Raw genomic sequence first — 111,649 nt, forward strand, 5'->3', positions numbered from 1 at the left:
TACTTCACAGCAGTGTACACATCCCAAGAAGGAGGCACTTATGAGTGCAAAGGTCAAACTACTTGCTGGTTCGGTCCTGGCGGCAACGCTCCTGACGGTCTCGATTCCGGCGGACGCTGGAGTTCGTGATCACCGGTCGAACGCGGGCGGCACTTACAGCACAAATGCATCACCGCCGCCGTCCGTCAACCGCCCTGGCCAGGCTACGACAGACAAGGCAACGAACAATGGCGGCGTGACTGTTACATCCCGGCCGCGCCCAAAGAATGAGAAGGTCTGTCTCATCGTTGTTCCAGGTTCGTTGGGGTGCACCTCAAACCAGCGCGCAGTGGAAGCCGCGAAGTGGGCGAAAGGACAACAGTAAGCCACCTCCTCCTCCCAATTGCTAAAAAGCGAAGGGGAGGAAAGAGGGAGAAATTCCGCTTTGCGACCGTTCACCCGCAGCCTTCATAGGACGGTTACAGTGAGTCGCAGCGCAAATCGGCTTGGCGCCCAGGGCGACCAATCTTGATCAATGGCGATGCAATAGGCCTAAGCCGCAAGATCGAACGATGCGATTAAGGCACGCACATCATTGGCCAACTCGCGATAATGCTGGCATGCTCGCTGGTATAGCTCGCGATCGCTTCCTTTCGATCGACTAGCGATCAGCTCGCACTCCGCAGCGAGGTTCTCGAAACGCTCCAATTTGGCTTGGAAACCACTCATTTCTTGCCCCACCTTTTACTCAAGGGACAGCGACGATATTCGTCCAATTGCGTCAGCTCAAATACATTCAATGCTGCAAGTGCGAAGTCTCGTCACGCCCGTTGCCTATCGATGGTTGCAGATAAGCGATGGGCGTCGCGCAAGTCTATCGCGTGATGATCCGGACGTAGGTCTTTTGCCTCAGCTCAGCGGGCTCGCCCGCCGATGTGAGAACACATGCCCCCAATCAATAGGATCGACGCGCGCGACTGGTCGCTGCTCGCAGTGCTCTCGATCCTCTAGGCCGGCTCATTCTTCTTCAATGGTGCCGCGTAGCGGGAATTGCCGCCGCTGACGTTGGTGTTTCTGCGCTTCGCGCTAGGCGCGGCCACGGCGAGCTGCCCGCCGGATTCTGTTCGTGCGCGCGGCCGCAAGAGGAGCGTCGCCCATCACTGACAAGTTGTGGTAACCACGTAGCTATTGCCCAAAGAGAAAGGGCCAGCGTTTAACTGACCCCTTCTGCAGCGCTGTAACGGTTAAAGAGCGTTACTTCTTGCACTTCTTGGCCGACTCTTTGTCCGCATACGGACCACAGTTATAGGCGTTGGTCAGTTCGTCCATCGTCTGCGGCCAGCTATCCATAGAGCCCGCCCGGGCACCACCCTGGGTCGTTCCCACGTTTTTCACGTGCTGGGAATGACGTGGCTCTGCTTGTGCGTCGACCGCGAAAGCTGCGGAGAGGAAACCGACTGTAAGAAGCCCGGCGAACAGCGTTTTGGTAATCATGGTTTTGTCCTTTTGGAGTTTGAGTTTCAGACATCCGTTGGTGGCTACGCAAAGCGGAGGGGTTCGGATCAGCGCGGTATCAAGTGTGCGCTGGATCACGCCGGCATCGCGGCGACTAAAACTGCAGCGCGGTTGCAACGCATCTCCAGCGCGCATTTCGTGTCGAACTGCGAACGCATTTCACGGGATCGATCTTGGCAAACATCCAAAGGAACGCTGGGTTCGCGGACTTCGGCTTCTGGCCCGTTGAGGACCTACGAACCCCATTCGTTCGTGGGCCGCTTTTGACCCAAAGCTGACGTGGGCAGGAACGCGCTAAAGTCGACTTCTGACCCGAAGCGGAAACCGGGGCGACCGACGGCATATTCCGCATGGGTTCTGATCAGCATTACCTCGAGGAAGCGCCCGCGCGGGCCGTCGATGTCCGCGACTGGAGCAGATGGTGGCAATTCATGAAGGGTGCCGACTGGCGGCACCCTTATGGCCCAAAGAGTAGTATCAATGTGCACGACAGTCATCCTGTCGTACATGTCGCCTATTCGGATGCGCTCGCGACGAAGGCATGCTGCATCCCGGAAGACCCGCGCGGCGGACCGGAAGTCAAAAGCCTTGATCCAGATCAACCCAATATGCGGATTCCGGGCAAACCCTTGAAGGGCGGCTCGCATCTCTGCGCGCCGAACTATTGCCGCCGTTATCGGCCGGCCGCGCGCCATGCGGAAGCGATCGATACATCCACAAGTCACGTCGGATTCCGCTGCGTCAGACGCAGAAGCAAGATCCCGGAGGCCGCCAACTAGCCGACAAAGGGGAACTTCGTCATGCGCACCCGTCGCGATGTCCTGCAAACCAGCGGCCTCGTTGTACTCCTTCTCACCGTGCTTTCGGGACCCACGAATGCTCAAGTGATGACGACGGGGGAGCCGGGCACGCCCGGTGCCACCACCACCATCGACGGAAAACAGATTCCGCCACCGCCCCCCGCGTTCGGCGGGGAAATCAGGGCGAGAGCTTCGGAATCAAAACCCTGGTGGGCGCCGCGCGTGGTGCCGCCGAAAGGCGCGCCCAACGTGCTGCTCATCATGACCGATGATGCCGGCTTCGGTGCGCCCGGCACGTTTGGTGGAGTGATCCCCACTCCTGCGCTCGACCGCATCGCAGCACAGGGTCTGCGTTACACCAATTTCCATTCCACCGCGCTTTGCTCGCCCACACGCGCAGCCATCATTACCGGTCGCAACCATCATTCGGTCGGCACCGGGGTGGTCGGCGAAATCGCAACGGGTTATCCGGGCTACGATTCGATCATCCCAATCGACAAGGGCACCATCGGCACCATCCTGAAGGCGAACGGCTACGGTACCTCCTGGTTCGGCAAGAATCACAACACGCCGTCCTACCAGTCGAGCCAAGCCGGACCGTTCGAGCAGTGGCCCAACGGAATGGGCTTCGAATATTTTTACGGCTTCGTCGGCGGCGATGCCAGCCAGTGGCAACCCAACCTGTACCGCAATACGACCGCGATCTATCCCTTCCAGGGTAATCCTGACTGGAATCTCACAACAGCAATGGCCGACGAGGCCATCCAGCATATGAAGACGCTCAAGGAGGTCGCGCCGGAAAAACCGTTCTTTGTCTATTACGTGCCAGGCGGCACCCACGCGCCGCATCATCCGACGCCGGAGTGGATCAAGAAGATCGGCGACATGCACCTGTTCGACGAGGGCTGGAACAGGTTGCGCGAAACCATCTTCGCCAACCAGAAGCGGCTCGGCATCATGCCCGATTACGCCAAGCTGACGCCCTGGCCGAAGGAACTTCCGGAATGGGATTCCATCGGCGAGCTGGAAAAGAAGCTCTTCATCAAGCAGGCGGATGTCTATGGCGCCTACCTCGCCTACACCGACAACGAGATCGGCCGCGTCATCCAGGCGGTCGAGGACATGGGCCAGCTCGACAACACGCTGATCATCTACATCAGCGGCGACAATGGCGCGAGCGCGGAAGGCATGCTCAACGGCACGCCGAACGAGTTCACGACGTTCAATGGCGTCCCGGTGCCGGTGAAGGCCCAGCTCCTCTGGTATCCGTTCTGGGGTTCGGACAAGACGTTCCCGCATTTTGCGGCGCCCTGGGCATGGGCGATGAGCACACCGTTCAAATGGGTAAAGCAGGTGCCGTCGCATTTCGGCGGAACCAAGCAGGGCATGGCAATCTCCTGGCCCGGCCATATCAACGGTAAGGGCGGCATCCGCCACCAGTTCCACCATGTCATCGACATCGTGCCCACCATTCTCGAAGCGGCCGGCATTCCGCAACCCGAGTTCGTCAACGGCATCAAGCAAAGCCCGATCGAAGGGGTGAGCATGCTGTACACGCTGGACAAGGCCAACACCGACGCCCCGAGCCGGCGCACCACGCAATATTTCGAGATGCTGGGCAATCGCGCCATCTATCACGAGGGTTGGGTGGCGGCGACGACGCCGGTCACCCAGCCGTGGGTGCTGAGCACCACGCCGCCCCCGGATGTCAGCGCCTACAAATGGGAGCTCTACAACGTCAAGGAGGATCCGACTCAGTTCAATGACCTGGCCACGCAGATGCCGGACAAGGTCAGGGAATTGCAGGCGGTGTTCGATGCGGAGGCGAAGAAGTACAACGTGCTGCCGCTCGACAACACGACACTGCTACGCTGGAACACGCCGCGCCCGAGCCTCACGGCGGGACGAAGCGTCTTCACCTATTCGGGCGAGCTGTCGGGCGTGCCGGCCAGTGCGGCGCCGAGTATTCTCAACAAGTCCTATACGATCACCGCCGAGGTCACGATTCCGCAAGGCGGCGCGGAAGGCATGATCGTCACCGAAGGCGGTCGCTTCGGCGGCTATGGGTTGTTCCTGAGCAAGGGTGTGGCGGGCATTCGATCGGGCAAGCCAGTGTTCCTCTACAACCTGCTCAACCTCAAGCGCACGAGCTGGGAGGGACCAGAGTTAAGCGCGGGCAAGCACACCATCGTTTTCGACTTCAAGTCGGATGGTCCGGGCCTGGGCAAGGGAGGGACCGGCGTTCTCTCCGTCGACGGCAGGGAAGTGGCCCGGAAATCCATGGAGCACTCCATGCCGGTCACCTTCCCTGAGGATGAAAGCTTCGACGTCGGTATCGATACCCGCAGCGGTGTCGCCATGCTGCAGTATCGCTACGACCCGCCGTTCAAGTTCACAGGCAAGATCAACAGGCTGACGTTCAAGCTCGAACCCGAGATCAAGGCCGTCGCGCAGTCCAAGGCCGAATTGGGACCGATGCAACCACCGGAGCCGGATCCGATCGAACAACCCGCGGACAAACAGCGCGCATCGAAGGCGCGGAAATGAGTGGGTCGATAATTCCCAGCCCGAAGCCGCTCCTTTCAACGATGGGCGCGGCCGAGGCAGCAACTGGCCTGGCGCTCGCGGTGGCACCGTCCCTGCTGGTGGAATTGCTGTTGGGCGCGGCGCCCGGCGTGGCTGCCGGCATCACAGTCAGCCGCGTAACCGGTGTGGCGATGGTCGCGCTCGGCGTTGCGTGCTGGCTCGCGCGGCACGACGCCGCTGGCCCTGCCGCAAAAGGATTGGTCGCTTCCATGCTGATCTACAATGCAGCCGTGGTCGCGATCCTCGTTCTGGCGTGGACTACCCAAGGACTGTCCGGCGTCGCTTTGTGGCCGGTGGTGCTCGCCCACGCGGCGCTGGCGGTCTGGTGCCTCGTGGTCCTGTCATTCGGAAGCGAAGAAAAACGTTCCTTGACGAAACCTTTCCCAACCAACTGAGGATATGAACATGAAGCAGTCGATCGCGATGTCAGCCATACTCATTGCCGGGTTCGTGGCCGCAAGCACCGAACAAGCGAGCGCCGTGGTTTACTGCCAGTATGTTGCCTACCCCGTCGGGTGCATTGTACGGCCCGGTGTCGTGCTGCGACCGCGACCGGTCGCCCGAGCCGTGGTAACCCCCGGCGTCGGCGCCGTTGGTGTAGGCGTTCGGCCTGGAACGCCGATGAATCGGGGCGGCCCCGTCAATCGAGTCGGCCGGCGCTGAGAGAAACAGCACCTCACAGTCGCCGCTGCGGCCCGATATCCGGCGATCTAGGGCTGGAGATGCCCTAAGAGGCGCTGCCGGTCCTGTTCAAGAGCCCGCTGATCCTTTCGCATCGCGTCAAGTTCTGCTTCAGCTGCCGTTGTGTCCTGTTTACTGCGTTTGAGCTCAATGATGCGCGCTTCGCACACGGCCAGTCTCCGCTCTCCTTCGATCACCTGGCGCTCTACGTTCCTGAGTTCATCTGAAAGAGCTTCTCTAGACATCGATGCTACGTTCCGCGGAAACGCCTCTTAATCAGATGTGCGGCCGCGAGAACGCCGAACATCCACATCAGGAATGTTGCTGCAACATCTCACGATGCCTGCGACCGCGTTTCCGAACGCTCATAGTTACCAAGCTGCGGACCAACGATCACAGGCCTGCAGACGTTCCTATGCTCCAAGGCAATCTTGGTCGCTAGATGTCCGGTTGTGGCCCGTAGCGGACCCTACGGTGATGCGAGCTGGGGGCCGCTTCTGACCCATTGCTGACCTAGGCCAGCATCTGCCAAATTGTCTGCGAGTGATCATTCCGGGAGCCCGAGACCCCAATGATAATCGCTGAAGCCGCTGCGAAATGGATCGAAGAAAACACGCGTGAGGACATTTCGGAGTTTAGTAATGACGAAGATGCTCTCATGGCATGTGTCGTCTGGGTGACCGGAGATACCAGATTAGAAAGCGTTGTCCCCCGTTTGGGGGTTAGTCTGATAGAAAAGAGCCAAGCGCAAGGCCGGCTTCTGAGCTGTGCTTCGTATGAGTGTGAGATTGCGAATCTAGTCCCTGACTCCGTTTGGGCAGCTCATTCCGAAAGCATTATAGGGCTGTCCGAAGAAGGACTGGCATTCGCAAAAGCGTCCTGAACTGACACTTCGTGGCATTCGGTACGAGCGGTAACTCTCCTCATGCCCCGTACCTGACCTTCACGGCAATCCCGACTGAGCCCCGTTTCTGACCCATAGCGGATATCCGAGAGCCGGAATAAGATGGAGCGTGACAAGCTCTCGGCCGCTAAGCATCGCAATTCGGATACCAGACGTGGCTCTCTCGCGTTCTGATCTAAACGCCTTGTTAGGTTTACAAGTGGACCGGTATGAGGAGTCGTCTCAAGGCGCGTATGCTCAGATCGACATCGCAGACTGCGCAGGTCAATGGGCCGCCGCTCTCGACCGCATTCAATCAATCCGCACCATCATTCCACGGCTGATTTCCGCAGGTTCGATTAGAACGCCAAGCTTGGATGTAGCTATGGTCTTTCCCCATTCCTCTTTATCTGAGTCCTTAATCATCCCAGCCGATCTGGCTGCGGCGGCCGGCGAGGCGGGGATAGACATTCAGTTGTCCGTGTATAAGACCGACTAACGGTGTCGCCTGTTGGCCTTTAGCGAACTGTGCTGGACGCCGTGGCATGGGCAGCTTTTGACCCATTGCGGACTCGCTCCCAAGAACCGTACAATCTCTCCGAGTGCCTACTGATGCGGAGGGGGCATTCTCAGGACCAACTCTGACTAGGGTGGTTTCGTGCACGCTGCGCTTGCAGAATTGATTGAAGCACTCAAGCGTGCATCGACGGGCGAACTAGTCTCCCTCGACTACGCCCGGGCCATCAGATTCCGCCATCCCGAAGCCTCGATCAATGAATTTGCCAACGAGTGTTGGCGACGCTTGGTCAATTTCTGTGATGATGAGGACATCCGGTCCAGAGATCCCGCGTACGATAACCAGATGAAGCAGGAAATGCGCTGGCGTGCGCAGGAGCTTTCGGAGCGATCAAGTTAAGCATGTGAGAGGTCGCTGAATTCCAAGCACGTCGTGGCCTTTAACGGCTCTCTGTTTCTATGTCCTAACGTCGGCTTGTGGGTGCGAAACGGACCAAGAGCGAGTATGGCTGAGACGCCCGCATGTGACCCGAAGCCGACATATCGATCTACAATGCGAGGTAGTGGACCAATATCGATTATTCCGATAGAAGTTCCGCCGGGCAATCTAATGATGTGATGCGCAAATGAGTGGGCGTCAAAGGGAATAATGAGAATCGAGCGGCGGCGTCTAGATCCCGTTGTCCGATATTGCGTCGAGCGCGGTCTAGCGAAGATTAAGCGCAAGCAATTTAGCACAAGGTTAAGTGTGACGCTCTTGGATTCAGGACTACATGATCGCGACGAATAGTGTGCGTTAATGTCCGCTTCTGGCCCTTAGCCGACCGGTTGGGGCGACATGGCCATGTCCGCTATTGAAAGCTGAACCGACAAGGCGCCGCCACCGCGCGGGCTGGTCGGGTTTATTAGTGCACCCTATAGTCTTGCGCGAAGCAATCGATCCCCATTCATTGCCGGCATCGGTCTTGTAAACCGGTGTTTCATCGGAAATCGGGTGGCACTGTTCGCCGCGTGGTCCTAGGCCAGCGGGCTCGGCCGTCGATGTGAGAACCCATGCCCCCAAGCGACAACAGGATCGACGCGCGCGACTGGTCGCTGCTCGCTCTGCTCTCGATCCTCTGGGGCGGCTCGTTCTTCTTCAACGGCGCCGCGTTGCGAGAACTGCCGCCGTTGACGCTGGTGTTCCTGCGCGTTGCGCTCGGCGCGGCCATTCTCGTGCCGCTGCTGCGTATGCAGGGGCTCGGTTTTCCCAAGAGCATGTCGGGTTGGACGCCATTCGTTGTCATCGGCCTGCTCAACAATGTCATCCCGTTCTCGCTGATCGTGATCGGCCAGACGTTCATTCCGAGCGGACTGGCCTCGATCCTGAATGCGACGACGCCGCTGTTCACGGTTCTGGTGATGGCGTCGTCGGGCGAGGAGACCTTGCATATGCGCCGCGTGGCCGGCGTGGCGCTCGGCCTTGCGGGCGTGATCATCCTGCGCGGATGGGGCCTCGAGACAAGGACCGGGCAGGGGCTCGGCATCCTGCTTTGTCTTGGCGGCGCCTTCAGCTACGGATTGGCCGCACTGGCAGCGCGGCGATTGCTCAAGGACGCAGCCCCGCTCGGCACGGCGACGTTCCAGCTGATGGCGTCAACCGTGATGATGGCGGTCGTCGCCGGTGCTGTGGAGCAGCCTTGGCGTCTGCCGATGCCGGGGCTTGCGACCTGGCTTGCGGTGCTTGGCCTCGCTGCCCTGTCGACCGCGCTCGCTTACATCGTCTTCTTCCAGGTCCTGCGGCGTTCGGGCGCCAGCAACGTCGTGCTGGTGACGCTGCTCATTCCCGTCACCGCCATTCTGTTGGGATGGCTGGTGCTGGGAGAGCCGATCTCGATGCGCGAGATCGCGGGCGCCATCGTCATCGGCAGCGCGCTGCTGGTGATCGACGGGCGTCTTCCGAATCTGCTGCGCCGCGGCAGGTAGATTTCGGACCCGCGCGTTTCACTTCGCGACGTTGCGCCAGCGCTAGCCCGCGCTGAGGCGGACGCCGGCGCGCAGGAACTTCTGCGGATCGACCGCTTCGCCTTCGATGCGGGTCTCATAATGCAGATGCGGCCCGGTGGAACGGCCGGTCGAGCCGACGAGGCCGATCACCTGGCCGATCTTCACGGTCTCGCCGACCTTGACGTTGATCTCGGAGAGATGGCCGTAGCGGGTCGAAAGCCCGTTGCCGTGGTCGACCTCGACCATGCGGCCGTAACCGCCGGACCAGCCGGCGGAGACCACCTTGCCGTAGGCGGTGGCGCGAACCGGATCGCCGCTGGCGGCGCGGAAGTCGAGCCCGGTATGCATCGCGGGCCGTCCGAGGAAGGGATCGCTGCGGACGCCAAAGCCGGAGGTGAACTCGACCTCGCCGATGACGGGCTTGCGGTAAGGCACCAGCGCCAGCGTTCGATTGAGACGATCCATCTCGGCCCGCGTGATGTTGATGCGGTTGAGCTGCTTCTCGAATGGTCCGGCATTCGCCGTCAGTTTGACGGGTACGAACGGCCCGCCCATCGCCGCGCGCGGCACGGCGGCTTCGAGATGGGCGAGATTGAGGCCGAGATCGCTGACGACGCCGCGCATCCGGCGCATGCGCGAATCCATGCTTTCCTCGACTGCGCTGAGCGTCGCCATCTGGCGACGCTCGACCTGGTCGAGCGAGGTCGTGAGCCGGACGAGGACGTTGTCGAAGCCCTGGTTCTTGGCGAATTGGCTGGTCGGCGGGCCAGAGACGGCCGGCGCGCGCGATTCGAGCCGCGCCTCGCGGTCCGGCGGTGCCACGAAGATCACGGTGTCGCTGATCGGTGAGGGTTTTGGCGTGCTCTGACTCGCATCGCCGCGCTGTGGGGTCGCCCGGGGAATCGAGCCGGTCACGTCGGGCATGGCCCCGAGCGCCGTGGCCCGGGACTCCAGCGCCGTCTGCCGCTTCATGATCTGGTCGAGCTTCTGGTCGAACTGTTCCTGGTCGAGCAGCTGGCGGCTGGTGGTGCGGTCGACCTTGGCGCGCAGCTCGGCAATGCGATCCTCATAAGCGTATTGCATCTCGGCCTGGCGCGCGATCAGCCGGGTCAGGACGTCGTCACGGAAAGCAAAATAAGTGGCGGTCGCCGCCGACCAGAGACCGAGCAGCACCACCGTACCGACCACGATCCAGAACACCACGGGCCCGAAGCGGACCTGTTTGCCGGCGTGGACGATGGTGTAGGCGTCGTCGGTCGCGGGAAGGGGAAGCGCTGCGGCTGCTGCGACAGCGGGCCGGCGTTGGAAGGCCCGTCCGTGGTCGTGAGGATGATGTTGGGGGTACTGCGAGTATTGGGCAGAACTTTTCGACATCGGCACTCCCGCGCCGGTCGGATGAGTCCGTACGGCTTAATTGCCGCAGCAATCTGGGCCGGTCATGGTTAATTTTCCGGAAACGGGAACATGCGAATTTAAAGGACTGGTTAAAGACTTCTTGCCGCTTCCAGCACCGCATCGGCATGTCCGTCGACCCGGACATTCCGCCAGACCTTGGCCACTTTGCCATCAGCCCCGATCAGCACCGTGGTGCGAAGAATTCCGAGGAAGCTATTGCCATACATGGACTTTTCGCCCCAGGCGCCATAGGCTTCCAGCATCTCGTGTTGCTCGTCCGAAAGCAACGGGACACCGAGATCGTGCTTGTTGCGGAACTTCTCCTGGGCCTTTAACGGATCGGCTGAGATCCCGAGCACGGCGGTGGCGGCAGCCGCGAAAGCGCCAGCCAGGCGGGTGAAATCGATCGCCTCCCGGGTGCAGCCGGGGGTATCGGCGCGCGGGTAGAAGAACAGGACCAGCTTTTGGCCGGCATAGTCGGCCAACGTGACCATCTCGCCGCCGTCGCGGGGCAGGCGGAAGGCGGGGGCCTTGGTGCCCTCGGCGGGACCCGATTTCGCGCTTGCGGGCGCGGATGCCGATTTGGAGGAATTTAACTGTTTCGATGCGGCCTTATGTGATCCTGCTTTTGCCAAGCTCCCGGTTGATTTGCCTGCCGGTGTCCGTTGCGTTTTCGCGGAGCTTGTTTGAGTCGATGCCCGTGCTTTCAGGGCCTTCTTTTTAGCCGTCGGACTGCCGGAGGGCGTTTTGGACAATTTCGTTCGGGATTTCTTGGACATACGCCTTCCTTTCGACGCTTTCGGCGGGTCAACCGAAACGGTATTGCAGCTCTCGTCCGGCGTGCCGGAATCGCGCCCTCGGCTGGGCAAGTCTGGCGACGCCGGAGTATGGTTACAAGGAATTCCACGCACCACCCCACTGCTCGTTGAACGCGCTCCCGGGGCGAAATGACGAACAGCAGGAATATTCGAGGTATGGCTGCAGTGCCGGCGCAGGGGGCTTCGCGTCCCGTGGACGGCTGTGGTCCCGGCGGCGCTCAATCCTACGACGGGCGCCTGTATCGAGAGGCAATGGCAAGGAATAAGTCGCCCCAGGATTACAATCGGGACTTCGATCGGCGTGGTGGCGGGCAACAACCGCAGGAATGGGACGACGCCGATTGGGACCCGGATCAGGAGGCGGCCGCGGGCTATCGCGCGCGCCGGTTGTTGTCGCGTTCCAATTCGGGCTTTCATCGCGTCGGTGACGGGTTTGGGGCGTTGCGCCGCTGGCTGGCCGCCGATCGGTGGCTGAAGCGTTTCATCCTCGTCGTCGGGACTCTCGTCGTCATCTTCGTCGGCTGTTTCGGTGCGCTCTGGTGGCGGCTCGGTGCAGGTCCGATCAATCTCGACATCGCAACGCCATGGCTGGCGGCCGCGATCGAGGACAACATCGGTCACGGCAACACGGTTGAGATCGGGGGCACCCAGATCGAGCGGGCCGGGCGGATCCGCATCGCCGTCCGCATCCGTGACATCGTCGTCCGTGACCGCGATCACGCCGTCGTTGCCAGCGCGCCCAAGGCCGAGGTGAAGCTGTCGGGTGCGGGTCTGCTGATGGGGCATCTGCGCGCGGAAAGCCTCAATCTCGTCGACGCAGAGCTCGCGATCCGCATCGCGCCCGATGGCACGGTCACGGTTTCGGCCGGTGACACCACGAAGCCACTGGCAACGGGCGTGGCCTCCAAGAAAGAGGCGGGCCTGCCGCCCACATTCCCCCGCGCAGGCGTTCCGCCGCCGCCCTTCGTCACGCAGCAGCCTGCGAGCCCGGAGACGTCCCAGGCGGCGCCTCAGGCAACCGCGCAGAGCGGAATCCTGCAGGGCCTCGATTGGCTCGACAGCTTGAGCATGACCGGCCTCGACGGCCAGAATCTCAACGAGATCGGTTTGAAGAACGGCAATCTGATCGTCGACGATCAGCAGCGCGGCAGCAAATGGTCGTTCGAGAACATCACGCTCAGCCTGCGCCGCCCGAGCCGCGGCGGCGTTACGCTGAGCCTGGGCGAGGAGGGCGCACGCCCGTGGATGCTGCGCGCCACGATCGGGCCGGCCGAGAACGGCGTGCGCTCGGTCGACATCAAGGCCGACAAGGTCTCGACCTCCAACATCCTGCTGGCGCTGCGGGTCAAGGACCTCACCTATACGGCCGATCTGCCGCTGACGGGCGAGCTCAAAGGCGAACTCGGCCGCGATGGCGTGCCGACATTCTTCCGCGGCAAGATCGCGGTCGGCGCGGGCAACATCATCGACACCGACACGCCCGACTATCCGATGGCGATCGACCAGGCCGAGATCAACGTCGAGTGGGATGCCAATCGCCGGGTGCTGGTCGCACCGTTCAAGATCCTGTCGGGTGCGAACCGTCTGACGCTTCTGGCCCACCTCGAGCCGCCCAACGGCACCGTCAATGACTGGCAGCTCGGCTTCAGTGGCGGTTCGATCCTACTCGGCGGTATCGACAACGAGCCGCCGCTCGTCTTCAACCGCATTGCGATCGGCTTCCGTTTCGACACCGACCACAAGCGCTTCCTGCTGACGCAAGCCGACATCAGCAATGGCGAGATCGGCGTCGCCGGCACCGGCGCCATCGACTATTCGGGCGAGCCGCGCCTGACGCTGGGCTTTGCGGGAACGCCGATGTCGGCCTCTGCGCTGAAGCGGATGTGGCCGACGCTGGTCGTTCCAGAGTTGCGCGAATGGGTGATCGAGCGGATCGAGCGCGGTACGCTTCAGCGCATCGAGATCGGCGTCAATTCGCCGACGAAGAACCTTCCACGCAAGGGCCCGCCCATTCCCGACGACGGCCTGTCGGTCAACATCGTGGCGAGCGGCGTCGCGGTCCGTCCCGTGGACGGCATGCCGGTCGTGCACGATGCCGATTTGAAGGCGCGCGTAACCGGGCGCACCGCGACCGTGAATATCAGCCAGGGCATTGCCGATACGCCCGCCGGCCGCAAGGTCACGATTTCCGATTTCGTGTTCGAAGTGCCTGACATGGCGCCCAAGCCGTCGCCGTCGCGGACCAAATTCCGCGTCGAGGGTCCGGTGCCCGCGGCGGCTGAAATGCTCTCCAATGATCGCTTGAGCGATCTGTCGTCGACCGTCGTCGATCCCAACACCAGCAAGGGGACATTCACGGCGAACATCCAGCTCGGACTGCCGGTCAAGGGTGAGCTGACCAAGTCTGACACGACCTATTCCGTGGCGGCCGACCTCAACGGCTTCTCGGCCGACAAGCTGGTGATGAACCAGAAGCTGGAGGCCAACAGCCTCAAGATCGTCGCGAACAACGGGGGGTATCAGGTTAAGGGCGACGTCAAGATCAACGGGCAGGCGGCTTCGCTCGATTATCGCAAGCCGGCCGAAGGCGATGCGGACGTCAGACTGCAGGCGACGCTGGACGATGCGAGCCGGGCGCGCTTGGGATTCGATCTCGGCCCTGCCGTCAGCGGATCGTTGCCGATCAAGCTGTCGGGCAAGATCGCCGCAGGTCCCGACCAGACGACGAAGCTCGGCGTCGAGGCCGACCTGACATCGGTCAAGCTCGACAATATCCTGCCGGGCTGGGTCAAGCTGCCGGGGAAATCGGGCAAGGCCAGCTTCAAGGTGGTGCCGACGGCGCAATCGACGCGGCTGGAGGACATCGTCGTTGAAGGCGGCGGCGCCTCGATCAGGGGCTCGCTCGAGGTCGACGCGAACGGCGACCTCATGAACGTGAACTTCCCGACCTATTCGCCGTCCGACGGCGACAAGACGTCGTTGAAGGCCGAGCGTGGTCAGGACGGCGTCATCAGGGGCACCATGCGCGGCGACGTGTTCGATGGCCGCGGTTTCCTGAAGTCGGCGATCTCAGGCAATTCCAAGGACGATTCCAGGAACAAGATGAAGAACGTCGATTTCGACATCGACGTGAAGCTCGGTGCCGTCGCCGGTTTCAATGGCGAGGCGATGCGCAGCGTCGATGCCAAGATGTCGAAGCGCAACGGCGCCATCAAGGCCTTCACCCTGAGCGGCAAGATCGGCCGCGATACTCCGGTGGCGGCCGATCTGCGCGGCGGGCGTGCGCAGGGCAGCCGCGAGGTGATCTACCTCCAGACCAACGATGCCGGCGCGCTGCTGCGCTTCACCGACACCTACACCAAGGCGGTCGGCGGCCAGATGGTGGTGGCGATGGAGCCGCCGTCGTCGGAGCCGAACACCTCGCGCGAGGGCCTGATCAACGTCCGCGACTTCACGGTGAAGGGCGAGGCGCAGCTCGAACGCGTCGCCGCCGGCGCGCCCAACGGCACCGGCAACGGCGTCTCCTTCAGCGCGCTCCGCGCCGAGTTCACCCGGCAGAACGGCGCGCTCACGATCCGTGACGGCGTGGTCAAGGGCCCGATGATCGGCGCCACCATCGAGGGATCGATCGACTATCCCGGAAACCAGGTCTGCATGAGCGGCACCTTCGTCCCGATGTATGGCGTCAACAACATCTTCGGCCAGATTCCGCTGTTCGGCATCTTCCTGGGTGGCGGCAACAATGAAGGGTTGATCGGCGTGACCTATGAGGTGGTCGGCACGCCGGCGGCGCCGGTGATGCGCGTCAATCCGATCTCGGCGATGGCGCCCGGCCTGTTCCGCAAGATCTTCGAGTTCAACACCGGCAAGCAGAATTCGCCGTTCGAGGAATTCCCCTCGCAGTCGAACGACGGCTCGACCGGCTCGGCACGCCAGCTGTCGAGCGGCTGCAGCCTGGCGCGGCGGTAGCGCAAAGCCCAAGATGCCGTCATGCCCGGGCTGGTCCCGGGCATCCACATTCGTCGTGCGACGTGGCCAAAACGTGGATGGCCGGGACAAGCCCGGCCATGACGATGTGGCGACACCTCAGCGCCAAACTTCCTGAGTTCTAAGTGCCAGCCTACGCCGCGCGCACGCCGGCCAAGAACGTCCCGACTTCGCCGGAGAGCTGTTCGGCCTGCTTGGAGAGGTTGCTGGCCGCGGCGAGCACCATGCCGGCGGCATTGCCGGTCTCGTTGGCGGCGGTGGAGACGCCGCCGATATTGGTGGTGACTTCTTGGGTCGCCTCCGCAGTCTGCGAGACGCTGCGGGCGATCTCGGCGGTGGCGGCGCCTTGCTCCTCGATCGCCGCGCCGATCGAGGTGGCGATGCGGCTAACCTCCTCGATGGTGGCGGTGATGCCGCCGATGGCGTCGACGGCTTCCCTGGTCGCGCCCTGGATCTGGGCGATCTTGTCGCCGATCTCGCGGGTGGCCTCCGCGGTCTGGCTCGCGAGCGACTTCACCTCGGAGGCGACGACGGCAAAGCCGCGGCCGGCTTCGCCGGCACGGGCGGCCTCGATGGTGGCGTTGAGCGCGAGCAGATTGGTCTGGGCGGCGATGTTTGAGATCAACTCGGCGACGTGCTCGATCTGCTGAGCGCCGTCCGAGAGCGCGCGCACGATGGTGTCGGTGCGGCGCGCGCTGTCGACAGCGCGTCCGGTGACCTCGGCGGATTGCGCGACCTGGCGGCTGATCTCGGTGATGGAGGAGGACAGCTCCTCGGCGGCAGCCGCGACGGTCTGGACGCGCTGACTGGCTTCGGTGGCGGCCGAGCCGACGACGGCGGCGCGGCGGTTGGTGCCTTCAGCGGTCGAGGACATCGACTTGGCGGTGGTCTCGAGCTGGCCGGAGCCGGAGGCCATCAGGCCGACGAGCTGGCCGACGGAGGCATCGAAACGGTCGGCGAGCGCGATCAGGGCGTCGCGCTTCTCCTGCTCGGTGCGGGTCTTGGTGGCGACCTGCTCGGCCTCCAGCGCGCGCGCCGTCAAAGCCGTCTGACGCAGCACTTCGAGGGTCTCGGCCATGCGTCCGATCTCGTCGCCGCGGCCGGTTTCCTCGACCGGCTTGTCGATCGCGCCTTCGGAGATCTCCTGCATGCGGTTCTTCTGGCGTTCGAGCGCGCCGAGCACGTCGCGGGCGATCAGCCAGGACAGCGCCGCCATCAGCAGCATCAGGCCGATGCCGATCGCGCCGAGCTCCAGCGTCAGCGCGCGCACGTCCGCGTCGATGTCGTCGACATAGAGGCCGTAGCTCATCGTCACGTTCCAGGGCGCGAATTTGCGCGCGAACACCGTCTTGCGGACAGGTTCGGTCTGGCCGGGGCGGGGGTAGAGATAGGAGGTTACGCCGCCCTGTGCGGTCTGATCACCCGCCTTGATGATGGCGTCGGCGATCAGCACACCGTTGGAGTCCTTCGCGCCCGTGATCTTGCCTTCGAGCTGCTGATTGGCGCCGTTCACGACCAGGGAGGAGTCCTGGTTGTAGACCACCGGGTAGCCCTGGTTGCCATTGAAGTTCATGCGGCGGCCGCACTGGTGGAACAGGGACTTGGCCTCGGCCTGCGTCAACTTGCCGGCGGTCACCTCGTCCTGGAGCGCTTGCGCGTAGTTGTAGAGCAACTCCACCGCCGTCCGCATCTGCTGGACTCGATCCTCCATCATGCGGCTCTTGCTGAGCAGGGCGGATACGCCGATGATGGCCGTGACCGTGAGGGCCGCGAGGCAGACCATGCTGGCAAGCTTGGTGCGGATCTTCAGATGGCTCAGCAACTTCATCACAGCCCCTACGGAATGGTTGTTATTGCTCGTGTCGGTAGCATGAAGTTCTTACCAATCATGAATGGACGCGTGCGGCGTGCTCCTGCGCGCAGCGTCTGCAGCCGCGTGCACAAACATGCAGGCCGAACGTGCCTCGCCGCACGTGGCGCGTCAGGTCGCGGGGAAAAATGATGTCGGAATTTGGTGATGATCAAGCGCGGCCGGAGCAGCGATGAACCGATTCGTTCACCGCATCATCATGTCCGTGCTGCTGGTTGCGGCCCTCGTCCTGATCTGGAACGTGCTGGGCGCGCGTTGAGATGGCACCGGCGGATCCGCCGGTGCCGTCCTGCTTGCGGGGTCACTTGAGGGCGCGCCAGCGCAGTGCGTCCGCGCCGCTATTTCTTGCCCATCGCTGCATCCGCACTGACCGAGCCGCCGCCGGCAGCCGACAGATAGAGACAAGCAAAGCAGAACAGGATCGCCTCGGTACCGCGATTGAGCAGCGGCAGGAACACCGGCGTTTCGCCCTTGAACATGTGGCCCATGAAGTAGGCGAAGGCCATTTCACCGGCGAGGATGAAAGCGGTGAGGCGGGTGAACAGGCCGAGCATCAGGAGCGCACCGAGCACGAGTTCGAGCACGCCGGCCGCGTAGATCAGCGGCGGGATGTTGGCGAAGTATGGAAGCACCGGAAACTTGAAGATCTTGGCAACGCCGTACTGAAACAGCAGCAGGCCGGTGATGAAGCGAAACAGGCTCAAGAGAACCGGTTGGAAGCGAGTGAGATAGGGAAAGTCCATTGGTTTGTGCCCTCCATCCAATGGGCGACTTGGACCGTATTCAATTCCATCTCGCAAGCCACCCAGCGTCATTTCCATTCTGACATTTTCGTCATGTAGGACAAAATAACGCACGCCCGGCCAACAGAGGCGCGCGGCCCGCGTTTTTTTGCACGAGCTGGCGTCGTGCCCATCCGTAATTCCCCGGTGACGCGAACGCGCTCAGGTTACTTCCGGGATACTTACCGCCGCAAGGCGGGGACGATCAGGAATGGAATCATTCCGAGGATCACGCTCGCGAGTGCGAAGGCAAGCACCGCGTTGTAGCCGTGGGTCGCGTCATGAATCAGCCCGCCGCTCCAGGAGCCGAACGCCGAGCCGAGGCCACTGCCGATCGAGATCGTGCCGTAGATGGTTCCCACGCGCTTGCCCTGGAAGATCCTCATCGCGGTGGCGCTGATCAGGGGGCCGCGCGAGCCCATCATGCTGCCGAAGCAGATGACGAAGCCCGTGAGCAGAACGACGTTCGGATAATACTGCAAGAGCCAGAGCAGGAAGATGCCGAGGATCGAGATGGCGTAGCTGAGCAGCACCGACGGCCGCCGCCCGATCAGCCCGTCGAGCGCGGACACGCCCAACATTCCGAACACCAGGACGATTCCGGAAAACCCCCAGGCCGTCGCAGCCTGAAGCGGCGGGAAGCCGGCATCGATCAGATAGGCAACGATCTGCGCGGCGATCGCGTACATGCCGACGGCGGTGAAGAAGAAGGTCGCGAACAGCGCCCAGAAGGCGTGATGGCGCATGGCGCCGAGAAGCGTCCAGCCCTTGTCGACGAAGTCGGGATCGGTCTTCTTCACGACATGCGGCGAGCCCGCGGCGAACAGCCGCCAGGGCAGCAGCATCAGCGGAACGAGCAGGCCCAGTGCCGCCAAGCCGAACAGCTGATAGGTGTCGCGCCAGCCGATGTGATCGATCAGGAGCTGCGAGGCAGGCAACAGCGCCAGCACGCCGCCGCCCATGGCCGAATACACCACCGACATTGCGGTCGGCAGACGCGGTCCGAACCAGCGGCCGAGCAGGATCGAGTTCGGCACGATGCCGATGAAGGCGACGCCGATGCCGACGCAGAGGCCGATCGAGAGCTGGAACTGCCAGAGATGCTGGGCGTGGGCCGCGATCAGGAATGCCGCGCCGAGCAGCAACAGGCCGAGCGCATAGACGATGCGGGGTCCGGAATGGTCGAACAAGCGGCCGACGAAGGGCGCGGTGAGACCGCTCGCGAGCCATGTGAGCGAATAGACCGAGACGATCTGCGCGCGGTCCCAGCCGAAGCTCTCCGAGATCGGCTTCAGGAAAACCGTAAAGCTGTCGCCGAGCCCGCGGCCGAGCACGGCCAGCGTGAAGCAGAGCGCGAGCACGGTGAGCGCGACGCGCACGGCACCTTGCGGGGGCGCCGCTACGCCGTCCTTGCTCGTTTCCTTGACCGCAGCTTTGGGCGTGTCCTGGTCCATTGCTCGTCAGGGAGCGCGTATCCGCGCGCCCTGACAAGCAGTGAAAAGCTCATACGCCTATGCAGGCTTGATCAGGATGTGCTTCTTCTTGCCGAAGGAGAGCTTGATCACGCCTTCGGGCGTCAGATTGGCCGCCGAGAGTGCCATCTTCTCGTCCGTGACCGGCTCGTCGTTGACGCGCAGGCCGCCGCCCTTGATCTGGCGCCGTGCTTCCCCGTTGGACGTGACGAGACCCGCCTTGACGAAGGCGTTGAGCACGCCGAGGCCGGCCTCCAACTCGCCGCGCGGAATTTCCACCGTCGGCAGGCTCTCGGCGAGCGCGCCTTCCTCGAAGGTACGGCGCGCGGTCTCCGCCGCTTCGTTCGCGGCATCGCGGCCGTGCAGCAGCGCCGTTGCCTCGGTCGCGAGCACCTTCTTGGCCTCGTTGATCTCCGAGCCGCCGAGCGCCTCGAGCTTCTTGATCTCGCTCATCGGCAGCGTCGTGAACAGTTTCAGGAATTTGCCGACGTCGGCATCCTCGGTGTTGCGCCAGTACTGCCAGAAATCGTACGGCGAGAACTGGTCGGCGTTGAGCCAGACCGCGCCTTGCGCGGTCTTGCCCATCTTGGCGCCCGAGGCCGTCGTGAGCAGCGGCGTCGTCAGCGCGAACAGTTGATGCGTGCCCATGCGGCGGCCGAGATCGACGCCCATGATGATGTTGCCCCACTGGTCCGAACCGCCCATCTGCAATTTGCAGCCGGTACGCTTGGCGAGCTCGACGAAGTCGTAGGCCTGGCAGACCATGTAGTTGAACTCGATGAAGCTCATCTCCTGCTCGCGCTCGAGGCGCAGCCGCACGGAGTCCATGGTCAGCATGCGATTGACCGAGAAGTGCCGGCCGACGTCGCGCAGCATCTCGATCCAGTTCAGCCTGGTCAGCCACTCCGCATTGTCGAGCATGACGGCGTCGCTCTTGCCTTCGCCGTAGCGCAGCACCTTCGCGAACACGCCGCGGATCGATTCCTTGTTGGCCTCGATCTCGGCGACGGTGCGCATCGCGCGCGTCTCGTCCTTGCCGGAGGGATCGCCCACCATGGTGGTGCCGCCGCCCATCAGCGTGATCGGCTTGTTGCCGGACTGCTGCAGCCAGTGCAGCATCATCATGGTCAGGTAATTGCCGATATGCAGCGAACGGGCGGTGCAATCGTAGCCGACATAGGCCGTCGCTTCGCCCTTGGCGGCGAGCGCGTCCAGCCCCTCGAAATCGGAGCACTGGTGGATGAAACCACGTTCCTGCAGGGTATTGAGGAAATCCGATTTAAATGCAGTCATCTGTCGGCGCGCCTGACAATTCTTGGTTTACTGTTTTGGGGGCAATTTAAGGGTCTTGGGTGGGAACCCGATGGCTGCCCGCCGCTTGGCGCTGTGGCATTATAAGATGTGTCCCTCTGGCACAAGATCGGCATGCCGGCGCGGGACTTTCGAGGACGCTGATCCCATGATGTTGACGGCACTCGGTTTGATGAGCGGTACCTCGCTGGACGGGGTGGACGTCGCGCTGATCGAGACCGACGGGAAGCAGGTCAAGGCGTTCGGCGCGACCGGCTACCGGCCCTATAGCCCGGCAGAGCGCAATCTGCTGCGCCAGGCGCTCACCGAGGCTGTGCACCTGCCGCAACGCGAAGCCCGGCCGGGAGTGCTGGCCGATGCCGAGCGCGCCGTGACGCAGGCGCATGCCGAGGCGGTGGCCGCCTTCTTCGCCCAGAATCGCATGAGGCCGGAGGATATCGACATCGTCGGCTTCCACGGCCAGACCGTGCTGCACCGCCCCGAGAAGCGGCTGACGGTCCAGATCGGCGACGCGCCGGCGCTGGCGAGGGCGATCCACGTTCCGGTGATGTTTGATTTCCGCGCCGCAGACGTCGAGGCCGGCGGGCAGGGCGCGCCCCTCGTGCCGGTCTACCACCGCGCGCTCGCCCATTCGCTGGGCCGCGAAGGGCCGATCGTCGTGGTCAATATCGGCGGCGTTTCCAACATCACCTATATCGACGGCAACGAGACGCTGATCGCCTGCGACACCGGCCCCGGCAACGCGCTGCTGGATGATTTCATGTACCGCGCCATGAACCAGGCGTTCGATGCGGAAGGAAGATTTGCAGCTCTCGGCAAGGTCGATGAGGCCTGGATCGCCAGCGCACTGAAGCTGCCGTTCTTTACGTTGCCTCCGCCGAAATCGCTGGACCGTAACGACTTCGCTGCACTCAAGCTCGGCGACGTCGCGCCCGCCGACGGCGCGGCGACCCTGACCGCCTTCACCGCGGCGGCGATCTCCCGGATCATCCCCTTGTTGCCGCGGCGGCCGCGGGGCTGGATCGTCTGCGGCGGCGGCGCCCGCAACCTCACCATGCTCAGGATGCTGCGGGAGCGGGTGGGCTCTGCGACCGTCGAGGCGGCGGAGACGCTCGGCTGGGCCTCCGATGCCATCGAAGCCCAGGCCTTCGGTTTCCTCGCTGCCCGCGGCCTGAAGGGCCTGCCGCTGTCCTATCCGGCGACCACGGGCGTGCCGATGCCGATGACGGGCGGGGTGATCGCGCGGCCCTGAGGGCGGCTTCAATTCGGGAAAGTGGAATATTTTTGCCGGAAGGGGTGACGAGGCTTGCGGTGTTTTGCCCGACGCCAGCGCCGTCATCCTAATACCGCAACGATCCTGCGATCGCTTCGCTCCGCTCCAATTAATGCAACTGCATTGATCTTGACGGGTGCATGCAGATGCATCTATCTTAGATGCATCTGCATCCAACCGCCGGGATCAATGCCATGACCGCCTCACTGAAACTGATCAGCCACAAGCTCTGTCCCTACGTGCAGCGCGCCGTGATCGCGTTGAAGGAGAAGGGCGTTCCGTTCGAGCGGGTCGACATCGATCTCGCTGCCAAGCCCGATTGGTTTCTGAAACTGTCGCCGCTCGGCAAGGTGCCGGTGCTGGTGGTGACGACTGACAAGGGCGAGGTCGCGCTGTTCGAGAGCAACGTGATCTGCGAGTACATCGAGGAGACCCAAGGCGGTGCGAAACTGCATCCGGCTGACCCGCTGAAGCGTGCCGAGCACCGCGCCTGGATGGAGTTCGGCTCGGCGATCCTCGGCGATCTCTGGGGGCTGGAGACGACGACGGATGCCGCGACGTTCGAAAGCAAGCGGCAGGCGCTCGTCGCAAAATTCGCGCGTGTCGAAGCCGCGCTAGGCGGGGGTCCGTTCTTCGCCGGCGATGCGTTCAGTCTGGTCGATGCGGTCTTCGCGCCGATCTTCCGCTATTTCGACCTGTTCGACGAATTGACCGAGCACGGCATTTTCAACGACGTGCCGAAGGTCCGGGACTGGCGTGCGGAGCTATCGAAGCGTCCGAGCGTCCGGACTGCCGTGGGCCAGGACTATCCGCAATTGCTGCGCGCCTTCCTCGTCCGCCACGACGCGCATCTGCTCAAGCTCGCGGCCTGAGCGCAACGCCGATGTCGCAATCCATGGCCTGGCTGATGCTGGTGGTCGCCGGCGCGCTCGATGTCGGTTGGGCGATCTCGATGAAATATGCCGAAGGCTACACGAGGTCGGGCTGGAGCATCATTTCGCTCGTGCTGCTCGCCGCCTTCGTCGTCCTGCTCGGGCGCGCGTTGAAGGTGCTCGAGGTCGGCGTTGCCTATTCGGTGTGGACCGGCATCGGCGCGGCCGGCACCTTCGTGATGGGCGTGGTGCTGTTCGGCGAGACCTTGAGCGCGATGAAGATGGTCGGCATCGCGCTCGTCTTGGCGGGGATCGTGGCGCTCAAGCTGGCTTAGCGAACGTTCGCCAGCCGCATGTCCAGATACGCCGTGATGGTTTCCATCAGCGGCTCGAGCTTGGCGTCGAAGAAATGGTTGGCGCCGGGGATGACCTGCTGGTCGATCACGATGCCCTTCTGCGTCTTCAGCTTCTCGACCAGCGTGTTGACGTCCTTGGGCGGCACCACTGCGTCCTTCTCGCCGTGCACGATCAAGCCCGACGACGGGCAGGGCGCGAGGAACGAGAAGTCGTAGAGATTGGCGGGCGGTGCGATCGAGATGAAGCCCTCGACCTCGGGGCGGCGCATCAGGAGCTGCATGCCGATCCAGGCGCCGAAGGAGAAGCCGGCGACCCAGCAGGCGCGCGCTTCGGGATTGATGGTCTGCGCCCAGTCGAGCGCTGCGGCGGCATCCGACAATTCGCCCGTGCCGTGGTCGAACGAGCCCTGGCTGCGGCCGACGCCGCGGAAGTTGAAGCGCAGCACCGAGAAGCCGCGATGCGCGAACGCGTAGTAGCACTGGTACACGATCTGATGGTTCATCGTGCCGTGGAACTGCGGGTGCGGATGCAGGATCATCGCGATCGGCGCGTTCTTCTGCTTGGCCGGGTGATAGCGGCCCTCGAGGCGGCCGGCAGGGCCGGTGAAAATGACTTCAGGCATGGATGTCTCTGATTGAGTCCCTTGGAGGTGATCCCTGCGCAATCGTCCGATTGAGGCTCACCTGGCGTCGCCGCCGACGAGAGCACGGATGAAAGGTGGAGAGGCGCGCCCTCGGATGATGCGCGAGTGGCGCGCAGGTGAACTGACGCGCGCTTCTAACACGAGGCAAGGGTCAAAAAGCAAGCTTCTTCGACATCTCTCAATGGGCTCAAGAGCTTAGCCAGTCATCGCAGCGTCATGCCCGGTTTGCCGCGGGTGACGGGGACGCTGCCTGGATTTAGCCGGGAGGCGGCAGGGGCGGCTGCTCAGCCGTACCGCACCGATCAACCGATTGGAATTACGACTGTTTATGGATCTCCGGCCGATCGGCGGGGGCGATTCCCACTGGGGCTGTTCGGCTTCCGAGCGAGGCGACCGCCGGCCGGTAGCGCCGGCTGCCTCCGAGCGTCTGGCCGTTGTCGAAGGCGAGCTCGAAATCTCCTGAGGCCTTGAGGTCCACGCCGCGCACCCGATCGAGATTGGCAAGCCTGGTCCTGTGAATGCGAACGATAGCGAAGCGCGCCAGCTCGCTTTCCGCCGCTGCGAGCGTGCCCCGGATCAGGTGCCGGGTGCCGTCGGCGAGGCTGTACTCGATGTAGTTGCCGGCGGACGCGACCCAGAGGATGTCGCGCGGCACCACGCGAATGCGGCTCGTACCGTCGCGCAGCCAGATCATCTCGGGGGACGACGATCGTTGCGGGGCAGGCGGCGCCGGCGGAGCGACTGCGGCCTTCCTCAACTCGCGCCGGCTTTCGAGCAGCCAGATCGTGCTGGCGATCAGGACAACGGCCACGGCGTCCTTGCGGAATTCGTACAGGACCGTCGCGAGCGAGAAGCGGAAGTCGTAGGCGCCTCCGGCCAGCCAGAGCACGAGCTTCCGCACTGCGACCATGCCGGTGATGTGGAGGGCGGAGAAGCCGAGCAGGGCGACCGCCCCGATTCCTGCACGTGCGGCCAGGCCAGGTGTCCGGCGCATGCGGCGGACCGCCAGCACCAGGATCGGCAGCAGCAGCAGGATGACGGAGATGCTCGACATCTCCCAGAACAGCCGCCGGCCGATGTCGTAGGTGTCGCCGCGCCAGGCGGCGTCCTGAGCGCCCGAGAGCGCATTGACGATTCCGATCGCGAGCGCGACGGCCGCGATCGCAGCGAACATCGTCCGGTCGTCGCCGCTGATCCCAAAAGGCCCGCTGTTCGTCCCAGCCGCCGGCGGCTCGTCCCCTCGGCTCCGATTCTGATCCCAAACCGGCTCGACGCGCTCCGACGGCGGGGCATTTTCGGTGTCAGCCATGGCCCGAGCACCGCGTTTGTCGACCCGTCAAGGAGCAGAAAACCATGACAACACCACAGCAATTCCAAAACCCGGAAAGGCGCATCGATCTGGACTGGGTGCGGATTTTAGCCTTCGGGCTCTTGATCTTCTACCACGTCGGCATGCTCTACGTGTCCTGGGGATTTCACATCAAGAGCGTGCACCGGCTGACCTGGCTGGAACCGGTGATGCTGTTCGTCAACCCCTGGCGGCTGTCGCTGCTGTTCCTGGTGTCCGGGGTTGCCACCCGCTTCATGCTCGACAAGTCCAGTCTGGCCTCGCTCGCCGGGGCGCGGTCGGCGCGGCTCTTGATCCCGCTGATTTTCGGCATGCTCGTGATCGTGCCGCCGCAATCCTATCTCCAGATCGTGGAAAGCCTCGGCTATCCCGCAGGCTTCTTCGATTTCTACCTCAGGCACTACTTTGCCTTCGGCGCGCAGTTCTGTCCGAACCCCTGCATCGTGCTGCCGACCTGGAACCATCTCTGGTTCGTGGTCTATCTGTGGGTCTACACGATGGCCCTGATCGGCGTGCTCGCGCTGTGGCCGGCCGGCGCCGAGTGGCTCGGCCGGAAGCTGGCTGTCGTGCTCGCCGGACCATGGCTCCTGATCGTGCCTTGCCTGCTGTTTGCGGCTTGGCGCCTGGTGCTGTTTCCGGCTTTCCCGTCGACGCATGCGCTGTTCGGCGACTGGTACAACCATGCGGACCATGCGACGGCCTTCCTGCTCGGCTTCCTGCTGGCGAAGCAGGAGGGGATCTGGCGCAACCTCGAGCGCCAGCGCTGGGCGGCACTGGTGGCTGCAGGTGCCTGCTTCTTTGCCTTCATCCTGGTTCGCGCCGGCGTTTTCGTGCCGTCACCGCGCTGAAGTGGGGCGCCGCCTCGGCCTATGGTTGCTATCAATGGCTCGCGATCGCCGCTGTGCTGGGCTTTGCGCGGCGCTGCTTCACAGCCGACAGTCCCGTGCGCCGCTATCTGACCGATGCGATCTTCCCGTATTACATCATGCATCAGACCGCGATCATCGTGATCGCGCATGCATTGCATGACAGCGGTCTCCCGGTTGGGATCGAGGCCTCCATTGTCATCATCGGGACCGCGCTCACATGTGTGGTGACCTATGAGCTCGTCCGGCGCATCGCTTGGCTCCGCCCTCTGTTCGGATTGCGGGCGGCGCCGCGGACGGCCGCCAGAATGGAGCAGCCTCGACCGGCCCGACGCGCGCGGCCGTCCGATTGGCCGGATGGCAAAAGGTGCTAAGAGGGCCAGATGCCGACCCGTGTCTATCTCGACTGGAACGCGACCACGCCGCTGCGCCCCGAGGCGCGGGCGGCGATGGTTGCGGCCTTTGACCTCCTCGGCAATCCGTCGTCGGTCCATGCCGAGGGGCGGGAGGCGAGGCGGCTGGTCGAGGAGGCCCGCGCCGAGCTGGCTGCGGCAGTGGGTGCGTTGCCCCGGAACGTCGTCTTTACCTCGGCCGGAACCGAGGCCAACGCGCTGGCGCTGTCGCCGGGCCTGCGCGGACCGGCCGGCGGCCCTGTCCAGCGGCTGCTGGTCTCCGCGGTCGAGCACGCTTCGGTGCTGGCCGGGGGGCGATTCCCCGGAGCCACGATCGGTCTGATCCAGGTCACCCGCTCCGGCGTGGTCGACGTCGAGCATCTGAAGGCCCAGCTCAATGACGGCCCGCCGGCGCTGGTTTCGGTCATGGCCGCCAACAACGAGACGGGCGCGCTCCAGCCAATCGCCGAGGCGGCACGTATCGTTCACGAGGCGGGGGGCCTCCTGCACGTCGATGCGATCCACGCGCTGGGCAAAGTCCCGTTCGATATCAAGGCTGTAGGCGCAGACCTTGCGACCTTTTCTGCGCACAAGATCGGCGGCCCCAAGGGGATCGGCGCCCTGGTCGTGGCCGAGGGGATCGCCGGTCTGGAGCCCGTCCTGCGAGGCGGGGGACAGGAGCTCAACCGTCGTGCCGGAACTGAGAATGTCGCCGGCATCGCGGGCTTTGGCGCGGCGGTGAAGGCCTCCCTTCAGGCTCTGCGGGAGGATGCGGAACAAATGGCAACCCTCAGAATACGCTTGGAAAATGGCGTTCGAGGGATTGCAGCCGCAACGATCTTCTCAGATGATGTCGAGCGGTTACCAAATACCGTTCTGTTTACGGCGCCCGGTCTCAAGGCCGAGACGGCCGTGATTGGCTTCGACCTCGAAGGCGTCGCAGTTTCCTCCGGTTCTGCCTGTTCCTCGGGAAAGGTCCAGCCGTCCCACGTTCTTTCGGCCATGGGCTATGACCCGGTGGTCGCCCAGGGAGCGGTGCGTCTCAGTCTGGGCTGGTCCACCGAACCGGATGACATCAATAGGGCGTTAGAGGCTTGGCGAAAGCTCGGTAATACCCTACTTAAGGGCTAAGCGATGAAACACGGCTTGAACGGTTCTAAGCCCGTGCTTTCCGCCAAAAAACATCGTAATAGACGTCGTAATACTCGTTCGAGTTTGATCCACCGCGGTCCTTGAAACCGCGAGCGGAGGATGGAATGCCAGCCGTACAAGAGACGGTCGAGCGCGTGAAGCGCATCGACGTCGATCAATATCGTTATGGGTTTGAGACCCTGATCGAGTCCGACAAGGCCCCCAAGGGTTTGTCGGAAGATACCGTCAAGTTCATCTCCGAGAAGAAGAACGAGCCCGCCTGGATGCTCCAGTGGCGGCTCGAAGCCTATCGGCGCTGGCTGACCATGACCGAGCCGACCTGGGCGCGTGTCGATTATCCCAAGATCGACTTCCAGGACCTCTATTACTACGCGGCCCCGAAGCCGAAGAAGACGATCTCCTCGCTCGACGAGATCGATCCTGAAATCCTGAAGACCTACGAGAAGCTCGGCATCCCCTTGCGGGAAGTCGCCATGCTCGAAGGCGTGGAACCCAAGCCCGGCGAGGAAGACCCCGCGCGCCGCAAGATCGCGGTCGATGCTGTCTTCGATTCGGTCTCGGTTGCGACCACGTTCAAGGCGGAGCTGAAGAAGGCCGGCGTGATCTTCATGCCAATCTCGGAGGCGATCCGCGAGCACCCTGAATTGGTGCAGAAATATCTGGGCTCGGTCGTGCCGACCTCGGACAATTTCTACGCGACGCTGAACTCGGCGGTGTTCTCCGACGGCTCGTTCGTCTACGTGCCGCCCGGCGTGCGCTGCCCGATGGAGCTGTCGACCTATTTCCGCATCAACGAGCGCAACACCGGCCAGTTCGAGCGCACGCTCATCATCGCCGACAAGGGCTCGTACGTCTCCTATCTCGAAGGCTGCACGGCGCCGCAGCGCGACGAGAACCAGCTCCACGCCGCCGTGGTCGAGCTCGTCGCCCATGACGACGCCGAGATCAAATATTCGACGGTGCAGAACTGGTATCCCGGCAATTCGGAAGGCAAGGGCGGCATCTACAATTTCGTCACCAAGCGTGGCGACTGCCGCGGCAACAATTCCAAGATCTCCTGGACCCAGGTCGAGACCGGATCGGCCATCACCTGGAAGTACCCGAGCTGCATCCTGCGCGGTGACAATTCGCGCGGCGAGTTCTACTCGATCGCGATCTCGAACGGCTTCCAGCAGGTCGACAGCGGCACCAAGATGATCCATCTCGGCAAGAACACGTCGAGCCGCATCATCTCCAAGGGCATCGCCGCCGGCAGGTCGCAGAACACCTATCGTGGTCTTGTGACGGCTCATCGGAAAGCGACCGGCGCGCGCAACTTCACCGCCTGCGACTCCCTGCTGATCGGCGACAAATGCGGCGCGCACACCGTGCCGTACATCGAAGCCAAGAACTCCTCTGCGACGTTCGAGCACGAGGCGACGACCTCGAAGATCTCCGAGGACGTGCTGTTCTACTGCATCCAGCGCGGTCTCTCGCAGGAAGAGGCGGTCGGCCTCGTCGTCAACGGCTTCGTCAAGGACGTGCTGCAGCAGCTCCCGATGGAGTTCGCGGTGGAAGCGCAGAAGCTGATCTCGATCTCGCTGGAAGGGTCGGTCGGCTAGCTCGGACCTCATCCGGGGAGGCTGCGCAAGCGGCCGCCTCGAAGGATGGATACCGGAAAGATTGGTGGCCTCATTCCTTCGAGACGCGCTTTCGGCGCTCCTCAGGATGAGGAGATAGATGGAAAACAAAATGGCTTTGCTTGAAGTGAAAGACCTCAAGGTTCGTGTCGAGGAGCGCGAGATCCTCCACGGGCTGACGCTGACCGTGAACGAGGGCGAGATCCACGCGATCATGGGGCCGAACGGCTCCGGCAAGTCGACGCTCTCGCACGTCATCGCCGGCAAGCCCGGCTACGAGGTCACCGACGGACAGATCCTGTTCAAGGGCGAAGATCTGCTGGAGATGGCGCCCGAGGAGCGCGCCGCCAAGGGCGTGTTCCTGGCGTTCCAGTATCCGGTCGAGATTCCCGGCGTCACCACCATGAATTTCCTCCGCACCGCGCTCAACGCGCAGCGCAAGGCGCGCGGCGAGAGCGAATTGATGGTGCCGGATTTCCTGAAGAAGGTTCGCGAGGTCTCGAAGTCGCTGAACATTCCGCAGGACATGCTCAAGCGCGGCGTCAATGTCGGTTTCTCCGGCGGCGAGAAGAAGCGCAACGAGGTGCTGCAGATGGCGCTGTTCGAGCCGAGCCTGTGCATCCTCGACGAGATGGATTCGGGCCTCGACATCGACGCGCTGCGCATTGCGGCCGACGGCGTCAACGCGCTGCATTCGCCGAAGCGCGCGATGGTCGTGATCACCCATTATCAGCGGCTGCTGAATTACATCGTGCCCGATGTCGTGCACGTGATGTCCAGGGGCCGTGTCGTGAAGAGCGGCGGCAAGGAATTGGCGCTGGAGCTGGAGGCGTCCGGATACGCCCAGTTCGAGGATGCCGCGTAAGGAATTTTGCGATGAACGTTGCTGTGGCAAAGACCGGAAAGGGCCGCGCGGTGAGCGATCTCTTCACCAGCGCCGAAGGCCGGCTGCCGGGTTCGCCCGCGATCACCGCCGTGCGCCGCGAGGCATTCGAGACCTATGAGCGTCTCGGCCTGCCGCACCGCCGGATCGAGGAATGGAAATACACCGATCTGCGTGCGCTGGTCGGCGAGGTTCTGCCGCTGTCAGCCGCGCCCGATGCGGCCGCGCTGAAGCGTGCCGCGGATGCGGTGAAGGCGCATGCGATCGACGGCGCCCGCAAGCTGGTGCTGGTCGACGGCGTGTTCGCGGCTGAGCTCTCCGACGTGAAGGCACTTGCCGCCGAGGCGGGCTTCAGGACGTTGCGGGAGACGCTGGAAAAGGATGCCGGTCTGCTGAAGACCGCGTCGACTGACGCCGTGATCGCGCTGAACGCGGCGATGGCGACCGATGGCGTCCTGCTGTCGATTGCCGACGGCGCCAGGCTGTCCGCGCCGATCCAGATCGTCCACATCGCGACCGCCGCGTCGGCCTCGGCGTTCACCCGCTCGCAGATCGCGATCGGGAAGGGCGCTCGCGCCACCATCGTTGAGACTTTCGTCGCGGCGGGTGCCAAGGCCTACCAGGTCAACGATGCCGTCCTTGTCACGGTCGGCGACGATTCCGATGTCGCGCACATCCGCCTGATGGATGATGCGCCTGATGCGGTGAATGTCTCGTCGCACTTCGTCACCATCGGCGCCAATGTGAAGTTCAACTTTTTCAACATGACGACCGGCGCCGCGGTCAGCCGCCTTCAGGGCTTCATCACGCTGGCGGGCGAGGGCAGCGAGCTCTCCGCCAATGGCGTGAACCTGTTGCAGAAGACCGAGCATGGCGACACCACGCTGGTGGTAGACCACGCCGTGCCGAACTGCGTCAGCCGCGAGATCTTCCGCGCCGTGATCGACGACCGCGCGCATTCGGTGTTCCAGGGCCGCATCATCGTCCGTCCCGACGCGCAGAAGACCGACGGCAAGATGATGATCCGCGCGCTGCTGCTCTCGGACGAAGCCGAGGCCGACAACAAGCCTGAGCTCGAGATTTTTGCCGACGACGTCTCCTGTGGCCACGGCGCCACCGCCGGCGCACTCGACGACAGCCTCTTGTTCTATCTGAAGGCGCGCGGCCTGCCGGAGAAGCAGGCCCAGGCGCTGCTGATCCAGGCTTTCGTCGGCGAGGCGATCGAGCAGATCGCCGATGACGGCTTGCGCGAGCATGTGATCGGCATCGCCGAGCGCTGGCTGGAGCGGCGCCAATGAGCACGCATCCCGCGGTCAAGAACGGAACTTACGACGTCGCACGCGTGCGCCAGGACTTTCCGGCGCTCGCCATGCAGGTCTACGGCAAGAACCTGGTCTATCTCGACAACGCCGCCTCGGCGCAGAAGCCCAGCGCCGTGCTCGACCGCATGACGCAGGCCTACACCAGCGAATACGCCAACGTGCATCGCGGCCTGCACTACCTCGCCAACGCCGCGACGGAAGCCTATGAGGGCGGCCGCACCAAGGTCGCGCAGTTCATCAACGCGCCTCGCACGGAAGAAGTGATCTTCACCCGCAACGCGACGGAGGCGATCAACCTGGTCGCCTCGTCCTGGGGCGGGCCGAACATCGGGGAAGGCGACGAGATCGTCATCTCGATCATGGAGCACCATTCCAACATCGTGCCCTGGCATTTCCTGAGGGAGCGTCAGGGTGCCGTGATCAAATGGGCGCCGGTCGACGACGAGGGCAATTTCCTCGTCGACGAGTTCGAGAAGCTGCTGACCGCGAAGACCAAGCTGGTCGCGATCACGCAGATGTCGAACGCGCTCGGCACCATCGTGCCCATCAAGGACGTCGTGAAGATCGCGCATGCGCGCGGCATTCCCGTGCTGGTCGACGGCAGTCAGGGCGCGGTGCATCTGCCCGTCGACGTCCAGGACCTCGGCTGCGACTTCTACGTCTTCACCGGCCACAAGGTTTATGGCCCGACAGGCATCGGCGTGCTCTGGGCCAAGTACGACCATCTCGTCGCGATGCGTCCCTTCAACGGCGGCGGCGAGATGATCCGCGAGGTCTCGCGCGACTTCATCAGCTATGGCGATCCCCCGCACAAGTTCGAGGCCGGCACGCCCGCGATCGTCGAGGCCGTCGGCCTTGGCGCCGCCATCGACTACGTCAATTCGGTCGGCAAGGAGCGCATCGCCGCCCACGAGCACGATCTCACCACCTACGCGCAGGATCGGCTTCGCGAGATCAACTCGCTGCGGCTGATCGGCACGGCGCGGGGCAAGGGCCCGGTGATCTCTTTCGAGCTCAAGGGCGCGCACGCCCACGACGTCGCCACCGTGATCGACCGCCAGGGCATCGCAGTGCGCGCCGGCACCCATTGCGTGATGCCTCTTTTAGAGCGGTTCAACGTCACGGCCACCTGCCGGGCCTCGTTCGGCATGTATAATACGCGGGAAGAAGTCGATCATCTGGCACAGGCGCTTCTGAAGGCGCGGGATTTGTTCGCATGAGTGACACGGCCGAAATCAAAGCTAGTCCGATGGAAACTCAGTCGGCGCTGCCGCCGGAGGAGACCGAGCGGCTGACCACCGAGATCATCGCGGGTCTCAAGACCGTGTTCGACCCGGAAATCCCGGCCGACATCTACGAGCTCGGCCTGATCTACAAGGTCGAGATCAAGGATGACCGCTCCGTCGACGTCCAGATGACCCTGACGACGCCGAACTGTCCGGCCGCCGGCGAGCTGCCGACCATGGTCGAGAACGCGGTTGCCAGCGTGCCAGGCGTCGGCGTGGTCGACGTCAAGGTCGTCTGGGAGCCGCCGTGGTCGCCCGAGCGCATGAGCGACGAGGCGCGCCTCGTGCTCAACATGTGGTGACGGTTTCTGCTCGCATTGAATTCGCTCCGCAACGGACCACATACATAACATGACACAGGCAACACCAGCTTCGACACCCAAGCCCCGGCGGCCCCGCCCGCAGGTGATGCGGCTGACGGACGCTGCTGCCCAGCGCATCTCCGAGCTGACCCAGCGCGCCGATTCCGAAATCGTCGGCCTGCGCGTCGGCGTGAAGAACGGCGGCTGCGCCGGCCAATCCTACACGGTCGAATACGCCCATGACGTCCGCCCGACCGACGAGGTCGTCGAGGACAAGGGCGTCAAGATCCTGGTCGACCCCAAGGCCGTGCTGTTCCTGCTCGGCACCGAGATGGACTACAAGGCCGACAAGATGCAGGCCCAGTTCGTCTTCAACAATCCCAACCAGATCTCCGCCTGCGGCTGCGGCGAGTCGGTCGAGCTGCGGCCGGCCAAGATCGACGGGTAGCCCGGCTCGCCGAGCCCTCCGCTGTCGTCCCCGCGAACGCGGGGACCCATACCGCGTGATCTATCGGTGTCGGGCGGTGTTCGTACCGACACTGGCATGACGAACAGTCTTCGCTAAACTTCTCCCTGTGGTTATGGGTCCCCGCGCCAGTGCGCAATTGCGCACAAGGCGGGGACGACATCTGGGAGAGCGTTGGGCCATGGACCGCGAATTCCTGATCGACCTGTTTTCCGATTTCGGCCCCGTCACCATCCGCAAGATGTTCTCCGGCCACGGCATTTCCGTCGACGGCGTCAACTTCGCACTTGCCTTGCGCGCCGGTCTGTTCTTCCGCGCCGACGAGGTGACCATTCCGGACTTCGAAGCCGAGGGCTCAAGGCCGTTCCAATATTCGACCCGCGCCAAGACCGTGACGGTCAACTCCTATTGGGAGCTGCCGGCGCGCCTGTTCGACGATTCCGAGGACTTGGTGCAATGGGCGAGGGCGGCACTCGCCGCCGCGCAGCGCGCCAAGGTGAAGAAGCGGCCGAAGAAGGGCGCCGCGAGAAAAGGCGCGCCGAAGAAGTCTCTGGCCAAGAAGGTAGCTAAAAAGACCGCCAAGAAAACGGTGCGGAGGGTAGGCAAAGCGAAGCGGGACCACCGCTCGAAATAATCACGACGAGATGGTGGGCAGCGCGCTTTGCGCCTTTGCCGACCGTACGAGACCTCAATCCGCGGCCTTGGTCAGGCCGACCCTCATATCCTTGGCCGTGAACACGCAGACGCCATCTGCGAGCACGCGGCCGTCGGCAATGCCGAGCACCAGCTTGCCGCGACGGACCATGCGCATCGCGACCTCGTAGCGCACTTGCCGGGCGTTTGGTGTGATCTCGCCGGTGCATTCCACCTCGCCGACGCCGATGGCGCGGCCCTTGCCGGGTGAGCCCGACCAGCCGAGCCAGTAGCCGACCATCTGCCACATGGCGTCGAGCCCAAGGGTAGGCGGCATCATCGCGTCACCGCGGTAGTGGCAATCGAAGAACCAGTGGTGAGGCGTGATATCGACCTCGCCGACGATATGACCTTTGCCGAACGTGCCGCCGTCCATGCTGATCTCGGTGATGCGATCCATCATCAGCATCGGCGGCGCGGGCAATTGCGCGTTTCCGAGGCCGAAATAGCCGCCTTCGCTCGATCGCAGTAGCTCGTCTCTGGTGTAGGACGATTGTGGCGCGTGGAAATCGAGGGGGTTGGACAAGACGACAAGTCCTCAATGCTCAGGCGGCCGGGAGGATGTTGCTTGCCGCCGAACAATGTCAAGCGGGGCGGTGCCGCAGGGTGGGCAAAGGCGCGTAGCGCCGTCTCCAGGGTCTTTCCATGATCGAAACAGGTGGTGGGCAGGCTTCGCTTCGTTCACCCTGCGGCAGCTCGCGGAAGCCTACGCCACCCGGCTGTGCGTCTCGACCGCGTATTCCGGATCGGCTTCGCAAATCACGCGGTTGCGGCCGTTGCGCTTTGCGGCGTAGAGGCAGGCATCCGCACGCTCGATCAGCGCGTCGGTGTCGTCGCCCTGCTTGAGCATGGAGACGCCGACGGAGATGGTGACGCGGCCGAGGATCTCGCCGGTGGACTTCTTCTTCAATTCCTTCGCCATCACCGCGCGGCGAATGTGGTCGGCCACCGTAAGGGCCTGACGCAGCGCGGTGTTGGGCAGCACGACCGCGAACTCTTCGCCGCCATAGCGTGCGGTGATGTCCTGGCCCTTGATGGTCTGCTTCAGCGAAAGGCCGACGAGACGCAGCACCTGGTCGCCGGTCAGATGGCCGTAGGAATCGTTGAACGACTTGAAGTGATCGATGTCGAACAGCAGCAGCGACAGCGGCTCACCCGATGCGAGTGCGTTCTGCACGGCCATGCCGATCATGCGGTCGAAATATTTGCGGTTGCCAAGTCCCGTGAGCGGGTCGGTCAGGCTCTCGGCGCGGATCGCCTCCAGGCTCTGCTGGAGATTGCTGATCTCGTTCTTCGACAACGTCAGCCGGTCTTCCAGCGCCTTATTGGTCTCACGCATCTCGCTGGTCGAACGCAGCAGCGCTTCGACGATCGACCTGATCTGCTCGCGACTCCTGGCCGACGAGAGTTTTTCGGTGGCGCCCGACAGGCTGGCATCGTAGGAGCCGGTCATGCCGAGTGCATCGCCCAGGACCTTCATCACGTCGTCGATCTCGCCGATGACGCGCGCGCCGACCTTGTCGATACGGTCGGTGGTCTTGATGTGGGAGAGATAGGTCTCGTAGATCTGCTCGAGATCGGCTTCAGTCAGCTTGCCGCTGCGCGCCAGCGTCTCGTTGACGATCTTGTTGAGCGGTGCGTTGTAGCCGGTGGCGTAGACGTACCAGATCTCGTAATTGCGGGGAATTGCCGTCTGTCGCAGCGATCGGATCTGGCCGAGCGCCACTTCGGCGAACGCCAACGTGCGTTCGTGTTCGTCGAGAACCTTGACCACGGAACATACCCCACGGCGGTCGGGGCGCAATCGACCGCAGCAATGCTTAAATTATGTTCGTAGGCTAACGGACGATCGTGAACGCCCCGTAAATATACGTCCACGAATGAATCTAGAAACTTGTAGGGCGGGTTTGCTCAACCGAAACCTGGAGCGCGTCGCGCTTCAGGCCCCGGCGGGAGAGCGGACCGGCCGCAGCAGAAACGCCGGCAGATGCGAGTGATCGCCCGGCTCGCTGTCGGCCTCGCGTTGGCGGCGGGGCTCGGGACGGCCGATCGACGGTACATGCGACGGATTGGCTTGCTGGCGGGCGTCGTGTCGCGGCTCCGTCCTGCGCTTGTCGCTCGGGCGATGCCTTGCTTCAGCGGGCTGTCGTGCCTCCGAAGGACTCCTGGCTTCGGGGGCATGTCCGGCCTCGGAAGCAGGTCTTGCTTCGGAAGCATGTCTTGCCTCACCCAGCGCCTCGCGCGGCTCGTGGCCGCGCTCACGGTCGCGGCCGCGCTGCGGCTTGCCGCGCCCACCGCGTGAACGTTCGCGGCCACGCGACTCGCGTGGACGTTCGGTCGCATCGGAGGCTTCGGCGTGGACTTCAAAATCGCCCTCGGCGAGCGGAATGCTCTGTCCGATCAGCTTCTCGATCGCTGCCATCGACTTCTGGTCGAGCCGCGTCACGATCGAGATCGCGGTGCCGGTGCGGCCGGCGCGGCCAGTGCGGCCGATGCGGTGAACGTAATCGTCCGCGTGATGGGGAACGTCGAAATTGTAGACGTGGCTGACCTCGGGAATGTCGAGGCCGCGGGCGGCGACGTCGGAGGCGACGAGCAACGGCAGCTCGCCCTTGCGGAATTGCTCGAGTGCGGCCGTGCGAGCCGACTGGTCCATGTCGCCGTGCAGGGCTCCGACGCTGAACCCGTGCTTCTGAAGCGATTTGTGAACGATCGCCACTTCACGCTTGCGATTGCAGAAGATGATCGCGTTCTTGAGATCCTTGGCTTCGCGCAGCAGGCGGCGCAGCAGCTCGCGCTTCTCGTGCGCCTCGCGCCCGGCGGGCACCTGGACCTGCGTGACGGTCACCGCGGTGGTCGCGGGCTTGGACACTTCGACCTTCTGCGGATTGTGCAGGAAGGTCTCGGTGATGCGCCGGATTTCCGGCGGCATGGTCGCGGTGAAGAACAGGGTCTGGCGCGTGAACGGGACGAGCTTGCAGACGCGCTCGATGTCGGGAATGAAGCCCATGTCCAGCATGCGGTCGGCTTCGTCGATGACGAGCAGCTCGACGCCGGTGAGCAGCAGGCCGCCGCGCTCGGTGTGGTCGAGCAGGCGGCCGGGGGTTGCGATCAGCACGTCCACACCGCGCGTCAGCTTGGCATCCTGGTCGCCGAAGGAGACGCCGCCGATCAGGAGCGCGACGTTGAGCTTCTGGCCGGCACCGTAACGGTCGAAGTTTTCCTTGACCTGGGCCGCGAGCTCGCGAGTCGGCTCGAGGATCAGAGTGCGCGGCATGCGGGCCCGGGCGCGCCCCTTCTCGAGGATGGTGAGCATCGGCAGCACGAAGGCCGCGGTCTTGCCGGTGCCGGTCTGGGCGATGCCGAGCACGTCCTTGCGTGCGAGGACGTGGGGGATCGCCTGTTCCTGAATGGGGGTGGGGGTGGTGTAACCGGTGGCCGCCACTGCGGCGAGGACTTTTTCGGACAGTCCGAGATTTGAAAAGGACATTGAGCCTCTGGTCGAAACCGCCGTTCGGAATCGAGGGTGATTAAGGCTGTCGCGTTCCACCCCGAAACGGCGCGCTCTCAAAGAAGCTGGGGGTGCTGACTCACGCGGACAAAGCGCGACGCTCAGGAATCGCTCTTCGATCTGAGCCGCGTCGCCTCGGAACATAGGCGGGAATCGGCCAAAGTCAATGGAGCGGGCGCGGGAAGACCCTAAAAAACCTGAGGTTTTTACCAAATAGCGGGCGCGACTAGGGTTTTTCCGCCGAGCCGCGCGCTCCGGCCGGGGCCGCCAAAACGGCGGCTAACGTCCATCCGAGCCCTGGGCCCGGAAGTCGCCGGGGGCCATGCCGTAGGCGGCGTTGAAGACCCGGTAATAGGTCGCCAGGCTCTCGAAGCCGCAGGCGGCCGCGATGTCGGCGATCAGCCGCTGGGGCGACTCGCGCATCAGGCGGCGGCTTTGTTTCAGGCGTTCGTCCGTCACGGTCTGCGAGAAGCTCTTCTCCGCGGTCTCGAACAGCATGTGCAGGTGGCGCACGGACACGCCGAGCTTATCAGCCACCATCGCCGGCGCCAGACCGGGGTCTTGCAGGTGGTACGCGATCAGGCGCCGGGCCTGCGACAGCCGGGCAGTCCGCAGCGCGGCCTGTCCGCGCCGGCCGCCGGGCCGCACGATGCCGCGCTCGATGAGGGCGAGATGGGCGAGGGCTTGGACGAGGGACGTCGCGTCGAGAACGACGTCGTCAGCGGCCTCATTGAGATCTGCAAAGCAGGCACCGAGCAGGGGCGCAAGGGTCGGATCGCCGAACGTCCGGGGCGAAAGCTCGCGCATGCGTCTGTCCTGCACCGGGATGCTGCTGAGCGGGATCTTCAGGACGCGCAGGTGGAAGCCGCCGGCGCCCGAGGGCGCGGTGCGATAGGGCAGGTCGGTATGGCTGGTGGCGAAGCTGCCATTGGCGATCGCGAAGTCGTTTCCGCGCATGCCGCCGAACCAGCCGCCGCTGCCGAGCTGCTGGTAGACGCAGATGGCGTCGCCCGGTGCGTCGGCGATGTCGGACGCGCTGCGCTCCACGGTGTAAGGTGAGGCCTTCAGCTCGACGAGGCCGGCGCCGCCGAGCTGGCGTAGCGAGAATTCGCCGGAGAAGTCCGCGCGCCGTTCGCGCTCGAGTTCGGCGGTGACGCCGAACAACCCCTTGGAGCGCACCTCGCGCCAATAGTCGAAGCGATCATTCGGCTCGACCTCGTCGGTACACCAGCGATACACGGCAGCCCCCGCTTGCAGGCAATTGCCCTAGAAAGAGCAGATTCCGCGGGAATCTGCCATAGCCAGATCAATGAACCGGAGCCCCGACCCTTGAACCCCCGTTACGCCTGGGCCGACTATCACACAGCGGCAGGGGCTCAAATGCTGCTGTTCCAAGGATGCGGCCTGCGGCCGTTCTGCAACGGGAATCTTGCGATGACACGTCGGCTTTTCGGAATTCTGGCGGCCCTTGGCCTCGTGGCGGGCCTGAGCGGCTTCGCCGCTCCCGCTCATGCCGAGAAGCGTGTCGCGCTCGTCGTCGGCAACAACGACTACAGGAACGTCCCGAAGCTGCTCAAGGCGGTCAACGACGCCCGCACCATGGGCGACACGCTGAAGCAGCTCGGCTTCTCGGTGATGGTCGCCGAGAACCAGAGCCGGCAGCAATTCTCCGAGACGCTGCTCGCCTTCGACAAGGCGATCGAGCCCGGCGACACCGCGTTCTTCTTCTACGCCGGCCACGGCTTCGAGATCGCGGGCCAGAACTATTTGCTGCCCACCGACGTGCCGGCCGCGACCGAAGGGCAGGAGGAACTGGTGCGCGACGCCTCCATCCTGGCCGACCGCATCGTCGAGCGCCTTCAGAACAAGAAGGCGCGAACGTCGATCCTGGTGTTCGATGCCTGCCGCAACAATCCTTTCGAGCGCAAGGGCACCCGCGCCGTCGCCGGAGGCGGCGGGCTTGCGCCGATGACACAACTGCCCGAAGGCGTGTTCTCGGTGTTCTCGGCCGGTCCCCGCCAGACCGCGCTCGATCGCCTCTCCAACGACGACGCCAATCCCAACTCGGTGTTCACGCGCACCTTCGCCAAGGAGCTGCTCAAGCCCGGCGAGAACCTCGTGCAGGTGGCGCAGCGCACCCGCCGGGCCGTCAGCGAGATGGCCGACACCGTGAAGCACAGGCAGGTGCCCGTCTATTTCGACCAGATGGTCGACGACGTGTTCCTCAGCGGCCTCGCCAAGGACGCCGTCGTGCGTTCCGACGATCCGCCGCCCACGAAGCTCGCCGCGCTGCCGCCGGTGTCGGTGCCGCAACTGCCGAGGGAGGAGGCCACCAACGCGCCGATCGCGAGCTTCTCGCGGCACAATGGCGGCTGGAGCGTGGTGTTCTCCTTCGCCGACCCCGCGCTCGGCATTTCCTGGCGCATGGCCGGCAAGGGCGATTTCCGCGAGACCGGCTTCATCGACACGCTCGATCCGCGCACGCGCAAGCGGATGCCCAACCCGTCGATCGAATTGCCGCCGGATGCACAGGCCGGCACCATCGAGGTCCGCTATGTCGACCAGTCCGGCGATATGCAGGGCCCGTTCCCCATCCGGTTCGATCCCGAGGCCGCGCTGATCCGCGACCAGCGCAAGATCCTCGACATGACCGCGACGAGCTGGCTGTCGTTCCGCGAGTTCAACGGCCTGCTCGTCTACTACACGCATCTCGTGTCCTATCGCTGCGCCATCCGCGAGGTGCGCATCGGCATCGACAGCGCCGTGCCCAACCAGGTTCTGAAGATGCCGCCTTGCGACATGCGCGATCCCAGCGCGGTCAGCGCCGGCATGCCGCTCTACATGAAGCTCGCTCCAAGCACGCAGTCCGTCTCGGTGGAGCTGACCTATCGCGACGGCAGCGTGTCCGAGATCAAGAGTTTTCGCAGCGCGAACCGGAGTAACAATTGAGGCTCAGCAACCTCGTCGCCAGCGGTGTGCAGCGCCCCTGATAAGTGGACTGGCCGAGCCATAGTCGGGGGCTCTCCCGAGCCAAGTTGCATGGAATACAACCATAAGTTATGTTGGGTTGTTTCTATTAATGGAGTTTTCCTCATGCCAGATATTAAGCTTGGCTACCGCGTTCGCCTTCGATCCGGCGGGCCCCTCATGACCGTTCACGCGATCAGCGGTGAAAACATCGATTGTCAGTGGTTCACCCTTAAGGGCGAGCTGCGCTCTTCGACATTTCCGAGCTACATGCTCACCGTCATTGAAGGGGCCGCTGCCGATGCCGGCTAGCTCGGTTTCGTAGCTACCCATCGTCTCTCTCCCGACGCGTCCACGTCGGGAGTTTTGCTGTCCGCGAACCGCCAAGCGGACTCACGTCAGACTTTCAATCAATGATCTACTCTTCCAGATCGCCGCGGGCGCACGGGGGCCATGAAAGATGGCCTGGTTGCACTCTTTGACGGGATCCCCTGGTGCTCTCGTCTACCGTTGAGAGGTGGTCTCGGAGCAATTGTCGGCGACCCTCGTATTCCATTTCCTATTCATATCGGGATGACCCTTCAAGGCGGCACTGCTCTGAGAGGAGTGACAACTTCCCTTGGAGCGAACCAAGGGATGCGACGCGCCTGATAGGCAGCTTGCGCGCTTATCAAATGCCCCCTCGCGAAGCCCAGAGGGAAGCAGGCATCTATTCGCCGCAGGATCAGGAACAACCCCTCGGTATCTTGGATTGTCGATTGTCCACCAAACCAGGGAGACGATCCATGTTCCGCAAGTCCATCCTCGTGGCTTTCGCCTGCGCTGCGCTTTCGACGACCGCTTATGCTCAGGGAGGTGGCGGTGCCGGTGGTGGAGGCAGCGGCGGTGCAGGTGGCGGCGGTGCGGGTGCCGGTGCCGGCGCCGCAGCCGGAACAGGTACCGGAGGCGCGGGATCTGCGGCTAGCTCGGGGGCCGGAATGGGCACCTCATCCAGCAGCGCCAGTTCGGGGCCGTCAGCCCCTTCGGGGATGGGGACGCGTGCCACGACCACAGGCGCCAACGTCAACACCAACAGGAGCCAGAGCAATCCGAACGTTCAGCCGCCGACTGCGAACGGCACGTCGCCGTCAGCGGCGCAAGCCGCGCGGAACGCTGGCGCCGGCCATGCGCCCAATGGATTGCCGATCGGCAGCCCGGGCACCGGGACCAGCAATGAAGATCAGAAATAGTCCAGTTCCCATTCAGGAGGGTCCGCGCCAAGCGGGCCTACCACCTTTAACGTTCCCTCTGATGCCCTTCCGGGTCGTATCTCCTGATAACAATAGGGGGTGCGGCTTAATTCCGGGATGGGGCGGCCGGCGTGACCCGAGCTGCCGGCAGCGTTCGAAGTCCCGCATCCGAATTCGGAGCCGGTCACCTGGAATCGGCGTTACATTGACCGCCACATCTTGATCGACACTCGGATCGTGGCTGCAATGACATTCGACCAGCAATCGAATCGGACGAAAAAGGTCCGCTGCTGCATCGTCGGCGGCGGGCCGGCCGGCATGATGCTCGGTTATCTCCTGGGGCGGGCGGGCATCGAGGTCGTGGTGCTGGAGAAGCATGCGGATTTCTTCCGCGATTTCCGCGGCGATACCGTGCATCCCTCGACGCTTCAAGTCATGGACGAGCTCGGCCTGATCGATGGCTTCCTGAAGCTGCCGCATCAGCGCCTGCAGAAAATGGACGGTCTGTTCGGCGGCACGCCGGTGCGCATCGCCGATCTCAGCCGGCTCCATACAAGATACCCTTTCATCGCATTCATGCCGCAATGGGACTTCCTGAATTTCCTGCGCGAGGCCGGCCGGCGCTTTGCCTCGCTCGAGGTGATGATGAGCACGGAGGCGGTCGATCTGATCCGCCGCGGCGAGGCGATCGCCGGCGTGCGAGCGAAAACGCCTGACGGCCTCATCGACATCGAAGCCGATCTCACCATCGCCTGCGACGGCCGGCACTCGACGGTGCGCGAGCGCGCGGGCCTCGCCGTCGAGGAGATCGGCGCGCCGATGGACGTGCTCTGGTTCCGCGCCGGCCGCAAACCCGACGAGACCGAAAACGTGTTCGCGCGCGTCGAGCCCGGCAAGATGATGATCACCTTCGACCGCGGCGACTATTGGCAATGCGCCTACGTCATCGCCAAGGGACAGTTTGATGCGGTGAAGGCGAGGAGACTATCGGCTCTGCTCGACGACGTCGTGCGCATGGCGCCGATCCTGAAGGGCGGCATCGCCGAGGTGAAGAGCTTTGACGACGTCAAGCTGCTGACCGTCGCAATCAACCGCCTGGCGCGCTGGACGCGGCCGGGCCTGCTCTGCATCGGCGACGCCGCGCATGCGATGTCGCCGATCGGCGGCGTCGGCGTCAATCTCGCGGTGCAGGATGCGGTCGCGACCGCCAACCTGCTGGCCGACAAGATGCAGCACGGCTGTCCGTCCGAGAACGATCTCGATGCGATCAGGCGGCGCCGCGAGTTCCCTGTAAAGGTGACGCAGCGGATGCAGGTGATCGTGCAGAACAAGATCATCAGCGGCGCGTTGCAGTTGGGCGACCGGCCGCTCAAAGTACCGCTGGTCGTTCGCCTCATCACCGCGCTGCCATGGCTCCAGGGCATCCCGGCGCGCCTGCTGGCGCTCGGCGTGCGGCCCGAGCACGTGCATTCGAAGGCCGCACCGACTTCGTAGCGCGGGGACGGCAGGGATAATTTCGCGTTAAATCGCGCGTGCGGCGTTGCCTGCGCGCAACAGCGCTCACGGATTTGCAGGCCGACGCGGGCCCTGCGCTGCGTTAACTTTGTTGATTCCAATTTTAGTAACACCCGTCTGTGACCTTGCGCCCATCAAAGGACACGGGGTTGTACCATGCGTAACAAATTGATCGCCGCCTTCGCCTGCACGACCGCTCTGGTTTCGGCGGGTGCGGCTTCCGCCGCCGATCTCGGCGCGCGCTACACCAAGGCGCCGGCCTATGCCGAGCCGCTGTTCAACTGGACCGGATTCTATGTCGGCGGCCACATCGGTGGCGCCTGGACCAACGAGCAGTTCATCAACAACGGCAACAGTGGCGGCTTCGGCGATCTCTCTCCGGGAGAAGGTTTCCGTCAGCGCAGTTCGGGCATCATGGGCGGCGCCCAGATCGGCTACAACTGGCAGGCCAACAATTACGTGTTCGGCATGGAAGGCACGATCTCCGGCCTCGATAACAAGGGCACATTCACCAACACCGTGTTCGGCGCCGGTGACGACGTGTTCTCCTGGCGTGCCAACGTGCTTGCGACCGTGGTCGGCCGTGCCGGCTTCGCCGTGCAGAACAACCTCTTCTACATCAAGGGCGGCTATGCCGGCGTGAACAACCGTCTCTCGGTCAGTGACACCGTCGGCGCCGCAGGCTCGGGCGGTCAGACCCACTGGGCCAACGGCTGGACGGTCGGCGCTGGCTGGGAATACGGCGTCACCCGCAACTGGATCGTGGGCCTCGAGTACAATTACGCGGCTTTCGGCAGCCAGACTTATCAGCTTGGCGGCACCACGACCAACTACACGTTCGACGCCAAGCCGCGCGATATCCAGTGGGCGGTCGTGCGCGCGAGCTACAAGTTCGACGCACCGACCATCGCCCGCTACTGAGCACGTCGAACGCAACGCGACCAACGATCAAAAAAAGAACGGCCAAATTCAAAAGCCCCGGCTTCGACCGGGGCTTCTTTTTGCCTTGTGCAGGCCGGCCTCAGGCCATCACCGAGAAGCCGCCATCGACGGGGATCGCGGTGCCCGTGACGAAGTTCGAGGCGGGCGAGGCGAGGAACACGGCGATGCCGGCGAAATCGTCGATGTCGCCCCAGCGCCCCGCAGGCGTGCGCGCCAGCACCCGCTCGTGCAATCCCGAGACCTGCTGCCGCGCGCCGCGGGTGAGGTCGGTATCGATCCAGCCCGGCAGGATCGCGTTGACCTGGATGTTGTCGGGCGCCCAGGCATTGGCGCAGGCGCGCGTGTACTGCACGATGCCGCCCTTGCTCGCCGCATAGGCCGTGGCGAAGCTCGCTCCGAAGATCGACATCATCGAGCCGATGTTGATCACCTTGCCGTTGCCGGACGCCTTCAGGTGCGGATAGGCTAGCTTCGAGCACAGGAAGGCGCTGGTGAGGTTGGTGTTGATCACCTTGTTCCACTCGTCGAGCTCGAGCTCGTGCGGCGGCTTGCGGATGCTCATGCCGGCGTTGTTGACGAGAATGTCGATGCGGCCGAGATCCGTTACCACGCGCGCAATCATGGTTTCGATCGCTGCCCTGTCCGTAACGTCGGTCGCAACCGCGATCGCCTTGACGCCGCGCTGCCTGAGATCCTCGACTGCCGCTTTAGACTTGGCCTCGTTGCGTCCGACCACGGCGATGTCGGCGCCGGCATCGGCGAGACCGCGCGCCATGCCGAGCCCGATGCCGCCATTGCCTCCCGTCACGACCGCGACCTTGCCGCGGAGATCGAACCGGCTGGATGTCATGCTTGTATTCCCTGGTTTCTTCTATTGGTTGCTCTGCCAGATCAGCACCAGCCCGAAGCCGGCCATGGCGGCGCCGTAGCCGGCCCATTGCAGCTGGTTGACCATGAAGCTCGATCGCGGCCAGGGAACGGTGCCCGTGCCCTGTCCGATCCAGAGCAGCCCGACGGCGAGGGCAAACAGGCCTGCTACAAGCAGAAATCTGCGCATGCATTCCTCCCCATCGATCTGCTTCCATCGCGACGCGCGGCATCAACGATGGCCGTGGTCTCGAAAGCTTGGGGCGCACAGTAGCCGCAGCTCTGGTTCGGTTACAATGCCGGCGCCGGCAGAAGCCCGTCGCAGGCGAATCCCGGCGGATGTCGCGATGCGCGGGCAGGGCGATCGACGATATTGTGCGAGGTTCACCGCCGAGGACGGTCGTTGGAGGCGAGCATCGGCTGCCGACAGACCCACAACGAAAAAGCCCCGGACGATGCCGGGGCTTTGACGTTTGATCGTGAGATCAGATCAGTACTTCGCGACGACCGGACCGGTCCAGTTGAAGCGGTAGACCAGCGAGGTCGAGATCGTCTGGTTCCAGCTGTTGGCGCGGACGCTGTTGATGGTTGGGACGTCGGTGCCATCGAACCGAATGGCCTCGGTCTTGGTATCGTAGAAGGCCGAACGATACTCAGTCTTCATGAACCAGCCGGGCGAGGTGATGCCGAAGATGTTCAGGCTGTTCTCGACGCCGCCGCCGATGAACCAGCCGTGACGATCGTAGCCATTGAGGTGAACACCGGCCGGGGTACCGCCGAGCGTCGTGAAGTTGGTGCGGCCGAAGTGAGCGCCGGAGTAACCGCCGTTGACGTAGGAGAGAACGTTCGGAGCGACCAGCCAGCCGAGGCGGACGCCCGCGGCCCAGGAGGTTTCCAGCTTCTGGTTACCGGTGATGTCGAAGGTCGGATCCTGGATGGTGGAACGGATGCTGCCGAACTGAGCGTCGCCAAACACACCGGCGACCCAGGTGCCGCTGAACTGCCAGTCGTAACCAGCGCCGACCGTACCAAACCAGCCGGAACCGCCCTGGCGCTGCGTGATCGTCAACGGCGTGCCGGTGGCCGTATCCACAATGCTCTGGTCGGCATTCGAGAGGCCACCGCCACCACCGCCGAAGACGTAGAAGCCGGTCCAGTTGGCGACGGGCGCCGGCATCGGAGCCTTCACGTAGGGACGGGCGCCAAGGTCGGCAGCCGAGGCCGAACCGGTCATCGCCGCAACGGCGGTCAGAGCGAGCAAAGTCTTCTTCATGTCAAAATCCCCAACCTTGGTCTGTCGTAGCAGGCGCGAGCGCACTGAAGTTCGTTTCATCTGATGCCCGGACTATAGACGGTTCTCGCCGAAATGCTGTTGCCGGCTAGGCACAGTCGCCGGAAAACGCCGCTGAGCGGGCGTCCGAGGGGCAGCTCCCGAAATTAGAAAGAATCATGCAAAATCAGTAGCTTGTGTGAATTTCGAAGTTTCGGGTCCGGGTAAGGTTTCGTTAGGAGATCGAGCCTTGTCCGAAATGGCGGCAGTCCCGCCTCAGCCTCAGCGCCGTGAGTCGTTGGCCGAGTCGCGTTCGCGGAGCCGGGAATCGCTCAAGGCCGTGCGGACCATCGGCAGGCCTTATCGATAAACAGGCGGGGTCCCCACAAATAAAAAGAGCCCCGGCTCCCGCCGAGGCTCCCGAACGGAGTAGACGGCCCCGAGGGCTCTACACGTCCAGCAATTCCTCGCTGGCAAACTCGGCCTTGTCCGAGATGAAGGCGAAGCGTGCCTCGGCCTTGGTGCCCATGAGGCGCTCCACCGAATCGGCCGTGGTGTCGCGATCGTCGGCAAGCAGGACCACCTTGAGCAGCGTGCGCTTGCGCGGGTCCATCGTGGTTTCCTTGAGCTGCGCCGGCATCATCTCGCCGAGGCCTTTGAAGCGGTTCACCTCGACCTTGGCGTTGGCGTTGAACTCGCTCTTGAGCAGCGCCTCCTTGTGCTTGTCGTCGCGCGCATAGACCGATTTGGAGCCGTGGGTCAGCTTGTAGAGCGGGGGCACCGCGAGGAAGAGGTGGCCCTCGTCGATCAGCCGCGGCATCTGCCGGTAGAAGAAGGTGATCAGGAGCGAGGCGATGTGGGCGCCGTCGACGTCTGCGTCGGTCATGATGATGATGCGCTGATAGCGCAGATCCTCTTCGCGGTAATGCAGGAGCTGGCCGCAGCCGATCGCCTGCACGAGGTCGGAGAGCTGGGCATTGGCCGTCAGCTTGTCCTTGCCGGCGGACGCCACGTTGAGGATTTTTCCGCGCAGCGGCAGCACGGCCTGGGTCTTGCGGTCACGCGCCTGCTTGGCGCTGCCGCCGGCCGAGTCACCCTCGACGATGAACAGCTCCGAGCCGTCGGTGCCGGCGTCGGTGCAGTCGGCGAGCTTGCCGGGCAGGCGCAGCTTCTTTCCGGCCGTCTTGCGCGCGGTCTCCTTCTCCTGGCGGCGGCGCAACCGCTCCTCGGCGCGGTCGAGCACGAAGTCGAGCAGCCTGTTGGCCATGTTCGGATTGCCCGACAGCCAATGGTCGAACGGATCCTTGATCGCCTGCTCGACGATGCGCTGCGCTTCGGCGGTCGCAAGCCGATCCTTGGTCTGGCCCTGGAATTCGGGCTCGCGCACGAACACCGAGAGCATCACGGCCGCGCCCACCATCACGTCTTCGGAGGTGATGGAGGCTGCGCGCTTGCCCTGGCCGACGCGCTCGGCGTGATCCTTCAGGCCACGCAGAAGCGCGCTGCGCAGGCCGGATTCGTGCGTGCCGCCATCCGGCGTCGGCACTGTGTTGGTGTAGGAGGAGAGGAAGCCGTCCGCATCCGCGGTCCACGCCACCGCCCATTCGCAGGCGCCGTGCGCACCGTTGCGGCCAGACTTGCCGGAGAAGATGTCGGGATGCACCAGCGTGTCGGCGTGGATCGCAGCCGCCAGATAGTCCTTGAGGCCGCCCGGGAAGTGGAACGTCGCTTCGGCCGGTACATCCTCGATGCCCTTGAGCAGGTCGGGCGCGCAGTTCCAGCGGATCTCGACGCCGCCGAACAGATACGCCTTCGAGCGCGTCATCTTGAACAGGCGCTGCGGCTTGAACGCGGCCTTGGCGCCGAAGATGTCGGTGTCGGGCTTGAAGCGCACGCGCGTGCCGCGGCGGTTGTTGACCTTGCCGAGATCCTCGAGCTTGCCCTTGGGATGGCCGCGCTCGAAGATCATGCGGTGCAGCTTCTGGCCGCGCGCGACCTCGACCTCGAGACGCGAGGAGAGGGCATTCACCACGGAGATGCCGACGCCGTGCAGACCGCCTGATGTCTCGTAGACCTTGGAGTCGAACTTGCCGCCCGAATGCAGCGTGCACATGATGACTTCGAGCGCCGACTTCTTCGGGAATTTCGGATGAGGATCGATCGGGATGCCGCGGCCGTTGTCGGTGACGGTGAGGAACCCGTCTGCACTGAGCTCGACTCCGATGAACGTCGCGTGTCCGGCCAGCGCCTCGTCCATCGAGTTGTCGATGACTTCGGCGAACAGATGATGCAACGCCTTCTCATCGGTGCCGCCGATATACATGCCCGGCCGGCGTCGCACCGGTTCCAGGCCTTCGAGCACCTCGATGTCGGCCGCGGTGTAGTCAGCTTCCCCGCCGCCCGCGCGCGGCGCCGCCTTGGCGGCGCGGGGTTTCGGCTCGTCGCCGCCGAAAAAGTCGTCTTTTGCTTTGGGCTTCAACTGCTTGGACATATATCTTGATGCGCTTTGAGGGCCGCTTGGGCGGCGAATCGATGAGGCCGACTATGCCACTTCTGACTTGGAAAGGTTATCGCAGGGCGGGCCGGGCGGTGTCGTTGGGGGCCAATCCCGGCGATTTTACGCCGCACCCCCTCCAAATTCCCGGCAAATTGACCTGCCGGTCTGCGTGAGGCGGGCTTTGTGACTTGATGTCACACAAGTCCTTGGCTTACCAGTCTTTTTCATCGCAGCACCTTGAGACGGGGCGGGAAGGCTATTTTTGATGGAGCAGTTTGCGCACGCCTTGGCCGAATTCGTGCGCGTTCACCAGGCCTGGGCGGCTCCGATCGTGTTCCTGCTCGCTTTCGGAGAATCGCTCGCCTTCATCTCGCTGCTGTTCCCGGCCTGGGGTGCGTTGGTGGGGATCGGCGCGCTCATCGGGGCGAGCGGCATCAACTTCTATCCGGTCTGGATCGCCGGCGGCCTTGGCGCGGCGCTGGGCGACTGGGTCTCCTACTGGTTCGGCTTCCGCTACAAGGAGAAGGTCGCCGAGATGTGGCCGCTGTCGCGCTATCCGGGACTTCTGCCCAGGGGCGAGGCTTTCGTGCGCAGATGGGGCGTGCCCAGCATCTTCATCGGCCGGTTCTTCGGTCCCTTGCGCGCCTCGGTGCCGCTCGCGGCCGGCATCTTCGAGATGCCCTATTGGAGTTTCCAGGTCGCCAATTTCGTCTCCGCGCTGGTCTGGTCGGCCGTGCTGCTGCTGTTCGGCGACGTGCTCGCCAAGATCATGGAGTGGATCTGGCGGGTGATCTGACGTCCAAACCTTGACGGGAACCGGATCTGGCCTTATAGCCCCGCGCCATGATCAACGCCGCGACCATCCTGTTCGCCCGTCGCCGCCGCCGCAGTCTTGCGGTTTGGGCGGTCGATCGCGTTTGAGATCATCGTCTTTGCCGCTGGATCCGATCCGCGGCATTCTCTCTCCTGTCAGCGCGATCTGATCCGGCGGCCCCCACGGAGGCCCAGCAGGAGACCACGATGTACACGCCACCCTTTTTCAAGCAGGACCGCGCCGCGAGCCTGAAGTTCGCCGAGGAGCGCGGCTTCGGCACCATGTGCGCCTTCGACGGAAAGAAGCCGGTCGCTTCCCCGCTGCCGTTCTATCTGACCTACGCTGCCGACGGCACGCCGCAGGCCGCCTTTCATGTCGCCCGTCACAATCCGCTGCTAAAGCTTGCCGGGGGCGAAGCGTCCTGGTTGCTCGCGGTCAACGGCCCCGATGCCTATGTATCGCCGGACTGGTACGTCTCGCCGGACCAGGTGCCGACCTGGCTCTACCAGTCGGTGCATCTGAGCGGGCCGGTGCGGCCGTTGTCGGACGACGAGCTGTCGGTGCAGATCGACACGCTCAGCGACAAGTTCGAGCACTGGCTGCTGCCGAAGAAGCCGTGGACGTCGGGCAAGATGACGGCGGGCCGGCTCGAAGCGATGAAGAAGGCGATCGTGGGTCTGGTGATGAATGTTGAAGAGGTCGAAGGCAGCTTCAAGCTCAACCAGCACAAATCCGACGCCGATTATGCGGCGATCGCAAATGCACTCGGCGCCGGCGATGCCGACGCGAAGCAGATCTCGGAGTTGATGCGGCAGACCAGGCCGCAAGTTTTTGAACACGACACGAACAAGCTCGAAAGGAGCGCGTCATGAGCCTCGCTGAGACCACGAAAGCCCCGATCACCGGCGCGGCGAAGAAACCCGCAAACGTCTTTGTCGACGGCGGCTCCGGCACCACCGGGCTCGGCATCAACGAGCGGCTGAAGCTGCAGAACGACGTGGTCGTGAAGACGCTTCCCGACGACAAGCGCAAGGATCCCGCGGCCAAGAAGGCGCTGATGGAGGAGGTGGACCTCGTCATTCTCTGTCTGCCCGACGATGCCGCCAAGGAAACCGTTGCGCTGGTCGACAGCATGGGCACGTCGGCGCCGAAGGTGCTGGATGCTTCCACCGCCTATCGGGTCGCGCCCGATTGGGCCTACGGCTTTCCCGAGCTGACGGCCGACCAGGCCGGCAAGATCAAGGCCGCCAGGAAGGTCTCCAATCCCGGCTGCTATCCGACCGGCGCGATCGCGCTGCTGCGGCCGCTCGTCGATGCCGGCCTGTTGCCGCCTGATTATCCCGTCACGGTCAACGCGGTGAGCGGCTATTCCGGCGGGGGCAAGTCGATGATCGCAAGCTTCGAGGATGGCAGCGCGCCGTCCTTCGAGCTCTACGGTCTCGGCTTCGAGCACAAGCATCTGCCGGAGATGCAGCTCTATTCGAACCTGACGCGGCGCCCGATCTTCATTCCCTCTGTCGGCAATTACCGGCAGGGCATGCTGGTCTCGGTGCCGCTGCAGCTCGACACCTTGCCGGGTAAGCCCGGTGGCGCAGACCTCCAGGCCGCGCTGGCAAAGCGCTACGCCGGCTCGAAATACGTCTCGGTGATGCCGCTCCAGAACGAGGCGAGCAAGGGCGGCCGGATCGAGCCGGAGGCGCTCAACGAGACCAACATGCTCGAGCTCTACGTCTTCGCCAGCGACAAATATCATCAGGCCGTGCTGGTCGCGCGGCTCGACAATCTCGGCAAGGGTGCCTCAGGCGCCGCCGTGCAGAACATGCGGCTGATGCTTGGATTGCCGGAGGCGTAGGGCTTTGTGCCCCGGACTCAGCGCGGCACTTCCCCGGCGATGTTGAAGCATCGTCCGGTGCGGTGATGCGCTGCAGAGCCGGGGCCTATTCTTGCTTGTTTCGATTGCAGCCTTCTGTGTCCCGGCTCGCGCTCCGCGCGTCCGGGACACTGGTTCAGAACACCTTGAAGATCGCCAATGCCAGCACGGCCTGGGCGAGGAAGCCAACGGTGAAGGCGAGGGTGCGGAACACCGGGATGCCGAGCGCATAGACGATCAGATGCGCGACGCGCGACCAGAAATAGACGGCGCAGGCCAGCACGGTCCATTTGGTGGAATAGTCGATCGCGTTGAGGATCAAGACCAGCGGTGCAAAGAGCACGAGGTTCTCGACCGCGTTGTCGTGCGCGAACATCAGGCGGTTCGCCCATTCCGATTGCGGCTTGTCGCCGCGCGAGGGATTGGCCATCGCGCCAGTGAGGCCGCGGACCTGGCAGCGGTTGATGGTGTAGGGAATCCAGAGGATCCCGGTCAGGATCACCGTCAGTGTCAGCCAGAACAATTCGCGCGTCATGGTCGATCCTCTCTGTCGTCGCTGCGTTGAGCGCCGAGTCTATACAAAAGCGCGGAAGATTCCGCTATGCGCGGACCCTGACATAGCTGCCGGGGGCGTCCTCGATCGGGGGCAGGGCGTCGCTGCCGACGCTGCGCGCCGGGACTTCCTCCGGATCGATTCCGCGCAGCCATTCACGCCAGTCCGGCCACCACGAGCCCTTGTGCTCCACGGCGTCCTTCATCCACTGCGCGACGTTGACGTCCTTGATGTTGTCGTTGGTCCAGTACTGATACTTGTTCGAGGCCGGCGGATTGACCACGCCGGCGATGTGGCCCGAGCCCGACAACACGTATTTCACCGGGCCGCCGAAGAACTGCGAGCCGTACAGCACCGATTCCGCCGGCGCGATGTGGTCCTCGCGTGTGGCGAGGTTGTAGACGGGCACCTTGACCTTGGAGAGATCGAGCAACGTGTTGTCGAGCACCATCGTGCCCGTGGAGAGCCGGTTCTCCAGATAGCAGTTGCGCAAATAATAGGAATGGTTCGACGCGGTCATGCGCGTCGCATCGGAATTCCAGTGCAACAGATCGAACGCGCTCGGCTGCTGGCCCTTCAGATAGTTGCTGACGACGTAGGACCAGATCAGATCGTTGGAGCGGAGCATGTTGAAGGCCATCGCCATCTTCGAGCCTTCGAGCACGCCGGCCGTCTTCATGTCCTGTTCGAGCGATGCGATCTGCTCCTCGTCGACGAACACGAGGAGATCGCCGGCATGGGTGAAGTCGACCTGCGCGGCGAAGAACGTCGCGGACGCCACGCGCTGGCGACGCTTCTCGGCGAGCCAGGCCAGCGTGGTCGCCAGCATCGTGCCGCCGACGCAATAGCCGGCGGTGTGCACCTTCATCTCGCCGGTGATCTTCTCGATCACGTCCATCGCCGTGAGCGGGCCTTGCTTCATGTAGTCTTCCCAGCTCTTGTTGCCGAGCCGCTTGTCGGGATTGACCCATGAGATCACGAACACGGTGATGCCCTGGTCGACGCACCACTTGATGTAGGATTTCTCCGGCTTGAGATCGAGGATGTAGAACTTGTTGATCCAGGGCGGCACGATCAGGAGCGGGGTGCGCAGCACGCGCTCCGTGGTCGGCGAATACTGGATCAGCTGCATGATCTCGTTCTGGTAGATCACCTTGCCCGGCGTCGTCGCCATGTTGACGCCGACGACGAGATTGTCCGGATTGGACTGGCGGATCTTCAGCATGCCCTTGCCGGCCGCGATGTCCTCGGCCAGCATCGTCAGGCCGCGCGCGAGATTTTCGCCGCTGCTCGCCACAGTCTCGCGCAGCACCTCCGGATTGGTCAGCACGAAGTTGGACGGCGACAGCGCGTTAATGACCTGCTGGACGTAGAACTCCGCCTTGCGGCGGGTCTGCGGATCGAGCCCATCGGCATCGCGCACCAGTTCCTGCGCCCATTTGGCCGTAAGCAGATAGAGCTGCATGACGAAGTCGAAGAACTGGTTCGATTTCCATTCCGGGTCGGCAAAGCGCTTGTCGCGCGGGGAGGGCGCGATCGCGGGCGGGGCGTCCTGGCCGGCCATGCGGCGCGCCGCGGAGCCCCAGAGGTCGAGATAGTCCTTGGCCAGCTTGATCTGCAGATCGGACGAACGGGACGTATCCGACAACCAATATTCGGCGACCGACGTGAAGGTCTTGACCACCTCGGCAAGCTCGGCCGGCGGGCGATCCTGCACCTCGCCGCTCTCGCGCGGCTTGAGGTAAGCGGCGAGCGCCTTGCCGCCGCTCTCCATCGCCCGCGCGACATTCATCGCGAAGGCTTCCGCATCGAACTTCGTCTCGGGTTTGGGCGTATCGGTCGTGGCCATATTCATGAGCAGAACAGTAACGACTCATTCCGTATTCGTCACCGCGAAGCTCGCATGTTTGGCGTTAAACACTCTCGAAGATGTGTTGCAGTGCGACAAATCTTCTTGGTTCCGTCACATTCGGGCCGCACCGCTCGGCTTGGTGGGCAACGGCTGTTTTTCGCTCTCGCCATTTCGGGCAGCAATGGTTTGAGCTTGGGCGCGGTCTTGGGTAAGGTTGCCCGGGGCCGTGCTTTGGGACGAGTAGGGGATTTCCCAGGTGTTGGCGTTATGGGACCTGCAAAAGGCGCTGCCGATCCGCAGCGCGCTGCTGATTGCGGCGCTCGCCATGGGCGGCTGCTCGAGCCAGCTCGCCGATATGACACCCGCGGACGCGCAGGCGCATCCCAGGGAGCCCGGCACCTACCTGCCGGTGCACGATCTGCCACCGGATCGCGACCAGGCAATCATTCCGCTGGAGCAGCGCGCCAAGATCGAGGCCGAGCTTGCAGCCGCGCGTGATCGCCAGGCCGCTGCCGGCAAGGACGCGAAATGAGGCACGGCAACGTAATCGCTGGCGCCCCCGCCTTGCCGTGCTAAAAGATCATGGTTCAGCCGAGAGTCAGGGCGAACGACTTCAGTCTTCGTTGTCGATGATTGCTCTAAGTATTTGATTTTGAGCAGTTTTCAAAGCGATTCTGGGCGCCTCACCCAATCGGCGTCCGTCCTGTCGATTCTGTCCTGACCGGTTGCCCGGAGCCCAGAGAGCCATGGAAGAATTTTACCGCATTCGCCGCCTTCCGCCTTACGTGTTCGAGCAGGTCAACCGGGCCAAGGCGGCCGCGCGGAATGCCGGCGCCGACATCATCGACCTTGGCATGGGCAATCCGGACCTGCCGGCACCGGCGCATGTGCTGGAGAAGCTGAAGGAGACGCTGGGCAAGCCGCGCACCGACCGCTACTCGGCGTCCCGCGGCATCCCCGGATTGCGCAGGGCCCAGGCCGGCTACTACGCCCGCCGCTTCGGCGTGAAGCTCAACCCGGACACCCAGATCGTGGCGACGCTCGGCTCGAAAGAGGGCTTTGCCAATGTGGCGCAGGCGATCACGGCGCCGGGCGACGTCATCCTCTGTCCGAACCCGAGCTACCCGATTCACGCCTTCGGCTTTCTGATGGCGGGCGGCGTCATCCGCTCGGTGCCCTCCGAGCCGACGCCGCAGTTCTTCGAGGCGGTGGAGCGGGCGATCGTGCATTCGATCCCGAAGCCGCTCGCGCTCGTCGTCTGCTATCCTTCGAACCCGACCGCCTATGTCGCGAGCCTCGATTTTTACAAAGACCTCGTCGCGTTCGCGAAGAAGCACGAGATCCTGATCCTGTCCGATCTCGCTTATGCCGAGGTCTATTTCGACGAGAGCAATCCGCCGCCCTCGGTGCTTCAGGTGCCGGGCGCGATGGATGTCGCCGTCGAATTCACCTCGATGTCGAAGACCTATTCGATGGCCGGCTGGCGCATGGGCTTTGCGGTCGGCAATGAGCGCGTGATCGCGGCGCTCGCCCGCGTCAAGTCGTACCTCGATTACGGCGCCTTCACGCCGGTCCAGGTCGCGGCGACCGCGGCGCTGAACGGTCCCGACGATTGCATCAAGGAGATGCGCGACACCTACCGCAAGCGCCGCGATGCGCTGGTGGAATCGTTTGGCCGCGCCGGCTGGGAGATTCCGCCGCCGGAGGCTTCGATGTTCGCCTGGGTGCCGCTGCCGGAAGCCTTCCGCAGCGTCGGCAGCATGCAGTTCGCAACCCTGATGGTGGAGAAATCCGGCGTCGCGGTGTCGCCCGGCGTCGGCTTCGGCGAGCATGGTGAAGGATATGTCCGCATTGCCATGGTGGAAAACGAGCAGCGGATCAGGCAGGCCGCGCGCGGCGTGCGACGCTTCCTTGAAAGCGGCATCGAAACGTTGCACAACGTCGTTCCGCTCGCCAATCGGCGCTAAATTCTCTTCGGCAGGTTTTCTAAGACATCATGGTTGCACCCCTGAAAGTGGGCATAGCGGGGCTCGGCACCGTGGGCGCCGAAGTGGTCCGTTTGATTGAAACGCAGGCGCGCGTGCTCGCGGGTCGCAGCGGCCGCGGCATCCGTGTCGTTGCCGTCACCGCGCGTTCGAAGGCGAAGAAGCGCGGCGTCGATCTGCGCGGCGTCGAATGGGTCAGGGATCCCCTGGCGCTGGCAACCCATCCCGGCATCGATTGCTTCGTTGAACTGATGGGCGGCGCCGGCGATCCGGCACTCTCCGCCGTCGAAGCCGCGCTCAACGCCGGCAAGTCGGTCGTCACCGCCAACAAGGCGCTGCTGGCAAAGCACGGGTTGAAACTGGCGAAAGCCGCTGAAAAGCAGGGCGGTGCGCTGAATTTCGAGGCAGCCGTCGGCGCCGCGATCCCCGTCATCAAGACGTTACGCGAGGGTCTTGCCGGAACCGGCATCAATCGTGTCTACGGTATCCTCAACGGCACCTGCAACTACATCCTGACGCGGATGGAGCAGGAGGGTCTGTCCTTCGCCGAATGCCTCAAGGACGCACAGCGGCTCGGTTATGCCGAGGCCAATCCGTCCTTCGACGTGGATGGTCACGACACCGCGCAAAAACTCGCGATCCTCGCCAGCCTCGCCTTCGGCACGAAAGTTGCTCAAAGCGCGGTGTATGTCGAAGGCATCTCATCGATCGCACCGGAAGACCTGCGCGCGGCGTCCGATCTCGGCTATCGCGTCAAGCTGCTGGGCGTCGCGGTGCGCACCGTCAAGGGCATCGAGCAGCGCGTGCATCCGACCATGGTGCCGAAATCCTCCTCGATCGCGCAGGTGATGGGTGTCACCAATGCGGTCACGATCGACGGCGAGGGCATTCCGCCGATCACGCTGGTCGGCCCCGGCGCCGGCGGCGCCGCGACCGCATCCGCCGTGGTCGCCGACATCGCCGATGTCGCGCGCGGCATCCGTGCCAATCCGTTCGGTCGGCCGATTTCGCAATTGCGCGACACCAAGAAGGCGCCGATGGAGCGCCACGAGGGCGGCTATTACATCCGCCTTCTGGCGCGCGATTTCCCCGGCACCGCGGCTGCGATCGCGACGCGGCTTGCAGAACAGAAGATCTCGATCGAGTCGATCGTGCAGCGTCATCCCAATGGCGGCGCTGCGTCCGATAACGGCAAGGCGGTCCCCGTGCCTGTCATCCTGATCACCTACGCCACGCATGAGGATGCCGTGCGCCGCGCGCTCGCTGCCGTGCAGAAGGACAAGGTGATCAGCGGACGGCCGCAGGTGATCCGGATCGAGAAAAACTAGAGCATGACCTCGGACCCGGTGGGCCGCGCAGCGCGAAGTGTTGAGCGGTTTTCCGAAAAGATCATGCTCAAACAATGAGGGTGGTTCGTCGAACGAACCGTGGGCGTTGAGAGTTGATGTGGGCAGAGACTTCTGTCCAGAACCGTTTTGAAGGAGTTAGCCGATGTCGACCCATATCTCAGTCCCGCCGCAAGCGTTGCTCGAGCGCATTCTCACGCTGGAGATCGTGCGCGTGACCGAGCGGGCGGCGGTGTCGTCGGCGCGGCTGCGCGGGCACGGCAACGAGAAGGCGGCCGACCAGGCTGCGGTGGATGCGATGCGCCGCGAGCTCAACAAGCTCCCGATCGAGGGCACCATCGTGATCGGCGAGGGCGAGCGCGACGAGGCGCCGATGCTCTTCATCGGCGAGAAGGTTGGCCTGAACGCGGGCCCGCAGGTCGACATCGCGGTCGATCCGCTCGAAGGCACCACGCTGTGCGCCAAGAACATGCCGGGCTCGATCGCCACCATGGCGATGGCCGACGGCGGCACGCTGCTGCACGCGCCCGACGTCTACATGCAGAAGCTCGCGATCGGCCCGGGTTACGACAAGGGCGTCGTCGATCTCGATGCGACACCGGCCGACAACGTCCGCCGTCTCGCCAAGGCCAAGGGTGTCCAGCCCGAAGGCATTACGGTTCTCGTGCTCGATCGTCCGCGCCATGCCAGCATCATCGAGAGCGTGCGCTCGACCGGCGCCGCCGTGCGCCTGATCACCGACGGCGACGTTGCCGGCGTGATCCATTGCGCCGACCCTGACAATACCGGCGTCGACATGTATCTCGGCACCGGCGGCGCGCCGGAAGGCGTGCTCGCGGCGGTGGCGCTGCGCTGCATCGGCGGCCAGATGCAGTGCCGCCTCATTCTCGATTCCGCCGAGAAGATCGAACGCGCCGCCAAGATGGGCGTCAACGATCCCAAGATGATCTACGGCATCGAGGACATGGCGCGCGGCGACTGCCTGTTCGCGGCCACCGGCGTCACCACGGGCTCGCTGCTCTCGGGCGTCAAATTCCGCAAGGACGGCGTGATCGAGACAGAGACGGTGGTGATGCGCTCCGTTACCGGCACCGTGCGCTACATCAAGGCCGAGCACCGCGAGCTGGCCAAGTTCCACCTGGACTGAGCAAGGCAATAACAGCATCCGTCATTCCGGGCCTGCGCCTGACGGCGCATCCCGGAATGACCAAGAACAAACAACGCCAGGAAGCGCACATGACCAATCTCTCCGCCGTGAAAGCCCTGGTCTTCGACGTGTTCGGGACGGTCGTGGACTGGCGTACGAGTCTCATCACCGACTTCATGTGGTGGAGCAAGCAGCGCGGGATCAGCGCTGATTGGACCGCGCTCGTCGACGGCTGGCGCGGGATGTACATGGCTTCCATGGACGAGGTGCGCAAACATCCCGAGCGCGGCTATGTCATGCTGGATGACCTGCACCGCCGCTCGCTGGAAAAGCTGGTCGATCAATTCGCGATCAAGGGCCTGACCGAAGCCGACCTCGACTACCTCACCAAGGGCTGGCACCGCCTGCATCCCTGGCCGGACAGCGTCGCCGGCCTCACGCGGCTGAAATCGAAATTCGTGATCTCGCCGCTGTCGAACGGCAACGTCGCGCTGCTCACCAACATGGCGAAGTTCGCCGGCCTGCCGTGGGATCTCATCATGTCGGCCGAGCTGTTCGAGCATTACAAGCCCGACCCCGAGACCTATCTCGGCGCAGCAAAGCTGCTTTGCCTCAAGCCGGAAGAGGTGATGATGGTCGCCGCCCACAACGGCGATCTCGCGGCCGCACAGAAAAACGGACTCAAGACCGCGTTCGTGGCGCGGCCGACGGAATACGGCCCGCTTCAGAAGGTCGACTTCGAAGCGACCGGCAATTGGGACATCGTCGCGAAGGATTTTGGCGGGATCGCCGACAGGCTCGGGTGCTAGGCTACATTTCGCAAAGGCGGGGAAGCGATGAGCAAGCCAGTCCCCGAGCGGTATCGACATCTGCGAACCTTCGCATTCGGCGACAGCCCCGTGCTGGCGGACGAATTGGTCGAGCTCGTCATCAAGGGCATCAAGACCGCGACATGCAGCACCGAAGACGAGCCGAACACCTCCACGCCCGGCGAGCGCTGGGTCGTGCTCGACGGGCGGGCGGAGCCGCGCTGCGTCATCGAAACCACCGAGGTGACGTATCGGCGCTTCAATGAGGTCGACGCAGCCTTTGCGCATGACGAGGGGGAAGGCGACCGGAGCCTGGCCTATTGGCGCCGCGCCCATCAATCCTATTTCGGCAGGCTCGGACGATATAGCGGCGACATGATGCTGATGTGCGAGCGCTTTCGCCTGATCGAAGTCTTCAGAGGTGGACCCGGCGAGGAGTCGTAGCTTCGGCTTAATCGTCAGGCAGACAGAACGTCGCAATCGCAAGATCGATCCGGCGGTCCAGCACGCGGCGATTGAGCTTGAAGCCGGTGTCGGTCAGCAGCCTGAAATGATCGTGGCCGAACACCATGCCGAACAGCATTTCGGCAACGAGGCGGAGCGGCACGCCTTCGAAACGGGGCTCGAGGCGGACCTTCTCAAGTAGGTCGACGATATGCTTCGTGCCGCTCTCCATGATGACCTCGGCAAACATGCGACCCAGCGCAGGCGAGGCCTGGCGTTCACCAATGATCAGGCGCTGCAGCGCGATCTCGCTCGGCGACAACGCCACGTCTGCAGCCTCCCGAAGCATGTTTCGAAGTCGGGTCACCGGTGATCCTTCGGAAGGCGCGTCCGTGAACTGGTCTTTGGGCAGGCTGCCCAGCAGCATGGCGCGGAAGAGGTCGGTCTTGCTTTCGAACAATTTGTAGAGGGTCTTCTTCGACATGCCTGCGGCGCCGGCGATGTCGTCCATGGTCGTCGCGGCGAAGCCTTTGCTGGTGAAGGTGTCCTTCGCCGCCGCCAGCAATTGCGTCATCCGTGCGTCCGGGGCGGGAATCTTGATGGCAGGCCTGATGTGCTCCGAAGACGGGGCCATGCGCTTTTGGCTGCTGGATTCTCTCGCCATGGGAACGTCCGCCGCGTGCTGCTTCACAACTGTTTGAACGCAGTTTCATACGCAGCCTAGCACTTGACTTCGGAGAAGGAAACTACCAAGTTTCCATATGGAAACCGAAGAGTTTCCAAATGTTTCCGCGCGCCCCTCATCGAGGGTCCGCAACTCACCATGGATCGTCATCATGCGTCCTCCGATCGCCCTGGCCGTTCCGTTGATTGCCCTGCTGCTTGCAGCTTGCGGGGACCAGAGCCAGCAGGCCGGACCGCCACAGGTGGTGCCGGAGGTCGGCATCGAGACCTTGAAGCCGCAGGAGGCGAAGGTTTCGACCGTCCTGCCGGGGCGGGTCGTCGCCTACCAGGTCTCCGAAGTCCGGCCGCAGGTCACCGGCATCCTGCTCAAGCGCGACTTCGTGGAAGGCGCCGAAGTCAAGGAAGGCGATCTGCTCTACGAAATCGACCCCGTTCAGTACAAGGCGGCGCTGGCAAGTGCGGAGGCTGCGGTGCAGCGGTCGGAGGCGACGCTCGTCAGCGTGCGCCTGAAGGCCGCGCGCAAGACCCAGTTGCTCCAGACCAACGCGGCGAGCCAGCAGGACGTCGACGATGCGGTCGCAGCCTACAAGCAGGGCGAGGCTGACCTGAAAGCCGCCCAGGCCAACCGCGACACCGCGGCGATCTCGCTCGATCGCACCAAGGTGACCGCCTCGATCTCGGGCCGGATCGGTAAGTCGAGCATCACGCCCGGCGCACTCGTCACCGCGAGCCAGGCCACCGCGATGACGACGATCCAGCAGCTCGATCCCGTCTATGTCGATCTCGACCAGTCGACCTCCGAGATGGAGCGCCTGCGCAATCAGATCGCGAGCGGAAAGCTCAAGCGACCCGCCGAGGGCGTGCAGGTCGAACTTCTCATGGAAAACGGCAAGGCCTACGGCCACAAGGGCAAGTACGGTTTCACTGACGCCAGCGTCAACGAGAGCACCGGGTCGGTCTCCTCGCGCGCGATCTTCGCCAATCCCGAGCGAGCGCTGCTGCCCGGCATGTATGTACGTGCACGCGTCGTCGCCGGTGTCGATGCGAACGCGATCCTGGTGCCGCAGCGCGCGGTCTCGCGCAATCCGCTTGGGCAGGCGGTGGCGATGTTCGTCGACAAGGACGGCAAGGTGGAGCAGCGGACGCTGGATCTGGGCGAGGAAGTCGACGGCAACTGGCTGGTGCGATCGGGCGCCAGAGCGGGGGATCGCCTCGTCGTCGACGGCACGCAGAAGGCCCGTCCCGGCGCGCCGGTCAAGACCGTCGAAGTCGTGGTCGATCCGGCGACCGGCCTCACGGTGAGCCCGACCCGGCAGGCCGACGCGCGGCCGGCGGCCACGACAACGGAGCGGTAATCGCCATGTCGCATTTCTTCATCAAGCGGCCGATCTTCGCCTGGGTCATCGCGATCCTGATCATGCTGGGCGGTGTGCTCGCGATCATGCGCCTGCCGATCGCACAATACCCGCAGATCGCGCCGACTGTCGTCACGATCACGGCGACCTATCCCGGCGCCAATGCCCAGACTGCCGAGAACTCGGTGACCAAGGTCATCGAGCAGAACATGACCGGTCTCGACTATCTCCAATACATGTCGTCGTCGAGCACCTCGACCGGCGTCGTGCAGATCTCGCTGACCTTCACCAACGAGGCCGATGCCGACATCGCCCAGGTGCAGGTTCAGAACAAGCTCCAGCTCGCAACCCCGTTGCTGCCACAGGTCGTGCAGCAGCAGGGAATCAAGGTCGTGAAGTCGTCGGCCAGCTTCCTGATGGTGCTCGGATTCGTCTCCGAGGACGGCCGGTTGGCGGCCAGCGACATCGCCGACTACGTGTCGTCCTCGGTCAACGATCCCATCAGCCGGGTCGCCGGCGTCGGCCAGGTCACGTTGTTCGGCGCCGAATACGCCATGCGCATCTGGCTCGATCCCGACAAGCTCGCCAAATACAATCTCATGCCCGGCGACGTGATCGCGGCGATCCAGACCCAGAACACCCAGGTGACGGCTGGCCAGCTCGGCGGCCTTCCGTCGATCGGCGGTCAGCAGCTCAATGCCACCATCACCTCGCAGAGCCGCCTCCAGACCGTGGAACAGTTCAAGGACATCATCCTGCGCACGGCGTCGTCGGGCCAGGTGGTGCGCGTCGGCGACGTCGCGCGTGTCGAGCTCGGATCGAAATCCTACGATTCCGCGGCGCGCTACAACGGCAAGCCCGCCGCCGGCATGGGCATCAGTCTTGCGACCGGTGCCAACGCGGTCGCGACCTCGGAAGCGGTGAAGGCGCGCGTCGCCCAGCTGAGTGCCACCATGCCGGAGGGGCTTCGCGTCGTCTATCCCTACGACACCACGCCCTTCGTCAAGCTGTCGATCGAGAAGGTGGTGCACACGCTGTTCGAGGCGATCATCCTCGTCTTCGTTGTGATGTTCGTGTTTCTTCAGAGCTGGCGCGCCACCATCATTCCGACCATCGCCGTGCCCGTGGTGCTGCTCGGCACGTTCGGCGTGCTCTCGCTGGCGGGCTATTCGATCAACACGCTGACGATGTTCGCGATGGTGCTGGCGATCGGCCTGTTGGTCGACGATGCCATCGTCGTGGTCGAGAACGTCGAGCGCGTGATGGCCGAGGAGAAGCTCGGTCCGCGCGAGGCGACCGAGAAGTCGATGCGCGAGATTACCGGCGCCCTGATCGGCATCGGTGTCGTATTGTCGGCTGTGTTCATCCCCATGGCGTTCTTCAACGGCTCGGTCGGAATCATCTATCGGCAGTTCGCGCTCACCATCGTCACGGCGATGCTGCTGTCCGTGCTGGTGGCGCTGGTGCTGACGCCGGCGCTGTGCGTCACGATCCTGAAGCCGCCGCAACACGGCGCGCCGCGCGGCTTCTTCGGCCTGTTCAATCGCAGTTTCGACCGCATGGCCGACGGCTATCAGCGCACGGCCGGCGGCGCGATCAAGCGCGTCGCCGGCGTCATGATCGCCTTCGTGGCGATCGTTGCCGGCATGGTCGTCCTGTTCCAGCGGCTGCCGAGCTCATTCCTGCCCGAGGAGGACCAGGGTACGATCATGACCCTGATCCAGCTTCCGGTCGGCGCTACCTCGGCGCGCACGCTCGACGTCGTCAAGCGGGTCGAGCATCAATACCTGGACAACGAGAAGGATGCGGTCGAAGGCGTGTTTGCAGTCAACGGCTTCAGCTTCGCGGGGCAGGGGCAGAACGTTGGCCTCGCCTTCGTCAGCCTGAAGCCGTTCGACGAGCGCAAGCATCCGGGGACTTCTGCGCAGGCCGTGGCCGGCCGCGCCATGGGCGCGTTCGCGAAGATCCGTGACGCCATGGTGTTCGCAGTGTTGCCGCCGTCCATTCCGGGCTTCGGCAATTCCGGCGGCTTCGATCTCTATCTCCAGGACACCGGCGGCAACGGTCACGAGGCCCTGATCCAGGTGCGCAACCAGTTGCTCGGCCAGCTCGCGACGGACAAGCGCGTGGCACAGGCGCGGCCGAACGGCCAGGACGATACGCCGCAATTCAACCTCGACGTCGACCAGGCAAAGGCCACCGCGCTCGGTGTGAATCTCAGCGATCTCAACACCACGCTGTCGGCGGCCTGGGGCGGCGCTTATGTCAACGACTTCATCGACCGCGGCCGCGTCAAGCAGGTCTATGTGCAAAGCGATGCGCCGTTCCGGATGGACACCAGCGACATCGGCCGCTGGTACGTCCGCAACACCGCGGGCTCGATGGTGCCGTTCTCGGCGCTGGCCACCAATCGCTGGAGTTTTGGCTCGCCGCGCCTGGAGCGCTACAACGGCGTTGCCGCCGTCGAGCTTCAGGGCCAGGCGGGGCCGGGCATCAGCTCGGGCGTCGCCATGCAGGCGGTGGAGGAGCAGATGGCCAAGCTGCCGAAGGGCTACGGCCACGAATGGACCGGCCTGTCGTTTCAGGAGCGGCTCACCGGCAGCCAGACGCTCTACCTCTATTCGATCTCGCTGCTGATCGTCTTTCTCAGTCTCGCGGCGCTCTACGAGAGCTGGTCGGTTCCGCTCGCGGTGATGCTGACGGTGCCGATCGGCGTGCTGGGCGCGCTGCTCGCTGCCACGCTGTTCGGCCAGGCCAACGACGTCTATTTCCAGGTCGGTCTGCTCACCACGATCGGTCTCGCCTCGAAGAACGCGATCCTGATCGTCGAATTCGCGCTGGAGCAGATCGCTGCCGGCCGCGGCCTCGTCGAGGCCACGCTGCACGCGGCGCGGCAGCGCCTGCGCCCCATCCTGATGACCTCGCTCGCGTTCATTCTCGGCGTGCTGCCGCTGGCGGTCGCGACCGGTGCGGGCTCCGCCAGCCAGAATGCTGTCGGAATTGGCGTTGCCGGCGGCATGATCGCGGCAACGGTCCTCGGCATCTTCTTCGTCCCCGCGCTGTTGGTGCTCGTTCGGCGGATGTTTCCCGGCGCCCAAGCCGAGACGGCCAAGGCCGTTGCCCTCGCGGAGCCCGCGGAATGACTGCATCGCAGCTCCAGGCGGCTCGCGCCGCCCGGAGCTGATCTGGCTGGTCTACAACGTCATCTGCATCGGCTCGGGATAATAGCGGAAGCCTTCGCCCGTCTTGGCGATGTGGCCATAGCCCGGCCAGGCGAAGTGATAGGACATCACCGGGATTTTGTTCGCCGCGAGCATGGTGAGCAGTTTCACGCGCGATTCCGCCGCCTGCTTCGGATCGGTGTCGTAGGAGAACTCCATCCGCGGCCGCTCCAGCAGCAGCACCGAATGGTGCGAGAGGTCGCCGAGAAAGGCGAAGGATTTGCCGGCCGACGAGACCGTGAAGATGGTGTGACCGACGGTGTGACCCGGCGCGGCGATGGCCTGCACGCCCGGAAGGAACTCCTGACCGTCCTTGAAGAACACGATGCGGTCGCGGACCGGCAGCAGGTTCTTCCGGGCGTGGACGACGAAGTCCTTCGCGGCGCTGCCGAGCTTGCCTTCGTCGGTCCAGAAGTCGAAATCGGTCTGGGAGATGTAGACCTGCGCGTTCGGAAACAGCGGCTTGCCGCCTTCGTCCACGATGCCGCCGATATGGTCGATATGGGCATGCGAGCAGACCACGGCGTCGATGTCCCCCGGCTTGATGCCGGCCTCGGTCATGCTCTTCTGTTGTCGCCCGGTGCTTGCGCCGAACATTTTCGAGCTGCCCATGCCGGTATCGAACAGGATGAGCTTGTCGCCGGTGTTCACGATCGGAGAATTCTGTTCGAGCACGACGTTGTCCGGCGACAGGAAATTGTCGGCCAGCATCTTCTTGACCTCTTCCTTGGGAACGCCCGTGAACGTCCCGGAGGGATCACCCAACGGTAAGGGCCCGTCGGACACGACGGTCACCTCGGCGTCGCCGAGAACGAAGCGATGCCAGTAGGGCGTCTGGGTGCCGAGCTTGGGAGCCCGCGCCAGCGCGCTGCTGCCGAGCATGGCGCTGGCACCAAGACCCGCCCCGAGTGCGAGCAGGGACCGGCGAGAGACATCGATTGTCATGCATTTCCTCCGCTTTGTCTTTTATCTTGCGCAATTGTATGCGCATCGCGGCCGGCCGTCGGTCATGTGGCCGAGGTCGGCAGGTTCCATGCTGCGCTGGTTACGTCTAGCTAGCAAGTAGAATTGGTTCGCAGATATGCGACCGCGGAATTGCGCTCTACGCAATTCTCAGCGCGATGTCATTGCCTTCCGTCTCGGCAAAACCCGCCTGCAAGACCTCTTCGCGCTTATGGCGCAGATGTGCTCGCAGGATATGAGAAAGGCCGACGCCGTCGCGGCGCTGGAGTGCGTTCAGGATCGCCTCATGCTCCCTGACCGCGAGCGCCCAGCGCTGCGGCGTCATCGGCGTGACGTAGCGCGCACGCCGGATGCGCGCGGTCACGGAGGTGTACAGCCCCGCGAGCACGGGGTTTCCGGCGGCGTTGACGATGGCTTCGTGAATGGCGCGGTTGCCGCGATAGTATTGGATCAGATCGCTCTCGCGATAATGCTGCACCATGTCCGCATGCGTGGCGGCGATCGCATCGATCTCCGCGTCGGTGATGCGCTCGCAGGCGAGCTCGCCGGCAAGAGCCTCCAGGCCCTGGCAGACCTCGAACAGATCGCGCATGTCCTTGTCGGTCAGCTTCGCCGCGCGCGAGCCGCGGTGCGGCAGCAACTGCACGAGACCTTCGGCAGCGAGCACCTTGAGCGCTTCACGCAGCGGCGTGCGCGAGATCTCGAGCCGCTCGCACAGCTCGCGCTCGGGAATCCGCGCGCCTGGCGGAATCTCGCCGTCGAGCAGGATGGCGCGGATGCGTCCGACGACGTCTTCATGAAGCATGGCACCAGCGCTCACTTTGAATTCAAAAACACAGAAATCGATCGAAATCTGCAAGTTCCAGCTTGCTTATGGCAGATTTTGCATTCAAAAATGTAAAAAACAAGAGGACATGAGGAAATGGACCTGGCTGCGGAGGCGGACGACCTCGTTTTTGAATGCAAGGACGGCATCGGGCGGATCACCTTCAACCGCCCGCAGGCCCGTAACGCCTTCACCTTCGCCATGTATGAGCGGCTGGCCGCGATCTGCGAGCAGGCCAACGGCGACCATTCGATCAAGGTGCTGGTGCTGCGCGGGGCAGGCGACAAGGCGTTCGCCGCGGGCACCGACATCAATCAGTTCCGCGAATTCAAGGCGCCGCAGGATGCCATCGATTACGAGAACCGCATCGATCGGGTGCTGACGACGCTGGAGGAGTGTCGGGTGCCGACGATCGCAGCGATCAACGGGTTCTGCACCGGAGGCGGGGCGGGCATCGCCGCGGCCTGTGACCTGCGCATCGGCACGAGGAGCGCCAAGATCGGCTTTCCCATCGCGAGGACGCTCGGCAATTGCCTGTCCATGTCCAATGTCGGCCGCCTCACGGCGCTCATTGGGGCTGCGCGCGTCAAGGATCTGATCTTCACCGCGCGTCTGGTCGATGCCACGGAAGCCGCCAGCGTCGGGCTGCTCGGCGAGGTGGTCGAGGACATTGCCGCGCTGGAGAAGCGCGCCGATGAGGTCGCCCGGCTGCTCGCCAGCCATGCGCCGCTGACGCTGAATGCGACCAAGCAGGCCGTCGCCCGCCTGCAACGGCGCCCCACGGGAGACGAGGGCGAAGACCTCATCCTGCTGTGCTACACGAGCCAGGATTTTCGTGAAGGGCTCGATGCTTTCCTCAACAAGCGCGCGCCGCAATGGCGCGGCCAATAGGACGCCCCGATGCCAAGTTCGCAATCCGCCTCCCGCCGTTCGGGACCGCTCGCCGGTCTCAAGGTCGTCGATCTCACCCATGTCATGGCCGGGCCGACCTGCACCCTGATGCTTGCCGACATGGGCGCCGACGTCATCAAGATCGAGAAATGGCCGAACGGCGACGACACCCGCCATTCGGTGCCGCCGAAGATCGGCGATGAAGCCGCCTCCTTCCTGATGATGAACCGCAACAAGCGCGGCGTCGTGCTGGACCTGAAGACCGAAGGCGGCAAGGAAGTGCTGCGGCGCTTGATCGCAAGCGCCGACGTGCTGGTCGAGAACTTTGCGCCCGGCGCGATGGAGCGTCTCGGCTTCGGCTACGAGGCGCTGCATGCCGAATTCCCGTCGCTGATCTACTGCTCGCTGTCCGGCTTCGGCCGCACCGGCCCCTACAAGCACCGCCGCGGCTTCGATCTGGTCGCGCAGGCCATGAGCGGCATCATGAGCTTCACCGGCGAGCGTCCCGACGGCCCGCCCGTCAAATGCGGTCCGCCGCTCTCCGACATCACCGCCGGTCTGCTGGCGAGCATGGGCATCCTCGCGGCCTATGCCCATCGTCTCAAGACTGGAGAAGGGCAGTGGGTCGAGACCTCGCTCTACGAGGCTGCACTGGTGCAGACCTATTGGCAGTCGACCATTGCGCTCGCCGCCGGTACCGCGCCCCGCGCGATGGGGTCGGCGCATCCGCTCAACGCGCCATACCAGGCCTTCGAAGCCTCGGACGGCTGGCTGGTCGTCGGCGGCGCCAACAAGAAGCACTGGCTGCTGATGCTTGAAGCGCTCGGCGCCAGCGAGCTCGCCGCCGATCCGCGCTTCGTCACCGGGGCCGATCGCATGGCCAATCTGAAGGAGCTCGAAGCGGTCCTGAGCGAACGCTTCCGCACCAAATCGCGCGCACACTGGCTCGCGGCACTGGACGAGAAGGGCGTGCCGTGCGGACCTGTGCACGACATGCTGGAGGCCCTCGGCGATCCCCAGACGCTGGCGCGAGAGATGGTGGTCGAGGTCGAGCACTCCACGCTCGGCCCCGTCAAGACGATCGGCCTTCCCATCAAGTTTTCGGAGACCCCAGGCAAAGTGCGATCGGGCGCTCCGGTCTATGGTGAACACACGGACGAGGTGCTGGCCGAGCACGGGTTCGACCAGTCACGAATCGAAGCGCTCGAAAAAGAGGGCGCGATCGTGCGGGCATCAGGCAGACGCGAGGAACGCGTCGCCTGAGCCGAAGGCAAGAACAACGATAAGAATACAAAGAATTCAGCTGGAGGAAATCATGGGTCGGACGTCAACACTTCTGCTTTCCGCAGCCGTATGCGTGCTAGCCGGCGCGGCTCCGGCGCTCAGCGCCTGGCAACCGCAAAAGCCGATCGAGTTCGTGGCCACGGCCGGGCCCGGCGGCGGCACCGACAATCTCGCCCGCGCGGTGCAGAACATCATCACCAAGCACAAGCTGACGGAGCAGCCGATCGTCGTCGTCAACAAAGGCGGCGGCAGCGGCGCGGAAGGCTATGTCTACGGCAAGGCCTCCGCCGGCGATCCCCACAAGGTGATCTTCGGCACCTCGAACGCCTGGCAGCAGCCGCTCGTCTCCAAGGTCGCCTTCAACTACACCGATCTCACCCCGATCGCGGCGATGGCGCAGGACGAGTTCCTGCTATGGGTCAAGCAGGACTCGCCGTACAAGACGGCGGGCGATTATCTGAAAGCCGCTGCCGCGGGCGAGTTCAAGATGGGCGGCGCGCAATCGAAGGACACCGACGAGGTCCTGACCCGCATGATCGAGAAGGCCGGCAAGGTCAAGCTGACCTATATCCCGTTCAAGAGCGGCGCCGAGACCGCCGTGCAACTCGCGGGCGGGCATCTCGATTCCCACGTCAACAATCCCAGCGAGAGTCTTGGGCAATGGCGGGGCGGCACGCAGCGGCCGCTCTGTGTCTTCAGTCCGAAGCGACTGCCGCAGGGGCCAAAGGTCACCGCGAGCGAAGGCTGGAGCGACGTTCCGACCTGCATCGAGCAGGGCCTCGACATCAAGCAATATGAGCAGCCGCGCACCGTGTGGCTGCCGGGCAAGGTCACGCCGGACCAGGCGGCATTCTATGTCGACCTGATGAAGAAGGTGCAGGCCACGCCCGAGTGGAAGGACTATATCGAGAAGACCTCCCAGGTCGACACCTTCCTGACCGGCGCCGAGCTCGACAAGTTCATCAAGGAGGACCTCGAGCACATCAGGCAGGTCGCAGGCGAGCAGGGCTGGCTCGTCAAGTGAGGCGGGGCGGTAGCGTAGGCGGTGGCCGATTGGACAGGACCGCGCCACAAACTCCGCTGTCGTCCCTGCCGAGTGCGGGGAAGCGGTGTGTGTCATGATCGGCCACGTTATTACGGGTCTTGAGTGGAGCCCTCCATGATCTCCCGCCGCGCGCTTGAGTTGGCCACCGCCATCCTCACCGGCAGCTTCGGTGTCGCCGTCATTGTCTCCAGCCTGGACAACGGCATCGGCTGGTCGAGCGCAGGTGTAGAGGCCGGCACGTTTCCGTTCCTGACGGGGATCATCGTGGTGGTCGGGAGCCTTTACAACCTGGTGCGTGGCGCGCTGCCGGCCGCCACATTGGCCAACGTCCCCATTGCCATCACGTCCATCGAGCTGCGCCGGCTGGCCGGTCTGTTCGTGCCGGCTGCGGTCTTCGTGGCGGCGATTCCGCTGGCCGGGATGTACGTCGCTTCCGCGCTCTACATCTTCACGGTGCTGGCCATCCCGCGTCACCAATCCGTGCCGCGTGCGCTCGCCATGGCGGGGGCAACGGCGCTTGCGCTCTATGTCGTGTTCGAGCGCATGTTCCAGGTCAGTCTGCCGCACGGTGCGCTTGCCGCCGCGTTCGGGTTCTGACGGAGAGGTCGATGGATAATCTCTCAGAGCTCCTCCACGGCTTCACCATCGCGGTCACCGTCCCGCATCTGCTGCTGATGGTGGTCGGTGTGCTGCTCGGCATTCTCGTCGGCGTGCTGCCGGGACTGGGCGCGCCGAACGGGGTATCGCTGCTGTTGCCGCTCACCTTCGGCATGCAGCCGGTGTCGGCGATCATCCTGCTCTCCAGCATGTATTGGGGCGCGCTGTTCGGCGGCTCCGTGACCTCGATCCTGTTCAACATTCCGGGCGAACCGTCGTCGGTCGCGACCACCTTCGACGGTTACCCCATGGCGCGCGACGGCCGGCCGACCACGGCGCTCGCGACCGCCTTCGGCTCGGCGGCGATCGGCGCGCTGATCGGCGTCATCCTGATCACGTTCCTCGCATCCTGGGTGGCGCAGGTTGCGCTCGCCTTCGGGCCGGCCGAGTATTTTGCGGTCTATTTCCTCGCCTTCGCCAGCTTCGTCGGCATGGGAGGCTCGGCGCCGATCAAGACCGTCGTGGCGCTGGCGATCGGCTTTGCCATCGCGGCCATCGGCATCGACACGGTGTCCGGCAGCGTGCGCCTGACCATGGGCGTCGATGAGCTGGTCAAGGGCGTGAGCTTCGTCGTCGCCGTGATGGGTCTGTTCGGCATCGGCGAGCTGCTGGTCGCCGTCGAGGAGGAATTTCATGCCCGCGCGGTCTCCTCGAAGATCGATTGGCGCGAGGTGTTTCGCGCCGTTGGCCGCCTGCCGTGGCACGGCCTTGCCTTGCTGCGCAGCGCCGCGATCGGCTGCTGGATGGGGATCACGCCGGGCGGCCCGACCGCGGCCTCCTTCATGAGCTATGGCATCGCCCGCCGCTTCTCGCGCCGTGGCCAATATTTCGGCACCGGCGAGGTTGAAGGCATCATCTCGCCCGAGACGGCCGACCACGCAGCCGGCACCAGCGCGCTGTTGCCGATGCTGTCGCTCGGCATTCCCGGCTCGGCCACCGCGGCGGTCATGATGGGCGGGCTGATGATCTGGGGTCTCAATCCCGGGCCGATGCTGTTCGTCGACCAGAAGGATTTCGTCTGGGGCCTGATCGCCTCGATGTATGTCGGCAACATCGTCGCCGTCGTGCTGGTGCTGCTCACCGTGCCGGTTTTCGCCGCCTTGATGCGCATTCCCTTCGTGGTGATCGCGCCACTGATCGTGATCATCTGCGTCGTCGGCGCCTATTCGGTGTCGAACTCCTATCTCGACGTCATCATGATGCTCGGTTTCGGTGTCGTCGGTTATCTCTTCAAGAAGCTGTTCTATCCGCTGGCGCCGCTCGTGCTCGCAATCGTCATCGGCGACAAGGCCGAGGATGCGTTCCGGCAGTCGATGCTGATCTCGAAGGGATCCCTGGGGATCTTCTTTGCGAACAAGCTGGTGACATGCCTGATCGTCGCCGGCATCGCGCTGTTGCTGCTTCCGCTCGTGCTGCAGCTTGCGCGGCTCTGGCGTAAGCCGGCATCTCCCGCGGCTGACCCGACCACCCAGGAAAAGGTGATCATATGACCGCAAAGCCGCTCATTGCATTGGCAATGGGAGATCCCGCCGGCATCAGTCCGGAGCTGACGGCGAAGCTGGTGGTGCGGGACGACATCCGCGCGAGCTGCCGGCTCGTCGTCATCGGTGACCGCCGCATCTTCGACGAGGGTGCGCGTGTCGCCGGCGTCAAGGCGGACTTGACGATGGTGGAGCAAGGAGCCGACCCGCGCGCAGCTCAGGGCGATGCGCTGTTTCTCGATCTCCGCCACCTTGATCCCAGAGAGGTCGAGCCAAAAACCGCGACGCTTGCCGGTGGCAGGTTCGCACTGGCGAACTATCGGCGTGCGCTCGAGCTCGGCCGGGACGGCCGCGTCGATGCCGTCTGCTTTACGCCCTTCAACAAGCAGGCGATGCGGCTCGCCCGCGCCGAATATGACGACGAGATCGCGTTTTCGGCCGAGGTGGTCGGCCTCAAGACCGCCGCGAGCGAGTTCAACGTGCTGGACCGGCTCTGGAACGCACGCGTCACCTCTCACATCTCGCTCAGGGACGTCGCCGCGAAGCTGTCCAGCGAACGCATCCACCGTGCGCTGACGCTGACCGATGCCTGCATGCGCAATGCCGGCTTTGCGCGCCCCCGCATCGCGGTTGCGGGGCTCAATCCGCATGCCGGCGACGGCGGAAATTTCGGCCGCGAGGAAATCGACATCATTGCGCCCGGTGTGGCGGCAGGCCAGCGCGAGGGCATCGCCGCAGAGGGACCGTTTCCGGCCGACACCGTGTTCCTGCGGGCCAAGGCCGGCGCCTTCGATGCGGTGCTGACGATGTATCACGACCAGGGCCAGATCGCGATGAAGCTGATGGGCTTCGATCGCGGCGTGACCTTGCTCGGCGGCTTTCCGTTCCCGATCTGCACGCCCGCGCACGGCACCGCCTACGACATCGCAGGGCAGGGCGTCGCATCGATCGGCGCGAGCCGTGCCGCGCTGCTGCTGGCGGCGGAGATGGCGGCTGCCGCAAAACGTCCTCGGTGAACCGACGGTGACTTTCGCCCGACGACGCTAGAGGCTCGCGAGCCATGTTGCGAGCGCATAGGCCCGACACGATCCTGAGCCTATTCTGAATCTCCGGGATCAGTGGCCGCTCAGCACCAGTGTCTTGACCGGCAGCAGCAGGGCTTGAATGCGCAACAGAAGGGCATGCACGAGTCCCGTCGCATCGACCACATGCAGGGCAAATCCCTTGAGTGCGCCGGTCTTGGGGTCCGCAATCGCATCATGGTTGCTCGTATAGGCGTTGACCATGCAGGCCGATCCTGGCGTGACGCCCTCGAGCCCGCCCTTATAGAGCGGCTCCAGAAATGCCAGGATCGTGCCCGGCTGCCGCAGATTTTGCGGATCAATGAGCTGTTCGCCCGAGCGGAATTGTCCGGCGGCGATGTAGTCCTGCACGCCAGTGACCACGAGCGGAATGATGACCCAGGGCTTCGAGATGCAAGTCGCCTCTGCAAGCATGCCAGGTCGTATGACCTGGGCTTCGATCTGGCCGAAGCCAGCCTGCAATGAGCGCCGGCCAGCGCCATCCGGAATCAAGACGCCAGCCGGCCTCATCATCTGATTGACGACATCGCCGGTACGCAGAAGGAATTGCTCCACGCGTCCATCGATGCCGGCTCGAATTGAGGTCTTGTCGAGGTCCACTTGCGCCTCTGCCATGGCCGCCTCGGCACTCGCCTTCTCGGCGGGCAGAAGCGTCGAGATTCGCAGGGTCGAAGCCTCCCTGGCGGCACTGGCGGCATCGACGCCCGCCTGCCGCTGATCGACGATGACCTGGAGTTTTTCGATGTCGCGCTGCGGCACGATTCCGGGATTGCGCCGCTGCAATTCGCTCTTGGTGTCGAGCTCGTCCCTCGCTTGCTGCCAGGCCGCCTTCGCTTCTCCGATTTGGGCGTCCGCCTTGACCACATCGGCCCGCGCGCTGATCAGTGAGGCATCGACCTCGGCGACCTTTCGTTTTGCCGTCTCGAGTGCCGCCTGCTGCTTGGCGCTGTCCAGCCGGAAGAGCACGTCGCCTTTCTTGACGGGCGCGCTGTAATCGACGTTGACCTCGGCGACGCGGCCGGCGACTTCGGGCAGGATCGGCACGGTGCGGAAGTAGAGCGTCGCCGAACTGGTCGAAGGATGATAGTAGAAGATCATGGTGATCAGCGCGATGGTCAGCATCAGGCAACTGGTGATGCCCCACCTCAGCTCGTACCAGACCGAGAAGAGCGTTATCTCCTTGCCGAACCGCTTACCCTGCCGATAGCGCCGATAGAGGTAGTCCGGGAGGATCGTCACGAGCGAGCAGAGCAGGAGTTCAAGCATGACCTTGAACTCCCTCGTGCGGCGCATTCTTGGTGCCGGAATTGCCGGACAGCTCGGCTTCGGTTGCCGGTTGCCGGGTCTGCGGCGCTGCATCGGCGATCCGCTCCACCGAGCCGGCGATGGTGCGCAGCGGCGTGGAGAAGTCCGGCAGATCGATCATCGCGAGAAGGAGGCCTGCGATCCAGAAGATGTGCATGTGTGTGAACAGCGAGATGAGTCCGAGCACGGCGACAAGCTCGAATTGCAGCTTCTGCGATTTGTGCGCCATCCGCTCCGGAAGGCTGTGCAGCTTCCAATAGAGCGTACCCACCCACAACACGACGGCAATGAGGAAAATGGCCATGACGACCATCAGGGCGTCCGAGCCGTCAGGTCCAGGCACGAAGAACGGCAGGTGATGGGGCGCTGCCGGATGCATTTGTTCGCTCAAGCTCGTTGCCCCGCAAGAAAAAGCTCGAGAGCCCACGGTAGGGCTCTTTCATTGCCGGGCATTGTTCCCCAACACAAGAGCGAGAGCAAGGATGTGTCGGGCTGCCGTTGTGGAGAGTGTGTGCTAGATCGCCGCGCCCGAAGGCATTTTTATCGAGACGGTCGTTGCAAGAACAAATGTGCCGCGATGGCGCCCTTGGCAGGTTGCTCCTGTTTTGCCCGACGTGTCCAAGAATTTTGGCGCGTGCAAAAACAACCAGGGAAGACAACCCCTTGGCTACTGTGCATGGGGTTGTTTTCGCGAAATCTTGTTGAGAGCGGGCTACCCGTCCGATCTTGCGAGGCGCCTCAGGCACCGCAGATGATCACCCCGTACCAGCCGAGGCCCCGATAGGTCTCGTAACCCGGCGTTGCATGAAAGGCGACCAGCGAGCCGTTGCGGTCGTGATAGAAGCCGGAGCGCTGGCCGTTCAGCGAGATCGAGAGGCGTTCGCTGAGGATGCCCTGGCCGTCGGACGCTGCGATGACGCGCAGGTTGGAATCGACCAGCAGCACGCGGGCCCTGTCGCTGTCGCCGATGCGCACGCCCTGCACGATGGCACGGGCCTGCGGCTCCCAGTCGAAATGGATGGCGAGCACGCCGATCGGGGCGCCGTTGGCCTGGCCGCCGGCGCGGACGCTGGCGCAATAGGTCGCGACCTGCGCGTTGCCGAGCAGCGGCTGGTTCTCGACGTCGCCGGCGACGTAGTCGTCACCGGAGCGCAGGCTGTGCGCGTCGCGAAACCATTTTGTGTGGGCGATGTTCTGACCGACGACGCGAAAGCGGTCGGCACGGCCGTTGGCGATGACGTTGCCGTCGAGGTCGCAGAGCCAGAGGTCGAGATAAACGGTGTAGGCTCCGAGGATCACGCCGAGGCGCTGCGAGGCGTGCGAGACGGCCGCCGCACTGGGGGAGGCCGCGCAATCGACCACGGCGGAATCGGTCGCCCACCAGCGCACGTCGCAGGTGCGTTCATAGAGGTTGCGGTCGATCAGCTCGATCGCGTTCAGCGACAGGTCCATCATGCGCTCGCCGCGCGAACGCTGGCTCATGCGCTCGATCGAGGAGACGAGATCGCCGGTGCGCTTCGTCAGCTGGCTTTCGAGCTCGCGTGCGATGGTCTCGACCTGCTGTCCGACGCCGCGCACCTCCTGGGCCACCACCGCAAAGCCGGCGCCTTGCGCGCCGGCGCGCGAGCTCTCGATCAGCGCGTTCAGCGCCAGCATCTTCATCTGGTTGGTGATCTGCTGGATCGACTTGGTCTTGTCGACCGCGATCTGGTTGACCTCCGCGGTCAGGCGGTTGATCAGCGCGGAGATGTCGGAATCATCGTCGGCGGGTTCTGTGGCGATCGGCTTGGCTTTCAGACCCAGCGCAGCAGACATCGGGGACTTCCCTTGGCAATGAGGTCTGATCTGCAACGAACCCGGAACTGACAAATTACAGATCGAATACGAGTCTTTTTCGAAGATTCCGCCTAACGCCTGCTTAATTTGCTATTCGGCCGGGTGCCCAAATGATAGTCACTGAGCCCTGCCGGGCAGCCATCCACCGCTTTGTGGACCGCCGCCGTTGCAAAGCTCGGCGGATTCCCGGCCAATCGGCCAGTGACCGGACGCCCTGCGTGTTCGTCCGGGGTCCCGAGTTCCCAAAGATCGCTCTCGAATCATGACGCCGCCCGCCACCGCCTTGCCCGTCGAAGCGCCCCGAGCGTTCCTAGGTGTCGCGCGCTCGCTCACCGACAAGCTCTGGCTCGACCGGCTCGATGCGCGCGGGGCGGCCAAGGCGCTTGCCATCGTGCAACGGCACCAGCTCCCGGAGCTGCTGGCGCGCGTGCTGGCGGGCCGCGGCGTCGATATCGACGCTGTTGCCGACTTCCTCGATCCGACCATCCGCAAGCTTCTGCCGGACCCGTTCACGGTCACGGAGATGGAAGCGGCGGCCAAACGGATCGCGGATGCCGCGACAAAGGGGGAGAAGGTCGCGATCTTCGGCGACTACGACGTCGACGGCGCGACCTCTGCGGCGTTGCTGGCCTGGCACCTGCGCCATTGCGGACTCGATCCGCTGATCCACATTCCCGACCGCATCTTCGAGGGCTATGGCCCCAACGTCGACGCGGTGCGCGGGCTCGCGGCCAAGGGTGCGACGCTGCTCGTCACCGTCGATTGCGGCACCACCAGCATCGAGCCGCTGGCTGAAGCGAAACGGCTCGGCATGTCCGTGGTCGTGATCGACCACCACCAGGCCGGCACGGAGCTGCCGGAGGTCGATGCGCTGGTCAATCCGAACCGGCTCGACGATCTCTCCGGCCTTGGCCATCTCGCCGCCGTCGGCCTCGTGCTGGTTACGCTGGTGGCGGTCAATCGCGAGTTGCGCCAGCGCGGGTTCTGGAGCGCCGAGATGCCCGAGCCCGATCTGCTCGGCATGCTGCATCACGTCGCGCTCGGCACCGTTGCCGATGTTGCCCCGCTGGTTGGCCTCAACCGCGCCTTCGTTGCCAAGGGGCTGATCGCGATGCGGCGTCGCGACCATGTCGGCCATACCGCGCTGATGGACGTGGCACGGCTCAACGGCCCGCCGGAGGCCTGGCATCTCGGCTTCATGCTGGGGCCGCGCATCAATGCCGGCGGCCGCATCGGCCGCGCCGATCTCGGCGTGCGGCTGCTGTTGGAGGGCGATAGCGTCGAGGCCGCGCGGATCGCGGCCGAGCTCGACCGTCTCAACAGCGAGCGCCGCGTCATCGAGCAGGCCGCCGAAGCCCAGGCCGAAGCCGAGGCGCTGGCCTCGATCGGGCTCGAGGACAAGCTCGGCGTCATCGTCACGGCGTCCGAAGGCTGGCATCCCGGCGTCGTCGGCCTCGTCGCCTCCCGCCTGAAAGAGAAGTTCTCGCGGCCGGCATTCGCCATTGCTCTCGAGCCTGGTGGCATCGGCACCGGCTCAGGGCGCTCGATCGCCGGCGTCGATCTCGGCAAGGCGGTGCGGCAGGCGGTGGCCGACGGGATTCTGCTCAAGGGCGGCGGTCACGCGATGGCCGCCGGCGTGACCCTGCGGAAAGAAAAGCTCGCCGAATTCCGCGCTTATCTCGAGAACGCGCTGGCGCAGGACGTCGCCGAGGCCCGCCACGTCAACGAGCTCTATATCGACGGCGCGGTCTCCGCACGCGCGGTGACGACCGAGCTTGCGGCGACGCTGAACCGCGCCGGTCCTTTCGGGAGCGGCAATCCGGAAGCCGTGCTGGCGCTGCCGGCGCACCAGCTGGTCTTTGCCGACGAAGTCGGGCAGGCGCATCTGCGTCTGCGTTTCAAGTCGGGCGACGGCGCCATCGTCAACGGCATCGCATTCCGCTCGGTCGGCCAGAAGCTCGGAAACGCGCTGCTCGCCAATCGCGGCCAGCAACTGCATGTCGCGGGCTCGCTCGCGGTCGATCGCTATCAGGGCACAGAACGCGTGCAATTCCGCGTCATCGACGTCGCGCTACCGGACCAGGGGCCATCCGTGATTAGATAGCCGCTGCTTCAAACAACAAAAAAAGGGAGTGAAACATGGCAGGGCAGGTTGAAGGCAAGGTCGCGCTGGTGACGGGCGGGGCCTCGGGTATCGGTGAAGCCATCGTCGAGCTGTTCGCGCGCGAGGGCGCGACCGTCGTCATCACCGACATCGATGAGTTGCGCGGCCCCGAACTCGCCAAGCGCGTGACGAAAGCCGGCGGCAAGGCGATCTTCCTTGAGCAGGACGTCACCAGCGAGGAGCGCTGGATCGAGATCGTCACCGAAGTCGCCAAGCGCTACGGCCGGCTCGACATCATGGTCTCCAACGCCGGCATCGGCATTGCCGTGCCTTCGATCGTGGACATGACGCTTGCCGACTGGCGCAAGCAGAACGCGATCAACCTCGACGGCGTGTTTCTCTCGGTCAAGCATTGCCTGCCCCTGATGCGCAAGCATGGTGGCGGTTCGATCATCATGATGTCGTCGCTGGCGGGCCTGCGCGGTTCGCCCGGGTTGTCGGCCTATTCGGCGACCAAGGGCGGCGTGCGGTTGTTCGCCAAGTCGATCGCGATGGAATGCGCTGCGGCGGGCGACGGCATCCGCGTCAACTCGGTTCATCCCGGCATCATCGATACGCCGATCTGGGGCAAGATCCCGACGGGCGCGACCGGCGCCGGCCAGAACGCGCCGATCGATCCGGAGGAGCGGGCGAAGGTCGTCACGCCGCTCGGCCGCGCCGGCCAGGCGGCGGAGATCGCCTCCGGCGTGCTGTATCTTGCCTCCGATGCCTCGCGCTACCTCACCGGCAGCGAACTCGTCATCGACGGTGGCATGAACGCGGGCGGCGTGCTGCGGCGGGCCTGAGCCGCGCAGGGCAGGGCGGCACGCGCAGGGGCTGACGCGCAGGCGCAGCGCCTGTACAACGAGGGGCAGCTCTCGACCAACAGAGGTGTCCTTCGCCATGGCGCACAGCCTTCACGCTTCCTCACCCGCATCAGCGCCATTCCGGTCGAACCGGCCGGATCTCGCCACCGATGCGATCCGCACTGCACGCGAGGACCTCGCCGCCTGTTTCCGCATGGCGGCGCGCAATGGCTTTGAAGAAGGCATCTGCAACCACTTCTCGGCCGTCGTGCCCGGCCATGACGATCTGTTCCTCGTCAACCCCTACGGCTACGCCTTTCGCGAGCTGACCGCGTCCAGGCTCCTGATCTGCGACTTCCACGGCAACGTGCTCGACGGCGAGGGTGTGCCCGAGGCGACCGCCTTCTACATCCATGCCGAGATGCACAAGCGCCTGCCGCGCGCGAAAGTCGCCTTCCACACCCACATGCCCAATGCCACCGCGCTGTCGATGACCGAAGGCGAGCCGCTGATCTGGGCCGGCCAGACCGCGCTGAAGTTCTATGGCCGCACCGCCGTCGACCGCGACTACAACGGCCTCGCGCTGGACAACCAGGAAGGGGGGCGCATCGCGTCCGCCGTCGGCGATGCCGACATCATCTTCATGAAGCATCACGGCGTGATGGTGCTGGCACCGACCATCGCGGAGGCCTGGGACGATCTCTACTATCTCGAACGTGCCGCCGAGGTGCAGGTGCTGGCGATGTCGACGGGACGAAAAGTGCTGCCGGTCGATCCCGCCGTTGCGGCCGAAACCTACAGGCAGATGCGTGAGGGCGATAGCGAATCCGCACGGCTGCATCTCGCCGCGATCCGCAGGCAGCTCGATGCGGAGGAGCCGCAGTACCGGCATTGAGGTCGCCTACGACCCCTGCCGCAGCTTGGCCAGCACCTTCAACCCGCCATAGCCGTCCGCCGGCGTGATCCCGGCGCGCTGCTGAAAATCCTTGACCGCCTTCATGGTGTCGTTGCCGACGCGGCCATCGGTGCCGCCGGTGTCGAAGCCGGCCTTCGTCAGGCGCGTCTGCATCTCCTGCACCTCGGCGAGCGTCAGCGCGCGCTCGGAGCCGGGGAAGGGCTGAATGAAAGGCGGCGCGCCGAGGCAGCGGTCGCCGAGATGGCAGATCGCCAGCGCATAGTTCATCGAGGGATTGTAGCTCTTCACCGAGTAGAAGTTCGGTCCCAACAAGAAGGTCGGCCCTCCCGCGACCGGCGTCCACATCTGCGCGGAGGCGTTCGGCTGGGGAAACGGCTGGCCGTCGGCGCGGGTGACGCCGGCCGCCTGCCATGCCGCATAGGTTCGGCTGCCGCTGATGTTGCCGGCCGCGCGCACCTCATAGCCCCAATGCTCGCCGCGATGCCATTTGCCGCGATTGACGAGATATTTGGCGGTCGAGCCCAGCGCATCGTCGGGCTTGCCGAAGGGGGACACTTTGCCGTCGCCGTCATAGTCGATGCCGACATTGAGCCAGACTTCCGGCATCCATTGCGAATGCCCCATCGCGCCGGCCCAGGATCCCTGCATCTGCTCCGGCGTGCTCCAGCCCTTGTCGACGATGCGCAGCGCGTTGATCAGCTCGGTCTCCCAATAGGCCTTGCGGCGCGGCTCGTTCCAGGCAAGTGCGGCCAGTGATGGAAATATGGGCCTCATGTGGTTCTGCTGCACCAGCGGATCGCCATAGGCGGACTCGACGCCCCACAGCGCCAGCAGCGTGCCACGCTCGACGCCGAACTCGCGCTCGATGCGCGCGAGCAGCGCCTCGTTGTTCTTCAGGGCGATCTTGCCGTTGATGATGCGCCAGTCGGAGACGCGGCGGTTGATGTACTGCCAGACCTGCTCGTGAAATTCCGGCTGGCTGCGCATCTGCTTGAACACGCTCATGTCGGGTTCGACCCGCGCCATCGCGCGCTGCCAGGTCGCGGCGGAAATGCCTTTGGCCAGGGCGCGTGAGCGAAAGGCTTCGCGCCATTCGTCGAAGCCCGGAGGTGCGGCGAGGACGTGTGTCGGAAGCGTGAGTACGGCAGCCGCACCGAACGTCGATTGGAGCAGGGTGCGGCGCGTGCAACAGAGTGAGGAATCAGTTTGCTTCATGGGCACATTCTAGCCCGAAACATGGCCCGTGTGAGTCGGTTCCCGGAACAACCGCGCGTCGAATTTCCGGGTCCATGGATCGGCCAATTCGTCGGAACAAACTGTCGCAGTCCCGCATTCCCCTCGCATCAGGAAGAGGAGGAGTGATGAGGAAATATCTGTTTGCCGCTGCCATGGTGACGGCCATCGCCGCGCCTGCGTTCGCGGACGAGGTCGGAGTTCACGTCGGCCCGGTGGGTGCGGGCGTGACGGTTGGTCAGTCCCATGAATATCGCGAGCGAGACCGCGATCGGGATCGCACCACGGTCATTCGGGAGCGCGAGCCCGCCGACCGCACCACGGTGATCAAGAAGGAAGATGAATTCGGCAATCGCGAAAAGACCGTGATTCATCACGACAACGACTGAGCGAGCAGGGTCCCGGCCGGAGCGCCGGGGCCCTTCCGCGCGCAGCTCCTTCATCGAGAATTCGAGGTGGAATGAAGATACGAGCGCATGCGGAAAGCCATGTCGTCGAGCTCGACGACGGATCGCGCTGGCAGATTTTTCCGGGCGATCTGGCGACCACGCTGAGCTGGAAGCCCGAAACCGATCTGCACCTGGAGCCGAGCCGCGACCGGGTGACTTCGCACGTGCTGGTCAATGCCACGGATCGAACCCGCGTGCGGGTGATCGCCGCGGGCGAGACCTGGCCCGCCGGCGCCGTCAAGGACGCGTTGAAGGACGGGTAGGCCTTCGCTCGAGACGAACGTCAATCCACCTGGTCCTGCTGTAAATCAGTCGCAATTCCGGCGAGCCAGCGCCGGATTGTTGTTTCCGCTTTGCCATCCAACCCCCTCGCAAGTCGCTTCTCGAGCGCGATCACACGCTCGCGGCAGGCTTTCAGCAGCGTCGCGCCGCGTGGCGTCAACGTCCATTGCTGGATGCGGCCGTGGACCGGATGGGGCGTCATCAGAATTGCGCCATCGCGTTCGAGATTGCGGATGATGACGCCGACGGTCTGGGGCGTCAGGAAGGTGAGGCGGGCGACGTCGGCGCCTGATAGGCCCGGATATGCGTTGAGCATGGTCAGCACCGCGAATTGCGGCGATGTCACGCCGAGATCGCCGAGCGCCCGTTCCATCGTCAGGCGGACCGCGGCATGGGCCTGGCGCAGGAGATAGCCGAGATAACCTTGCTCGCCACGCTTGCCTTCTCCGGGCGCGGGTACACGCACGTCGCCGACGGGTGCGGTCGCCTTGTATTCGGTTTTGGGTCTTGCGGCGGTTGCGGACTTGCGTGACATATAAGAGCTCTTATAAGATGTAAGCATTCATACAATAAGACGAGGTGAACGGCAATGTCACACGCCCGCAGCGAATACGAGGATTTCAAGAAGATCGCGCCGGACGTCTATGATCTGGTGCTGGCGTTCGGTCAGCTTGCAACCAAGGCCGGCCTCGACAAGCAGCTCATCGAACTCGTCAAGCTGCGCGCTTCGCAAATCAACGGCTGCGCCTTCTGCGTGCAGCACCACGTCCTGCTGTCGGAGCGGATCGGCGTTCCCGCCGACAAGCTCCATCTGGTCGCGGTCTGGCGCGAGGCGCCGATCTTTTCCGCGCGCGAGCGCGCGGCGCTGGCTTGGGCGGAGGCCTTGACGCTGCTGCCTGGTGGCGTCAGCGAGGAGCTCTATTCGGAGGCGACGCGCGAGTTCTCTGAAACCGAGCTGACCTACCTGACCTCGGCGGTCGCCTCGATCAATGTCTGGAACCGGTTCGGCGCGGCGTATCGCTGGACGCCGGCCAAGCGGCCGGCCGCGGCGAATGCTGCGGCATCCTGATTGCAACGCGGGGAGGTCAGCATGACAACAATGAGTTTAGCCGTTGCGCAGCGCCCGGTGTCACGTTCGACGGCACTCGCGGTCGTCGCAGGGCTCGCCTGCGCGCTGGCGATTGGCAAAGTATTGCCGGTGACGATGGACACCGTCTCAGGCGTACTGGCGCCGCTGTGCGCCACGGCTGCTGAGAGTTCGCCCCTCGACAAGGTCGAGCCGATCGGCTCCTACGCATTGCCGAACGTGCCGGGCAAGCGCGTCACCATCGTGCGCGTGTTCTACGGTCCGGGCGGATTTTCGCGTCCGCATCGTCACTCCGGATCCGTCACCGCCTACATCACCAAGGGCGAGATCCGGTCCCAGCTCGGCGGCGGTCCGGTCGAGACGTTTGGGGTCGGCCAGTCCTTCTTCGAACCGCCGGGCTCGACGCATCTGGTCTCCGCCAACGCCAGCGCGACCGAGCCGGCAGAGCTGATCGCCGTGTTCGTGGCGGATGAGGGCGCGCAGCTGACGACGCTCCTCGATTAGCTGGTACGCGCTTCCGCGACGACGGCCGTTTTCAGGCCTGTGGCGATCGCCTCAACCGTTTCCAGGCCGGAGAGAGACCGTATTGGACGACCGGAATCGCAAGTGCGCCGACAAGCAGTCCAAGCAAGCCTGAGATGGCCGCCTCGACCGACCATTCGATGATGCCGGCAACGGATGGAAGGGCATGTGCCGCGGCCTCGGTTGCGGCATGGACCATGCGGCCGACCACGGGTGGGCCGTATTTTTCGATGCCATGCAGAATGATGCCGCCGCCGACCCAGATCATGGCGGCGGTGCCGATGGTGCTCAGCACCGCAAGGAAGACGGGCATACCGCGGACGAGCGCGCGTCCAAGCAAGCGGATCGCGCCGCCGATGATCGAGGCGCCGTCATAGCGGGCGAGGGCCATGCCGACATCGTCCGCCTTCACGATCAGGGCCACCACGCCGTAGACTCCGACTGTGATGAATATGCCGACCAACGCCAGCACCATTGCCTGCGTCCAGATGCTGCCCGCCGGGAGGGCCGCCAGTGTGATCGCCATGATCTCCGCCGACAGGATGAAGTCGGTCTTGATGGCGCTCGCGACCTTCTCGTCCTCCACCGACCGGGCATTCAACGCGATCGGCTGGAGCTGAGCTTCGTGGTGGTGCGCATGATGCGGCATCACGGCTTCGAGCACCTTCTCGGCACCCTCGTAGCAAAGAAACGCTCCCCCCAGCATGAGCAGCGGGGTGACTGCGGCGGGAAGGAAATATCCAAGCAACAGGGCAACGGGGAGCAGGATCAGCAACTTATTGCGCAGCGATCCGGCCGCAATCTTGCCGACGATCGGCAGTTCGCGTTTCGAGGCAAAACCGATGACGTAGTTCGGCGTGACGGCCGCGTCATCGATGACCACGCCAGCCGCCTTTGTGCCCGCCTTGGCAGCCTGGCTCGCCACATCGTCGAGCGAGGCTGCTGCCACCTTTGCGATCGCCGCGATGTCGTCGAAAAGACCGATCAGTCCGAGGCTCATCAACCCTGTCCTTTGTTCGTTCGATCCGGCGGCGTGGGTGACAGCAGCTCTTGCACCGTTCAGCCTCGGAACGAGCAAGCCGTCAATTGTCGTCGCCGCTCGATCCCTCGCGCAGGTCCGGCTTGACAACGTCGTTCGGCAGCGCGTGTGCCACCGGCTGCGCCGTGACTGCCATCTCCGGGCCGATCTCGCGGCCACGGGCGCGGATCAGGCGCTCATAGGCCGAGACCAGGGTGACGTAGGGGCTGACCCAGATCCAGCCATCGCGGGTGAACACCTGTACGTCGAAATGCAGGTGCATCGAGGTGCCGGCGGGACGGTCGAGATAGTTCGAGACGACGCCGATCTTCTCGCCTTCGGTGACGATGCGGCCGTTGACGAGACCATCGGCGTTCATCGCATGCGGGTTCATGTGCATGTAGCGGAAACGGATGTGCTCGGTGCGGCTGTTGACTTGAAGCGTCGCGGCCTGGTCCTTGGCCGCGCGGATCACGATGGCATCGCGCACGGCAACGACGGCGCGCCGCTTGGGGTCGCAGGATTCGGCGTCCTCGCCGGGCGGGCAGTTGGCGGCGCGAATGTCCTCGCCCTGATGGCCGTAGCCGCCGGCGCACTGCCAGACCTCGAAGCTGCGGGACTCGCAAAAATTGTCGCGCCAGGGATAGGCGGTCGGGCCCTCGCTCTTGTCGCGCTTGCTGTAGGATTGCGAACGCACAAAGGCGGGCGCCTTCTCGAGCGGAAAGCGGATCTGTGCATAGGCCATCACGTCGGCATGGCCGCCTTGCTTGCGGTAGCCCGTATTCGGGATGATATCGCCGCTCGGCCGATAGCTGAAGTCGGGCGAGCGAGCCGTGGGGCGATCGATGACGTTGGAGGCGACGTCCATTAGCGGCCGCATCCGTTGCCCGCCGGCGACACGCAGGGCCTTCAGGAAGCGCTCGGCGACTGGATAGGCTTCCTTGCAGGCGAGCCGTCTCGGCTTGGCGACGCTGTCGAGGCACTGGATCGACACGACATAGGCGGCGCCGAAACGGGTGAAAGCGTAGCGTACATAGCCCTCCCGGATGAATCTGCGGAGGTCCGGAAAGATCGTCGCGAGCGGCTTGACTGGCTCGCCCTTGCCGCCGGCGGGATCGGCGATGTCGTAGACCAGCGCCGAACCCGTGATCTGGACCTCGACCGGCCTCGCGAACACGCGGCCCGGCATGCCGTCACCGGCGCCGGGATCCAACGAAAAGGTTGCACTGTAGCCGGCGGGGCCGGCATCGAACATGTCGACGGGATTGAAGTCCGCCTGGTAGCGCGACAATGCGAGCGTCGCCGGCGCACCGTTGCGTTGCGCATCGAGGTACCCGGCGGCATCGAACGGCAGCAGCACAGGCACGGGACTGCGGGTGATGCCGGCGAAGAATCGTGAGGAAACCGCGTTGAGCTGCACCAGGGCGGGGGTGGCGCGGGGATCATAGCGCGGCACCGTACGGCGTGGCGCGAAGATGAAATCGTCTGCGACGCGGGGGCGGCTGTTGATCTCGGTGCGGAGCTGGTCCAGCGCTGCGCGCCAATCGACGCGCAGGGCCGTGAGCGAGGGGCTGCGGAATTCGTCCGCGGCGAGCGGAGCGGCAATGGGCAGCGAGAGCGACGCCAGAAGCAGCGAGACGAAGCGGAAACCCTTCCCAACCACTGTCTCGCCCCCCGGCGGCACCTGTTCCGATTGCACCGCGCTCTGCTAGTCCTTGGCGCGCTCTGAGTAGGAGCCGTCTTCGGTCATCACCACGATGCGGGTGCCGACGGCGATGTGCGGCGGCACCGTGGTGCGCACGCCGTTGGACAAGATCGCGGGCTTGTAGGACGAGGAGGCGGTCTGGCCCTTGGTCACGGGTTCGGTCTCGACCACTTCCAGGGTCACGCGCTGCGGCAGCGCAATCGACACCACGTTGACGTCATGCATCGACAGCTTGACGGTCATGTCCGGTTGAAGATAGGAGGCCGCGTCGCCAACGACGTCCTTGGAGACCTGGACCTGGTCGTAGGTCTCGGGGTTCATGAAGTGGAAGCCGTCGCCATCTTCATACAGGAAGGTGTAGTTGCGCTCTTCGATCGTGGCCTTTTCGACTTGGTCGGTGGTCTTGTAGCGCTCGGAGATCTTTACCCCGTCCGAGATTCGGCGCATTTCGATCTGACTGACCGGGGTGCCCTTGCCGGGATGGATGTTCTCGGCGCTCACGACGACGTAAAGCTTGCCGTCTTGCTCGATCACGTTGCCCTTGCGAATAGAACTGGCGATGACTCTCAAAGCTATATTTCCTGCTTGCTTGGCCCGGCTGGGGCCAGGACGTGGTCAAATCGATGGGGGAGTTGGGGCCTCAAATCGGACCTCGGCACCCGTTTCGGGCCGCAACATACTGATTTTGCCGTTGGATGCCAGCCTTTTGCTCAGGGCGGGGGCGGCCGGCTAATGGCTGGGGACAAGCCCATCTCACCGTTTTGGTCGCCAAGCCGCCACCTCGACCGGCGGCCTTTCCTTCAGGCCAGAGGGGCCATTACCGGGGCGCTTCGGGGGTTTTTCGCCGAGCAGGGGTTCGTGGAGGTCGAAACCTCCGTCCTGCAGGTCTCCCCGGGCAACGAGACCCATCTGCATGCCCCCCGGACCGAGATCATGCGGCCGGACGGCAGCCGAGCCAGCCGATATTTGCGGACCTCGCCGGAATTCGCCTGCAAGAAGCTGCTGGCGGCGGGCGAGACGCGGATTTTCGAGCTCGCCCGGGTGTTCCGCGACCGTGAGCGCGGTGATCTGCATCTGCCCGAATTCACCATGCTGGAGTGGTATCGGGCAGGCGCCCCGTATGACGCCATCATGGCCGATTGCGTCGTCGTGATCGCCCGTGCGGCGCAGGCGACCGGGATCGGGACCTTTTCCTTCCGCGGCCGGACCGCTGATCCCTTCTCCGAGCCGGAACTGCTGACGGTCTCGGGCGCCTTCGAACGGTTTGCCGGCATCGACCTGCTGTCGACAATCTCGGGCAACAGGGGTAACCGTGCCGCACTCGCCGAGGCGGCGGCCAGCAAGATCCGTGTGGCCGAGGACGACACCTGGTCGGACATCTTCAGCAAAGTTCTGGTCGAGCATGTCGAGCCGCATCTGGGGCAGGGGCGTTTGACCATTCTGTTCGAATACCCATCTCCAGAGGCTGCCCTGGCACGAGTGAAGGCTGAAGATCCCAGGGTTGCGGAGCGCTTCGAGGTCTATGCGTGCGGCGTCGAGCTCGCCAACGGCTTTGGCGAACTGACCGATGCCGAGGAGCAGCGTAAGCGCTTCACGGAATCGATGGCGGAGAAGCAGCGCCGCTACGGCGAAGCCTATCCGCTGGACGAGGACTTTTTGGCCGCGGTCGCCGCAATGCCGGAGGCGAGCGGCGTCGCACTCGGCTTCGACCGGCTGGTGATGCTGGCGAGCGGTGCATCGCGAATTGATCAGGTGGTTTGGACGCCACCGGCAAATGAAGCGTCTTGAGAGGCATGACGAAAACGAACCTTGCACGCACTTTGCGCGAGCCGGCCGAGCTCGTCGCCGAAGGTCTGTCGCCCGCAGCAGCGCTCCCCGCGCTCGAACGTGTTGCCGCGCGCTATGCGGTGGCCATCACGCCGGCGCTGGTCGAACTGATCGATACGTCCGACCCGGACGATCCCATCGCGCGGCAATTCGTTCCGAGTGCAAACGAGTTGGAGATGCAGCCGGGCGAAAGCGCCGATCCGATCGGCGATCATCCGCACTCGCCGGTTCCGGGGATCGTACACCGCTATCCCGATCGCGTCCTGTTCAAGCTCGTTCATGTCTGCGCGGTCTATTGCCGCTTCTGCTTCCGCCGCGAGATGGTAGGGCCCGGCAAGGACAACGCGCTGTCGGACGGGGCCTATCGCGCGGCGATCGAATACATCCGTTCGCATGGCGAGATCTGGGAAGTGATCCTGACGGGCGGCGATCCGCTCATGCTGTCGCCGCGGCGGATGAGCGAGATCATGACCGATCTTGCCGGCATCGATCACGTCAAGATCATCCGCCTTCATACCCGCGTGCCGGTAGCCGATCCCGCGCGCATCAGCGACGAGATGGTCGCGGCGCTCAAGGTCGAGGGGGCGACCACCTGGGTGGCCGTGCATGCCAACCACGCGCGCGAACTGACGGGGCCGGCGCGCACCGCCTGCGCGCGGCTGGTCGATTCCGGAGTTCCGCTGGTGAGCCAATCCGTGCTTTTGCGCGGGGTCAATGACACCATCGCCGCTCTGTCGGATTTGATGCGAGCTTTCGTCGAATGCCGAATCAAGCCGTACTATCTGCATCACGGCGATCTCGCGCCGGGCACGGCGCATCTGCGGACGACGCTGGCCGAGGGGCAGGACCTGATGCGGCAGCTGCGCGGGCGGGTGTCAGGTCTATGCCAGCCAGACTATGTCATCGACATTCCCGGCGGCGCCGGGAAATCGCCGGTGGGACCCAACTATGTGTTGGCGGAACAAAATACCGCAACGGATGCACGTGAAGCGGGAGCCGAAACGCGCTATCGTATCGTCGACTATTGCGGCGACGTTCATCTCTATCCGCCCGAGACCTGAGCGGTGACGGGGCGCGCGCTGCTTGAGAATGGAGAAGCGGAAATGAAGAAGATCATGGTGGCAGCATCGCTCGTGGTCTTGCTTGGCGGCGCGGCGGTCGCACAGACCGGCGGCTCCAAAGGGGCGACATCCGGCGGAGCATCCTCCGGCTCGGTGTTGCCGGCACCGGTCGGTCACCGCCAGCCCCGCGCGGCTGACGTGCCGAGCGAGAAGAATGTGAGCGATCCGAACGATCCGCTCAGCAAGGAAAACCAGGCGCTCGACAAGAAGATCAAGAGCATCTGCCGCGGCTGCTGATGGACTCACCTCTCCCCGACGGGGAGAGGTGAAGGAGACGACCGCGATTTTGTGACGGGCTATGCCGAGCGCTCGTGCAATCCGGCACGGCTCGAGTTGCGGCGGACCTCGACCGCGTCGGCGAGCTGCTCGAGCACGGTCGCCGTGGCCGGCCAATCGATGCAGCCGTCGGTGATGCTCTGGCCGTAGGTGAGCGGTTTGCCCGGCACCACGTCCTGGCGTCCGGCAACGAGATTGCTCTCGATCATCACGCCCATGATGCGGTTTTCGCCGCCTGAGATCTGGCCGGCGATGTCCGCCATCACCAGCGGCTGGTTCTCCGGCTTCTTGCTCGAATTGGCATGGCTCGCATCCACCATCACCAGCGGCGCGACGCCGGATTTCGTCAGCTCGTTGCAGGCCGCCGCAATGCTTGCCGCGTCATAGTTCGGCTTGCTGCCGCCACGCAGAATGATGTGGCAATCTTCGTTGCCGGCGGTCGAGGCGATCGCCGAGCGGCCGAGTTTCGTGACGGCCATGAAATGATGCGGGTGCGAGGCTGATTTCACAGCATCGGCGGCAATGCGAACATTGCCGTCGGTGCCGTTCTTGAAGCCGACCGGGCACGACAACCCGGAAGCCAGCTCGCGGTGGATCTGGCTCTCGGTCGTGCGGGCGCCGATCGCAGCCCAGGACACGAGGTCGGCGATGTATTGCGGCGTCGTCATGTCCAGGAATTCCGTGCCGGCGGGCAGGCCGAGATTGTTCACGGCCGACAGCACGTTGCGCGCCAGCCGCAGGCCCTTGTTGATGTCGAAGCTGCCGTCGAGATCGGGATCGTTGATCAGGCCCTTCCAGCCCACCGTGGTGCGCGGCTTCTCGAAATAGACCCGCATCACGATCTCGAGCTGATCGGCGAGATCCTCGCGCAGCTTTGCGAGGCGCTCTGCGTAATCGAGCGCGGCCCTGGGATCATGCACGGAGCAGGGGCCGACGACGACCAGAAGGCGGTCGTCCTGGCTGCTCAGGATGGCATGGATGGCGTTGCGCGCGGCCATCACCACACGGGTGGCGGTGAGCGTGCGCGGGACCTCCCGCATCACCTCGTCCGGGGTGCTCAGTTCTTTCAGTTCGCGGATGCGCAGATCGTCGGTCGTGCTCAGCACGGCGGGCTCCTGTTTGTTTCGAACCTGCCGGCAATAAAAAAGCCGCCAGGTCTGGCGGCTTGTTCGGACGTTTGCTGCAATGTTTCAGATTGAGCGCGATCCTCCTGCCGCCAGCGAGCTGTCGTAGCTAAAGTACCAAAAATAGCTGGTGGCGACGGTGATCATGGCAGGACATATAGCGCTCCATTGGCGCCTTGTCACCCCCAAATCGGCGCGGCAGGCGACGAGGCGCCTCAGGTGTTGCTGTTGCGCGCCGCGAGCGCCATGCCGATCAGGCTGGCGCCGCCGAACAGCAAATTGATACCGACGAGAACGCCGATGGCCCATTCCGCCGAGCTCGGCAGTCCCGTGATCACCAAGAACGAGATCGCGATGTCGATGAGGCCCGAGATCAGGAGCCACGACCAGCGACTGCTCGCGTCGCGGCGGTGCTCCAGCGCGTACATGATGGTGGCGACGCCCTCGGCGAGGAAGTAGGCGCCGAGCACGATCGTCAGGGTCAGCACGGCCTGTATCGGCCGGGCCAGCAGCAACAGGCCGGTGAGCACGGCGAGCGCAGCCGAGATCAGCGACCACCAGAAGCCCGGCGTGCTGCGCGCCCAATAGGTGACGATCAGCCCGCCGATGCCGCTGATCAGGAACATCCAGCCGAGGAAGATCGCGGTCGCAAGGCTCGCGAGCGGCGGCAGGATCAGAGCCGCGACGCCGAGAACGACGAGCAGGATGCCTTCGAACAGGAAGGCCTTCCAATTGGCCGTCTGGCTCATCGCGGATTGCAGCCGTGAAAGATCTTCGGGCGATGTCATCGTCTAGCTCCGGGACGAGAGGAGTGCGTCCCATCATCTAGTCGGCCCATCACGCGTTTGCCATGCGATGGATCAACTGCCGCCGGGGGCCGAGGAAAAACCTTCCGCGCTGGTGCGGATGCGGTTGCGGCTGAGAATGTAGATTGCCGTTGTGACAATCAGAAGCGCAAGGCCGAGCAGGATCGAGACGAAGCCGATCGGGATCAGGGCCAGCGTCAGATTGCGTTCGGGGTTGATGAGCCAGTGATGAATCGAGGTCAGCACGAAGGCGAGCCCGAGAAAGCCGACGCCGCCGCCGGCAAGCAGCAGCGCCCACATCCGGCGAAGCTGGCTGAGCCGCTCGCGGGCGACGTCCGTCCGCGGCGCGTGGTGGCGGGCGACGCGCCGGACCAGGCGGATGGCGAAGGCAATCGAGCTGAAGCCGATCAACAGGCTCGTTGCGCCCAGCCACATCCGGAGGGTCGGGTCCAGATCCGGCATGCGCTGGAGGGTCAGCAGCGGGAAATCGAACGCCGAATGCAGCGCAACCGGGCCTGCGAAGATCAAGAGGCGGCTGGAGAGGCGGGCCCAGTCGCGATGGTGGCGGTTCGCGCCCAGCGCGGTGCCGGCGCGCGCGATGGTCAGGTAGGCGCCCGCGATGATGCCGAGTGCGCCGTGAAACGGCACCGTCAGCACGCTGCGCAACGCGGCCAGCGAGCGCCACATCTCGGCGTGCTGAACCAGATAGGCCAGGTTCTCGTAAGCCGCGAAGCCGAGGCCGACCGCAGCGCCATAGACCACGGTGTCCATCGGATTGGCAAAAGTCCGCCGCTTGGTCGAGGACACCAGCACAATGGCGATCACCTTGACGGCTTCCTCGGGCAGCGCGACGCCGAAGACCGAATGCATGGCGAGCGCTGCCCAGGGGTCGTCGGGGGCTGCGACCATCTTGGCGAAGGGGGCGCGGGCAAGGCCCAGCAGCGAGATGCTGGCGGCCCCTAACAGGAACGCGGTCCAGACCTGGGCGGGCGGGCCCGGGCGCTCTTCAGCGGCGATGACGAGCCACAGTATCAGCAGCGCCGGGGCGATGGCGGCAGTTCCGATGACGGTGGGCAACGCTTCAATCAGGTACATCGGCGCCGAAAATAGGTTCCCTTGGTCCGCTTATCTACATTCTCCGATGCGACCATGTGTCATGTGCCCGCTGTCGGCTCGCTTAACGAGCGCGACAGCTTTCGTTCATGTGCCGTCGCCCGCGGAGGTGTAGAACATGAGCGCAATCAATTGCATGGCAGCACCTGTTCGTCGTCGATGGCAACGCGCGCGTGATCGATGCCGGAGCGCAATTGGTAAGCCAGAACAAGGAAATGGACAGGCTTCTTCGATTCACTGCCCACATAGTGCGGTGCGAGTTCGAAGCCGGGACTCAGTGGGTGGTGAAAGGCGGCGGCGCGCCGGGGGCGATGTCGAAGGCGCCGAGATGGAATTCCTCGCCGGGGGATGCGTCCGGCCCGCCTGGCTGCGCCAGCAGCGTGAACGCGGCCTGGGGATAGAGCTTCCAGATCTCCAGATCGCCGGCGGTGATGGTGAGCCAGCCGAAGGTGTATATGTAACGTCCGGGCTCGGTGACCCGGCCGACCCTGTCCCAGGTAATCTTATCAACCGTGACCTTGTTGACTGCCATCCGGTCCCCCGATCGCAAGTCCGCAAATGACGTCCGGCGTGAGGCTCGGACGGACAAAGGCTGATCCTGCAATGGGGCTACGATAGGGCAGCGATGGGGAGGCGAGGCGGCCCGGCGGATTGCGGCCGTGCTGGGTCACATCCTGTCGCGCGAGGGGCTCCATCTGCAGTATTTGGTTAAGAGTTGAAATGGACCGATCCGGCTCAGGCCGACTGCTGCAGGGGCGAGCGCACGACGAGGCGGACCAGGTCATCCCGCGACTGTTTCTCGGCGAATTTCACCGCGAAGCCGTTATCGAATTTGCGGATGACCCGCCCCACACAGGCGCCGACCGCAAGCGCGGTTCCCATCGGTGGGTCGTACTCGCAGGATATTGCGACGCCGGCCGTGGAGACATCGATGATGAAGCAGGAATGGGTGCTGCCGTCGGCGAGGGTCAGGAAGGTGTGCGAGACCTGGGGAACGAAACGCGCGTCGCGCCGCAGCTCCTGGACGCTTTCATCCCTCTGCTTTTTCTCCAGCCAGGTCAGCTTCTCCGACATCCAGGCGCGCCGCGCCCGCGTCATGTCGAGCTCCATCAGGAAGCCTGACTTCAGCGTCGCGCTGATGGTGCACTGGAATTCGCCGAAATCCTGGAAGTAGGAGGTCACGCGCTCGCCGATTTTGCCGACCACCGGCACGTCCACGATCATCCGGAACGGCGAGACGCGCTTGGTCCGGCACGCGAAGGTGCGCAACTTGCCCTCGCAATCGTACCAGCGCGGCAGCGAGTAGCTGCCGGCCACGGTGACGTCCACTGCTCGTTGCCGGAGGAACTCTGTGACGGACATGCGCGCCAATCGTGGTTTGGGATCGTTTCCGTAATTCCACGGTAGCGGGCAAATTCTAAGCAAATGATACCGTCGCCCAAGAGCAGGGGTAAATTCCCGGTAAACGCGCTTCTCCGTGGCGCAGCGGAAAGCGCGGCATAAGGACCCATTATGCTGCAGGCAATCTCACAACGTCGTCATTGAAGCGCAGTGAAGCCACGGCGTGGCGCGCCGCCTATGGAGATCCGAACAGCAGCACCAGCAAGGCCAGCGCGCTGGCGGCCATGATGAACTGGATCGTCGTCCACGTCCGGCCGTTCAGGCTGATCCGCAATCCCAACGCCGGCAATGTGCGCAGCGTGCGCGCCGTCAGCGCTTCGACGATGGCGAGCAGAAGAGCCATGCCGGCGAGGACGGACCATGACTCCGCCGGCGGCATCCACTGTGCGAGCCAGTCGGGGACGGAGCCTTTCAAGGCGGCGAGCAAGGCGAACCATCCGAACCAGAATGCGGAGCGTTTGACGATGTCTGGGCCGATCGTTTCGGGCTCGAGGCGGATACCGATCCTTGCCAGCGCCCCTTCAATGCGCTCCCCGTCGGTCAGGACGATGAACGCGCCGAGATAGAGCGGAATGCGCGACTGGAAGAGTAGGGCGAGGATACCGAACAGGATGGCGTAGCCGACGACATCGCCGAGAATGTCCTGGGTGCTTCTGCCCTGCGGCACAGGCACAGCCGGCGCAGAATCCGCCTGCCGTTGCGGAAGCGATCTGGCGCGCGCCATGTGCTCCAGCATCTTGGCGCGCCGGTCCGATGGATACCGGCGGGGTTGGCCCAGCCACGGTGGGAGGCCCGGCGCCGTTGCCGATGCGCCGGACGAACCTTCAATCTCGGGGTGACGCTGCTCCATGGGTCTCGACCTGTTCCAACGTGACATTGGTCGGCGGCGAGAGGCGGGGAGGTTCATGCCGCCAGTAAAGAGATTGCGGCCCAGCTGTCGTGGCGCTTCATCGGGAGTCGAGCATCGCCATATGCATTGGCGCTCCCTAGCGATCATCCTTTGATGCGACTGATCCGAACCCTATGGCGCTCCAGCGGCTTAGGTTGGCGCGCCGAAAAGCGGCTGGCCAACTAACCCGGCGTCAACCCCGCGCTAGTAGCGTTGCTCTCTCGCGGATTGGTGATGAGTACCGCGAGAACGCATGGGCATTAAGAACCCGTCGGCTCCCCAGGCCGGCGGGTTTTTGCACACCTGGTAAATTTAAGGGTGGTCTGCTGCCGGTTCACTCTGCAGGGTGCACGGACACACGAAGGCCGCAGCGGAGGTTCATTCGCTGCGGCCCGCGGGAGTCAAAAAATCCGGGTGGAAAGATCTAGGTGAAATATGAAGCCAGCCCCGGTAACCGAAGTCTAATCGGGAAAAACTGGCAATGCGAATCATTTCGTCAGTTCCGAAAACGGAACCGTCAGCGCGAGGGAAGGCGCCGCCGAGGGCTGGCTAGCTGGCGGGCCCTCTACCCCGAGCACAAAGCCGCGAATATCCACGGCCCGTCCACAGCTCGTTTTGACAGGACCCAAGGCAACTTTGAATTGCTCTATAGGACAGTATCGCGGAGCCCTGTCCGTAGGGTCGGCCTCACGCATCTACCCTCATGGAGGACGACATTGACTTTCGGCAAAGCGGACGTGCTCACGTCTTCTAAAGTCGAACCGTAGCCGAGCGGTTCGCCGCACGAATTGCCGAGGTTATGGACCCGGGCTCCTAGGCACACAGGGCCCCGCTTTGTTATCAGCCCGCCGATTCAGGCTGGCGGGCCTCATCCGCATTTGTGGTTCTGGGCGTGCAGCTTCGTGCGATCTCCGGTGATGGCCTCGACATAATCGTCGATTGCGTCAATCAGAGGCCGCGCGTAGCCCGCGGTCCTGCTCTTGATGAGATAGGTGCGAAGCCGATCGAGTTCCGCCAGATCGGTCCTGACGCGCTCTGCTTGAATGGCCTCGTTCATTTGGCGCTGGCGCTCTGCTTGCCACGCCCTAGCAGCTGCTCTGTTCTCCGCCTTGGTCATGGCGCCATCGAAGCGCTGCGCCAGCGAGAGTCAAATTATCGATTCCTAGCGGTCCGGGACCAGCGCGAGCTACTGCGGGTCGTGGATGTGGAAGACTCAGCTTCGTGAGCTCTGCCCGTAGTTCTCCGCCAGCTCGAGCAGCGCGGCGCGCGACCGGGTCGGTCGACGCCGCGGCTAGCTCGCGGCAGATCGCCTCAAGTCCGCATGTGTGCGCACAGGAGATATTGGCCATGCGTTGGACGCGGCGGAGAAAGGCGCAGCTAAGTGATGGACCTTTTTGGCGCTCCCTAGCGGAATCGAACCGCTCTCTCCACCGTGAAAGGGTGGCGTCCTAACCGATAGACGAAGGGAGCAAACGCAGGGCCCCGCCGTTGTTCCCGGCATGGCCACTGGCCGGCCGAACAGGGCCCGGCGGCTTGCAGCGGGCGAACGTATAGTGGCCTTTCCGGCTCCCGGCAAGCCGTTCGGACCGGTCTTTTGGCCCCGGTGGATAGCGCCGGGGCCGGGGAGGATCGGGAGGCGATTTCAACGGTTTCTTAGGGTTCCCTGCGTAGCGCTGGAGGGGGAGATTTTCCAATGCCACCTCCGAAGAAGCGCGCAGCCCGCAAGCTGCTGTCGCGGCACGCCTGGATCACGCTCGACGGCGGCTTCGCCGCGCGGCACTGCCTGGTCCAGGACATCTCGGATTCGGGTGCCAAGATCACGCTGGATGAAGACGCCAGCCAGCTCCCGGGCGTGATCCGGCTCGCCTTCGCCCGCGATGCGCGCACGGGGCGGAGCTGTCAGGTGGTGTGGCGCCGCGGCAAATCGGCCGGCATCAAGTTCATCTGATCGCGGCGCGCGGCCGCCCCGATGGCGCGCAGCGCCGGCCCGGGCTAGAACGCCGCCATGCGCACGCCGCTCCTCATCCTGATCTCGCTGCTGACCACGTCCGCCGTCGCGGAGCCCCTGCGTCTGCCGCCTGCCGAGCGGCCTCAGGCGGGCACGACGGTTCCGCTGAAGGGCGCGCCCGGGAAGGCGCGCGCGGGCTCCTGCGCGACTTACGGTCCGCGCTTCGTCATGGTCGAGGGCACCGGGACCTGCGTGCAGATCGGCGGCTCGATTAGCGTCGACACCACCGGGAGGCGCTGAAGGCCATGCCGGCGGATCTGCTGCGGCTCGACCTCATCGTTCCCGTCCTGATGTACTGCGCGCTGCTGTGGTGGGTCGGCCGCGGCCTGAGCTGGACGGCGCGGCTGGCGACCGCGGCGGTGACGCTGGTGCTGATCGTCTGCGTGCTGCTGGTCGAGCGCGGCTGGCGCTGAGCCCAAAGCAAAAACGCGAAAACAACCCCATGCACAGTAGCCGTCAAGTGCTGAGCTGACGCCCGTGGCTTGCGCTGAAGCGCGGATTCGTCGCGCTCTCACCGCAGCTTACGCCGCGCCACCGGCTCAGGACATCGGCGGCGCGACGAATTGCGCAAATCCGGGCCGCTTGCCGAGCTCGGCGAGCCAGCGCGTCAGATGCGGCTGCGCTGGCCGGGAGATGCCCTCGACGCCGAGCCAGCGCCGCGCATAGGAGCCGAGCGTGATGTCGGCGAGCGTGAACTGCTCGCCCTCGACGAAGCGGCGCGAGGAGAGCAGGCGGTCGGCGATCGCCCAGACCTCGGCGGCGGCGTCGGCATCGCGCTGCACCTGGATCATGTCGCGCTCGGCGGGCGCCGTGCGCACGATGCCCCAGAACACCGGGCGGTCGACCGGTTGAACGGTCGACAGCGTCCAGTCGAGCCAGCGATCGACGCTGGCGCGCTGCTTCGGCGCTTCCGGATAGATCGGCGTGCCGCGCCCATGGGCGAGGCAGAGATAGCGCAGGATCGAATTGGATTCCCACAACACGAAGTCCCCCTCGACCAGCGTCGGGATCCGCGCGTTGGGGTTCATCGCCAGATACTCGGCCTCGCGCGTTTTGCCGTAACTCATGCCGGCGTCGATGCGCTCATAGGGCAAAGCGAGCTCGGTCAGGCACCACAGCACCTTCTGCACGTTGACCGAATTGGCGCGGCCCCAGATCGTCAGCTTGGTGTCAGGCATGAGGCGTCTCCCGCATTGTCGCTTGACGCGGGTGATAGCGGAAATTCCTGGATCGAGCGATGCGGCGGTTGCGGCGCTCTCATGCAAAAAGCTCCGCCGACGGCGGAGCTTTCATTTGCAAATTCGAACCTGACGCTCAGCGGCCGAAGAACAGCCACAACAGAATGATCACCGGGATCGGCACGCCGACCATCCACAGCAAAAGGCCTCTCGCCATCGCATCCTCCTCCAATCGTTTTCGTGAAAGGAGAACGTTGGGCAAGAGAGCTTGTTCCATCCGGCGCCTCACCAATGACCGGTATTCGGCATCGAGGCCCACGGCTCCTGCGGCGGCTTCGGATCGCCCTTCTGCAGCAGCTCGATCGAGTGCAGGTCCGGCGAGCGCACGAAGGCCATGTTGCCGTCGCGCGGCGGACGGTTGATGGTGACGCCCGCCTTCATCAGCTTCTCGCAGGTGGCGTAGATGTCGTCGACCTCATAGGCGAGATGGCCGAAGAAGCGATCCTCGCCGTATGTCTCTTCGTCCCAATTCCAGGTGAGCTCGACCAGCGGCGCACCGCGGCTCGACGGCTGCTTCTTCAGCGCCTCGAGATCGTCCGACGAGCACAGGAAGACGAGTGTGAACCGCCCCTTGTCGTTCTCGATCCGCCGCACCTCCTTCAAGCCCAGCGCATCCTGATAGAATTTCAGCGCGACATCGAGATTGCGCACGCGCAGCATGGTGTGGAGGTATCGCATGGTTGTTGCTCCCTGGGGGGTGGAGGGTTTTTGGGTCGGCGGGGCCGGCGGAGGGAGAGATAGCAGGAAACGCAGAGCAGGGGCAGGGGGCCGAGGCAAATGTGCGTGAGGGTGCCGGGTCGGCTCGCACCGCATCACGCTCGAAGCAGTGCCGCCATCTCTTTCCAATGATAGATTCTCACCTTCTCGGTTTGATGCCGCGCGGCTTTGGCGATGGCGTGCGCGATGTCGTTGCCGGTGAGCCCGCGATAGCGGTCGGCCGGGCCGACGAGCAGCGGATTGAGCAGGCCCCATATCGCGATGATGAGGCGTTCGCGCGGGCGGTTTTCGTCGCGTGCGCCGAGGATCATCGACGGGCGGAAAATATGCGTGTGCTCGAAATCGAGCGAGAGAATGTCCCGCTCCACCTCGCCCTTGGTCCTGAGATAGAACACGTTGGAAGCGGCGTTGGCGCCGACGGCCGTGACCAGAAACACCGACCGCGCGCCATTCGCCCTGGCGATCTCGGCCGCCACCACCGGATAATCGTGATCGATCTTGTAGTACTCGGCCTCGTCAGGGGTGTGCTTGCGCGTTGTCCCCAGCGCGATGAAGATCTCGTTCGCAACCAATTGCGGCTTGAGTGCGGGCAGGGAAGCGAGATCGCCGATCAGCACCGTGAGCTTCGGATGGCTCACCGCCAGCGGCTTGCGGGCCACCGCCACAACCCGCGAATAGTCGGGACTGTCCAAGAGGTCGCGCAGCAAATGCGAGCCGATGAAGCCGGTGGCGCCGAAGACAAGTGCGGTTTTCATTTAAGTTATCTTGCCTGATCGCTTGTCAAAAGTCAGGGCGAGTGGCGCCCGAAGGTCGTCGCCGAAGGCGTAGGATGGGTAGAGCACTTGCGAAACCCATCATGCTTCGTCACGCAACAAGGCCGATGGGTTTCGCTTCGCTCTACCCATCCTACGAGCTGCCGATCTCCGCTACTTGCACTCAAAACTCTCCGCACTCTCCGGATTGCCTTGCCCCTTGTACCGCGCATGTTGCGGATAGGCGCAAAGCGGCCGAGTGCGGCCGGGAAAGGCTGGTCCCGTCGCGACCACCGCATCGGGCGCCTTGCCGTCTTCCACCCAGTTCACGACCGCGGTGAGGAGATCGAAACGATCGAGCGTGGCGCCGCTCGAACAGTGACCCATGCCGGGCACCAGGAAAGTCCGGCTCGATTTCTCCCGCACCAATTCCATGCCGCCGGAATCCGCCGCCATGCGCTCGTAGTAATTCACGGTGTCGAACGCCGAGAACCAGGGATCGCTCACACCGTGGTAGAACAGCAGCTTGCCGCCATGGCCGAAGTAGCTCGACAGGTTGGTCCAGTAGGCGGTGTTGGTGAGGCGATCCATCCCGCTCGCATTGACCCGGTCTTCGAGTTGATCGACGTTGATGTTTTCCCAGACAGGCGGTCCGACCGGACTGCGGGCACCTGTTGTCAGGATGCCGGGAATGGCAACGCCTTCGGCTGCCACGCCGCTGTCCCACGGGAACGGCGGGTAGACCTGCGTGCCGCGTGAATTCTTCGGTCCGGCAAAAGCCTTCTTCAAGGCATCGGCCTGCGGCGGCGCCAGGCAGGAATCCGTCTTGTCATCCGTCTTGTCGCCCTTGCAAGTGAGGACCGCGGGATCGAATTGACAGGCCTTGCCGTCGAAGATCAGGCCATCCTTGACGCCGTCCTTGGCGTCGCAGGCATCGAGGATCGCGTTGGTGATCAGCTTTCGCTCGGCCGCGGAAAACGTCTTGGCGGGCTCCGGCTTGCCGGACGGATCTTTCGGCGCGATCTGGCTGAAGGCAGCGTTGGCCCAGGCGAGACCGATATTGGAGTTGCCGGTGCGCATCGCAGGCGCGCCGGCGACGATGCCGTCGAATTGATCGGGATAGCGCGCCGACGCCAGCATGCCTTCGCGGCCCCCGGTTGAGCAGCCCGTGAAGTAGGACCGCTTTGCGGGCCGGCCATAGTAATGCGCGACGATCGCCTTGGCGGCCGTCGTCACCTTGCCGACGGATGCATGGGCGAAGTTGAGCGCGGCTTCCTGGTCCTTCAGGAACGAGGCATCGAATACCGCGCCTTGATGACCGCTATCGGTCGAGACCACGGCAAAGCCGCGCGCCAGCGCCGGCACCTCGCCGGCCGCGTGGTAACCCAGCGGCGGCCGGATCGAGCCGTTCAAACCGCCACCGCCCTGAAACAAGAACCGGCCGTTCCAGCGATCGGGCAGGGCAACGGCAAAGCCGATCGCGTAGGACTTGCCCTCGACGCCCACGCGCTGATCGATCACGCCGTCCGCGCGGCAGTTCGGCGGCAGCGCCACCGATACGGTGGCCGGCGCCGGCGGCGACGGCTGCACGGTCCCCGGCGGCGCCTCCGGCACCAGTTCGGCCTTGGTGATCGTTGCCGTCGTTCCCGGCATCTTCCAGCCGGTCAGGTCAGCGCATTTGTGCGCAGGTGGTATGTTGGCCGAATCGTCGGCGCTTGCCGGCGAGATCGCAATGACCGTGATGGCCGCTATGAGACCCAGGCCAGCCATCGCATCATCAAGCGCCACGTTTCTTTTTCGCTGCATCGTTCCTCCCTGCGCCTTCTGAATCGTTTTGAGGCACTTAACTCACGCTGGCTGCCGGCCGATCTGCTCACCGACACTGAAACTATCTTGTGGTATTCGGGAGGTGCAGTCCAGCGGCGCAGGCTTTCAACCGCTCTCGTCATTGCCTCCGCACTTGAACCCCGCCAGAGGTCGCGCCGACCAAACGGCATGGCCGCACTCGTTGCAGAACTCCTGTTCGATCTCGTCAGAACCCTCGTGGGAAACTGGCTGAGGCAGGTTGTGGTCGCCACGTGTGCGTGGCTCGATACAAAGGTTCACGGCCGCGCGGCACGCTTTGTCGTGGGCGGGCTGCTCGGGATCGGCGCTTTCTTCCTCATTCCTGTTATCGCTGACCTGCTGGGTCTTTGATGCCCTGGCTGAGGACACACCTCGTCATCGCGTTGGCCGTCGGGGCGCTCGTCTCGACGGTGCTCCTCGTCCTGGAGCCGCTGACCGACTTCGCGTTTCTTTGGTTGGAGTGGCCGGGCATCACCGCAGCGTATTTTTTCCGGGGAGCGGTCGGAGGATCCACCTTCCTCGGCATCGCCATTTCCTGGGTCGTGAATGCGCTGACCTACGGTCTGGGTGCTTTCGTCATTCTCAGCGTCATCAAGGTGCTGAGGGAAGCATGATCCCTCACGCCGCCTTCTCTTCACCCTTCGCGATGACCTCGACTTCGAAATAGCCGAGGTCGCGGAGCTCGGCGGCCTTCTTCTCGGCCGCTTCCCTGGTGTCGCGCTTCAAGATGATCTGGCCCGCTCCGTCGCGGGCGCAAACGAAATAAGGCATTTTCGATTCCCAATTTCGTTTGCATACACATGGCGGCCGGGTGCCGCAATCATGCGGGTCCGTCCTCCAGCCCGGCCTTTTGCCGCATCTTGTCGATCAGCTCGGAGGCCTCGGCCTTGGTCAGCTCGTCCTCCGGCGGGCTCACATGTGCCTGTTCGGCGAGGGTCTTGAGATAGGATTCCTGGGCTCCCGTCATCGGATCGTCGCCGGAAACCCAGTCTTTCGGGTCCTTCCGGGTGTTGTCGGCCATTGCTGTCTCCCTTTTTCCTGTCCGTCCAACGTCGGACTCGACTCTTCGTTCCTTTTTTGTTCTCTTGGCGTCGTATTCAAAATCGCGAGGCGGAACATGCCGGACCTGGACACTGTCAGGAGGGAGATCGAACGGATGCGCGTCCAGATGGGCAGGCAGAGGAAAGAGATCCTCCAGCTCCAGCGGGCGGGTCTCGGAACGGCCTCGGCCGAAGCGCTGCTGTCGCGGATGGAGGCGAAGGTCGAAGGGCTCTGCGCGCAGCGTGACGCGCTGAAGGCGGCACAGCCGCGCGGGGCCAGGAGCAGGGTGCTCGGCGGAAGGACGTGGTGAGCAGGCGATGGTTCGGCGACGAGAGAGAGCCGTCGGCCTTGCTGACCGCGCTCGAGAACGTTCGCCGAAGAGCGATCGGACGGCGCGTTGCTTCGTTCCATCAAAAAGTTTCGAGGTCCGGAGTGCCTAGGAGTCCGGACCTCGTCACCTTGCCCCAGCCTTCAATCCCCCGCCCCATGTGGTCCCCCAACCCCATGTTGCGCGATCAGAGGGTGATGCCCGTGGAAGTGGCCGCCGATCGACGTCCCGCGATGTACGCGACATCACGATAGGATTCCATTCCGGATCACTACGGACACAGATACCGCTTGCAATGTGCCCGTTCGGCATCGGTGGTCCAGTCGCTGTTGCTTGATCCGCGGCACGCGATCGACAGGATGTCCACATCTCCTCCGCGCCGCCGGATCTCCATTTCACCGGCCTGTCATTGAACTGGTCTAGCGCTGCTCCCGTCATTGCCGACGGCGAAGGAGCAAGCCATGTCGAAACCGGTGCTGGGCGCCGCGTTGTCCATCAAATCGATCCCCGCGCATCGCGATTGGCTTCTCGAAAGGCAGCGCGATCTCGAAATCCAGGATTTCTTCCGCGCGGATCTTCTCGATAGCGATTGGCGCAGCACGGCCGGCGAGATCAAGCAGATGCTCTCGGGCCATGCAGGCCGGCTCGGCATCCACGGCCCGTTCTGGGGCTTCAAGATCGACAGCCACGATCCCATGATCCGCCAGGCGGTGACCAAGCGCCTGCTTCAGGGCCTCGAGGCCGCCGAGTTCCTCGGCGCGACGCAGATGGTGATCCATTCGCCGTTCACGACCTGGGACCACAACAATCTCGATCTCTATCCCGACAACCGCGCCAATATCGTCGAGCGCGTCAAGGCGACGCTCGCCGAGGTGATCGCGCGCGCGGAGACCATCGGCTGCGAGATCGTGATCGAGAATATCGAGGACAAGGATCCGCGCGACCGGGTGCGCCTCGCCAAGGCGCTCGAAAGCAGCAGGGTCCGCGTCTCGCTCGACACCGGGCACGCCAACTATGCCCACATCTCCACCGGCGCACCGCCGGTCGATTATTACGTCGAGACCGCGGGTGACATGCTGACACACGTCCACCTGCAGGACACCGACGGCTTTGCCGACCGGCACTGGGCGCCGGGCGAAGGCAACATCCCGTGGGTTGCCGTGTTCCGCGCACTGGGACGGCTGAATTCCAACCCGCGGCTGATCCTCGAACTCCGCAACCACGACGACGTCCGCGCCGGCGCTGCCCATCTCGCCGCGCTCGGACTCGCCGAATAAACGACACCACAAAGGGCAGGGGTCCCCATCATGAGCAGATTTACCCGTCGCACCATCCTGAAATCCGGCGGCGCTGCCGCAGGCACATTGCTGCTGCCGCGCTTTGCGATCGGGCAGAGCGACAACCGCCCGTCGGTGACGATCGCCGTGCAGAAGGTGACGAACGCCAACGTGCTCGACGTGCTGCGCGAGCAGTCCAATGTCGGCGAGCGCGTGTTCTTCTCCTCGATCTGGGAAGGTCTGATCTCCAAGAATTGGCGCGGCAATCTCGAGGCCGTGCCGGGTCTCGCCACCGAATGGCGCCGCATCGACGACCAGACCGTCGAGCTGAAGCTGCGGCAGGGCGTCAAATTCCACAATGGCGACGAGCTCACGGCCGAGGACGTCGTCTTCACCTTCAGCCGCCAGCGCATGTTCGGCGAGACCGAGGCCAAGAGCCGCTCGACCATCCAGGCCTTCGAGAAGATCCCGACGCCGCGTCCGGGCAAGGAGCTGCCGCCGGATGTCCCCGCGGTCGCTCGCCGCATCTGGCCCGACCTCGTCCGCGTCGACGCCGTCGACAAGTACACGGTGCGCTTCTACAACGCGACGCCCGACGTCACGATCGAGGGCCGCCTGATGCGCTACGGCTCCGACATCATGAACCGCCGCGCCTGGGAGGAATCCGCAAGCTATCTCGACTGGGCGCGCAAGCCGATCACCACAGGTCCCTACAAGGTGGTCGAGCTCAAGCCCGACGTGTCGCTGACGCTGGAAGCTCACGACGAATATTGGGGCGGGCGGCCGCCGCTCAAACGCATCCGCTTTCTGGAAGTCCCGGAGGTCGCGAGCCGCATCAACGGGCTGCTCTCGGGCGAGTATCAGTTCGCCTGCGACATCCCGCCGGATCAGGTCGCCGGCATCGAGAAGAATTCCGCTTTCGAGGTGCAGGGCGGCACCATCCTCAATCACCGCCTGACCGTGTTCGACAAGAACCACGCGGTGCTCGCAAATCCGCTTGTGCGACGCGCTTTCACCCATGCGATCGACCGCCAGGCGATCGTCGACAGCCTGTGGGCCGGCCGCACCCGCGTGCCGAAGGGCCTGCAATGGGAATTCTACGGTGACATGTTCAACGCCGATTGGAACGTGCCGGCGTATGATCCCAAGCTCGCGCAGGATCTGTTGAAGCAGGCCAATTACAAGGGTGATCCGATCCCTTATCGTCTGCTCAACAATTACTACACCAACCAGGTCGCGACCGCGCAGGTGCTGGTCGAGATGTGGAAGTCGGTCGGCCTCAACGTCCAGATCGAGACGAAGGAGAACTGGTCGCAGATCATGGAGCGCGGGCCGACGCGGGCCGTGCGCGACTGGTCGAACTCGGCCGCCTTCAACGATCCGGTCTCCTCGCTGGTCGCCCAGCACGGGCCGAACGGCCAGCAGCAGCAGATCGGGGAGTGGACCAATGTCGAGCTGAACAAGCTCTCGGAGTTCCTGGAAACCTCGACCGACCGCGCCGCGCGCAAGAAGGCGTTCCGCCGCATGCTGGAGATCGCCGAGCGCGAGGATCCCGCCTATACGGTGCTGCACCAGAACGCGACCTTCACGGCCAAGCCGAAATCGATCAAGTGGAAGGCATCGCCGGCCTTCGCGATGGATTTCCGCGCCGGCAATTTCGAGGCGTAAGCCGTGACACCGCTGGTCAGCATCAAGAACCTGCGCGTCGCCTTTGGCGGCGTGCCGGTCCTGCGTGGCGTCGACATCGGCTTGCAGAAGGGCGAGGCCCTCGGCCTCGTCGGCGAGTCCGGATCGGGCAAGTCGGTAACGTGGCTCGCGGCCCTCGGCCTGCTGCCGCGGCACGCGCAGGTCATGGGCTCGGTGCAGCTCGATGGCCGAGAGATCCTCGGGGCTCCTGCCGCCGAGCTTGATCAGGTGCGGGGCGGGCGGGTCGCGATGATCTTCCAGGATCCGGCGAGTGCGCTCAATCCGGTGCTGACCATCCGCAAGCAGCTCTGCGAAGCGCTGGCGCTGCACCGTGACCTCCAAGGCAACGCCGTGAAGACGGAAGCGCGACGGCTGCTCGATCTCGTCGGCATTCCCGACGCGGGCCGGCGGCTGGAGGCCTATCCGCACGAATTCTCCGGCGGCCAGGTCCAGCGCATCATGATCGCGATGGCGCTTGCCGGAAATCCCGACCTGCTGATCGCGGACGAGCCGACCACCGCGCTCGATGCCACCATCCAGGCGCAGATCCTGGAATTGCTCTCGACCATTCGCCGCGAGTTCGGCATGGCCATAGTGCTGATCAGCCACGATCTCGGCGTCGTCGCCGAGAATTGCGATCGCGTCGCCGTCATGTATGCCGGCCGCATCGTCGAGGAGGCACCCAGCAACCAGCTGTTTGCCGATCCCGTGCATCCCTATGCCCAAGGCCTGATCGGCGCGCTGCCGCCGCTCGAGGGGCCGCGGCGGCGCCTGACGGCCATTCCCGGGACCGTTCCCGATCCCGCGCACATGCCAAGCGGTTGCGCCTTCGCGCCACGCTGCACGCTGGCGGCCGAGCCGTGCGGCCTTGCCGCGCCGACCCTGGCGCCGATCGCGCATGACCGCAACGTCGCCTGCATCCGCGCCGAGGCGTCGCGCCGCGCGCTGCTCGGGATCGCCGCCGAATGAGTGTGTCGCTCGTCGAAGTGTCCGCGGTCTCGCGCAGCTACGCAATGCGCTCCGGAATGTTCGGGCGCAGCACCGCCGTTCATGCCGTCGACGGCGTGTCGCTGGCGATTGCCAAGGGCGAGACGCTCGGCCTCGTCGGCGAGTCCGGCTCGGGCAAGTCGACGACAGGGCGTATCGTGCTCGGTCTCGAGCCGCCCGATCGCGGCGAGGTGCGGTTCGACGGCAAGCCGATGGCTGCGCCGGCCACGCCGGCATGGCGCGCGCAGCGCGCGCGCATGCAGATGATCTTTCAGGACCCGCTCGGCGCGCTGGACCGGCGTTTGCCGGTCGCGGCCCAGATCCGCGAGCCCCTCGACATTCATGGCGTTGGCACGCCCGCCGAGCGCGAAGACCGTGTTCGCGAGCTGCTGCGCGCGGTCGAGCTGACCCCCGCGCATGGCGTGCGCTATCCCGGCGCGCTCTCGGGCGGCCAGCGTCAGCGCATCGTGCTGGCACGCGCGCTCGCCACGAAACCCGATTTTCTGGTTTGCGACGAACCGGTCAGTGCGCTCGACGTCTCGATCCAGGCGCAGGTCGTGAACCTGCTTTGCGATCTCCAGGCCCAATTGTCGCTGACGCTGCTGTTCATCAGCCATGATCTGCGCGTCGTCAGGCAGATCAGCAATGTCGTCGCCGTGATGTATCTCGGCCGCATCGTCGAGATCGGCAGCGCGGACGATCTGTTCGCGCGGCCCGAGCATCCCTACACCCAGGCGCTGGTCTCGGCCTCGCCCGCGCCGGGCCGCCGCAGCGCGGGCCGCATCGTGCTCGCAGGCGACCCGCCGAACCCGGCGGCGCGCCCCCAAGGCTGTGCGTTCCATCCGCGCTGCCCGCGTGCCATCGCGCGGTGCGCGAGCGAGGTACCGGCGCTTGCGGCCGTGGGCGGCGACCGGCAGGTCGCCTGTCACCTCGTCACCGGCGCCGAGACGCGGGACGCGGCCTGATGGGACGTTATTTCGCCATCCGCATCGGGCGTGCGGCGCTCACGATCGTGCTCGTCGTCACCTTCGCCTTTGTCGTGCTGCGGTTGTCAGGCGATCCGGCGCTGATGATCCTGGGACCGGAGGCGCCGCCGGAGGTGCTTGCCGCGTTCCGCAAGGCCTGGGGTCTCGATGATCCCATCTGGTTCCAGTATTTCGATTATTTCGGCGCCATCGCCAAGGGCGAGCTCGGCCGCTCCATGCGCGACGGGCGGCCCGCGATCGAGCTCGTGCTGGAGCGGATCCCGGCGACGCTGGCGCTGACGTTGCCGACCTTCTTCTTCAAGGTCGCGCTCGGCGTTCCCGCCGGCATCTATGCCGCGCTGCATCGGGGTTCGGGGATCGACCGCGCCGTGATGATGACGGCGGTTGCCGGCTTCACCGTGCCGAGCTTCGTGCTGGCGCTGCTGCTCGTGCTCGTCTTCGCCGTGCAGCTCGGCTGGCTTCCGTCGGGCGGCCAGGACAGCTGGCGCCACGCGATCCTGCCCATCGTCACGCTCAGCCTCGGCGGTGCCGCCGTGCTGGCGCGCTTCACCCGAAGCGCGATGCTGGAGGTGCTGGGCCAGCCCTATATCCGCACCGCCTCCGCCAAGGGTGTTCCGTGGCGCAAGGTGGTGACGTCCCATGCGCTGCCGAATGCAGCGATCCCGACCGTCACCGTTCTGGGCTTCATGGTGGGCACGCTGATCGCGGGCGCGGTCGTTGTCGAAAGCGTATTTTCCTGGCCGGGAGTAGGGCGCCTGCTCGTCGTCGCCGTCGCCAACCGCGACCTCGCCGTCGTGCAGTGCATCCTCTTGCTGGTGGCGATGACCATGGTCACGTCCAATTTGATCGTCGACTTTCTCTACGGCTTTCTCGATCCGCGGTTGCGCGCCAAGGGAGCCCACGCATGACCGACGCGACGCTGAAGGATACAACGGTTCGCCGCCGCATCAGCCTGCCCGCAATCCCGGTCTCGGTCGCGCTCGCGGTGACCTGGATCGTCGCCATGCTGGTGATCGCGGCCTTCGCGGAGAAGATCGCGCCTTACGGTTTCACCCAGCTCGACCTGCGCAACCGCCTGGCCGCGCCCGGCAATGCCGCGCACTGGCTCGGCACCGACGAGCTCGGCCGGGACGTGCTGTCGCGGCTGCTCGTCTCGATCCGCATCTCGCTGCTGATCGCCTTCGGCGCCACCGCGATCTCCGCCGTGGTCGGCACCACGCTCGGCTTCCTGGCCGCGCATTTCCGCGGGGCCGTCGAGCAGTTCGTGCTGATGCTGACCGACTTCCAGGCCAGCATGCCCTTCCTGATCATGGCGCTCGCCGTGCTCGCCTTCTTCGGCAATTCGCTGCCGCTTCTGATCGGCCTGATGGGACTGTTCGGCTGGGAGCGCTATGCCCGCATCGCGCGGGGACTTGCCATCTCCGCCAACGCGCAAGGCTATGCCGCCGCCGTCCGCCAACTCGGAGCGACGCCGCCGCGGATCTACCTCCGGCACATCCTGCCCAACATCGCCTCGACCCTGATCGTCTCGACCACGCTGGTGTTCCCCGAGGTGATCCTGATGGAATCGGGCCTGTCCTTCCTCGGCCTCGGCGTGCAGCCGCCGATGACCAGCCTCGGCAACATGGTCGGCTATGGCCGGGAATACCTGACCCGGGCGCCCTGGATCATGCTGGCGCCGGCCACCACCATCGTGATCACCACGCTGGCGGTCTCCGTGATCGGCGACTGGCTGCGCGACCGGCTCGATCCGACGCTGCAGTAGGGCTGCGACCGGCTGCCCCCTGCTGTCATTCCGGGGCGCGCCGAAGGCGCGAACCCGGAATCCATCTCGCCGCGTGCGTGCCGCTCGATGGATTCCGGGTTCGATGCTGCGCATCGCCCCGGAATGACGGGAGAGGTCAGATCGGCGACCCAAACCCCGCGCCGGGAGCAGGGGAGCCCTGTCCGGCCCAAGTTCCCGTTGCGCGCGTTCCCGGCGTGCGCTATCCGGCCACAAAGGTCTGAGGCGGCTTCATATTTTTTCGCCCGCCCGGCCAAAACCGAGGACGGAAACCGCCATGCCAGCCTATCGCTCCCGCACCACCACCCACGGCCGCAACATGGCGGGCGCCCGCGGCCTCTGGCGCGCGACCGGCATGAAGGATGCCGATTTCGGCAAGCCGATCATCGCCGTCGTCAACTCCTTCACCCAGTTCGTGCCCGGCCACGTCCACCTGAAGGACCTTGGCCAGCTCGTCGCCCGCGAGATCGAGCAGGCCGGCGGCGTCGCCAAGGAATTCAACACCATCGCGGTCGATGACGGCATCGCCATGGGCCATGACGGCATGCTCTACAGCCTGCCGTCGCGCGAGCTGATCGCCGACAGCGTTGAGTACATGGCCAACGCGCACTGCGCCGACGGCCTCGTCTGCATCTCCAATTGCGACAAGATCACGCCCGGCATGCTGATGGCCGCGCTGCGGCTCAATATCCCCGCCGTGTTCGTCTCGGGTGGGCCGATGGAGGCCGGCAAAGTCAAGCTGGCCGGCAAGACCAAGGCCGTCGACCTCATCGACGCCATGGTCGCGGCGGCCGACAGCAAGGTCAGCGACGAGGACGTCAAGGTGATCGAGCGCTCGGCGTGCCCGACCTGCGGCTCCTGCTCGGGCATGTTCACCGCCAATTCGATGAACTGCCTGACCGAGGCGCTTGGCCTCGCGCTGCCCGGCAACGGCACCGTGGTCGCGACCCATGCCGACCGCAAGCGCCTGTTCGTCGAGGCCGGCCACACCATCGTCGATCTCGTCCGGCGCTATTACGAGCAGGAGGACGCGAGCGTGCTGCCGCGCAACGTCGCGAATTTCAAGGCGTTCGAGAACGCCATGACGCTCGACATCGCCATGGGCGGCTCGACCAACACCGTGCTGCATCTGCTCGCCGCCGCTCATGAAGGTGAGGTCAAGTTCACCATGCAGGACATCGACCGCTTGTCGCGCCGCGTGCCCGTGCTGTGCAAGGTCGCGCCGTCGGTCGCCGACGTGCATGTCGAGGACGTGCATCGCGCCGGCGGCATCATGGGCATTCTCGGCGAGCTCGACCGCGCCGGCCTGATCGACACCTCGGTCTCGACCGTGCATGCGCCGACCATGAAGGAGTCGCTGGAGCGTTGGGACATCAAGCGCTCCAAGAGCGAGGCGGTCCGCACCTTCTTCCGCGCCTCGCCCGGCGGCATTCCCACGCAAGTCGCCTTCAGCCAGGAGCGCCGCTACGACGAGCTCGACGCCGACCGCGAGAAGGGCGTCGTGCGTGACCTCGAACACGCCTTCAGCAAGGACGGCGGCCTCGCCGTGCTCTACGGCAACCTCGCGCAGGACGGCTGCATCGTGAAGACCGCGGGCGTCGACGCCTCGATCCTGAAATTCTCCGGTCCCGCGCGCGTGTTCGAAAGCCAGGACGCGGCGGTCGAGGGTATCCTGGGCGGCAAGGTCGTCGCCGGCGAGGTCGTGGTCATCATCTATGAGGGCCCGCGCGGCGGCCCCGGCATGCAGGAGATGCTGTATCCGACGAGCTATCTGAAATCGATGGGCCTCGGCAAAGCCTGCGCGCTCGTCACCGACGGACGCTTCTCGGGTGGCTCCTCGGGCCTCTCGATCGGCCATCTGTCGCCGGAAGCGGCGGAAGGCGGCAACATCGGACTGGTACAGACCGGCGACATCATCGCCATTGACATCCCCAACCGCAGCATCACGCTGGAGGTCTCCGACGAGGAGCTCGCCAAGCG

At 64.4% G+C, this 111,649-nt stretch carries 108 protein-coding genes, 1 tRNA gene and 3 pseudogenes (1 of these 112 cut by a window edge); 66 read left to right on the forward strand and 46 right to left on the reverse strand.

The window, feature by feature from the left end:
- Positions 1 to 924: 924 nt before the first annotated feature.
- Positions 925 to 1,020, forward strand: a pseudogene (locus ACFDR6_RS10855) (EamA family transporter); the annotation flags it as partial.
- Positions 1,021 to 1,233: 213 nt separating this feature from the next.
- Here the strand turns inward: ACFDR6_RS10855 and ACFDR6_RS10860 are convergent.
- The gene (locus tag ACFDR6_RS10860; protein WP_317239664.1) at positions 1,234 to 1,629 is read right to left on the reverse strand and encodes a hypothetical protein; all 396 of its coding nucleotides are present in this window, start codon (positions 1,627 to 1,629) and stop codon (positions 1,234 to 1,236) included.
- 176 nt (positions 1,630 to 1,805) lie between these two features.
- On the opposite strand from ACFDR6_RS10860, the pseudogene ACFDR6_RS10865 reads away from it, so the two are divergent.
- The 7 genes and pseudogenes from ACFDR6_RS10865 to ACFDR6_RS10895 form a co-directional block, all read left to right on the forward strand.
- Positions 1,806 to 2,273, forward strand: a pseudogene (locus tag ACFDR6_RS10865) (SUMF1/EgtB/PvdO family nonheme iron enzyme); the annotation flags it as partial.
- A gap of 108 nt (positions 2,274 to 2,381) precedes the next feature.
- Positions 2,382 to 4,841 carry an arylsulfatase gene (locus ACFDR6_RS10870; protein WP_375858560.1) on the forward strand — a complete coding sequence of 820 codons (2,460 nt, stop codon included), beginning with the start codon at positions 2,382 to 2,384 and terminating at the stop codon, positions 4,839 to 4,841.
- A 41-nt stretch (positions 4,842 to 4,882) separates the two neighbouring features.
- Complete coding sequence (locus ACFDR6_RS10875) at positions 4,883 to 5,275, forward strand: hypothetical protein (RefSeq protein ID WP_317239663.1); 393 nt, start codon at positions 4,883 to 4,885, stop codon at positions 5,273 to 5,275.
- 10 nt (positions 5,276 to 5,285) lie between these two features.
- Complete coding sequence (locus ACFDR6_RS10880; protein WP_375858245.1) at positions 5,286 to 5,543, forward strand: hypothetical protein; 258 nt, start codon at positions 5,286 to 5,288, stop codon at positions 5,541 to 5,543.
- A 1,076-nt stretch (positions 5,544 to 6,619) separates the two neighbouring features.
- A complete protein-coding gene (locus ACFDR6_RS10885; protein ID WP_375858246.1) occupies positions 6,620 to 6,943 on the forward strand; it encodes a hypothetical protein in 324 nt (107 codons plus the stop codon).
- 159 nt (positions 6,944 to 7,102) lie between these two features.
- Positions 7,103 to 7,360, forward strand: coding sequence for a hypothetical protein (locus tag ACFDR6_RS10890; RefSeq protein WP_375858247.1), 258 nt, complete (start codon positions 7,103 to 7,105; stop codon positions 7,358 to 7,360).
- Between the two features lie 653 nt (positions 7,361 to 8,013).
- Positions 8,014 to 8,925 (forward strand): DMT family transporter, encoded by a 912-nt coding sequence (locus tag ACFDR6_RS10895; protein WP_375858248.1) that lies wholly within the window; start codon positions 8,014 to 8,016, stop codon positions 8,923 to 8,925.
- Positions 8,926 to 8,967: 42 nt separating this feature from the next.
- Here the strand turns inward: ACFDR6_RS10895 and ACFDR6_RS10900 are convergent, their stop codons facing one another.
- Both ACFDR6_RS10900 and ACFDR6_RS10905 read right to left on the reverse strand, forming a co-directional pair.
- Positions 8,968 to 10,320, reverse strand: coding sequence for a peptidoglycan DD-metalloendopeptidase family protein (locus ACFDR6_RS10900; protein ID WP_375858250.1), 1,353 nt, complete (start codon positions 10,318 to 10,320; stop codon positions 8,968 to 8,970).
- A gap of 110 nt (positions 10,321 to 10,430) precedes the next feature.
- A complete protein-coding gene (locus tag ACFDR6_RS10905; RefSeq protein ID WP_375858251.1) occupies positions 10,431 to 11,120 on the reverse strand; it encodes a peroxiredoxin in 690 nt (229 codons plus the stop codon).
- 195 nt (positions 11,121 to 11,315) lie between these two features.
- Between ACFDR6_RS10905 and ACFDR6_RS10910 the strand changes: the two genes are divergently transcribed.
- Complete coding sequence (locus ACFDR6_RS10910; RefSeq protein ID WP_375858252.1) at positions 11,316 to 15,128, forward strand: YhdP family protein; 3,813 nt, start codon at positions 11,316 to 11,318, stop codon at positions 15,126 to 15,128.
- Between the two features lie 151 nt (positions 15,129 to 15,279).
- On the opposite strand, the gene ACFDR6_RS10915 is transcribed toward ACFDR6_RS10910, so the two are convergent.
- The 4 genes from ACFDR6_RS10915 to tyrS form a co-directional block, all read right to left on the reverse strand.
- Positions 15,280 to 16,974: a methyl-accepting chemotaxis protein gene (locus ACFDR6_RS10915; protein ID WP_375858253.1), complete on the reverse strand. Its 1,695-nt coding sequence runs from the start codon at positions 16,972 to 16,974 to the stop codon at positions 15,280 to 15,282.
- Positions 16,975 to 17,354: 380 nt separating this feature from the next.
- On the reverse strand, positions 17,355 to 17,759 hold the full coding sequence (locus tag ACFDR6_RS10920) for a DoxX family protein (RefSeq protein WP_212085643.1): 405 nt from the start codon (positions 17,757 to 17,759) through the stop codon (positions 17,355 to 17,357).
- 221 nt (positions 17,760 to 17,980) lie between these two features.
- Positions 17,981 to 19,252 carry an MFS transporter gene (locus ACFDR6_RS10925; RefSeq protein ID WP_212085642.1) on the reverse strand — a complete coding sequence of 424 codons (1,272 nt, stop codon included), beginning with the start codon at positions 19,250 to 19,252 and terminating at the stop codon, positions 17,981 to 17,983.
- A 57-nt stretch (positions 19,253 to 19,309) separates the two neighbouring features.
- On the reverse strand, positions 19,310 to 20,563 hold the full coding sequence (gene tyrS, locus ACFDR6_RS10930) for a tyrosine--tRNA ligase (protein WP_212085640.1): 1,254 nt from the start codon (positions 20,561 to 20,563) through the stop codon (positions 19,310 to 19,312).
- A 166-nt stretch (positions 20,564 to 20,729) separates the two neighbouring features.
- Between tyrS and ACFDR6_RS10935 the strand changes: the two genes are divergently transcribed.
- The 3 genes from ACFDR6_RS10935 to ACFDR6_RS10945 all read left to right on the forward strand — a co-directional run bounded on the left by ACFDR6_RS10935 (position 20,730) and on the right by ACFDR6_RS10945 (position 23,061).
- On the forward strand, positions 20,730 to 21,833 hold the full coding sequence (locus ACFDR6_RS10935; protein ID WP_375858254.1) for an anhydro-N-acetylmuramic acid kinase: 1,104 nt from the start codon (positions 20,730 to 20,732) through the stop codon (positions 21,831 to 21,833).
- Positions 21,834 to 22,048: 215 nt separating this feature from the next.
- Positions 22,049 to 22,726, forward strand: a complete 678-nt coding sequence (locus ACFDR6_RS10940) for a glutathione S-transferase family protein (RefSeq protein WP_375858255.1) — start codon at positions 22,049 to 22,051, stop codon at positions 22,724 to 22,726.
- A gap of 11 nt (positions 22,727 to 22,737) precedes the next feature.
- Entirely contained in the window at positions 22,738 to 23,061 is a 324-nt protein-coding gene (locus tag ACFDR6_RS10945) for a DMT family transporter (RefSeq protein ID WP_375858256.1), read from the forward strand.
- Here ACFDR6_RS10945 and ACFDR6_RS10950 read toward each other — a convergent pair.
- Positions 23,058 to 23,705: an alpha/beta hydrolase gene (locus ACFDR6_RS10950; protein ID WP_014495555.1), complete on the reverse strand. Its 648-nt coding sequence runs from the start codon at positions 23,703 to 23,705 to the stop codon at positions 23,058 to 23,060. The genes ACFDR6_RS10945 and ACFDR6_RS10950 overlap by 4 nt on opposite strands.
- Positions 23,706 to 24,042: 337 nt before the next feature.
- The gene (locus tag ACFDR6_RS10955) at positions 24,043 to 24,900 is read right to left on the reverse strand and encodes a LytTR family DNA-binding domain-containing protein (protein WP_375858257.1); all 858 of its coding nucleotides are present in this window, start codon (positions 24,898 to 24,900) and stop codon (positions 24,043 to 24,045) included.
- A 179-nt stretch (positions 24,901 to 25,079) separates the two neighbouring features.
- Between ACFDR6_RS10955 and ACFDR6_RS10960 the strand changes: the two genes are divergently transcribed.
- The 10 genes from ACFDR6_RS10960 (at position 25,080) to ACFDR6_RS11005 (ending at position 33,996) form a co-directional block, all read left to right on the forward strand.
- Complete coding sequence (locus tag ACFDR6_RS10960) at positions 25,080 to 25,922, forward strand: acyltransferase family protein (protein WP_375858258.1); 843 nt, start codon at positions 25,080 to 25,082, stop codon at positions 25,920 to 25,922.
- A gap of 95 nt (positions 25,923 to 26,017) precedes the next feature.
- Positions 26,018 to 26,314, forward strand: a complete 297-nt coding sequence (locus ACFDR6_RS10965) for a hypothetical protein (RefSeq protein WP_375858259.1) — start codon at positions 26,018 to 26,020, stop codon at positions 26,312 to 26,314.
- A 9-nt stretch (positions 26,315 to 26,323) separates the two neighbouring features.
- Complete coding sequence (locus tag ACFDR6_RS10970; protein ID WP_375858260.1) at positions 26,324 to 27,463, forward strand: cysteine desulfurase family protein; 1,140 nt, start codon at positions 26,324 to 26,326, stop codon at positions 27,461 to 27,463.
- A gap of 125 nt (positions 27,464 to 27,588) precedes the next feature.
- A complete protein-coding gene (gene sufB, locus ACFDR6_RS10975; protein WP_212085620.1) occupies positions 27,589 to 29,085 on the forward strand; it encodes a Fe-S cluster assembly protein SufB in 1,497 nt (498 codons plus the stop codon).
- A 130-nt stretch (positions 29,086 to 29,215) separates the two neighbouring features.
- Positions 29,216 to 29,968, forward strand: coding sequence for a Fe-S cluster assembly ATPase SufC (gene sufC, locus ACFDR6_RS10980; RefSeq protein WP_212085618.1), 753 nt, complete (start codon positions 29,216 to 29,218; stop codon positions 29,966 to 29,968).
- Between the two features lie 11 nt (positions 29,969 to 29,979).
- Entirely contained in the window at positions 29,980 to 31,284 is a 1,305-nt protein-coding gene (sufD, locus tag ACFDR6_RS10985; protein WP_317239651.1) for a Fe-S cluster assembly protein SufD, read from the forward strand.
- On the forward strand, positions 31,281 to 32,528 hold the full coding sequence (locus ACFDR6_RS10990; RefSeq protein WP_317239650.1) for a cysteine desulfurase: 1,248 nt from the start codon (positions 31,281 to 31,283) through the stop codon (positions 32,526 to 32,528). The genes sufD and ACFDR6_RS10990 overlap by 4 nt, the downstream gene beginning before the upstream one ends.
- Positions 32,525 to 32,896 carry an SUF system Fe-S cluster assembly protein gene (locus ACFDR6_RS10995; protein WP_212085606.1) on the forward strand — a complete coding sequence of 124 codons (372 nt, stop codon included), beginning with the start codon at positions 32,525 to 32,527 and terminating at the stop codon, positions 32,894 to 32,896. The genes ACFDR6_RS10990 and ACFDR6_RS10995 overlap by 4 nt, the downstream gene beginning before the upstream one ends.
- Positions 32,897 to 32,945: 49 nt before the next feature.
- On the forward strand, positions 32,946 to 33,344 hold the full coding sequence (locus ACFDR6_RS11000) for a HesB/IscA family protein (RefSeq protein ID WP_195798296.1): 399 nt from the start codon (positions 32,946 to 32,948) through the stop codon (positions 33,342 to 33,344).
- A 199-nt stretch (positions 33,345 to 33,543) separates the two neighbouring features.
- Positions 33,544 to 33,996 (forward strand): TfoX/Sxy family protein, encoded by a 453-nt coding sequence (locus ACFDR6_RS11005; protein WP_317239649.1) that lies wholly within the window; start codon positions 33,544 to 33,546, stop codon positions 33,994 to 33,996.
- Positions 33,997 to 34,050: 54 nt separating this feature from the next.
- Here ACFDR6_RS11005 and fabA read toward each other — a convergent pair whose 3' ends face one another.
- The 4 genes from fabA to ACFDR6_RS11025 form a co-directional block, all read right to left on the reverse strand.
- A complete protein-coding gene (gene fabA / locus ACFDR6_RS11010; RefSeq protein WP_375858261.1) occupies positions 34,051 to 34,581 on the reverse strand; it encodes a bifunctional 3-hydroxydecanoyl-ACP dehydratase/trans-2-decenoyl-ACP isomerase in 531 nt (176 codons plus the stop codon).
- A gap of 180 nt (positions 34,582 to 34,761) precedes the next feature.
- Entirely contained in the window at positions 34,762 to 35,829 is a 1,068-nt protein-coding gene (locus ACFDR6_RS11015) for a GGDEF domain-containing protein (RefSeq protein ID WP_375858262.1), read from the reverse strand.
- A gap of 165 nt (positions 35,830 to 35,994) precedes the next feature.
- Positions 35,995 to 37,545 (reverse strand): DEAD/DEAH box helicase, encoded by a 1,551-nt coding sequence (locus tag ACFDR6_RS11020; protein ID WP_375858263.1) that lies wholly within the window; start codon positions 37,543 to 37,545, stop codon positions 35,995 to 35,997.
- A gap of 300 nt (positions 37,546 to 37,845) precedes the next feature.
- Positions 37,846 to 38,805 carry a helix-turn-helix transcriptional regulator gene (locus ACFDR6_RS11025; RefSeq protein ID WP_375858264.1) on the reverse strand — a complete coding sequence of 320 codons (960 nt, stop codon included), beginning with the start codon at positions 38,803 to 38,805 and terminating at the stop codon, positions 37,846 to 37,848.
- Positions 38,806 to 39,000: 195 nt separating this feature from the next.
- Here ACFDR6_RS11025 and ACFDR6_RS11030 point away from each other — a divergent pair, with 195 nt between their 5' ends.
- From ACFDR6_RS11030 to ACFDR6_RS11045, 4 genes are all read left to right on the forward strand, one after another.
- A complete protein-coding gene (locus ACFDR6_RS11030) occupies positions 39,001 to 40,515 on the forward strand; it encodes a caspase family protein (protein WP_212085594.1) in 1,515 nt (504 codons plus the stop codon).
- Positions 40,516 to 40,659: 144 nt separating this feature from the next.
- On the forward strand, positions 40,660 to 40,845 hold the full coding sequence (locus ACFDR6_RS11035; protein WP_212085591.1) for a DUF2158 domain-containing protein: 186 nt from the start codon (positions 40,660 to 40,662) through the stop codon (positions 40,843 to 40,845).
- A 1,163-nt stretch (positions 40,846 to 42,008) separates the two neighbouring features.
- Entirely contained in the window at positions 42,009 to 43,256 is a 1,248-nt protein-coding gene (locus tag ACFDR6_RS11040) for an FAD-dependent oxidoreductase (protein WP_375858561.1), read from the forward strand.
- Between the two features lie 177 nt (positions 43,257 to 43,433).
- Entirely contained in the window at positions 43,434 to 44,198 is a 765-nt protein-coding gene (locus ACFDR6_RS11045; RefSeq protein WP_212085589.1) for an outer membrane protein, read from the forward strand.
- 100 nt (positions 44,199 to 44,298) lie between these two features.
- Here ACFDR6_RS11045 and ACFDR6_RS11050 read toward each other — a convergent pair whose 3' ends face one another.
- The 4 genes from ACFDR6_RS11050 to parE all read right to left on the reverse strand — a co-directional run bounded on the left by ACFDR6_RS11050 (position 44,299) and on the right by parE (position 48,847).
- On the reverse strand, positions 44,299 to 45,069 hold the full coding sequence (locus ACFDR6_RS11050) for an SDR family NAD(P)-dependent oxidoreductase (RefSeq protein WP_317239642.1): 771 nt from the start codon (positions 45,067 to 45,069) through the stop codon (positions 44,299 to 44,301).
- Positions 45,070 to 45,090: 21 nt separating this feature from the next.
- Positions 45,091 to 45,276: a hypothetical protein gene (locus ACFDR6_RS11055; RefSeq protein ID WP_027557870.1), complete on the reverse strand. Its 186-nt coding sequence runs from the start codon at positions 45,274 to 45,276 to the stop codon at positions 45,091 to 45,093.
- A gap of 300 nt (positions 45,277 to 45,576) precedes the next feature.
- Positions 45,577 to 46,359, reverse strand: a complete 783-nt coding sequence (locus tag ACFDR6_RS11060) for an outer membrane protein (protein ID WP_212085585.1) — start codon at positions 46,357 to 46,359, stop codon at positions 45,577 to 45,579.
- A gap of 445 nt (positions 46,360 to 46,804) precedes the next feature.
- The gene (gene parE, locus ACFDR6_RS11065; protein ID WP_375858265.1) at positions 46,805 to 48,847 is read right to left on the reverse strand and encodes a DNA topoisomerase IV subunit B; all 2,043 of its coding nucleotides are present in this window, start codon (positions 48,845 to 48,847) and stop codon (positions 46,805 to 46,807) included.
- 271 nt (positions 48,848 to 49,118) lie between these two features.
- Here parE and ACFDR6_RS11070 point away from each other — a divergent pair, with 271 nt between their 5' ends.
- From ACFDR6_RS11070 to argC, 3 genes are all read left to right on the forward strand, one after another.
- Entirely contained in the window at positions 49,119 to 49,649 is a 531-nt protein-coding gene (locus ACFDR6_RS11070; RefSeq protein ID WP_375858266.1) for a DedA family protein, read from the forward strand.
- Positions 49,650 to 49,873: 224 nt separating this feature from the next.
- Positions 49,874 to 50,539, forward strand: coding sequence for an FMN-binding negative transcriptional regulator (locus ACFDR6_RS11075; RefSeq protein WP_375858267.1), 666 nt, complete (start codon positions 49,874 to 49,876; stop codon positions 50,537 to 50,539).
- On the forward strand, positions 50,536 to 51,519 hold the full coding sequence (gene argC, locus ACFDR6_RS11080) for an N-acetyl-gamma-glutamyl-phosphate reductase (RefSeq protein ID WP_212085576.1): 984 nt from the start codon (positions 50,536 to 50,538) through the stop codon (positions 51,517 to 51,519). Before ACFDR6_RS11075 ends, argC begins: the two co-directional genes overlap by 4 nt.
- Before the next feature lie 154 nt (positions 51,520 to 51,673).
- On the opposite strand, the gene ACFDR6_RS11085 is transcribed toward argC, so the two are convergent.
- Positions 51,674 to 52,072 (reverse strand): MAPEG family protein, encoded by a 399-nt coding sequence (locus ACFDR6_RS11085; RefSeq protein WP_094974315.1) that lies wholly within the window; start codon positions 52,070 to 52,072, stop codon positions 51,674 to 51,676.
- A gap of 64 nt (positions 52,073 to 52,136) precedes the next feature.
- Positions 52,137 to 53,945 carry a PHA/PHB synthase family protein gene (locus tag ACFDR6_RS11090; RefSeq protein ID WP_212085574.1) on the reverse strand — a complete coding sequence of 603 codons (1,809 nt, stop codon included), beginning with the start codon at positions 53,943 to 53,945 and terminating at the stop codon, positions 52,137 to 52,139.
- Between the two features lie 253 nt (positions 53,946 to 54,198).
- Between ACFDR6_RS11090 and ACFDR6_RS11095 the strand changes: the two genes are divergently transcribed.
- The 6 genes from ACFDR6_RS11095 to ACFDR6_RS11120 all read left to right on the forward strand — a co-directional run bounded on the left by ACFDR6_RS11095 (position 54,199) and on the right by ACFDR6_RS11120 (position 59,673).
- Positions 54,199 to 54,474, forward strand: coding sequence for a hypothetical protein (locus ACFDR6_RS11095; protein WP_212085572.1), 276 nt, complete (start codon positions 54,199 to 54,201; stop codon positions 54,472 to 54,474).
- A 214-nt stretch (positions 54,475 to 54,688) separates the two neighbouring features.
- Entirely contained in the window at positions 54,689 to 55,909 is a 1,221-nt protein-coding gene (locus ACFDR6_RS11100) for an LL-diaminopimelate aminotransferase (protein ID WP_212085570.1), read from the forward strand.
- Between the two features lie 29 nt (positions 55,910 to 55,938).
- The gene (locus ACFDR6_RS11105) at positions 55,939 to 57,255 is read left to right on the forward strand and encodes a homoserine dehydrogenase (protein ID WP_375858268.1); all 1,317 of its coding nucleotides are present in this window, start codon (positions 55,939 to 55,941) and stop codon (positions 57,253 to 57,255) included.
- Between the two features lie 163 nt (positions 57,256 to 57,418).
- Complete coding sequence (gene glpX, locus ACFDR6_RS11110) at positions 57,419 to 58,420, forward strand: class II fructose-bisphosphatase (protein ID WP_212085566.1); 1,002 nt, start codon at positions 57,419 to 57,421, stop codon at positions 58,418 to 58,420.
- 89 nt (positions 58,421 to 58,509) lie between these two features.
- Positions 58,510 to 59,229 (forward strand): haloacid dehalogenase type II, encoded by a 720-nt coding sequence (locus ACFDR6_RS11115; protein ID WP_317239639.1) that lies wholly within the window; start codon positions 58,510 to 58,512, stop codon positions 59,227 to 59,229.
- A gap of 27 nt (positions 59,230 to 59,256) precedes the next feature.
- Complete coding sequence (locus tag ACFDR6_RS11120; RefSeq protein ID WP_375858269.1) at positions 59,257 to 59,673, forward strand: ASCH domain-containing protein; 417 nt, start codon at positions 59,257 to 59,259, stop codon at positions 59,671 to 59,673.
- Between the two features lie 7 nt (positions 59,674 to 59,680).
- Here the strand turns inward: ACFDR6_RS11120 and ACFDR6_RS11125 are convergent, their stop codons facing one another.
- Entirely contained in the window at positions 59,681 to 60,337 is a 657-nt protein-coding gene (locus ACFDR6_RS11125) for a TetR/AcrR family transcriptional regulator (protein WP_375858270.1), read from the reverse strand.
- Between the two features lie 172 nt (positions 60,338 to 60,509).
- On the opposite strand from ACFDR6_RS11125, the gene ACFDR6_RS11130 reads away from it, so the two are divergent.
- Both ACFDR6_RS11130 and ACFDR6_RS11135 read left to right on the forward strand, forming a co-directional pair.
- A complete protein-coding gene (locus tag ACFDR6_RS11130; RefSeq protein WP_375858271.1) occupies positions 60,510 to 61,712 on the forward strand; it encodes an efflux RND transporter periplasmic adaptor subunit in 1,203 nt (400 codons plus the stop codon).
- 5 nt (positions 61,713 to 61,717) lie between these two features.
- A complete protein-coding gene (locus ACFDR6_RS11135) occupies positions 61,718 to 64,855 on the forward strand; it encodes an efflux RND transporter permease subunit (RefSeq protein WP_375858272.1) in 3,138 nt (1,045 codons plus the stop codon).
- Positions 64,856 to 64,906: 51 nt separating this feature from the next.
- Here ACFDR6_RS11135 and ACFDR6_RS11140 read toward each other — a convergent pair whose 3' ends face one another.
- Together ACFDR6_RS11140 and ACFDR6_RS11145 are read right to left on the reverse strand one after the other, a co-directional pair.
- Entirely contained in the window at positions 64,907 to 65,878 is a 972-nt protein-coding gene (locus ACFDR6_RS11140) for an MBL fold metallo-hydrolase (protein WP_212085541.1), read from the reverse strand.
- Between the two features lie 157 nt (positions 65,879 to 66,035).
- Positions 66,036 to 66,701 (reverse strand): GntR family transcriptional regulator, encoded by a 666-nt coding sequence (locus ACFDR6_RS11145; protein WP_375858273.1) that lies wholly within the window; start codon positions 66,699 to 66,701, stop codon positions 66,036 to 66,038.
- Positions 66,702 to 66,818: 117 nt separating this feature from the next.
- Between ACFDR6_RS11145 and ACFDR6_RS11150 the strand changes: the two genes are divergently transcribed.
- The 6 genes from ACFDR6_RS11150 to ACFDR6_RS11175 all read left to right on the forward strand — a co-directional run bounded on the left by ACFDR6_RS11150 (position 66,819) and on the right by ACFDR6_RS11175 (position 73,096).
- Positions 66,819 to 67,613, forward strand: coding sequence for an enoyl-CoA hydratase/isomerase family protein (locus ACFDR6_RS11150; protein WP_317239634.1), 795 nt, complete (start codon positions 66,819 to 66,821; stop codon positions 67,611 to 67,613).
- A gap of 9 nt (positions 67,614 to 67,622) precedes the next feature.
- Complete coding sequence (locus ACFDR6_RS11155; protein ID WP_375858274.1) at positions 67,623 to 68,876, forward strand: CaiB/BaiF CoA transferase family protein; 1,254 nt, start codon at positions 67,623 to 67,625, stop codon at positions 68,874 to 68,876.
- 52 nt (positions 68,877 to 68,928) lie between these two features.
- Complete coding sequence (locus ACFDR6_RS11160; RefSeq protein ID WP_212085502.1) at positions 68,929 to 69,921, forward strand: Bug family tripartite tricarboxylate transporter substrate binding protein; 993 nt, start codon at positions 68,929 to 68,931, stop codon at positions 69,919 to 69,921.
- A gap of 135 nt (positions 69,922 to 70,056) precedes the next feature.
- Positions 70,057 to 70,539 (forward strand): tripartite tricarboxylate transporter TctB family protein, encoded by a 483-nt coding sequence (locus ACFDR6_RS11165; protein WP_375847734.1) that lies wholly within the window; start codon positions 70,057 to 70,059, stop codon positions 70,537 to 70,539.
- An 11-nt stretch (positions 70,540 to 70,550) separates the two neighbouring features.
- Positions 70,551 to 72,089, forward strand: a complete 1,539-nt coding sequence (locus ACFDR6_RS11170) for a tripartite tricarboxylate transporter permease (RefSeq protein ID WP_317239630.1) — start codon at positions 70,551 to 70,553, stop codon at positions 72,087 to 72,089.
- The gene (locus ACFDR6_RS11175) at positions 72,086 to 73,096 is read left to right on the forward strand and encodes a 4-hydroxythreonine-4-phosphate dehydrogenase PdxA (protein ID WP_375858275.1); all 1,011 of its coding nucleotides are present in this window, start codon (positions 72,086 to 72,088) and stop codon (positions 73,094 to 73,096) included. The genes ACFDR6_RS11170 and ACFDR6_RS11175 overlap by 4 nt, the downstream gene beginning before the upstream one ends.
- 99 nt (positions 73,097 to 73,195) lie before the next feature.
- Here ACFDR6_RS11175 and ACFDR6_RS11180 read toward each other — a convergent pair whose 3' ends face one another.
- The 3 genes from ACFDR6_RS11180 to ACFDR6_RS11190 all read right to left on the reverse strand — a co-directional run bounded on the left by ACFDR6_RS11180 (position 73,196) and on the right by ACFDR6_RS11190 (position 76,282).
- A complete protein-coding gene (locus ACFDR6_RS11180; protein WP_212085495.1) occupies positions 73,196 to 74,428 on the reverse strand; it encodes an HlyD family secretion protein in 1,233 nt (410 codons plus the stop codon).
- A complete protein-coding gene (locus ACFDR6_RS11185) occupies positions 74,421 to 74,858 on the reverse strand; it encodes a hypothetical protein (protein ID WP_249153272.1) in 438 nt (145 codons plus the stop codon). Before ACFDR6_RS11185 ends, ACFDR6_RS11180 begins: the two co-directional genes overlap by 8 nt.
- 347 nt (positions 74,859 to 75,205) lie before the next feature.
- Entirely contained in the window at positions 75,206 to 76,282 is a 1,077-nt protein-coding gene (locus ACFDR6_RS11190; RefSeq protein WP_212085493.1) for a methyl-accepting chemotaxis protein, read from the reverse strand.
- Positions 76,283 to 76,565: 283 nt separating this feature from the next.
- Between ACFDR6_RS11190 and recJ the strand changes: the two genes are divergently transcribed.
- From recJ to ACFDR6_RS11205, 3 genes are all read left to right on the forward strand, one after another.
- On the forward strand, positions 76,566 to 78,407 hold the full coding sequence (recJ, locus tag ACFDR6_RS11195; protein ID WP_317239628.1) for a single-stranded-DNA-specific exonuclease RecJ: 1,842 nt from the start codon (positions 76,566 to 76,568) through the stop codon (positions 78,405 to 78,407).
- Positions 78,408 to 78,442: 35 nt separating this feature from the next.
- The gene (locus ACFDR6_RS11200; RefSeq protein WP_317239627.1) at positions 78,443 to 79,252 is read left to right on the forward strand and encodes an SDR family NAD(P)-dependent oxidoreductase; all 810 of its coding nucleotides are present in this window, start codon (positions 78,443 to 78,445) and stop codon (positions 79,250 to 79,252) included.
- Between the two features lie 97 nt (positions 79,253 to 79,349).
- A complete protein-coding gene (locus tag ACFDR6_RS11205) occupies positions 79,350 to 80,147 on the forward strand; it encodes an aldolase (RefSeq protein ID WP_375858276.1) in 798 nt (265 codons plus the stop codon).
- Between the two features lie 6 nt (positions 80,148 to 80,153).
- Here ACFDR6_RS11205 and ACFDR6_RS11210 read toward each other — a convergent pair whose 3' ends face one another.
- A complete protein-coding gene (locus tag ACFDR6_RS11210; protein ID WP_317239625.1) occupies positions 80,154 to 81,383 on the reverse strand; it encodes a lytic murein transglycosylase in 1,230 nt (409 codons plus the stop codon).
- Between the two features lie 146 nt (positions 81,384 to 81,529).
- Between ACFDR6_RS11210 and ACFDR6_RS11215 the strand changes: the two genes are divergently transcribed.
- Together ACFDR6_RS11215 and ACFDR6_RS11220 are read left to right on the forward strand one after the other, a co-directional pair.
- Positions 81,530 to 81,790, forward strand: a complete 261-nt coding sequence (locus ACFDR6_RS11215) for a hypothetical protein (RefSeq protein ID WP_212085483.1) — start codon at positions 81,530 to 81,532, stop codon at positions 81,788 to 81,790.
- A gap of 71 nt (positions 81,791 to 81,861) precedes the next feature.
- Positions 81,862 to 82,113: a hypothetical protein gene (locus ACFDR6_RS11220; RefSeq protein ID WP_212085481.1), complete on the forward strand. Its 252-nt coding sequence runs from the start codon at positions 81,862 to 81,864 to the stop codon at positions 82,111 to 82,113.
- A gap of 20 nt (positions 82,114 to 82,133) precedes the next feature.
- Here ACFDR6_RS11220 and ACFDR6_RS11225 read toward each other — a convergent pair whose 3' ends face one another.
- The gene (locus ACFDR6_RS11225) at positions 82,134 to 82,667 is read right to left on the reverse strand and encodes a MarR family winged helix-turn-helix transcriptional regulator (RefSeq protein WP_375858277.1); all 534 of its coding nucleotides are present in this window, start codon (positions 82,665 to 82,667) and stop codon (positions 82,134 to 82,136) included.
- A 54-nt stretch (positions 82,668 to 82,721) separates the two neighbouring features.
- Here ACFDR6_RS11225 and ACFDR6_RS11230 point away from each other — a divergent pair, with 54 nt between their 5' ends.
- Both ACFDR6_RS11230 and ACFDR6_RS11235 read left to right on the forward strand, forming a co-directional pair.
- On the forward strand, positions 82,722 to 83,201 hold the full coding sequence (locus ACFDR6_RS11230; protein ID WP_375858278.1) for a carboxymuconolactone decarboxylase family protein: 480 nt from the start codon (positions 82,722 to 82,724) through the stop codon (positions 83,199 to 83,201).
- A 21-nt stretch (positions 83,202 to 83,222) separates the two neighbouring features.
- On the forward strand, positions 83,223 to 83,723 hold the full coding sequence (locus tag ACFDR6_RS11235) for a cupin domain-containing protein (protein WP_375858279.1): 501 nt from the start codon (positions 83,223 to 83,225) through the stop codon (positions 83,721 to 83,723).
- A gap of 31 nt (positions 83,724 to 83,754) precedes the next feature.
- Here ACFDR6_RS11235 and ACFDR6_RS11240 read toward each other — a convergent pair whose 3' ends face one another.
- The 3 genes from ACFDR6_RS11240 to efp form a co-directional block, all read right to left on the reverse strand.
- On the reverse strand, positions 83,755 to 84,741 hold the full coding sequence (locus ACFDR6_RS11240) for a DUF808 domain-containing protein (RefSeq protein WP_375858280.1): 987 nt from the start codon (positions 84,739 to 84,741) through the stop codon (positions 83,755 to 83,757).
- Positions 84,742 to 84,823: 82 nt separating this feature from the next.
- A complete protein-coding gene (locus ACFDR6_RS11245) occupies positions 84,824 to 86,443 on the reverse strand; it encodes a M23 family peptidase (protein ID WP_375858562.1) in 1,620 nt (539 codons plus the stop codon).
- Positions 86,444 to 86,467: 24 nt separating this feature from the next.
- A complete protein-coding gene (efp, locus tag ACFDR6_RS11250) occupies positions 86,468 to 87,034 on the reverse strand; it encodes an elongation factor P (RefSeq protein WP_212085466.1) in 567 nt (188 codons plus the stop codon).
- A gap of 162 nt (positions 87,035 to 87,196) precedes the next feature.
- Here efp and epmA point away from each other — a divergent pair, with 162 nt between their 5' ends.
- The 3 genes from epmA to ACFDR6_RS11265 are packed head-to-tail and all read left to right on the forward strand — an operon-like array spanning position 87,197 to position 89,649.
- Positions 87,197 to 88,252, forward strand: coding sequence for an EF-P lysine aminoacylase EpmA (gene epmA, locus ACFDR6_RS11255; protein ID WP_375858563.1), 1,056 nt, complete (start codon positions 87,197 to 87,199; stop codon positions 88,250 to 88,252).
- Between the two features lie 5 nt (positions 88,253 to 88,257).
- The gene (locus tag ACFDR6_RS11260; protein ID WP_375858281.1) at positions 88,258 to 89,352 is read left to right on the forward strand and encodes a lysine-2,3-aminomutase-like protein; all 1,095 of its coding nucleotides are present in this window, start codon (positions 88,258 to 88,260) and stop codon (positions 89,350 to 89,352) included.
- A gap of 42 nt (positions 89,353 to 89,394) precedes the next feature.
- Positions 89,395 to 89,649, forward strand: a complete 255-nt coding sequence (locus ACFDR6_RS11265; protein WP_212085456.1) for a hypothetical protein — start codon at positions 89,395 to 89,397, stop codon at positions 89,647 to 89,649.
- A gap of 59 nt (positions 89,650 to 89,708) precedes the next feature.
- On the opposite strand, the gene ACFDR6_RS11270 is transcribed toward ACFDR6_RS11265, so the two are convergent.
- The 8 genes from ACFDR6_RS11270 to ACFDR6_RS11305 form a co-directional block, all read right to left on the reverse strand.
- Entirely contained in the window at positions 89,709 to 90,794 is a 1,086-nt protein-coding gene (locus ACFDR6_RS11270) for a 3-deoxy-7-phosphoheptulonate synthase (RefSeq protein ID WP_375858282.1), read from the reverse strand.
- A gap of 233 nt (positions 90,795 to 91,027) precedes the next feature.
- A complete protein-coding gene (locus ACFDR6_RS11275) occupies positions 91,028 to 91,600 on the reverse strand; it encodes an HdeD family acid-resistance protein (RefSeq protein WP_375858283.1) in 573 nt (190 codons plus the stop codon).
- Positions 91,601 to 91,672: 72 nt separating this feature from the next.
- Complete coding sequence (locus ACFDR6_RS11280) at positions 91,673 to 92,713, reverse strand: PrsW family intramembrane metalloprotease (RefSeq protein WP_212085450.1); 1,041 nt, start codon at positions 92,711 to 92,713, stop codon at positions 91,673 to 91,675.
- 292 nt (positions 92,714 to 93,005) lie between these two features.
- Positions 93,006 to 93,263 (reverse strand): hypothetical protein, encoded by a 258-nt coding sequence (locus ACFDR6_RS11285; RefSeq protein WP_212085448.1) that lies wholly within the window; start codon positions 93,261 to 93,263, stop codon positions 93,006 to 93,008.
- Positions 93,264 to 93,466: 203 nt separating this feature from the next.
- The gene (locus ACFDR6_RS11290; protein ID WP_375858284.1) at positions 93,467 to 94,093 is read right to left on the reverse strand and encodes a PilZ domain-containing protein; all 627 of its coding nucleotides are present in this window, start codon (positions 94,091 to 94,093) and stop codon (positions 93,467 to 93,469) included.
- Between the two features lie 214 nt (positions 94,094 to 94,307).
- The gene (locus ACFDR6_RS11295) at positions 94,308 to 94,868 is read right to left on the reverse strand and encodes a hypothetical protein (protein ID WP_375858285.1); all 561 of its coding nucleotides are present in this window, start codon (positions 94,866 to 94,868) and stop codon (positions 94,308 to 94,310) included.
- Between the two features lie 1,021 nt (positions 94,869 to 95,889).
- Positions 95,890 to 96,138 (reverse strand): hypothetical protein, encoded by a 249-nt coding sequence (locus ACFDR6_RS11300; protein ID WP_212085442.1) that lies wholly within the window; start codon positions 96,136 to 96,138, stop codon positions 95,890 to 95,892.
- A gap of 278 nt (positions 96,139 to 96,416) precedes the next feature.
- Positions 96,417 to 96,491: transfer RNA gene (locus ACFDR6_RS11305), tRNA-Glu, on the reverse strand.
- Between the two features lie 223 nt (positions 96,492 to 96,714).
- On the opposite strand from ACFDR6_RS11305, the gene ACFDR6_RS11310 reads away from it, so the two are divergent.
- Genes ACFDR6_RS11310 through ACFDR6_RS11320 form a run of 3 tightly spaced genes read left to right on the forward strand, consistent with a single transcriptional unit; the run spans position 96,715 to position 97,442 of the window.
- Positions 96,715 to 96,969: a PilZ domain-containing protein gene (locus ACFDR6_RS11310; protein WP_212085434.1), complete on the forward strand. Its 255-nt coding sequence runs from the start codon at positions 96,715 to 96,717 to the stop codon at positions 96,967 to 96,969.
- Between the two features lie 57 nt (positions 96,970 to 97,026).
- Complete coding sequence (locus ACFDR6_RS11315) at positions 97,027 to 97,269, forward strand: hypothetical protein (RefSeq protein ID WP_375858286.1); 243 nt, start codon at positions 97,027 to 97,029, stop codon at positions 97,267 to 97,269.
- A 5-nt stretch (positions 97,270 to 97,274) separates the two neighbouring features.
- Entirely contained in the window at positions 97,275 to 97,442 is a 168-nt protein-coding gene (locus ACFDR6_RS11320; protein WP_097662679.1) for a hypothetical protein, read from the forward strand.
- A gap of 126 nt (positions 97,443 to 97,568) precedes the next feature.
- Here the strand turns inward: ACFDR6_RS11320 and ACFDR6_RS11325 are convergent, their stop codons facing one another.
- The 6 genes and pseudogenes from ACFDR6_RS11325 to ACFDR6_RS11345 form a co-directional block, all read right to left on the reverse strand.
- A complete protein-coding gene (locus ACFDR6_RS11325; RefSeq protein ID WP_375858287.1) occupies positions 97,569 to 98,207 on the reverse strand; it encodes a glutathione S-transferase family protein in 639 nt (212 codons plus the stop codon).
- A 136-nt stretch (positions 98,208 to 98,343) separates the two neighbouring features.
- Positions 98,344 to 98,469: a hypothetical protein gene (locus ACFDR6_RS11330; protein ID WP_375858288.1), complete on the reverse strand. Its 126-nt coding sequence runs from the start codon at positions 98,467 to 98,469 to the stop codon at positions 98,344 to 98,346.
- Positions 98,470 to 98,492: 23 nt separating this feature from the next.
- Complete coding sequence (locus ACFDR6_RS11335; protein ID WP_375858289.1) at positions 98,493 to 98,945, reverse strand: VOC family protein; 453 nt, start codon at positions 98,943 to 98,945, stop codon at positions 98,493 to 98,495.
- Positions 98,946 to 99,079: 134 nt separating this feature from the next.
- Positions 99,080 to 99,739, reverse strand: coding sequence for an oxidoreductase (locus tag ACFDR6_RS11340; RefSeq protein ID WP_375858290.1), 660 nt, complete (start codon positions 99,737 to 99,739; stop codon positions 99,080 to 99,082).
- A 171-nt stretch (positions 99,740 to 99,910) separates the two neighbouring features.
- Positions 99,911 to 100,450: a tannase/feruloyl esterase family alpha/beta hydrolase gene (locus ACFDR6_RS36395; protein ID WP_494516626.1), complete on the reverse strand. Its 540-nt coding sequence runs from the start codon at positions 100,448 to 100,450 to the stop codon at positions 99,911 to 99,913.
- Positions 100,451 to 100,456: 6 nt separating this feature from the next.
- Positions 100,457 to 101,542 (reverse strand): annotated as a pseudogene (locus ACFDR6_RS11345) (tannase/feruloyl esterase family alpha/beta hydrolase); the annotation flags it as partial.
- Positions 101,543 to 101,731: 189 nt separating this feature from the next.
- Here ACFDR6_RS11345 and ACFDR6_RS11350 point away from each other — a divergent pair.
- Positions 101,732 to 101,932 (forward strand): hypothetical protein, encoded by a 201-nt coding sequence (locus ACFDR6_RS11350; RefSeq protein ID WP_375858292.1) that lies wholly within the window; start codon positions 101,732 to 101,734, stop codon positions 101,930 to 101,932.
- Entirely contained in the window at positions 101,932 to 102,195 is a 264-nt protein-coding gene (locus ACFDR6_RS11355) for a hypothetical protein (RefSeq protein ID WP_375858293.1), read from the forward strand. Before ACFDR6_RS11350 ends, ACFDR6_RS11355 begins: the two co-directional genes overlap by 1 nt.
- Positions 102,196 to 102,199: 4 nt before the next feature.
- On the opposite strand, the gene ACFDR6_RS11360 is transcribed toward ACFDR6_RS11355, so the two are convergent.
- Both ACFDR6_RS11360 and ACFDR6_RS11365 read right to left on the reverse strand, forming a co-directional pair.
- Positions 102,200 to 102,352 carry a hypothetical protein gene (locus tag ACFDR6_RS11360; RefSeq protein WP_212085421.1) on the reverse strand — a complete coding sequence of 51 codons (153 nt, stop codon included), beginning with the start codon at positions 102,350 to 102,352 and terminating at the stop codon, positions 102,200 to 102,202.
- A 49-nt stretch (positions 102,353 to 102,401) separates the two neighbouring features.
- On the reverse strand, positions 102,402 to 102,602 hold the full coding sequence (locus ACFDR6_RS11365; protein ID WP_375858294.1) for a DUF3072 domain-containing protein: 201 nt from the start codon (positions 102,600 to 102,602) through the stop codon (positions 102,402 to 102,404).
- 96 nt (positions 102,603 to 102,698) lie between these two features.
- Between ACFDR6_RS11365 and ACFDR6_RS11370 the strand changes: the two genes are divergently transcribed.
- The 8 genes from ACFDR6_RS11370 to ilvD all read left to right on the forward strand — a co-directional run.
- Positions 102,699 to 102,932 (forward strand): hypothetical protein, encoded by a 234-nt coding sequence (locus ACFDR6_RS11370; protein ID WP_212085418.1) that lies wholly within the window; start codon positions 102,699 to 102,701, stop codon positions 102,930 to 102,932.
- 479 nt (positions 102,933 to 103,411) lie between these two features.
- Positions 103,412 to 104,227, forward strand: coding sequence for a sugar phosphate isomerase/epimerase family protein (locus tag ACFDR6_RS11375; RefSeq protein ID WP_375858295.1), 816 nt, complete (start codon positions 103,412 to 103,414; stop codon positions 104,225 to 104,227).
- 30 nt (positions 104,228 to 104,257) lie between these two features.
- A complete protein-coding gene (locus ACFDR6_RS11380) occupies positions 104,258 to 105,895 on the forward strand; it encodes an ABC transporter substrate-binding protein (RefSeq protein ID WP_375858296.1) in 1,638 nt (545 codons plus the stop codon).
- 3 nt (positions 105,896 to 105,898) lie between these two features.
- Positions 105,899 to 106,882, forward strand: a complete 984-nt coding sequence (locus tag ACFDR6_RS11385) for an ABC transporter ATP-binding protein (RefSeq protein ID WP_375858297.1) — start codon at positions 105,899 to 105,901, stop codon at positions 106,880 to 106,882.
- Complete coding sequence (locus ACFDR6_RS11390) at positions 106,879 to 107,865, forward strand: ABC transporter ATP-binding protein (protein ID WP_375858298.1); 987 nt, start codon at positions 106,879 to 106,881, stop codon at positions 107,863 to 107,865. Before ACFDR6_RS11385 ends, ACFDR6_RS11390 begins: the two co-directional genes overlap by 4 nt.
- Positions 107,865 to 108,794, forward strand: a complete 930-nt coding sequence (locus ACFDR6_RS11395) for an ABC transporter permease (protein ID WP_375858299.1) — start codon at positions 107,865 to 107,867, stop codon at positions 108,792 to 108,794. Before ACFDR6_RS11390 ends, ACFDR6_RS11395 begins: the two co-directional genes overlap by 1 nt.
- On the forward strand, positions 108,791 to 109,651 hold the full coding sequence (locus ACFDR6_RS11400; RefSeq protein ID WP_212085411.1) for an ABC transporter permease: 861 nt from the start codon (positions 108,791 to 108,793) through the stop codon (positions 109,649 to 109,651). The genes ACFDR6_RS11395 and ACFDR6_RS11400 overlap by 4 nt, the downstream gene beginning before the upstream one ends.
- A 295-nt stretch (positions 109,652 to 109,946) precedes the next feature.
- Positions 109,947 to 111,649, forward strand: the 5' portion of a protein-coding gene (gene ilvD / locus ACFDR6_RS11405; RefSeq protein ID WP_375858300.1) for a dihydroxy-acid dehydratase. It continues 148 nt past the right edge of the window; the window shows 1,703 of its 1,851 coding nt (coding positions 1-1,703); its start codon is at positions 109,947 to 109,949; its stop codon lies beyond the right edge, outside the window.

It is taken from the genome of Bradyrhizobium tunisiense, from assembly GCF_042263385.1.
GTDB lineage: Bacteria > Pseudomonadota > Alphaproteobacteria > Rhizobiales > Xanthobacteraceae > Bradyrhizobium > Bradyrhizobium tunisiense.

Bases quoted from the DNA above. Each gene is read 5' to 3' on its own strand.
- ACFDR6_RS10970 (WP_375858260.1), top strand. From the start codon at position 26,324: ATGCCGACCCGTGTCTATCTCGACTGGAACGCGACCACGCCGCTGCGC.
- ACFDR6_RS11215 (WP_212085483.1), top strand. From the start codon at position 81,530: ATGAGGAAATATCTGTTTGCCGCTGCCATGGTGACGGCCATCGCCGCG.
- ACFDR6_RS11340 (WP_375858290.1), bottom strand. From the start codon at position 99,739: ATGAAAACCGCACTTGTCTTCGGCGCCACCGGCTTCATCGGCTCGCAT.
- ACFDR6_RS11205 (WP_375858276.1), top strand. From the start codon at position 79,350: ATGGCGCACAGCCTTCACGCTTCCTCACCCGCATCAGCGCCATTCCGG.
- ACFDR6_RS10920 (WP_212085643.1), bottom strand. From the start codon at position 17,759: ATGGACTTTCCCTATCTCACTCGCTTCCAACCGGTTCTCTTGAGCCTG.
- ACFDR6_RS11115 (WP_317239639.1), top strand. From the start codon at position 58,510: ATGACCAATCTCTCCGCCGTGAAAGCCCTGGTCTTCGACGTGTTCGGG.
- ACFDR6_RS11125 (WP_375858270.1), bottom strand. From the start codon at position 60,337: ATGGCGAGAGAATCCAGCAGCCAAAAGCGCATGGCCCCGTCTTCGGAG.
- ACFDR6_RS10900 (WP_375858250.1), bottom strand. From the start codon at position 10,320: ATGTCGAAAAGTTCTGCCCAATACTCGCAGTACCCCCAACATCATCCT.
- ACFDR6_RS11030 (WP_212085594.1), top strand. From the start codon at position 39,001: ATGACACGTCGGCTTTTCGGAATTCTGGCGGCCCTTGGCCTCGTGGCG.
- ACFDR6_RS11200 (WP_317239627.1), top strand. From the start codon at position 78,443: ATGGCAGGGCAGGTTGAAGGCAAGGTCGCGCTGGTGACGGGCGGGGCC.
- ACFDR6_RS11335 (WP_375858289.1), bottom strand. From the start codon at position 98,945: ATGCGATACCTCCACACCATGCTGCGCGTGCGCAATCTCGATGTCGCG.
- ACFDR6_RS11150 (WP_317239634.1), top strand. From the start codon at position 66,819: ATGGACCTGGCTGCGGAGGCGGACGACCTCGTTTTTGAATGCAAGGAC.
- ACFDR6_RS10860 (WP_317239664.1), bottom strand. From the start codon at position 1,629: ATGCGCGCTGGAGATGCGTTGCAACCGCGCTGCAGTTTTAGTCGCCGC.
- ACFDR6_RS11310 (WP_212085434.1), top strand. From the start codon at position 96,715: ATGCCACCTCCGAAGAAGCGCGCAGCCCGCAAGCTGCTGTCGCGGCAC.
- ACFDR6_RS10945 (WP_375858256.1), top strand. From the start codon at position 22,738: ATGTCGCAATCCATGGCCTGGCTGATGCTGGTGGTCGCCGGCGCGCTC.
- ACFDR6_RS10995 (WP_212085606.1), top strand. From the start codon at position 32,525: ATGAGTGACACGGCCGAAATCAAAGCTAGTCCGATGGAAACTCAGTCG.
- ACFDR6_RS11365 (WP_375858294.1), bottom strand. From the start codon at position 102,602: ATGGCCGACAACACCCGGAAGGACCCGAAAGACTGGGTTTCCGGCGAC.
- ACFDR6_RS11050 (WP_317239642.1), bottom strand. From the start codon at position 45,069: ATGACATCCAGCCGGTTCGATCTCCGCGGCAAGGTCGCGGTCGTGACG.
- ACFDR6_RS10935 (WP_375858254.1), top strand. From the start codon at position 20,730: ATGATGTTGACGGCACTCGGTTTGATGAGCGGTACCTCGCTGGACGGG.
- ACFDR6_RS11120 (WP_375858269.1), top strand. From the start codon at position 59,257: ATGAGCAAGCCAGTCCCCGAGCGGTATCGACATCTGCGAACCTTCGCA.
- ACFDR6_RS11100 (WP_212085570.1), top strand. From the start codon at position 54,689: ATGGAAGAATTTTACCGCATTCGCCGCCTTCCGCCTTACGTGTTCGAG.
- sufD (WP_317239651.1), top strand. From the start codon at position 29,980: ATGAACGTTGCTGTGGCAAAGACCGGAAAGGGCCGCGCGGTGAGCGAT.
- ACFDR6_RS11165 (WP_375847734.1), top strand. From the start codon at position 70,057: ATGATCTCCCGCCGCGCGCTTGAGTTGGCCACCGCCATCCTCACCGGC.
- ACFDR6_RS10955 (WP_375858257.1), bottom strand. From the start codon at position 24,900: ATGTTCGCTGCGATCGCGGCCGTCGCGCTCGCGATCGGAATCGTCAAT.
- ACFDR6_RS11180 (WP_212085495.1), bottom strand. From the start codon at position 74,428: ATGCTTGAACTCCTGCTCTGCTCGCTCGTGACGATCCTCCCGGACTAC.
- ACFDR6_RS11265 (WP_212085456.1), top strand. From the start codon at position 89,395: ATGAAGAAGATCATGGTGGCAGCATCGCTCGTGGTCTTGCTTGGCGGC.
- sufB (WP_212085620.1), top strand. From the start codon at position 27,589: ATGCCAGCCGTACAAGAGACGGTCGAGCGCGTGAAGCGCATCGACGTC.
- recJ (WP_317239628.1), top strand. From the start codon at position 76,566: ATGACGCCGCCCGCCACCGCCTTGCCCGTCGAAGCGCCCCGAGCGTTC.
- ACFDR6_RS11145 (WP_375858273.1), bottom strand. From the start codon at position 66,701: ATGCTTCATGAAGACGTCGTCGGACGCATCCGCGCCATCCTGCTCGAC.
- ACFDR6_RS11060 (WP_212085585.1), bottom strand. From the start codon at position 46,359: ATGAAGAAGACTTTGCTCGCTCTGACCGCCGTTGCGGCGATGACCGGT.
- ACFDR6_RS11395 (WP_375858299.1), top strand. From the start codon at position 107,865: ATGGGACGTTATTTCGCCATCCGCATCGGGCGTGCGGCGCTCACGATC.
- ACFDR6_RS11000 (WP_195798296.1), top strand. From the start codon at position 32,946: ATGACACAGGCAACACCAGCTTCGACACCCAAGCCCCGGCGGCCCCGC.
- ACFDR6_RS11315 (WP_375858286.1), top strand. From the start codon at position 97,027: ATGCGCACGCCGCTCCTCATCCTGATCTCGCTGCTGACCACGTCCGCC.
- ACFDR6_RS11035 (WP_212085591.1), top strand. From the start codon at position 40,660: ATGCCAGATATTAAGCTTGGCTACCGCGTTCGCCTTCGATCCGGCGGG.
- ACFDR6_RS11175 (WP_375858275.1), top strand. From the start codon at position 72,086: ATGACCGCAAAGCCGCTCATTGCATTGGCAATGGGAGATCCCGCCGGC.
- ACFDR6_RS11240 (WP_375858280.1), bottom strand. From the start codon at position 84,741: ATGAGCCTCGGACTGATCGGTCTTTTCGACGACATCGCGGCGATCGCA.
- ACFDR6_RS11020 (WP_375858263.1), bottom strand. From the start codon at position 37,545: ATGTCCTTTTCAAATCTCGGACTGTCCGAAAAAGTCCTCGCCGCAGTG.
- ACFDR6_RS11090 (WP_212085574.1), bottom strand. From the start codon at position 53,945: ATGAATATGGCCACGACCGATACGCCCAAACCCGAGACGAAGTTCGAT.
- ACFDR6_RS11070 (WP_375858266.1), top strand. From the start codon at position 49,119: ATGGAGCAGTTTGCGCACGCCTTGGCCGAATTCGTGCGCGTTCACCAG.
- ACFDR6_RS11260 (WP_375858281.1), top strand. From the start codon at position 88,258: ATGACGAAAACGAACCTTGCACGCACTTTGCGCGAGCCGGCCGAGCTC.
- ACFDR6_RS10990 (WP_317239650.1), top strand. From the start codon at position 31,281: ATGAGCACGCATCCCGCGGTCAAGAACGGAACTTACGACGTCGCACGC.
- ACFDR6_RS11130 (WP_375858271.1), top strand. From the start codon at position 60,510: ATGCGTCCTCCGATCGCCCTGGCCGTTCCGTTGATTGCCCTGCTGCTT.
- ACFDR6_RS11285 (WP_212085448.1), bottom strand. From the start codon at position 93,263: ATGGCAGTCAACAAGGTCACGGTTGATAAGATTACCTGGGACAGGGTC.
- ACFDR6_RS11105 (WP_375858268.1), top strand. From the start codon at position 55,939: ATGGTTGCACCCCTGAAAGTGGGCATAGCGGGGCTCGGCACCGTGGGC.
- tyrS (WP_212085640.1), bottom strand. From the start codon at position 20,563: ATGACTGCATTTAAATCGGATTTCCTCAATACCCTGCAGGAACGTGGT.
- ACFDR6_RS11355 (WP_375858293.1), top strand. From the start codon at position 101,932: ATGCCCTGGCTGAGGACACACCTCGTCATCGCGTTGGCCGTCGGGGCG.
- ACFDR6_RS11400 (WP_212085411.1), top strand. From the start codon at position 108,791: ATGACCGACGCGACGCTGAAGGATACAACGGTTCGCCGCCGCATCAGC.
- ACFDR6_RS11190 (WP_212085493.1), bottom strand. From the start codon at position 76,282: ATGTCTGCTGCGCTGGGTCTGAAAGCCAAGCCGATCGCCACAGAACCC.
- ACFDR6_RS10870 (WP_375858560.1), top strand. From the start codon at position 2,382: ATGACGACGGGGGAGCCGGGCACGCCCGGTGCCACCACCACCATCGAC.
- ACFDR6_RS11210 (WP_317239625.1), bottom strand. From the start codon at position 81,383: ATGAAGCAAACTGATTCCTCACTCTGTTGCACGCGCCGCACCCTGCTC.
- ACFDR6_RS11280 (WP_212085450.1), bottom strand. From the start codon at position 92,713: ATGTACCTGATTGAAGCGTTGCCCACCGTCATCGGAACTGCCGCCATC.
- ACFDR6_RS11380 (WP_375858296.1), top strand. From the start codon at position 104,258: ATGAGCAGATTTACCCGTCGCACCATCCTGAAATCCGGCGGCGCTGCC.
- ACFDR6_RS11040 (WP_375858561.1), top strand. From the start codon at position 42,009: ATGACATTCGACCAGCAATCGAATCGGACGAAAAAGGTCCGCTGCTGC.
- ACFDR6_RS11055 (WP_027557870.1), bottom strand. From the start codon at position 45,276: ATGCGCAGATTTCTGCTTGTAGCAGGCCTGTTTGCCCTCGCCGTCGGG.
- ACFDR6_RS11360 (WP_212085421.1), bottom strand. From the start codon at position 102,352: ATGCCTTATTTCGTTTGCGCCCGCGACGGAGCGGGCCAGATCATCTTG.
- ACFDR6_RS11230 (WP_375858278.1), top strand. From the start codon at position 82,722: ATGTCACACGCCCGCAGCGAATACGAGGATTTCAAGAAGATCGCGCCG.
- ACFDR6_RS11300 (WP_212085442.1), bottom strand. From the start codon at position 96,138: ATGACCAAGGCGGAGAACAGAGCAGCTGCTAGGGCGTGGCAAGCAGAG.
- ACFDR6_RS11225 (WP_375858277.1), bottom strand. From the start codon at position 82,667: ATGTCACGCAAGTCCGCAACCGCCGCAAGACCCAAAACCGAATACAAG.
- ACFDR6_RS11170 (WP_317239630.1), top strand. From the start codon at position 70,551: ATGGATAATCTCTCAGAGCTCCTCCACGGCTTCACCATCGCGGTCACC.
- ACFDR6_RS10875 (WP_317239663.1), top strand. From the start codon at position 4,883: ATGGGCGCGGCCGAGGCAGCAACTGGCCTGGCGCTCGCGGTGGCACCG.
- ACFDR6_RS10940 (WP_375858255.1), top strand. From the start codon at position 22,049: ATGACCGCCTCACTGAAACTGATCAGCCACAAGCTCTGTCCCTACGTG.
- ACFDR6_RS11290 (WP_375858284.1), bottom strand. From the start codon at position 94,093: ATGTCCGTCACAGAGTTCCTCCGGCAACGAGCAGTGGACGTCACCGTG.
- ACFDR6_RS11350 (WP_375858292.1), top strand. From the start codon at position 101,732: ATGGCCGCACTCGTTGCAGAACTCCTGTTCGATCTCGTCAGAACCCTC.
- ACFDR6_RS10925 (WP_212085642.1), bottom strand. From the start codon at position 19,252: ATGGACCAGGACACGCCCAAAGCTGCGGTCAAGGAAACGAGCAAGGAC.
- glpX (WP_212085566.1), top strand. From the start codon at position 57,419: ATGTCGACCCATATCTCAGTCCCGCCGCAAGCGTTGCTCGAGCGCATT.
- ACFDR6_RS11085 (WP_094974315.1), bottom strand. From the start codon at position 52,072: ATGACGCGCGAATTGTTCTGGCTGACACTGACGGTGATCCTGACCGGG.
- ACFDR6_RS11045 (WP_212085589.1), top strand. From the start codon at position 43,434: ATGCGTAACAAATTGATCGCCGCCTTCGCCTGCACGACCGCTCTGGTT.
- ACFDR6_RS11160 (WP_212085502.1), top strand. From the start codon at position 68,929: ATGGGTCGGACGTCAACACTTCTGCTTTCCGCAGCCGTATGCGTGCTA.
- ACFDR6_RS10905 (WP_375858251.1), bottom strand. From the start codon at position 11,120: ATGTCCAAGAAATCCCGAACGAAATTGTCCAAAACGCCCTCCGGCAGT.
- ACFDR6_RS11155 (WP_375858274.1), top strand. From the start codon at position 67,623: ATGCCAAGTTCGCAATCCGCCTCCCGCCGTTCGGGACCGCTCGCCGGT.
- ACFDR6_RS11275 (WP_375858283.1), bottom strand. From the start codon at position 91,600: ATGACATCGCCCGAAGATCTTTCACGGCTGCAATCCGCGATGAGCCAG.
- parE (WP_375858265.1), bottom strand. From the start codon at position 48,847: ATGTCCAAGCAGTTGAAGCCCAAAGCAAAAGACGACTTTTTCGGCGGC.
- ACFDR6_RS11320 (WP_097662679.1), top strand. From the start codon at position 97,275: ATGCCGGCGGATCTGCTGCGGCTCGACCTCATCGTTCCCGTCCTGATG.
- ACFDR6_RS11375 (WP_375858295.1), top strand. From the start codon at position 103,412: ATGTCGAAACCGGTGCTGGGCGCCGCGTTGTCCATCAAATCGATCCCC.
- epmA (WP_375858563.1), top strand. From the start codon at position 87,197: ATGGCTGGGGACAAGCCCATCTCACCGTTTTGGTCGCCAAGCCGCCAC.
- ACFDR6_RS11370 (WP_212085418.1), top strand. From the start codon at position 102,699: ATGCCGGACCTGGACACTGTCAGGAGGGAGATCGAACGGATGCGCGTC.
- ACFDR6_RS11220 (WP_212085481.1), top strand. From the start codon at position 81,862: ATGAAGATACGAGCGCATGCGGAAAGCCATGTCGTCGAGCTCGACGAC.
- ACFDR6_RS11005 (WP_317239649.1), top strand. From the start codon at position 33,544: ATGGACCGCGAATTCCTGATCGACCTGTTTTCCGATTTCGGCCCCGTC.
- ACFDR6_RS11295 (WP_375858285.1), bottom strand. From the start codon at position 94,868: ATGCTGGAGCACATGGCGCGCGCCAGATCGCTTCCGCAACGGCAGGCG.
- ACFDR6_RS11135 (WP_375858272.1), top strand. From the start codon at position 61,718: ATGTCGCATTTCTTCATCAAGCGGCCGATCTTCGCCTGGGTCATCGCG.
- sufC (WP_212085618.1), top strand. From the start codon at position 29,216: ATGGCTTTGCTTGAAGTGAAAGACCTCAAGGTTCGTGTCGAGGAGCGC.
- ACFDR6_RS10915 (WP_375858253.1), bottom strand. From the start codon at position 16,974: ATGAAGTTGCTGAGCCATCTGAAGATCCGCACCAAGCTTGCCAGCATG.
- argC (WP_212085576.1), top strand. From the start codon at position 50,536: ATGAGCCTCGCTGAGACCACGAAAGCCCCGATCACCGGCGCGGCGAAG.
- ACFDR6_RS10960 (WP_375858258.1), top strand. From the start codon at position 25,080: ATGACAACACCACAGCAATTCCAAAACCCGGAAAGGCGCATCGATCTG.
- ACFDR6_RS11325 (WP_375858287.1), bottom strand. From the start codon at position 98,207: ATGCCTGACACCAAGCTGACGATCTGGGGCCGCGCCAATTCGGTCAAC.
- ACFDR6_RS11075 (WP_375858267.1), top strand. From the start codon at position 49,874: ATGTACACGCCACCCTTTTTCAAGCAGGACCGCGCCGCGAGCCTGAAG.
- ACFDR6_RS11235 (WP_375858279.1), top strand. From the start codon at position 83,223: ATGACAACAATGAGTTTAGCCGTTGCGCAGCGCCCGGTGTCACGTTCG.
- ACFDR6_RS11140 (WP_212085541.1), bottom strand. From the start codon at position 65,878: ATGACAATCGATGTCTCTCGCCGGTCCCTGCTCGCACTCGGGGCGGGT.
- ACFDR6_RS10950 (WP_014495555.1), bottom strand. From the start codon at position 23,705: ATGCCTGAAGTCATTTTCACCGGCCCTGCCGGCCGCCTCGAGGGCCGC.
- ACFDR6_RS10880 (WP_375858245.1), top strand. From the start codon at position 5,286: ATGAAGCAGTCGATCGCGATGTCAGCCATACTCATTGCCGGGTTCGTG.
- ACFDR6_RS10910 (WP_375858252.1), top strand. From the start codon at position 11,316: ATGGCTGCAGTGCCGGCGCAGGGGGCTTCGCGTCCCGTGGACGGCTGT.
- ACFDR6_RS11390 (WP_375858298.1), top strand. From the start codon at position 106,879: ATGAGTGTGTCGCTCGTCGAAGTGTCCGCGGTCTCGCGCAGCTACGCA.
- ACFDR6_RS10895 (WP_375858248.1), top strand. From the start codon at position 8,014: ATGCCCCCAAGCGACAACAGGATCGACGCGCGCGACTGGTCGCTGCTC.